The organism is Hydrogenophaga sp. NH-16, assembly GCF_004006415.1.
Taxonomy (GTDB): Bacteria; Pseudomonadota; Gammaproteobacteria; order Burkholderiales; family Burkholderiaceae_C; genus Hydrogenophaga; species Hydrogenophaga pseudoflava.
In genome coordinates this window covers 1737297-1849815 of the sequence record NZ_CP029344.1, presented here as the reverse complement: position 1 = coordinate 1849815, position 112519 = coordinate 1737297, and the positions used below count along the sequence as shown (strand labels likewise).

At 67.6% G+C, this 112519-nt stretch carries 108 protein-coding genes, 2 pseudogenes and 4 riboswitches (2 of these 114 only partly in view); of the genes and pseudogenes, 83 read left to right on the top strand and 27 right to left on the bottom strand.

Annotation, left to right across the window (positions count from 1 at the left end):
• Nucleotides 1-686: the 5' portion of a DMT family transporter gene (locus tag DD542_RS08965; protein ID WP_127805209.1), read on the bottom strand. The gene continues 202 nt to the left of window position 1, outside the view; the window shows 686 of its 888 coding nt (coding positions 1-686); the start codon lies at nucleotides 684-686; the stop codon falls past the left edge of the window.
• A gap of 7 nt (nucleotides 687-693) precedes the next feature.
• The gene (gene aroE / locus DD542_RS08960) at nucleotides 694-1515 is read right to left on the bottom strand and encodes a shikimate dehydrogenase (RefSeq protein ID WP_127805207.1); all 822 of its coding nucleotides are present in this window, start codon (nucleotides 1513-1515) and stop codon (nucleotides 694-696) included.
• A gap of 77 nt (nucleotides 1516-1592) precedes the next feature.
• Between aroE and DD542_RS08955 the strand changes: the two genes are divergently transcribed.
• Nucleotides 1593-2249 (top strand): DsbA family oxidoreductase, encoded by a 657-nt coding sequence (locus DD542_RS08955; protein WP_066158243.1) that lies wholly within the window; start codon nucleotides 1593-1595, stop codon nucleotides 2247-2249.
• Here DD542_RS08955 and DD542_RS08950 read toward each other — a convergent pair whose 3' ends face one another.
• From DD542_RS08950 to DD542_RS08940, 3 genes are read right to left on the bottom strand one after another with little or no spacing between them, the layout of a single operon-like run.
• Nucleotides 2250-3806 carry a cryptochrome/photolyase family protein gene (locus DD542_RS08950; protein ID WP_206610784.1) on the bottom strand — a complete coding sequence of 519 codons (1557 nt, stop codon included), beginning with the start codon at nucleotides 3804-3806 and terminating at the stop codon, nucleotides 2250-2252.
• Nucleotides 3799-3966 carry a DUF2256 domain-containing protein gene (locus DD542_RS08945; protein WP_127805203.1) on the bottom strand — a complete coding sequence of 56 codons (168 nt, stop codon included), beginning with the start codon at nucleotides 3964-3966 and terminating at the stop codon, nucleotides 3799-3801. The genes DD542_RS08950 and DD542_RS08945 overlap by 8 nt, the downstream gene beginning before the upstream one ends.
• Before the next feature lie 55 nt (nucleotides 3967-4021).
• Nucleotides 4022-4993, bottom strand: coding sequence for an alpha/beta hydrolase (locus DD542_RS08940; RefSeq protein ID WP_127805201.1), 972 nt, complete (start codon nucleotides 4991-4993; stop codon nucleotides 4022-4024).
• A gap of 64 nt (nucleotides 4994-5057) precedes the next feature.
• On the opposite strand from DD542_RS08940, the gene DD542_RS08935 reads away from it, so the two are divergent.
• Nucleotides 5058-5657, top strand: a complete 600-nt coding sequence (locus tag DD542_RS08935) for a Crp/Fnr family transcriptional regulator (RefSeq protein WP_164868369.1) — start codon at nucleotides 5058-5060, stop codon at nucleotides 5655-5657.
• 14 nt (nucleotides 5658-5671) lie between these two features.
• On the opposite strand, the gene DD542_RS08930 is transcribed toward DD542_RS08935, so the two are convergent.
• The 5 genes from DD542_RS08930 to DD542_RS08910 all read right to left on the bottom strand — a co-directional run bounded on the left by DD542_RS08930 (nucleotide 5672) and on the right by DD542_RS08910 (nucleotide 12770).
• Entirely contained in the window at nucleotides 5672-7591 is a 1920-nt protein-coding gene (locus DD542_RS08930; RefSeq protein WP_127805197.1) for a radical SAM protein, read from the bottom strand.
• Between the two features lie 43 nt (nucleotides 7592-7634).
• On the bottom strand, nucleotides 7635-9023 hold the full coding sequence (locus DD542_RS08925) for an L-serine ammonia-lyase (protein ID WP_127805195.1): 1389 nt from the start codon (nucleotides 9021-9023) through the stop codon (nucleotides 7635-7637).
• A gap of 16 nt (nucleotides 9024-9039) precedes the next feature.
• Entirely contained in the window at nucleotides 9040-10293 is a 1254-nt protein-coding gene (locus DD542_RS08920) for a D-amino acid dehydrogenase (protein WP_079367164.1), read from the bottom strand.
• A gap of 61 nt (nucleotides 10294-10354) precedes the next feature.
• Nucleotides 10355-10460: riboswitch (glycine riboswitch) on the bottom strand.
• 12 nt (nucleotides 10461-10472) lie between these two features.
• Nucleotides 10473-10567, bottom strand: a riboswitch (glycine riboswitch).
• Nucleotides 10568-10575: 8 nt separating this feature from the next.
• Complete coding sequence (locus DD542_RS08915) at nucleotides 10576-11574, bottom strand: tripartite tricarboxylate transporter substrate binding protein (protein ID WP_066158259.1); 999 nt, start codon at nucleotides 11572-11574, stop codon at nucleotides 10576-10578.
• Between the two features lie 23 nt (nucleotides 11575-11597).
• Nucleotides 11598-12770, bottom strand: a complete 1173-nt coding sequence (locus tag DD542_RS08910) for a M20 aminoacylase family protein (RefSeq protein ID WP_127805193.1) — start codon at nucleotides 12768-12770, stop codon at nucleotides 11598-11600.
• Nucleotides 12771-12876: 106 nt separating this feature from the next.
• Between DD542_RS08910 and DD542_RS08905 the strand changes: the two genes are divergently transcribed.
• Nucleotides 12877-13773: a LysR family transcriptional regulator gene (locus tag DD542_RS08905; protein WP_066158263.1), complete on the top strand. Its 897-nt coding sequence runs from the start codon at nucleotides 12877-12879 to the stop codon at nucleotides 13771-13773.
• Nucleotides 13770-14405: a trimeric intracellular cation channel family protein gene (locus tag DD542_RS08900; RefSeq protein WP_127805191.1), complete on the top strand. Its 636-nt coding sequence runs from the start codon at nucleotides 13770-13772 to the stop codon at nucleotides 14403-14405. Before DD542_RS08905 ends, DD542_RS08900 begins: the two co-directional genes overlap by 4 nt.
• A gap of 53 nt (nucleotides 14406-14458) precedes the next feature.
• Here DD542_RS08900 and gcvP read toward each other — a convergent pair whose 3' ends face one another.
• From gcvP to DD542_RS08855, 9 genes are all read right to left on the bottom strand, one after another.
• Complete coding sequence (gcvP, locus tag DD542_RS08895) at nucleotides 14459-17386, bottom strand: aminomethyl-transferring glycine dehydrogenase (RefSeq protein WP_127805189.1); 2928 nt, start codon at nucleotides 17384-17386, stop codon at nucleotides 14459-14461.
• A gap of 26 nt (nucleotides 17387-17412) precedes the next feature.
• Nucleotides 17413-17784 carry a glycine cleavage system protein GcvH gene (gene gcvH, locus DD542_RS08890; protein ID WP_066158268.1) on the bottom strand — a complete coding sequence of 124 codons (372 nt, stop codon included), beginning with the start codon at nucleotides 17782-17784 and terminating at the stop codon, nucleotides 17413-17415.
• A 38-nt stretch (nucleotides 17785-17822) separates the two neighbouring features.
• Nucleotides 17823-18959, bottom strand: coding sequence for a glycine cleavage system aminomethyltransferase GcvT (gene gcvT, locus DD542_RS08885; RefSeq protein ID WP_241559732.1), 1137 nt, complete (start codon nucleotides 18957-18959; stop codon nucleotides 17823-17825).
• A 69-nt stretch (nucleotides 18960-19028) separates the two neighbouring features.
• Nucleotides 19029-19132: riboswitch (glycine riboswitch) on the bottom strand.
• Nucleotides 19133-19144: 12 nt separating this feature from the next.
• Nucleotides 19145-19244, bottom strand: a riboswitch (glycine riboswitch).
• A 39-nt stretch (nucleotides 19245-19283) separates the two neighbouring features.
• Complete coding sequence (locus tag DD542_RS08880) at nucleotides 19284-19808, bottom strand: hypothetical protein (protein WP_127805185.1); 525 nt, start codon at nucleotides 19806-19808, stop codon at nucleotides 19284-19286.
• A gap of 77 nt (nucleotides 19809-19885) precedes the next feature.
• Nucleotides 19886-22054 (bottom strand): glycosyltransferase family 39 protein, encoded by a 2169-nt coding sequence (locus DD542_RS08875; RefSeq protein ID WP_127805183.1) that lies wholly within the window; start codon nucleotides 22052-22054, stop codon nucleotides 19886-19888.
• Between the two features lie 236 nt (nucleotides 22055-22290).
• Nucleotides 22291-22941, bottom strand: a complete 651-nt coding sequence (locus DD542_RS08870) for a nucleoside/nucleotide kinase family protein (RefSeq protein WP_127805181.1) — start codon at nucleotides 22939-22941, stop codon at nucleotides 22291-22293.
• Between the two features lie 25 nt (nucleotides 22942-22966).
• Nucleotides 22967-24280: an ABC transporter substrate-binding protein gene (locus DD542_RS08865; protein WP_127805180.1), complete on the bottom strand. Its 1314-nt coding sequence runs from the start codon at nucleotides 24278-24280 to the stop codon at nucleotides 22967-22969.
• The gene (locus tag DD542_RS08860; protein ID WP_127805178.1) at nucleotides 24277-25596 is read right to left on the bottom strand and encodes a TAXI family TRAP transporter solute-binding subunit; all 1320 of its coding nucleotides are present in this window, start codon (nucleotides 25594-25596) and stop codon (nucleotides 24277-24279) included. Before DD542_RS08860 ends, DD542_RS08865 begins: the two co-directional genes overlap by 4 nt.
• 108 nt (nucleotides 25597-25704) lie before the next feature.
• Nucleotides 25705-27387 carry an electron transfer flavoprotein-ubiquinone oxidoreductase gene (locus DD542_RS08855; RefSeq protein WP_127805176.1) on the bottom strand — a complete coding sequence of 561 codons (1683 nt, stop codon included), beginning with the start codon at nucleotides 27385-27387 and terminating at the stop codon, nucleotides 25705-25707.
• A 139-nt stretch (nucleotides 27388-27526) separates the two neighbouring features.
• On the opposite strand from DD542_RS08855, the gene DD542_RS08850 reads away from it, so the two are divergent.
• The 3 genes from DD542_RS08850 to DD542_RS08840 are packed head-to-tail and all read left to right on the top strand — an operon-like array spanning nucleotide 27527 to nucleotide 29720.
• Entirely contained in the window at nucleotides 27527-28309 is a 783-nt protein-coding gene (locus tag DD542_RS08850) for an SDR family oxidoreductase (protein WP_127805174.1), read from the top strand.
• On the top strand, nucleotides 28290-29252 hold the full coding sequence (locus tag DD542_RS08845) for a DMT family transporter (protein ID WP_241559731.1): 963 nt from the start codon (nucleotides 28290-28292) through the stop codon (nucleotides 29250-29252). The genes DD542_RS08850 and DD542_RS08845 overlap by 20 nt, the downstream gene beginning before the upstream one ends.
• Before the next feature lie 18 nt (nucleotides 29253-29270).
• Complete coding sequence (locus tag DD542_RS08840) at nucleotides 29271-29720, top strand: thioesterase family protein (protein WP_127805172.1); 450 nt, start codon at nucleotides 29271-29273, stop codon at nucleotides 29718-29720.
• 85 nt (nucleotides 29721-29805) lie between these two features.
• Here the strand turns inward: DD542_RS08840 and DD542_RS08835 are convergent, their stop codons facing one another.
• Complete coding sequence (locus DD542_RS08835; protein ID WP_127805169.1) at nucleotides 29806-30393, bottom strand: peroxidase-related enzyme; 588 nt, start codon at nucleotides 30391-30393, stop codon at nucleotides 29806-29808.
• Between the two features lie 82 nt (nucleotides 30394-30475).
• Between DD542_RS08835 and pcaC the strand changes: the two genes are divergently transcribed.
• Both pcaC and DD542_RS08825 read left to right on the top strand, forming a co-directional pair.
• Nucleotides 30476-30853 (top strand): 4-carboxymuconolactone decarboxylase, encoded by a 378-nt coding sequence (gene pcaC / locus DD542_RS08830; RefSeq protein WP_127805167.1) that lies wholly within the window; start codon nucleotides 30476-30478, stop codon nucleotides 30851-30853.
• Between the two features lie 70 nt (nucleotides 30854-30923).
• Nucleotides 30924-31907, top strand: coding sequence for a Bug family tripartite tricarboxylate transporter substrate binding protein (locus DD542_RS08825; RefSeq protein WP_066158288.1), 984 nt, complete (start codon nucleotides 30924-30926; stop codon nucleotides 31905-31907).
• A 13-nt stretch (nucleotides 31908-31920) separates the two neighbouring features.
• Here the strand turns inward: DD542_RS08825 and DD542_RS08820 are convergent, their stop codons facing one another.
• Nucleotides 31921-32481, bottom strand: coding sequence for a LuxR C-terminal-related transcriptional regulator (locus tag DD542_RS08820; protein WP_127805165.1), 561 nt, complete (start codon nucleotides 32479-32481; stop codon nucleotides 31921-31923).
• A 109-nt stretch (nucleotides 32482-32590) separates the two neighbouring features.
• Here DD542_RS08820 and DD542_RS08815 point away from each other — a divergent pair, with 109 nt between their 5' ends.
• Together DD542_RS08815 and DD542_RS08810 are read left to right on the top strand one after the other, a co-directional pair.
• Nucleotides 32591-33292, top strand: coding sequence for a CoA transferase subunit A (locus DD542_RS08815; protein ID WP_066158291.1), 702 nt, complete (start codon nucleotides 32591-32593; stop codon nucleotides 33290-33292).
• Nucleotides 33293-33303: 11 nt separating this feature from the next.
• On the top strand, nucleotides 33304-33942 hold the full coding sequence (locus DD542_RS08810) for a CoA transferase subunit B (protein WP_127805163.1): 639 nt from the start codon (nucleotides 33304-33306) through the stop codon (nucleotides 33940-33942).
• Nucleotides 33943-34191: 249 nt separating this feature from the next.
• Here DD542_RS08810 and DD542_RS08805 read toward each other — a convergent pair whose 3' ends face one another.
• Both DD542_RS08805 and DD542_RS08800 read right to left on the bottom strand, forming a co-directional pair.
• Complete coding sequence (locus DD542_RS08805; RefSeq protein ID WP_127805162.1) at nucleotides 34192-35100, bottom strand: LysR family transcriptional regulator; 909 nt, start codon at nucleotides 35098-35100, stop codon at nucleotides 34192-34194.
• 252 nt (nucleotides 35101-35352) lie between these two features.
• The gene (locus DD542_RS08800) at nucleotides 35353-36009 is read right to left on the bottom strand and encodes a TetR/AcrR family transcriptional regulator (RefSeq protein WP_127805160.1); all 657 of its coding nucleotides are present in this window, start codon (nucleotides 36007-36009) and stop codon (nucleotides 35353-35355) included.
• 167 nt (nucleotides 36010-36176) lie between these two features.
• Here DD542_RS08800 and DD542_RS08795 point away from each other — a divergent pair, with 167 nt between their 5' ends.
• The 70 genes and pseudogenes from DD542_RS08795 to DD542_RS08455 all read left to right on the top strand — a co-directional run bounded on the left by DD542_RS08795 (nucleotide 36177) and on the right by DD542_RS08455 (nucleotide 108303).
• Nucleotides 36177-37925: an alpha/beta fold hydrolase gene (locus tag DD542_RS08795; protein WP_127805158.1), complete on the top strand. Its 1749-nt coding sequence runs from the start codon at nucleotides 36177-36179 to the stop codon at nucleotides 37923-37925.
• Nucleotides 37926-38693, top strand: a complete 768-nt coding sequence (gene fabI / locus DD542_RS08790; protein ID WP_127805156.1) for an enoyl-ACP reductase FabI — start codon at nucleotides 37926-37928, stop codon at nucleotides 38691-38693.
• Between the two features lie 4 nt (nucleotides 38694-38697).
• A complete protein-coding gene (locus DD542_RS08785) occupies nucleotides 38698-40164 on the top strand; it encodes an efflux transporter outer membrane subunit (protein ID WP_127805154.1) in 1467 nt (488 codons plus the stop codon).
• 5 nt (nucleotides 40165-40169) lie between these two features.
• On the top strand, nucleotides 40170-41243 hold the full coding sequence (locus tag DD542_RS08780; protein ID WP_127805152.1) for an HlyD family efflux transporter periplasmic adaptor subunit: 1074 nt from the start codon (nucleotides 40170-40172) through the stop codon (nucleotides 41241-41243).
• Nucleotides 41244-41267: 24 nt separating this feature from the next.
• Nucleotides 41268-44033 (top strand): ribosome-associated ATPase/putative transporter RbbA, encoded by a 2766-nt coding sequence (rbbA, locus tag DD542_RS08775; RefSeq protein WP_127805150.1) that lies wholly within the window; start codon nucleotides 41268-41270, stop codon nucleotides 44031-44033.
• A gap of 2 nt (nucleotides 44034-44035) precedes the next feature.
• A complete protein-coding gene (locus DD542_RS08770) occupies nucleotides 44036-45163 on the top strand; it encodes an ABC transporter permease (protein WP_127805147.1) in 1128 nt (375 codons plus the stop codon).
• Between the two features lie 39 nt (nucleotides 45164-45202).
• Complete coding sequence (locus DD542_RS08765) at nucleotides 45203-45646, top strand: hypothetical protein (RefSeq protein WP_127805146.1); 444 nt, start codon at nucleotides 45203-45205, stop codon at nucleotides 45644-45646.
• 4 nt (nucleotides 45647-45650) lie between these two features.
• Complete coding sequence (phbB, locus tag DD542_RS08760) at nucleotides 45651-46397, top strand: acetoacetyl-CoA reductase (protein WP_127805144.1); 747 nt, start codon at nucleotides 45651-45653, stop codon at nucleotides 46395-46397.
• A 32-nt stretch (nucleotides 46398-46429) separates the two neighbouring features.
• Nucleotides 46430-48688 (top strand): DUF3141 domain-containing protein, encoded by a 2259-nt coding sequence (locus DD542_RS08755; RefSeq protein ID WP_127805142.1) that lies wholly within the window; start codon nucleotides 46430-46432, stop codon nucleotides 48686-48688.
• Nucleotides 48685-50097 carry a bifunctional enoyl-CoA hydratase/phosphate acetyltransferase gene (locus DD542_RS08750; RefSeq protein ID WP_127805140.1) on the top strand — a complete coding sequence of 471 codons (1413 nt, stop codon included), beginning with the start codon at nucleotides 48685-48687 and terminating at the stop codon, nucleotides 50095-50097. Before DD542_RS08755 ends, DD542_RS08750 begins: the two co-directional genes overlap by 4 nt.
• Nucleotides 50094-51299, top strand: a complete 1206-nt coding sequence (locus tag DD542_RS08745; protein ID WP_127805138.1) for an acetate/propionate family kinase — start codon at nucleotides 50094-50096, stop codon at nucleotides 51297-51299. Before DD542_RS08750 ends, DD542_RS08745 begins: the two co-directional genes overlap by 4 nt.
• A 16-nt stretch (nucleotides 51300-51315) precedes the next feature.
• Nucleotides 51316-51813, top strand: a complete 498-nt coding sequence (locus DD542_RS08740) for a universal stress protein (protein WP_127805136.1) — start codon at nucleotides 51316-51318, stop codon at nucleotides 51811-51813.
• A complete protein-coding gene (locus DD542_RS08735; RefSeq protein WP_127805134.1) occupies nucleotides 51810-52892 on the top strand; it encodes a lipid A deacylase LpxR family protein in 1083 nt (360 codons plus the stop codon). Before DD542_RS08740 ends, DD542_RS08735 begins: the two co-directional genes overlap by 4 nt.
• A 68-nt stretch (nucleotides 52893-52960) precedes the next feature.
• Nucleotides 52961-53857, top strand: coding sequence for a ribose-phosphate pyrophosphokinase (locus tag DD542_RS08730; RefSeq protein WP_127805132.1), 897 nt, complete (start codon nucleotides 52961-52963; stop codon nucleotides 53855-53857).
• A gap of 34 nt (nucleotides 53858-53891) precedes the next feature.
• Nucleotides 53892-56276, top strand: coding sequence for a xylulose 5-phosphate 3-epimerase (locus tag DD542_RS08725; RefSeq protein ID WP_127805130.1), 2385 nt, complete (start codon nucleotides 53892-53894; stop codon nucleotides 56274-56276).
• Nucleotides 56277-56306: 30 nt separating this feature from the next.
• Entirely contained in the window at nucleotides 56307-57665 is a 1359-nt protein-coding gene (locus tag DD542_RS08720) for an MBL fold metallo-hydrolase (RefSeq protein ID WP_127805128.1), read from the top strand.
• Nucleotides 57662-59176 carry a thymidine phosphorylase family protein gene (locus DD542_RS08715; protein WP_127805126.1) on the top strand — a complete coding sequence of 505 codons (1515 nt, stop codon included), beginning with the start codon at nucleotides 57662-57664 and terminating at the stop codon, nucleotides 59174-59176. Before DD542_RS08720 ends, DD542_RS08715 begins: the two co-directional genes overlap by 4 nt.
• A gap of 33 nt (nucleotides 59177-59209) precedes the next feature.
• Nucleotides 59210-59353: pseudogene (locus DD542_RS23930) on the top strand (hypothetical protein); the annotation flags it as partial.
• 6 nt (nucleotides 59354-59359) lie between these two features.
• Nucleotides 59360-59740, top strand: a complete 381-nt coding sequence (locus DD542_RS23925; protein ID WP_241559781.1) for a TetR-like C-terminal domain-containing protein — start codon at nucleotides 59360-59362, stop codon at nucleotides 59738-59740.
• Between the two features lie 94 nt (nucleotides 59741-59834).
• Nucleotides 59835-60881: a DUF4105 domain-containing protein gene (locus DD542_RS08705; RefSeq protein WP_127805124.1), complete on the top strand. Its 1047-nt coding sequence runs from the start codon at nucleotides 59835-59837 to the stop codon at nucleotides 60879-60881.
• Between the two features lie 23 nt (nucleotides 60882-60904).
• Nucleotides 60905-62812, top strand: a complete 1908-nt coding sequence (locus DD542_RS08700) for an alpha/beta fold hydrolase (RefSeq protein ID WP_241559729.1) — start codon at nucleotides 60905-60907, stop codon at nucleotides 62810-62812.
• 296 nt (nucleotides 62813-63108) lie between these two features.
• Nucleotides 63109-64017 carry a LysR family transcriptional regulator gene (locus DD542_RS08695; protein ID WP_127805120.1) on the top strand — a complete coding sequence of 303 codons (909 nt, stop codon included), beginning with the start codon at nucleotides 63109-63111 and terminating at the stop codon, nucleotides 64015-64017.
• Nucleotides 64018-64558: 541 nt separating this feature from the next.
• Nucleotides 64559-65317, top strand: coding sequence for an ATP-binding protein (locus DD542_RS08690; RefSeq protein WP_127807333.1), 759 nt, complete (start codon nucleotides 64559-64561; stop codon nucleotides 65315-65317).
• Nucleotides 65318-65458: 141 nt separating this feature from the next.
• Nucleotides 65459-65677, top strand: a complete 219-nt coding sequence (locus DD542_RS08685; protein ID WP_127805118.1) for an AlpA family transcriptional regulator — start codon at nucleotides 65459-65461, stop codon at nucleotides 65675-65677.
• 40 nt (nucleotides 65678-65717) lie between these two features.
• Nucleotides 65718-66584: a ParA family protein gene (locus DD542_RS08680; protein ID WP_127807332.1), complete on the top strand. Its 867-nt coding sequence runs from the start codon at nucleotides 65718-65720 to the stop codon at nucleotides 66582-66584.
• On the top strand, nucleotides 66568-66825 hold the full coding sequence (locus DD542_RS08675) for a type II toxin-antitoxin system HicA family toxin (RefSeq protein WP_127805116.1): 258 nt from the start codon (nucleotides 66568-66570) through the stop codon (nucleotides 66823-66825). The genes DD542_RS08680 and DD542_RS08675 overlap by 17 nt, the downstream gene beginning before the upstream one ends.
• Nucleotides 66818-68479, top strand: a complete 1662-nt coding sequence (locus DD542_RS08670) for a ParB family protein (protein ID WP_127805114.1) — start codon at nucleotides 66818-66820, stop codon at nucleotides 68477-68479. The genes DD542_RS08675 and DD542_RS08670 overlap by 8 nt, the downstream gene beginning before the upstream one ends.
• A gap of 12 nt (nucleotides 68480-68491) precedes the next feature.
• Nucleotides 68492-69052 (top strand): DUF2857 domain-containing protein, encoded by a 561-nt coding sequence (locus DD542_RS08665; RefSeq protein WP_127805112.1) that lies wholly within the window; start codon nucleotides 68492-68494, stop codon nucleotides 69050-69052.
• Between the two features lie 3 nt (nucleotides 69053-69055).
• The gene (locus DD542_RS08660; RefSeq protein WP_127805110.1) at nucleotides 69056-70312 is read left to right on the top strand and encodes an STY4528 family pathogenicity island replication protein; all 1257 of its coding nucleotides are present in this window, start codon (nucleotides 69056-69058) and stop codon (nucleotides 70310-70312) included.
• Between the two features lie 309 nt (nucleotides 70313-70621).
• Nucleotides 70622-71395, top strand: coding sequence for a PFL_4669 family integrating conjugative element protein (locus tag DD542_RS08655; protein WP_127805108.1), 774 nt, complete (start codon nucleotides 70622-70624; stop codon nucleotides 71393-71395).
• Nucleotides 71392-71943, top strand: coding sequence for a DUF3158 family protein (locus tag DD542_RS08650; protein WP_006410647.1), 552 nt, complete (start codon nucleotides 71392-71394; stop codon nucleotides 71941-71943). Before DD542_RS08655 ends, DD542_RS08650 begins: the two co-directional genes overlap by 4 nt.
• Nucleotides 71940-72389 (top strand): single-stranded DNA-binding protein, encoded by a 450-nt coding sequence (locus tag DD542_RS08645; RefSeq protein ID WP_127805106.1) that lies wholly within the window; start codon nucleotides 71940-71942, stop codon nucleotides 72387-72389. The genes DD542_RS08650 and DD542_RS08645 overlap by 4 nt, the downstream gene beginning before the upstream one ends.
• Before the next feature lie 278 nt (nucleotides 72390-72667).
• Nucleotides 72668-74698, top strand: a complete 2031-nt coding sequence (locus DD542_RS08640) for a DNA topoisomerase III (protein WP_127805104.1) — start codon at nucleotides 72668-72670, stop codon at nucleotides 74696-74698.
• Nucleotides 74699-75501: 803 nt separating this feature from the next.
• The gene (locus DD542_RS08635) at nucleotides 75502-75753 is read left to right on the top strand and encodes a hypothetical protein (protein ID WP_069352951.1); all 252 of its coding nucleotides are present in this window, start codon (nucleotides 75502-75504) and stop codon (nucleotides 75751-75753) included.
• 24 nt (nucleotides 75754-75777) lie between these two features.
• Nucleotides 75778-76170: a hypothetical protein gene (locus DD542_RS08630; protein ID WP_127805102.1), complete on the top strand. Its 393-nt coding sequence runs from the start codon at nucleotides 75778-75780 to the stop codon at nucleotides 76168-76170.
• 174 nt (nucleotides 76171-76344) lie between these two features.
• Nucleotides 76345-77064, top strand: a complete 720-nt coding sequence (locus DD542_RS08625; protein WP_127805100.1) for a hypothetical protein — start codon at nucleotides 76345-76347, stop codon at nucleotides 77062-77064.
• 80 nt (nucleotides 77065-77144) lie between these two features.
• Nucleotides 77145-77861, top strand: a complete 717-nt coding sequence (locus DD542_RS08620) for an ABC transporter substrate-binding protein (RefSeq protein ID WP_127805098.1) — start codon at nucleotides 77145-77147, stop codon at nucleotides 77859-77861.
• Nucleotides 77862-78151: 290 nt separating this feature from the next.
• Entirely contained in the window at nucleotides 78152-78949 is a 798-nt protein-coding gene (locus DD542_RS08615; protein ID WP_127805096.1) for a GTPase, read from the top strand.
• Nucleotides 78950-79025: 76 nt separating this feature from the next.
• Complete coding sequence (locus DD542_RS08610) at nucleotides 79026-79391, top strand: DUF3085 domain-containing protein (protein ID WP_127805094.1); 366 nt, start codon at nucleotides 79026-79028, stop codon at nucleotides 79389-79391.
• A gap of 137 nt (nucleotides 79392-79528) precedes the next feature.
• Nucleotides 79529-80371 (top strand): phosphoadenosine phosphosulfate reductase family protein, encoded by an 843-nt coding sequence (locus DD542_RS08605; protein WP_127805092.1) that lies wholly within the window; start codon nucleotides 79529-79531, stop codon nucleotides 80369-80371.
• A gap of 10 nt (nucleotides 80372-80381) precedes the next feature.
• Nucleotides 80382-80852 (top strand): XF1762 family protein, encoded by a 471-nt coding sequence (locus tag DD542_RS08600; protein WP_241559728.1) that lies wholly within the window; start codon nucleotides 80382-80384, stop codon nucleotides 80850-80852.
• A gap of 323 nt (nucleotides 80853-81175) precedes the next feature.
• Nucleotides 81176-81730 carry an STY4534 family ICE replication protein gene (locus tag DD542_RS08595; protein ID WP_006410650.1) on the top strand — a complete coding sequence of 185 codons (555 nt, stop codon included), beginning with the start codon at nucleotides 81176-81178 and terminating at the stop codon, nucleotides 81728-81730.
• A 111-nt stretch (nucleotides 81731-81841) separates the two neighbouring features.
• Nucleotides 81842-82471 carry a DUF3275 family protein gene (locus tag DD542_RS08590; protein WP_127805088.1) on the top strand — a complete coding sequence of 210 codons (630 nt, stop codon included), beginning with the start codon at nucleotides 81842-81844 and terminating at the stop codon, nucleotides 82469-82471.
• A gap of 94 nt (nucleotides 82472-82565) precedes the next feature.
• The gene (locus DD542_RS08585) at nucleotides 82566-83393 is read left to right on the top strand and encodes a DUF932 domain-containing protein (protein ID WP_127805086.1); all 828 of its coding nucleotides are present in this window, start codon (nucleotides 82566-82568) and stop codon (nucleotides 83391-83393) included.
• A gap of 309 nt (nucleotides 83394-83702) precedes the next feature.
• Nucleotides 83703-84359, top strand: a complete 657-nt coding sequence (locus DD542_RS08580) for a hypothetical protein (RefSeq protein ID WP_006410653.1) — start codon at nucleotides 83703-83705, stop codon at nucleotides 84357-84359.
• A 67-nt stretch (nucleotides 84360-84426) separates the two neighbouring features.
• Nucleotides 84427-85545 carry a DUF6094 domain-containing protein gene (locus tag DD542_RS08575; protein ID WP_127805084.1) on the top strand — a complete coding sequence of 373 codons (1119 nt, stop codon included), beginning with the start codon at nucleotides 84427-84429 and terminating at the stop codon, nucleotides 85543-85545.
• Nucleotides 85546-85678: 133 nt separating this feature from the next.
• Complete coding sequence (locus DD542_RS08570; RefSeq protein WP_127805082.1) at nucleotides 85679-87961, top strand: helicase-related protein; 2283 nt, start codon at nucleotides 85679-85681, stop codon at nucleotides 87959-87961.
• Nucleotides 87962-88120: 159 nt separating this feature from the next.
• Complete coding sequence (locus DD542_RS08565) at nucleotides 88121-88717, top strand: PilL N-terminal domain-containing protein (protein ID WP_127805080.1); 597 nt, start codon at nucleotides 88121-88123, stop codon at nucleotides 88715-88717.
• Nucleotides 88714-89358, top strand: coding sequence for a hypothetical protein (locus tag DD542_RS08560; protein ID WP_127805078.1), 645 nt, complete (start codon nucleotides 88714-88716; stop codon nucleotides 89356-89358). The genes DD542_RS08565 and DD542_RS08560 overlap by 4 nt, the downstream gene beginning before the upstream one ends.
• 9 nt (nucleotides 89359-89367) lie before the next feature.
• Entirely contained in the window at nucleotides 89368-90090 is a 723-nt protein-coding gene (locus tag DD542_RS08555) for a TIGR03759 family integrating conjugative element protein (protein ID WP_127805076.1), read from the top strand.
• Nucleotides 90075-90659 (top strand): transglycosylase SLT domain-containing protein, encoded by a 585-nt coding sequence (locus DD542_RS08550; RefSeq protein ID WP_127805074.1) that lies wholly within the window; start codon nucleotides 90075-90077, stop codon nucleotides 90657-90659. Before DD542_RS08555 ends, DD542_RS08550 begins: the two co-directional genes overlap by 16 nt.
• Entirely contained in the window at nucleotides 90656-91210 is a 555-nt protein-coding gene (locus DD542_RS08545; RefSeq protein ID WP_127805072.1) for an integrating conjugative element protein, read from the top strand. The genes DD542_RS08550 and DD542_RS08545 overlap by 4 nt, the downstream gene beginning before the upstream one ends.
• A 28-nt stretch (nucleotides 91211-91238) precedes the next feature.
• Nucleotides 91239-93398, top strand: coding sequence for a type IV conjugative transfer system coupling protein TraD (gene traD, locus DD542_RS08540; protein WP_127805070.1), 2160 nt, complete (start codon nucleotides 91239-91241; stop codon nucleotides 93396-93398).
• Complete coding sequence (locus DD542_RS08535; RefSeq protein WP_127805068.1) at nucleotides 93395-94144, top strand: TIGR03747 family integrating conjugative element membrane protein; 750 nt, start codon at nucleotides 93395-93397, stop codon at nucleotides 94142-94144. The genes traD and DD542_RS08535 overlap by 4 nt, the downstream gene beginning before the upstream one ends.
• A gap of 114 nt (nucleotides 94145-94258) precedes the next feature.
• Nucleotides 94259-94645 (top strand): RAQPRD family integrative conjugative element protein, encoded by a 387-nt coding sequence (locus DD542_RS08530; protein WP_127805066.1) that lies wholly within the window; start codon nucleotides 94259-94261, stop codon nucleotides 94643-94645.
• A complete protein-coding gene (locus DD542_RS08525) occupies nucleotides 94642-94881 on the top strand; it encodes a TIGR03758 family integrating conjugative element protein (protein ID WP_006409219.1) in 240 nt (79 codons plus the stop codon). The genes DD542_RS08530 and DD542_RS08525 overlap by 4 nt, the downstream gene beginning before the upstream one ends.
• A gap of 23 nt (nucleotides 94882-94904) precedes the next feature.
• Nucleotides 94905-95270: a TIGR03745 family integrating conjugative element membrane protein gene (locus DD542_RS08520; RefSeq protein ID WP_127805064.1), complete on the top strand. Its 366-nt coding sequence runs from the start codon at nucleotides 94905-94907 to the stop codon at nucleotides 95268-95270.
• Between the two features lie 12 nt (nucleotides 95271-95282).
• Nucleotides 95283-95711 (top strand): TIGR03750 family conjugal transfer protein, encoded by a 429-nt coding sequence (locus DD542_RS08515; protein WP_127805062.1) that lies wholly within the window; start codon nucleotides 95283-95285, stop codon nucleotides 95709-95711.
• Entirely contained in the window at nucleotides 95708-96400 is a 693-nt protein-coding gene (locus DD542_RS08510; RefSeq protein ID WP_127805060.1) for a PFL_4703 family integrating conjugative element protein, read from the top strand. Before DD542_RS08515 ends, DD542_RS08510 begins: the two co-directional genes overlap by 4 nt.
• Entirely contained in the window at nucleotides 96397-97317 is a 921-nt protein-coding gene (locus tag DD542_RS08505; RefSeq protein ID WP_127805058.1) for a TIGR03749 family integrating conjugative element protein, read from the top strand. The genes DD542_RS08510 and DD542_RS08505 overlap by 4 nt, the downstream gene beginning before the upstream one ends.
• The gene (locus DD542_RS08500) at nucleotides 97307-98776 is read left to right on the top strand and encodes a TIGR03752 family integrating conjugative element protein (protein WP_127805056.1); all 1470 of its coding nucleotides are present in this window, start codon (nucleotides 97307-97309) and stop codon (nucleotides 98774-98776) included. Before DD542_RS08505 ends, DD542_RS08500 begins: the two co-directional genes overlap by 11 nt.
• Nucleotides 98757-99191 carry a TIGR03751 family conjugal transfer lipoprotein gene (locus DD542_RS08495; protein ID WP_127805054.1) on the top strand — a complete coding sequence of 145 codons (435 nt, stop codon included), beginning with the start codon at nucleotides 98757-98759 and terminating at the stop codon, nucleotides 99189-99191. Before DD542_RS08500 ends, DD542_RS08495 begins: the two co-directional genes overlap by 20 nt.
• Nucleotides 99191-102011, top strand: a pseudogene (locus DD542_RS08490) (conjugative transfer ATPase). Before DD542_RS08495 ends, DD542_RS08490 begins: the two are co-directional and overlap by 1 nt.
• A gap of 13 nt (nucleotides 102012-102024) precedes the next feature.
• On the top strand, nucleotides 102025-102768 hold the full coding sequence (locus DD542_RS08485; RefSeq protein WP_127805052.1) for a thioredoxin domain-containing protein: 744 nt from the start codon (nucleotides 102025-102027) through the stop codon (nucleotides 102766-102768).
• A 194-nt stretch (nucleotides 102769-102962) separates the two neighbouring features.
• Nucleotides 102963-103457, top strand: a complete 495-nt coding sequence (radC, locus tag DD542_RS08480) for a DNA repair protein RadC (RefSeq protein ID WP_127805050.1) — start codon at nucleotides 102963-102965, stop codon at nucleotides 103455-103457.
• Nucleotides 103458-103613: 156 nt separating this feature from the next.
• A complete protein-coding gene (locus DD542_RS08475; RefSeq protein ID WP_127805048.1) occupies nucleotides 103614-104060 on the top strand; it encodes a TIGR03757 family integrating conjugative element protein in 447 nt (148 codons plus the stop codon).
• Nucleotides 104057-105007: a TIGR03756 family integrating conjugative element protein gene (locus DD542_RS08470; RefSeq protein ID WP_127805046.1), complete on the top strand. Its 951-nt coding sequence runs from the start codon at nucleotides 104057-104059 to the stop codon at nucleotides 105005-105007. The genes DD542_RS08475 and DD542_RS08470 overlap by 4 nt, the downstream gene beginning before the upstream one ends.
• Before the next feature lie 9 nt (nucleotides 105008-105016).
• Complete coding sequence (locus DD542_RS08465; RefSeq protein WP_006411707.1) at nucleotides 105017-106420, top strand: integrating conjugative element protein; 1404 nt, start codon at nucleotides 105017-105019, stop codon at nucleotides 106418-106420.
• Nucleotides 106417-106770 (top strand): hypothetical protein, encoded by a 354-nt coding sequence (locus DD542_RS08460; protein WP_006411722.1) that lies wholly within the window; start codon nucleotides 106417-106419, stop codon nucleotides 106768-106770. Before DD542_RS08465 ends, DD542_RS08460 begins: the two co-directional genes overlap by 4 nt.
• A 15-nt stretch (nucleotides 106771-106785) precedes the next feature.
• The gene (locus DD542_RS08455) at nucleotides 106786-108303 is read left to right on the top strand and encodes a conjugal transfer protein TraG N-terminal domain-containing protein (protein ID WP_127805044.1); all 1518 of its coding nucleotides are present in this window, start codon (nucleotides 106786-106788) and stop codon (nucleotides 108301-108303) included.
• 5 nt (nucleotides 108304-108308) lie between these two features.
• Here DD542_RS08455 and DD542_RS08450 read toward each other — a convergent pair whose 3' ends face one another.
• The 3 genes from DD542_RS08450 to DD542_RS08440 all read right to left on the bottom strand — a co-directional run bounded on the left by DD542_RS08450 (nucleotide 108309) and on the right by DD542_RS08440 (nucleotide 109548).
• Complete coding sequence (locus tag DD542_RS08450) at nucleotides 108309-108680, bottom strand: DUF3742 family protein (protein WP_006411717.1); 372 nt, start codon at nucleotides 108678-108680, stop codon at nucleotides 108309-108311.
• Between the two features lie 86 nt (nucleotides 108681-108766).
• On the bottom strand, nucleotides 108767-109231 hold the full coding sequence (locus DD542_RS08445; protein ID WP_127805042.1) for a type II toxin-antitoxin system YhaV family toxin: 465 nt from the start codon (nucleotides 109229-109231) through the stop codon (nucleotides 108767-108769).
• Complete coding sequence (locus tag DD542_RS08440) at nucleotides 109231-109548, bottom strand: type II toxin-antitoxin system PrlF family antitoxin (protein WP_127805040.1); 318 nt, start codon at nucleotides 109546-109548, stop codon at nucleotides 109231-109233. Before DD542_RS08440 ends, DD542_RS08445 begins: the two co-directional genes overlap by 1 nt.
• Nucleotides 109549-109861: 313 nt before the next feature.
• Here DD542_RS08440 and mobH point away from each other — a divergent pair, with 313 nt between their 5' ends.
• Entirely contained in the window at nucleotides 109862-111709 is a 1848-nt protein-coding gene (gene mobH / locus DD542_RS08435; RefSeq protein ID WP_127805038.1) for a MobH family relaxase, read from the top strand.
• 26 nt (nucleotides 111710-111735) lie between these two features.
• Here the strand turns inward: mobH and DD542_RS08430 are convergent, their stop codons facing one another.
• Nucleotides 111736-112041 (bottom strand): helix-turn-helix transcriptional regulator, encoded by a 306-nt coding sequence (locus DD542_RS08430; RefSeq protein WP_127805035.1) that lies wholly within the window; start codon nucleotides 112039-112041, stop codon nucleotides 111736-111738.
• A 104-nt stretch (nucleotides 112042-112145) separates the two neighbouring features.
• On the opposite strand from DD542_RS08430, the gene DD542_RS08425 reads away from it, so the two are divergent.
• Nucleotides 112146-112519 carry the 5' portion of a substrate-binding domain-containing protein gene (locus DD542_RS08425; protein WP_127805033.1) on the top strand. The gene runs 253 nt beyond the window's last position, so 374 of the gene's 627 nt are visible here — the first part of the coding sequence; the start codon lies at nucleotides 112146-112148; its stop codon lies off the right edge, out of view.

Below are 112519 nucleotides of genomic sequence, written 5' to 3'. Positions count from 1 at the left end.
TTGAGCGCCACCATCTCCAGCGAGATCGGGATGGCGCTGGAGACGGCCGCCACGCCCAGGCCGAACAGCAGGATGCCAGGCTGCAGCAGCGCGCTGCCGGCGTGCCAGACGCCGAAGGGCACCACCGTGACCGCGGCCATGGTCAGGCCCAGCGCCACCGAATGGCCGGCGTGCAGGTGGCCGACCTTCTTGCCGAACAGGATGTAGGCGGCCCAGAACACGGCCGCGCCGAGCGCGAACATCACGCCCACCGGGTCGAGGCGGGTCACGTCGTGGCCCAGTGGCAGCAGCAGGCCCAGGCCCACGATGGCGAAGGCGATCCAGAGATAGTCGATGGCCCGGCGCGAGGTGAAGAAGGCCACGGCCAGCGGCCCGCTGAACTCGATGGCCACCGCGACGCCGAACGGGATCGTCTGGAGCGACTGGTAGAACATCAGGTTCATGCAGCCCAGGGCCATGCCGTAGCGCACCAGGCTTCTGGCGTCGGCGCGCGTGGTGGTCCAGCGCCAGGGCCGCCAGATCAGCAGCAGGATCAGGGCCGAGAAGCCCACGCGCAGCGCGGTGGTGCCCAGCGCCCCGACCTGCGGGAACAGCTGTTTGCCAAACGAGGTGCCGATGCCCAGTGCCACGACCGAGCCGAGCACGGCCAGCAGGGGCACGGCCTGTGCCCAGCGGAGAGAACTCACTTTGAAATCAGACCAGAGGGATCGTGAAGCGCGCGATCACCGGCTTCGTGTCCGGCCGCACACCGCGCCACCACTCGAAGGCCTCGGCCGCCTGTTCCACCAGCATGCCCACGCCGTCGGCCAGCTGCGTCACACCAGCGGCCTGTGCCTGTTTCAGGAACGGTGTGAGGCCCTTGCCGTAGACCAGGTCGTAAGCCAGGGCGCCGGGCGCGAACACGCCCGCGGGCAGCGGCAACTCGTCTTTGGAGAGGCCGGTGGACGTGGCGTTGAGGACCACGTCGAAGGCCTCGCCAGCGAGTTCGTCGTAGCCGCCGGTCTGCAGCGCCGTGTGGGCCGCAAAGTCGGCCTTGAGGCCGTGGGCCTTGGCAGCGGTGCGGTTGGCAATCGCGATGACCGCGGGCTTCTGCGCCGCGATCGGCAGGATGGCGCCGCGCGTGGCACCGCCCGCGCCGCAGATCAACACCCGTTTGCCCGCCAGCGACACGCCCAGGTTGTGCTGGATGTCGTTGACCAGGCCCAGGCCGTCGAAGTTCTGCGCCCAGATGCGGCCGCCCTCGAACTTGAGCGCATTGACCGCGCCCGCCAGGCGGGCCGATTCCATCGGGTCGGTGGCGATCTCGAAGGCCTGCAGCTTGAAGGGGATGGTGACGTTCATGCCCCGGCCGCCGTTGGCGATGAAGGCCTGGACCGTGGCCTTGAAGCCGTCGAGCGGGCCTTCGATGGCGGTGTATTCGATGTCCTGGCCGGTGGCCTGCGCGAAGGCGCCGTGGATCAGGGGGGACTTGCTGTGGCCAATGGGGTTGCCGATGACGGCGTAGCGGTCGGTCATGGTGCGGGGCGCGGGAGGAAACAGGGGCTTTGGAAAGGCAGCCTGCGATTGTCGCGCATGGGGGCTACCATGCCCCGATGACCAAGACCCTCAAGATCGATTTCGTCTCCGATGTGTCCTGCCCCTGGTGTGCGATCGGCCTGGCCGGCCTGGAGCGTGCGCTGGAGCGGGTGCAGCCGGACATCGCGGCCGAGCTGCACTTCCAGCCCTTCGAACTCAACCCGCAGATGGGCCCCGAAGGCGAGGACGTGGGCGAGCACCTGACCAGGAAGTACGGCAGCACGCCCGAGCAGCAGGCGCAGATCCGCGAGACCATCCGCCAGCGTGGCGCGGAGGCTGGTTTCAGCTTCAACAAGGACGGTCGCGGCCGCATCTGGAACACCTTCGACGCGCACCGCCTGCTGACCTGGGCCGAGGCGGAAGGTGAACCGGGCCAGCAGCTGGCCCTCAAGCGCGCGCTGATGGAGGCGCACCACGGCCGCGCCGAAAGCCCGGCCGACCCGGCGGTGCTGCTGGCGGCGGTGCAGCAGGCCGGGCTGGACGTGGACCGCGCGCAGCGGGTGCTGACCAGCGACGAGTTCGCCGACGAGGTGCGCGAGCGCGAGCAGTTCTACACCGGCCACGGCATCCACTCGGTGCCGGCGGTGATCGTCAACGACCGGCACCTGATCTCGGGCGGGCAACCGGCCGAGGCCTACGAACAGGCACTGCGGCAGATCGCCCAGGAGGCCTGATCAGCCGGTCTGCGCCGAGCGGTGGGTCCGGGCCTGCTCGGTGATGGCCGACCGGACCTCGGGCGCAAGCCGGTCCAGGTTCTTCATCTGCATGGCCATGCGCGGGTTCCGCCGCAGCACCGGCTCGTGCCGCATCAGAAAGTCCCAGTACAGCGTGGTGAAGGGGCAGGCCTTGGGTCCGGTGCTCTGGGCCGGGTCGTAGCGGCAGCCGCTGCAGTGGTTGCTCATGCGCTGGATGTACCTGCCCGTGGCCACATAGGGCTTGCTGCCCAGCAGGCCGCCGTCGCCGTACTGGCTCATGCCCAGGGTGTTGGGCAGTTCCACCCACTCCACCGCGTCCACGTACACGCTCAGGTACCACGCATGGACGGCCTGCGGCCGCACGCCCAGCAGCAGCGCGTAGAGCCCCGTGACCATGAGGCGCTGGATGTGGTGGGCGTAGCCGTGCGCCAGGGTCTGCGTGATCGCTTCGCGCAGGCAGGCCATCTCGGTCTCGCCGGTCCAGTACCAGGCGGGCAGCGGCGCCTGCGCCTCCAGCGCGTTGCGTTCCAGGTAGCCGGGCATCTGCGTCCAGTAGATGCCGCGCACGTACTCGCGCCAGCCCAGTATCTGGCGGACGAAGCCTTCCACCGCGGCCAGCGGTGCGTGGCCGTTGCGGTACGCCGCTTCGGCCGCGGCCACAACCTCGCGCGGGTTCAGCAGTTTGAGGTTGAGCGCGGCGCTCAGCTGCGAATGCCAGAGCCAGACCTCGCCGACCCACATCGCGTCTTCAAACTGTCCGAACAGCGGCAGGCGCTGCTCAATGAAGTTGTCCAGCGCGCGCAGGGCGTCGGCGCGGGTGACGGGCCAGGCAAAGCTGTCCAGTGATCCCGGGTGGTCGGCGAAGCGCAGGTTGACCAGTTCGATCACCTCGCGCGTGATCGCATCGGGCTCAACAAAGAACGGCGCCGGCACATTCTGCGGGCCGGTCTTGCCGAAGCTCTCCCGGTTGTCGGCGTCGAAGTTCCACTGGCCGCCCGCCGGCTGTTTGCCGTCCATCAGCACGCCGTGTTTCTGCCGCAGCGCGCGGTACCAGTATTCGAGGCGCAGCTGCTGGCGGCCTTTGGCGTGCGCGGCGAACTCGCGCACGGTGGAAAAGAAGTGCGTGTCGTCGCGCAGCTCAAGTGGCAGGCCAGCCTGCGCCGCCACGCCGCGCAGCGCCTGCAGCACGCGCCAGTCGCCCGGGGCGGTGAGGATCAATGCTTGCGGCTGCAGGTCGGTGATGGCCCGTTGCAGTTCACACGCCAGCGTGCCGGTGTTGTCCGCGTCCTGAAGCCGGGTGTAGCGCAGCGGCAGGCCGCGCTCGCACAGCCCGGCCGCGAAGTGCCGCATGGCACTCAGGAAGATCGCGATGCGCGGCTTGGCCGACCACACGTGGGTGGATTCTTCGGCCACCTCGGCCATCCACACCGTGTCCTGTGCGGGGTCGAAGCCGTCGAAGGCGGTGCTGCCGTGGTCCAGCTGGTCGCCTAGCACGATGACCAGGTGGCGGATCGGCTCAGCGGGCATCTCAGTCATTCGGTGGGGAAACGTTCCTGCGCGCCCGGCAGGCGTCGGAGCAGTACTTGACCTCGTCCCAGTTCTTCGCCCAGGCCTTGCGCCAGCTCATGGGCCGGCCGCAGACCACGCAGGGTTTGCTGGGCAGGTGGGCCTTGTTGCCTTTGAAGTCGTTTCGCACCCGGCGGTTCTATCGCAGCCGGCCTACTCCGCGCCGTGCGCGGGCTTTTGTGTCTTCAGGGCTGGGCGTCCAGAAACCGGCGAACCTCACGCATCGCAGCCTCTGGCTGGTCGTTGAACAGGGCGTGACCGGCATCGGGCAGGTTCACCAGCCGGGCGTTCCGGAAATGCCGCATGTGGCGCCGCTGCTGCGCCTCGCCCATGCGCGGGCTGCAGCCGCCGGTCATGAACAGCACCGGTCCGGCGAAGGCCTCGACGCCCCGGTGGAAGCTCAGGCGGGCGGCGAAGGCGGGGTCGTCGCCCATGCGGCCGATCATGGCGTCGTAGACCGCGCCGCCCGCGCGCCAGCCTTCCAGCGCCGGGACGCGGCCGTCGCAGGTGGCGCCGGCCTGGAACAGGGTCATCATCTGCCCGATCAGCCAGTCGCGCCGGGCATGCGGGTCGCCGCCGCTGTCGACCCGCCATTGCGAGAGCCAGGCCCGGGCCATGCCACCCACCACCGCCCAGCCGGGCCAGCCGCCGCCCATGGCGGCCTCCATCGTGTCCTTGTCCAGGAAACCCGGCTCGGCCAGCACCAAACGGCGCACCTTGTCAGGGTGGCGACCGGTGTAGGCCGAGGCCAGCATCGCGCCCCAGGAATGGCCCAGCAGGTCGATGGGACGGCCGGGGCTGACCTGGTTCACGATGGCGTCGAGGTCGTCCAGGTAGCCCTCGACGCTGATGGTCTCGGCCGGCACGCGCGGCGACAGGCCGCTGCCGCGCTGGTCGTAGAACACCACGCGACGCGTATCGGACAGGGCCTGCAGGCCCAGCAGGTAGCGGTAGTCGCCGCCCGGTCCGCCGTGCAGCACGATGAGCACCGGCTTGCCGGTGTCGCCAAACGACTCGGCGTGGAAGCGGTAACCGTTGGCGGTGAGCGAGGGCAGGGCCGGGTCCTGGTCGGTGGTGGCCGGCACGGTGATGGCGGCGGCGCGGGCGGCCAGGGCCAGAAGCAGCAGGCCGCTGAAAGTGGCGAGGGTTCGGAGCATGGTGGTGAGGGGTTGGACGGAATGCCAGAATCGTCGCCCACACCACCTGCCGGCGCGACAACAAATGTTATCGAGCACCACCGACGCTGACCGCCGCGCCGTCCTCGGGATCGCGGCCGGGTTCGCACCCGTCTCCGACGCCGACTTTGCACCGCTGCTGCAGGCGCTGGAGGGCCGCGACCTGGCGGCCGGCGAAGCGCTGCTGCACGCCGGGCAGGCCGATGCGCGCGAGTTCTTCGTGCTCTCGGGCCTGGTGCGGCTGAGCGTGGGCGACGCCCAGGGCCGCGAGGTGACGCTGGGCTTCTGCGCCGGGCCGTGCGTGCTGCCGCCTTCCATCACGCGCACCCGCGACGGCCGCTCGCGCATCGACGCGACCGCGCTGGAGCCGTCGCGCGTGGCGGGCTTCGACGCGGCGCTGCTGACGGCCACGATGCTGCGCCACCCGGCGGTGCAGCGCTGGGGCGATGCGGTGCTGCGCAGTGAACTGCTGCGCAAGGCCGACCGCGAGTGGCAGCTGGCTGCGCTGCCGGCTGCCGAACGGCTGGCCCTGTTGCGCGAGGCGATGCCGGGGCTGGAACAACGTGTGGCGCACCGGCTGATCGCCAGCTACCTGGGTGTGACGCCGGTGACGCTCAGCCGCCTGCGGCGGCAGCTCGGGACCTGAGGTGGGGCACAGGCTCAGGCCAGTGCCCGCGCGATCTTGCCGCGCTTGACCGTGGGCCGTGGCACCGGGCAGGGCAGGTGCTCGAACCAGCGGCGCACATCGTCGTCCACGCACAGGCCGTGCATGTAGTTGTAGATCGCCTTGCGCAGGCCCTGGCCCAGCACGTCGTGGTCCACGCCGGGCGGCATGGGCGTGGGGTCGGTGAAGCCGATGTCGTTCTTGGCGAAGCGCACCTCGGGCAGTGGGATCAGTTCGACGCCGTAGGCCGCCGGGTCCATGCCGACTGGCGAGTGCACCGTGCAACTGAATCGGTGGAAGAAGCCGCTCTGGATGCAGCCGTTCTCGAACAGCTGGCGCACGTATTCGAGCGCGTCCACGGTGTCCTGCAACGTCTGCGTCGGGAAACCGTACATCAGGTAGGCGTGCACGAGGATGCCGGCGTCGGTGAAGCCCTTGGTCACGCGCGCCACCTGCTCCACGCTCACGCCCTTTTTCATGAGGTTGAGCAGCCGGTCGCTGGCCACTTCCAGCCCGCCGCTCATGGCGATGCAGCCGCTTTGCGCCAGCAGTTCGCTCAGCTCGGGCGTGAAGGTTTTTTCAAAGCGGATGTTGCCCCACCAGCTGATCTGCAGATCACGGCGGATCAGCTCCTCGGCCAGGGCCTTGAGCGCCTTGGGCGGCGCGGCCTCGTCGACGAAGTGGAAGCCGGTCTGGCCGGTCTCGTTGACGATCTTCTCGATGCGGTCGGCCAGGGTGGACGCGGTCGCGGTTTCGTAGCGGCCGATGTAGTCCAGGCTCACGTCGCAGAAGCTGCACTTCTTCCAGTAGCAGCCGTGCGCCACGGTCAGCTTGTTCCAGCGCCCGTCGCTCCACAGCCGGTGCATGGGGTTGAGCATGTCCAGCAGGCTGAGGTAGCGGTCGATGGGCAGTCCGTCCCAGGTGGGCGTGCCCACGTCCTCGAACGGGATGTCGGGCTCGGCGAGGTTCACGTACTTCACCTCGCCGTTCTCGCGCAGGAAGGTGCGCTGCAGCCGCTGCTTGCCACGCTCGCCGCGCAGGTGCTCGATCAGCGACAGCACGGGCCGCTCGCCCGCGTCCAGCGTCACGTAGTCGACGAAGTCGAACACGCGCGGGTCTTTCAGCTCGCGCAGCTCGGTGTTGACGAAGCCGCCGCCCAGGCCGATGCGGATGTGCGGGTGCTGCGCCTTGATGGTCTGCGCGATGCGCAGGGCCGCGTACATGGCGCCCGGGAAGGGCACGGACAGCAGCACCAGCGTCGGCTGGTGGCGGCGGATGGCCGCCAGGGTCAGGTCGTGCAGCAGCTGGTCCACCAGGGTGGGCGCCGCGGCCAGCGCATTGGCCAGCGGGTCGAACGTGGGCTGGCTGCTGGCCAGTGATTCGGCGTAGCGCACGAACTCGAAGCGCTCGTCGGCCGCGTCGCGGATCACGTCCGACAGGTCGTTGAGGTAAAGCGTGCACAGGTGGCGCGCCTTGTCCTGCACGCCCAGCGCGCCGAAGGCCCAGCCGAGCGGGTCGCCGCTGCCGTCGTCGACGTAGTTGTCCAGCGCGGAAAAGCGCGGCCCCTCGGGCAGCAGGCCACGCGCGGCGATGCGGTATGCCAGGGTCGAATCACGGCCCTGCAGGTAGGCGATCACCGGGCCGATGGTGGCGCGGTAGGCCTCGAACTGGTCGAGGAAGCTGTGCACGCTGGCCGTGCGCTGCGCCTCCGGCTGGGCCAGCGCACAACCGCGCAGCGCCTCCAGACCGGCCGGCGTGAACAGCCGCAGCACGAGGGCCAGCGCCAGGTCTTCTTGCACCGCGTCGATGCCGCGCGAGCGCAGGAAGCCGGTGAGGTAGGCGGTGGAGGGGTAGGGCGTGTTGAGCTGCGTCATCGGCGGGATGAGGCTCAGCACGCGGAAGGCGGCTGCGGTCATCCCCCGATTGTGCCGACAAGGGGCGGTCCGGCGGGCGTGGGGGTCAACACTCCACGATGTTCACGGCCAGCCCGCCGCGCGCCGTTTCCTTGTACTTCGTCTTCATGTCCGCCCCCGTCTCGCGCATGGTCTTGATGACCTTGTCCAGGCTGACGTGGTGCGTGCCGTCGCCGCGCAGCGCCATGCGCGCGGCGTTGATGGCCTTGACCGAGGCGATGGCGTTGCGCTCGATGCAGGGGATCTGCACCAGGCCGCCGACCGGGTCGCAGGTCAGGCCCAGGTGGTGTTCCATACCGATCTCGGCCGCGTTCTCCACCTGCTCGGGCGTGCCGCCGAGCACGGCGCACAGCGCACCGGCGGCCATGGAGCAGGCCACGCCCACCTCGCCCTGGCAGCCGACCTCGGCGCCGCTGATGCTGGCGTTTTCCTTGTAGAGGATGCCGATGGCGGCGGCGGTGAGCAGGAAGTCCACCACGCCGTCGTCGCTGGCGCCCGGCACGAAGCGCCGGTAGTAGTGCAGCACCGCGGGCACGATGCCGGCCGCGCCGTTGGTGGGCGCCGTGACCACGCGGCCACCCGCGGCGTTTTCCTCGTTCACCGCGAGCGCGTAGAGGTTGACCCAGTCGAGCACGGCCAGCGGGTCGGTCAGTGCTTTCTCGGGGTGGCCGGTCAGGTCGCGAAACAGCGCGGGCGCGCGGCGGCGCACCTTGAAGCCGCCGGGCAGCACGCCGTCGGTGGCGCAGCCGCGCTGCACACAGGCCTGCATCACGTCCCAGATGCGCAGCAGTCCGGTGCGCACTTCCTCGTCGTTCCGCCAGTGGCGCTCGTTGCTGCGCATCACGCCCGCGATGGACAGGCCGTGTTCGCGGCAGCGCTGCAGCAGCTCGTCGCCGGTGCGAAACGGGATCGGCAGTTGTGTGATGTCGGGTGCGATCACCTTCTGCCGCTGGCCGTCGGCCATGACCTCCTCGCTCACCACGAAGCCGCCGCCCACCGAATAGAACGTGCGCTCGGACAGCACCGCGCCCGCCGCGTTCCAGGCCGTCAGGCGCATGCCGTTGGCGTGCAGCGGCAGGGCCTGGCGGTGCAGGGTCAGGTCCTCGCGGTCGGCCCAGGCGATGGTGTGCGTGCCCATGAGCGCAATGCGGCCCTGTTCGCGGATCGCGCGCACGGTGGGCTCGACCGATTCGATGGGCACCGACTCCGGCTCGTGCCCGCACAGCCCGAGCAGCACCGCCTTGTCGCTGCCGTGGCCGCGGCCGGTGGCCCCCAGCGAGCCGTACAGCCCCACCTGCACCCGCGCCACCGCGGGCAGCAGGCCAGCGGTCTCCAACCCGTGCGCGAACAGGCGCGCCGCGCGCATCGGGCCGACGGTGTGCGAGCTGCTGGGCCCGATGCCGATCTTGAACAGGTCGAACGCGGAGACGGCCATGGCGGTTCCTTGGTGGTCAGACGGCGGGTGCGGGCATCACCACGCGGGTGTGGCGCCGCTGCTCCTGCCACTGTGCCACGTGGCCGGCCAGCTGGTGCGCGGTGATGGCCGAGAGCGTCCAGCCCAGGTGGCCGTGGCCGGTGTTGTAGAACACGTTGGGCAGGCGGCCGGGGCCGACGCGGGGCAGCATGTCCGGCATCATGGGCCGCAGGCCGGCCCAGGGCTCGACGCGGCGCGTGCTCACGCCCGGGAAGCACTGGTTGACCCAGTCCACCAGCGGCTTGATGCGGTCGGCGCGGATGTCGCGGTTGAAGCCGTTGAACTCGGCCGTGCCGGCGACGCGGAAGCGGTCCACGCCCAGGCGGCTGGTGACCAGCTTGGTCTCGTCGTCCAGCAGGCTCACATTCGGCGCGGCGGCCTGGCTCTGTTCGTCGTTCAGCATCACGGTGATGGAGTAGCCCTTGACCGGGTAGACGTTGAGGCGATCGCCCAGTTGGGCGCCGATGGCGCGGCTGTGCACGCCGGCGCAGACCACCACCGCATCCGCGCTCACCACCTCGCCGTCCGCCAGCGTGACGTGGGCGGTCTGGCCCGTGCTCTGCACGCGGGCCACCGCGCGGCCCGTCAGCAGGCGAACGCCACGGCGTTCGCAGGCCAGGCTCATGCCGTGGGTGTACTTGTGGATGTCGCCGGTGCTGTCGCTCTCGGTGTAGTAGCCGCCGTAGTAGTCGCCGGCCAGGGTGGGCTCGATGGCGCGCATCTCGTCGAGGGTGACGGCGCGGCGCGGCAGGCCGCCTTCGGCCAGCAGCTTGCTCACTTCGCCCGCGTGGTCGAAGCCGGCCTTGTCGCGGTAGATGTGCAGGATGCCCTGCTGCTTCAGGTCGAAGTCGATGCCCTCGGCCTGCGCCCAGCCGAACAGGTGCTCGCGCGCGGCAATTGCCAGCTTGGCAGTGGCGATGGTGTTCTCGCGGTACTTGGGGATGGCGGCCGCGAACTCGGCGAACCAGGACAGCTTGTGCCAGCTCGGCTTGGGGTTGACGAGCAGCGGCGCGTCGGCCTTGAGCATCCACTTGATGCCCTTGAGCAGGGTGGAGGGGTGGGTCCAGGTTTCGGCGTTGGAGGCCGACAGCTGGCCGCCGTTGGCGTGGCTGGTTTCCATGCCCGCGTAGCGGTGCTGTTCGATCAGGGTGACGTCGTGACCTTCGCGGGACAGGGCGTAGGCGCTGGTGACGCCGGTGATGCCGCCGCCGATGACGATGAGCTGTGCCATGGGGTTTCTCTCGATAGCCGTCAAACAGGGATGGGCACGACCCGCACACCGTGTGCGGGCCATGACCCCCTCTGTTTGTGACCTGAGAGATTCACCCGCCATTCCGGCGGGCTTGCTCCTGCGGTGGGCCGGGGGACGAATCCCGGCCGCTCTTCAGAGTGTTGCGCTGAGCGCGCGCTGAACACTGATCGGTCCTTTTGCCTGAGAGTTTCCGGGGCGGTTGCTCCTTCGGCGCCGGTTCCCCTGTGGGGCCGGTCTCTCCCGATCAGCGGAAGAAGGCGCTTATTGTGCCTGCAGGCCGATGGATTTGACGATGGCCCTGAACTGTTGGGTGCCATCGGCATACGCCTTGTCGGCCTCGGCCAGGGTCTGCGGCTTGGGCAGCAGCTGGCTGTTGGCTTCCAGCGCGGCGTGCACGGCCGGGTCGCCCAGCGTGCCGGTGATGGCCTTGTGCAGTGCGGCCACCACAGGTTCGGGCGTGTCCCGCTTGACGAAGTAGCCGGTCCAGATCCTGAACGTGAAGTCCTTGAGCTGCTTGCTCTCGCTGATCGCCGGGTACTGCTTCACGCTCTCCAGCCGCTCGCCATTCAGCATGGCCAGCACCTTCACGCGGCCCTGCTTCTGCATCTCGTCGTACTTCTTGCCATAGGGCGCAAGGAAGAAGTCCACCTGGCCGGCCATCAGGTCCTGCTCGGCCGGCGCGGCGCCCTTGTAGGGCACGTGGACCATAGGGATGCCGGTGACCTTGGACAGGTGCTCGCCCAGCAGGTGGTAGAACGAACCGGGGCCGACGCTGGCGAAGGTCAGCGGCTTGCCGTCCTTGGCGGCCTTGCGGGCGTGCTCCACGAACTCGTCCACGCTGTTCACCGGCAGGTCTTTCTTGGCGAGGAAGGCGATCTGGGCGGTGGCGATCATCTGCACCAGGCGGAAGTCTTCGCTCTTGAACTTGATCGACGAAATCGCCAGCGGCGCCAGGATCAGCTCGTTGGGCGAGCCCTGGAAGATGGTGTAGCCGTCGCTCGGTCCGTTGAGCACCTTGGCCGCGGCGATGGAGCCGCTGGCCCCGCCGAGGTTTTCCACGATCACCGGCTGGCCCAGCTGCTTGCCCAGGGTGTTGTTGACCGAGCGCGCGATCACGTCCGACAGGCCGCCGGCGGGGTAGGGCACCATCAGCGTGACCGGCTTGGACGGGAAGGTCTGGGCGGCGGCGGTGCCGGCCAAGCCGAGGGTGGCCAGCGCGGCGGCGGCCAGAGCCAAGTGGATGCGGATGCGGGCGTTCATGGTGTTGTCTCCTGTTGTGGTTCTCAAGGGGTGGGGGAAAGCAGGTCCTGCACCAGCGCGATCCAGTAGGCCGCGCCGGGGGCGATGTTCAGGTCGTTGAAGTCGTAAGCCGGGTTGTGCACCATGCACGCGCCGGGCTCGCCATCGGCGCCGTTGCCGATGAAGAGGTAGCTGCCCGGCACGCGTTCGAGCATGAAAGCGAAGTCCTCGCTGCCGCTGACCATCGGGCCCTGCGGGTTGATCTGTTCCGCGGGGAAGTGCTTGCGCGCCACTGCCAGCGCGCGGGCGGTCTGCTCTGCGTCGTTGACCAGCACCGAATAGCCGGGCCGCCAGGCGATCTCGGCACGCACGCCGAAGCTCTGCGCCTGCAGCTGCACCAGTTCGCGGATGCGCTGCTCCACACTGCGCCGCACCTGCGGGTCCAGCGTGCGCACGCTGATCTCCAGCCGCGCCTCGGCCGGGATCACATTGTTGGCCTCGCCCGCATGGATCGCGCCCACGGTGACCACGGCCGGCTGCAGCGGGTCGACGTGGCGCGAGACCACGGTCTGCAGCGCCATCACCAGCGAGGCCGCGGCCACCACCACGTCGGTCGCCTTGTGCGGCATGGCGCCGTGGCCGCCGTGGCCGTGCAGGGTGACGGTGGCGTAGTCGGACGAGGCCATGGCCGGGCCGCTGCGGAACACCAGCTGGCCCTGCGGGATGCCCGGCATGTTGTGCATGGCGAAGATGGCGTCGCAGGGGAAGCGCTGGAACAGGCCGTCCTCCATCATCTTGAGCGCACCACCACCGCCTTCTTCGGCCGGCTGGAAGATGAGGTTCAGCGTGCCGTCGAAGCGGCCATGCTGCGCCAGGTGGTGCGCGGCGGCCAGCAGCATGGCGGTGTGGCCGTCGTGGCCGCAGGCGTGCATCACGCCGTGCTCGCAGCTGGCCCAGGCCGCGCCGGTGGCCTCGGCGATCGGCAGGGCGTCCATGTCGGCGCGCAGGCCGAGGGTTCGGTTCGATGTTCCGCGCTTCAGTTGCCCGACCACGCCGGTGCCGCCCAGGCCAGTGGTGACCTCGTAGCCCCAGGCGCCCAGCTGGGCCGCCACCAGCGCGGCGGTGCGGCGCTCGCTGAAGGCCAGCTCGGGGTGGCGGTGGATGTCGCGGCGGACGGCGATGAACTGTTCGACGGCGGCGTCACTGAGGCGATCCATGCAAAGCACTCCTGAAACATGAACTTTGTTGCATGTTAGGAAGCGCCTGAATTAAAGTCCAATGCATTGATGTGCAACGATCCATGACTTTTGATGGAGATTGGGGATGACCCTTGTGCAGCTGAAGCACTTTGTGGTGCTGGCGGAGGCAGGATCGTTCGTGCAGGCGTCCAAGGTGCTCTACCTGACGCAGCCCGCGCTGACGCGCAGCATCCAGGGGCTGGAGGACGAGCTGGGCGGCCGCCTGTTCGACCGGCTGGGCCGGCGCATCGCGCTCACCCCTTTCGGCCAGGAGGCGCTGCAGCGCGCGCGCCGGCTGGTGGCCGATGCCGAAGCGCTCAGGCAGACCGGCAAGGGTCTGCATGCGGGTCTGATCGGCACATTGCGCATTGGCCTGAGTTCGGGGCCGGGTGCGCTGCTGTCGGTGCCGCTGATGCTGCACATGGGTGAGCACCACCCCAGGCTGCAGCTGCAGATCTCGCGCGGCAACACCAGCGTGCTGGTCGACGCGCTGCGCGAGCAGCAGCTGGACGCCGCCGTGCTGGACGTGCGCTCGGTGCGGCCTGCGGCCGACCTGGCCGTCGCGCAGGTGTTCGAACTGGCGGCGGGCTTCCTGGTGCGGCCGGACCACCCGCTGGTGCAGCTCGGGCGGCCGGCCACCATCGGGGACGTGCTGGCCTATCCCATCGCCTCCACGCCGCTGAGCGACGAGGTGGCGCGCATCCTGATCGGGCGCTACGGCCCGCAGGCCAACCCGGACGACATGGTGACCCTGCGCAGCGACGAAACGCTGACCATCGTCGAGGTGGCGCGCCAGAGCCAGGCCATCGTGCTGACCGCCCACGCCGCCGCCCGGGGCCTGGTGCCGCTGCGCCTGTCGCCCGCGCTGGACGCCACCGCGCGCTTCGGCCTGGTCACGCTCAGTCAGCGGCAGGAGGCGCCCGCGCTGCGCATCCTGCGCGAGTGGCTGGGCCGCTGGGTGGTCCAGAATGGGGCCGCATGAAACTCACGGCTTTGCTGATCGCGATCGAGGTGGGCGGCACGGTGGCCTTCGCCATGTCCGGGCTGATTGAGGCCATGCGCAAGCGCATGGACGTGGTGGGTGTGTTCTCGGTCGCCTTCGTCGCCGCCTTCGGCGGCGGCACGGTGCGCGACCTGCTGCTCGACCGCCGGCCGCTGTTCTGGGTCGAGCACGAGGCCTACCTCTGGCTGGTGTTCGCCATGGTGATCAGCGCGCCCTGGTGGCTCAAGGCCGTGCTCAAGGACGCTGGCGTGCGGCTGATGGAATGGGCCGACGCCTTCGGCCTCGGGCTGTTCGCGATCTCGGGCACCAGCATCGCCGTGGCGGCGGGCATGTCGCCGGGCGTGAGCGTGCTGATGGGCACCACCACCGCCATCGTGGGTGGCGTGGCGCGCGACGTGCTGTGCAACGAGGTGCCCAAGGTGTACCAGGACCACCGGCCCTATGCGCTGTGTGCGGTGGCGGGCAGCCTGGCCTACATCGGGCTGGTTGTTGTGCTGGGCCTGGGTTCCGAGCTGGCGAGCCTGGCGGGCATCGCCGTGGCCACCGGCAGCCGCCTGCTGGCCGTCGCCTTCGACTGGCAGCTGCCCGGCTGGCGCCTGCCGCAGAAATGACAACGCCGGTGAGGGCGAACCCCACCGGCGTTGATGGTCATGAGGCCTGACGTTCAGGCCAGTTCGCTGACGGGCACGCAGCTGCAGAACAGGTTGCGGTCGCCGTAGACGTTGTCCACCCGGCCCACCGACGGCCAGTACTTGGTGTTGAGCGCGGCGCCCTGGGCGGCCACCGCCACTTCGCGGGAGTAGGGGTGCGGCCACTCGCCCTTGAGCACGCTGGCCGCGGTGTGCGGCGCGTTCTTCAGCGGGTTGTCGTCCTGCGGCCACTCGCCCTTTTCCACGCGGCGGATTTCCTCGCGGATCGCGATCATCGCGTCGATGAAGCGGTCCAGTTCCTCGCGCGTCTCGCTCTCGGTGGGCTCGACCATCAGCGTGTTGGCCACCGGGAAGCTCAGCGTGGGCGCGTGGAAGCCGTAGTCCATCAGCCGCTTGGCCACGTCCTCTGCCATCACGCCGCAGGTCTCCTTGAAGCCGCGCAGGTCCAGGATGCACTCGTGCGCCACATGGCCGTTGGCCGAGGCGTAGAGCGTGGGGTAGTGGTCGGCCAGGCGCTTGCTGATGTAGTTGGCCGACAGGATGGCCGCCTCGGTCGCGTGCTTCAGACCATCGGCGCCCATCATGCGGATGTACATCCAGCTGATCGGCAGCACGGCGGCGTTGCCCAGCGGGGCCGCGCTGACCGCGCCCACGGCATGTTCCGAAGCGGGCGAGCCACACACGCCACCGGGTTCCGCGCCACGGCCATGGCCGGGCAGGAAGGGCACGAGGTCTTCCACCACGCAGACCGGGCCGACGCCCGGGCCGCCACCGCCGTGCGGGATGCAGAAGGTCTTGTGCAGGTTCAGGTGGCTCACGTCGCCGCCGAACTCGCCCGGCGCGGCCACGCCGACCAGCGCGTTCATGTTGGCGCCGTCCAGGTACACGCGGCCGCCGTGCTGGTGCACCAGGGCGCAGAGTTCCTTGACCGTGGTCTCGAACACGCCGTGCGTGCTGGGATAGGTGATCATCACCGCGGCCAGGTTCGCGCTGTGCTGTTCGCACTTGGCCTTCAGGTCGGCCATGTCCACGTTGCCGTTCTCGTCGCACCTGGTCACCACCACCTGCAGGCCCACCATCTGGGCGGAGGCCGGGTTGGTGCCGTGGGCCGACGAGGGGATCAGGCAGATGTTGCGGTGGCTTTCGCCGCGCGAGGCGTGGAAGGCCTGGATGGCCAGCAGGCCGGCGTATTCGCCCTGCGAACCGGCGTTGGGCTGCAGGCTGATGCCGGCATAGCCCGTGGCCTGGCAGAGCCAGGCGCGCAGCTGTTCGTCGAGCTCCTGGTAGCCCGCCAACTGATCGGCCGGGGCGAAGGGGTGCACGCCCGCAAACTCCGGCCAGGTGATGGGGATCATCTCGCTGGTGGCGTTGAGCTTCATGGTGCAGGAGCCCAGCGGGATCATGCTGCGGTCCAGCGCCAGGTCCTTGTCGGACAGCGCGCGGATGTAGCGCAGCATGCCGGTTTCGCTGTGGTGGCTGTCGAACACCGGGTGCGTGAGGTAGGCGCTGGTGCGGCGCAGTTCGGCCGGAATGAGTGGCTCCACGCCCTTCTCGAAGGCGTCGAACGAGGGCAGGGCCTGACCGTCGGCGGCGAAGGCCGACCACAGCAGGGCGATGTCGTCGCGCGTGGTGGTTTCGTCCAGCGACATGCTGACGTACTGGCCCCAGGACAGGCGCAGGTTGGCGCCTTTGGACAGTGCCTTGGCGACGATGGCTTTCGCCTGGGCAGCGTCGGCGGCCTTGACGGTCAGCGTGTCGAAGGCCGATTCGCTGGTCAGCGTGTGGCCCAGCTGCTGCAGGCCGGCGGCCAGCACGGCGGTGTAGGCGGCCACGCGCTGCGCGATGCGCTTGAGCCCCTGCGGGCCGTGGTAGACCGCGTACATGCTGGCGACGACGGCCGGCAGCACCTGCGCCGTGCAGATGTTGGAGGTGGCCTTCTCGCGGCGGATGTGCTGCTCGCGCGTCTGCAGCGCCAGGCGGTAGGCCGGGTTGCCGTGGGTGTCCACGCTCACGCCGACCAGGCGGCCGGGCAGCGAGCGCTTGTACTCGTCGCGGCAGGCCATGTAGGCGGCGTGCGGGCCGCCCGCACCCATGGGCATACCGAAGCGCTGGGTGGTGCCGACCACGATGTCGGCGTCGAACTCGCCCGGCGGCACCAGCAGGGTCAGCGCCAGCAGGTCGGCCGCCACGATGAAGGCGGCCTGCTTGCCGTGCACCGTCTGCACGTCGGCGCGCAGGTCGTCGATGCGGCCGCTGGTGGACGGGTACTGCGCCAGCACGGCGAAGTAGTCGTCGCCCTTCAGCGCCTCTGTCCACTCGGTGGCGGAGTTCGCCAGCTTCACGGTCAGGCCCAGCGGCCTGGCGCGGGTCTGGATCACCTCGATGGTCTGCGGGTGCGCGTCACCGGCCACCACGATGGTGTGGCCCTTGGCCTTGACCGAGCGCTTGGCCAGGGTCATGGCTTCGGCGGCGGCGGTGGCCTCGTCCAGCATGGACGCGTTGGCGATCGCCATGCCGGTCAGGTCGGTGACCATGGTCTGGAAGTTGACCAGCGCCTCCATGCGGCCCTGCGAGATCTCGGCCTGGTAGGGCGTGTAGGCGGTGTACCAGGCGGGGTTTTCGAGGATGTTGCGCAGGATGACGCCCGGCGTGTGGGTGCCGTAGTAGCCCTGTCCGATGAAGCTCTTGAAGACCTTGTTCTTGGCCGCGATGGCCTTGAGTTCGGCCAGCGCTGCGGCCTCGGTGGCGGCGGGCGGCAGGTCCATGCCGGTGCTGCGCGCGATGCTGCGCGGCACGATGGAGTCGATCAGCGCGCGGCGCGAGGCCTCGCCGATGACCGACAGCATGTGGGCTTCATCGGCTTCGCTGATGCCGATGTGGCGGGCGATGAACTCGCTGGCGTTTTCGAGTTCACCCAGGGGTTTGACGGACGGCATCAGCATGGCGGCAGGCTCCGGGCAGCAGGGGATCAGGCGTTGGCCGAGAAGGCGGTGTAGGCGGTCTCGTCCAGCAGGGCGTCCAGCTGCGACGCGTCCGAGAGCTTGACCTTGAAGAACCAGCCGGCGCCCAGCGGGTCGCTGTTGGCCAGGGACGGGTCGGCGCGCAGGGCCTCGTTCACCTCGGTGACTTCGCCGCTGACGGGCATGTACACATCGGCCGCGGCCTTGACGGACTCGACCACGCCGGCCACGTCCTTCTGGGCAAAGGTCTTGCCCACTTCGGGCAGGTCGACGAACACCACGTCGCCCAGCGCGTCCTGCGCATGGTGGGTGATGCCGACGGTGGCGATGCCGCCATCAACGGTGATCCATTCGTGGTCTTCGGTGTACTTGGTGGTCATGGTGGGCTCCGGTGAAAAGATGAAACAGGTGGAAGGGATCAGCCGCGGTAGTAGCGGTTGGGCACAAAAGGCATGGGCGCGACCTCCATCGGCACGGCCTTGCCGCGCACCAGGGCGTTCACGCGCGTTCCGGCGGCGGCGAATTCGGGGGTGACATAGCCCATGGCGACCGGCTTGTCGGCGCTGGGGCCGAGCAGGCCGCTGGTGACTTCGCCGATCTTCGCGCCGTCCAGGCTCTGCAACTCGACGTGCTCGCGCACCGGCACGCGCTCCAGCGCCACCAGGCCCACGCGCTTGCGCGTCAGGGGCCGGGTGCCGTCCAGCTGGGCCAGCACCACATCGGCGCCGGGGAAGCCGCCGGCGCGCTCGCCACCGGTGCGGCGCACCTTCTGCATGGCCCAGTTCAGCGCGGCCTCGACCGGCGTGGTCGTGGTGTCGATGTCGTTGCCGTAGAGGCACAGGCCGGCTTCCAGGCGCAGCGAATTGCGCGCACCCAGGCCGATGGGCTTGACCTCGGGCTGCGCGAGCAGGGCGCGGGCGAAGGCGTCGGCGCTGGCGGCGGGCACCGAGATCTCGAAGCCGTCTTCGCCGGTGTAGCCGCTGCGGGTCACGTAGAGGTCGGCACCGTTCCAGGTGAACCCGTGGCCGGTCATGAACACCAGGTTCTCGACGCCGGGCAGCAGGCGCTGCAGCGCGCTCACGGCCACCGGTCCCTGCAGGGCCAGCAGGGCGCGGTCGAACTGCGGGGTGACGGTGCAGCGGCTGCCGATGCGGGCCTGGATGTGGGCCAGATCGCCGTGCTTGCAGGCGCCGTTGACGATCACGTAGAGGTGGTCGCCGCGGTTGACGAACATCAGGTCGTCGATGATGCCGCCCTGGTCGTTGAGCAGCAGACCGTAGCGCTGCTTGTTCAGGCCCAGGCCGATCACGTCGACCGGCATCAGGCTCTCGAATGCGGCCGCCGCATCGGGGCCGGACAGCAGCAGCTGGCCCATGTGGGACACGTCGAACAGGCCGGCCGAGCGGCGCGTGTGGTGGTGCTCGGCCATCAGGCCTTCGGGGTACTGCACCGGCATGGAATAGCCGGCGAAGGGCACCATGCGCGCACCGAGTTCGAGGTGCAGGGCGTTCAGCGGGGTCTGGAGCAGGGCGGTGGATTCGGCAGGAGCGGACACGGGCGGACCTCGGTGGTGGGGGCAGATGCCATGGCACGGGGCCACGGCGACGACACGGTGCATCCGTGAGCTGCCCCCTCTGTCCGCTTTACCTGAGAGATTCGCGCGGGCGATGCCGCACTTGCTCCTTCGGTGGATGGCCGCCAGGGCCACCTCTCTCCAGTGGGGGACACCGGCCTTGCGGCTGGTGGTCATCAGTCCTTTTGCCTGAGCGTTCAGGGCCGTTGCAACGACCGCCTGCGCCTTCGGCGGCTCCACGGGGGAGCGCTCTCCTGATCGCGCGAGTTTACCGGAATCGACCGCCCGGGCGGTCATCGTCCGGGCTCAGATGCTGTTTTCCAGCAGGCCGGCCGGCAGCAGTTTGGCCAGGCGCTCGCTGATGCCGTCCGCGCGTTCGCTGCCCGCCAGGGCCTCCACGTCGGCGATCAGGGCACGGCCCACGGCCAGCATGGCCTCGGGGTCGCGCGCCTCGCGCAGGGCGTCCCGGTAGCGGTTGGCCAGTGCCTTGTCGCGTGGCGCGAACAGTCGCTCGCTCAGGTCGAACAGGAACATGCGCGCGGAGGCCAGCGAGCGGGTGCCAGCGAACTGCTCGCCGTGCGACGCGGGTGTCTGGGGCTGCGGTGGCGACTCCGGCGCGGGCGACAGGCCGGCGCCGGACGCCTGCCGCACCAGATAGCCCTGGGCCAGTAGCAGGTCGATCAGGCGGCGGCCATCGCCCTGGAACAGCCCGGCCATCTTTGATTCGCTCTGCTGGCCATCGGCCACCAGGAGCAGGGCGCGCTCCCGCTGTCCCAGGCTGCGGTGGCCCGGGCGCAGTTCAAGGCGACCTTTTTCGGTCTTGATCAGCATGGTTCACTCCAACGACAAGCGGGCACTGTGCCGCTGTTTCATGTCGTTGTCGTGAAACGCCTGCAGGATGAGGGGGGTCAGCCGACCATCCGCTCGGGGCCGGGGGGATGCTGCCGGCGCCGCCAGCGCAGCCACAGCGTGCGCACCACCAGCACCAGCGCCAGCAGCATCATCGGATGGGCCGGTGACGAGTAGCGCGGGATGTTGTGGCTGAGGAAGGCGTAGAACACCAGCAGGCCCACGGGCAGCACGGTCACCGCGACCCACTGCGCGTGCCGCCGGAACAGGCCGTAGCAGAACACGCCGAACAGGGCCACGCCAGCGAACAGGTTGAGCAGCTCGCCGATGGCGTCCTGCGTCGCGATGGACACCAGCGGCACCTCGACCTTCTTGAAGCTCCAGAAACCGTGCCAGAAGAAGGCGGCCGTCATGGCCACATGGCGCCAGGGGCGCTCCTTGAGCATGGCCATGGCCTCGCGCTTCATCTCGTCGCCGACGGCCTGGTCGGGGAAGGGGTGGCCCTGGTCGCGCTTGCGGAACACCCGCTGGTTGTATTGCGCCGCCAGGTTGTAGTGGAAGCTGATGGCTTGTTCTGGAGTGCCTGCATAGGCGGCGCGGCGGTCGGACTCCCAGAAGGTGGAGAGGTGGCGGTTGATGCGCTGCCAGCGGCCGCCGCGCTCGAAGTCGCCCGGCCTCTCACCCAGGTGGGTGCCGGCCACGGCGCGCCGGTACAGCGTGGGGCTGTGGTCGTAGACCAGGCCGAGCACCTCTTCGTTGCTCATGTTGTTCATGTGGGCACGGCCCCAGAGGATCAGGCCGCCGCGCTCGTTGATGCGGAAGTTGTCGAAGTGCACGTAGTTGCGCGCCAGCCAGGGCGAGAGGGTGAGCAGAAACGCGAACCCCATCACCAGCCCACACACGATCACCTGCGAGAAGGCAAACCGGTCGGGACGCCGGGCGATCAGCAGGGCCGCCATCAGCAGCGGCACGGCAACGACCCCGATGTAGGCGAACGCGGCCTTGCCCAGGGCCAGCAGACCCATCAGCATGCCCGACCCGAAGAACCAGCCCAGCGACTGCTGCTGCACCGCCCGCAGCAGGCCGTAGGTTCCCCAGATCATGAGCGTGGCGGTGGAGAGCTCGGTGTAGAGCGTGTCGATGTAGGTGCCGCCATGGAAGAAGATCTGGAAGCTCAGGCCGGTGGCCACGGCACCCGCCAGGTTGCTGCCGCCCAGCCGCCGCGCCAGCGCCCAGATGCCCGCGAGGCCAAGGAACACCCACAGCAGGTTGCTCAGCTTGATGGTGCGCGTAAGGTCGCCGGAGCGGAAGTCGGCCATGGGCCGGTCCACAGCGTCCGGCACGGCCAGCTTCAGGTGCAGCGCCACCACCAGCGGGTCCAGAGGTTCGCGGAAGTTGGTGGGCCGGGGGTTGGGGCTGCTGTTGTTGTCCAGCGAAAAGGTGCCGTGCTTGAACAGGTTCACGGCCATCAGCATGTTCTGGATGCCGTCGCCGACGATCGGGTCGCTGGAAATGCGGTCCGAGGCCTTCCAGGTCAGACCCAGGCAGACCACCAGCGGGAGCAGCCAGCCGCGGGCCACGGTCTGCCACAGGGCCTGGTGCCACCGCGGGCGCTCGCGGCGCATCCAGCCCAGGGCCAGTTCCGCGGCCAGCCACACCAGGCCGGCGACCAAGGCCGTTCCCAGCGCCACCGGCCAGATCTGGCGCGTGGGCGGGCTGATCACCTGCCTGGGCAACCGGTACACGAAGTGGGGGTCGGCGCCGGTGACCTGGAAGCGGATCATCTCGGGCTCCACCGCCAACACGGAAAGGTCGCTCATGCCCTGGATGGCCTCGCGCAGGGCGGGGCCCTGCAGGGTGAGCAGGCCCCAGCGGCTTCTGAGTTCCAGCGCGCCGAAGTCCACCCGGCCGGGCATGGTGGTCGGGTCCATGCGCACCTGTGTCACCTTGCGCAGCGTGTTCACATTGATCGTGTGGCGCTGCCACTCGCCCGCCCGCGTCGAGCGGGTGTAGTTCAACCGCTCGCTGAAGTTGCCGAGGTCGTCGGCCAGGTAGAGCTGGTAGGGGCCGGGGCGCTCGACCCGCAGGTCAAAGACGATCTGCAGATCGCGGCTGAGCCGGGCCTGCAGGAAGACCAGGAGGATGGCAAGAAAGGCGACGGCCAGCGACCGGAGGGCCACTTTGCGCGGGGATTGACCTGTTGGCTCGCTGGTGAGCGCCTGATGCATGCAAGACCACCCGTTTTGTTTGTTGTGTCCCCTGGCGGTGCCTGCCGGCCCGGTCCGGGATCTGCTCTGGCGCCCTTCGGAGCGTGGGGTCTGCCGAGGAGATACAAAACTTAAGGATGATAAGTTGGGTCACTTAAGCGACGTTTACGAACCCTGGGGCCTGGGCACCCCGGAAGGGGGAGATGTTGCGCTGCAGAAACAGGCGATGCGCCGGGCGCAGTGCACGCGCCCGGCGGTCACACAAACTGGCTGCTGGGCTCGTCCCAGGTCACCCGGCGCCGTGCGCGGTGGGCCGAGGCTTCGATGCGGCGGGCGTTGGGTTCGTCGGTCTGTGCAATCCAGGCCAGCGCCTGCTCGCGCGTGCGGCCGAACCGCATGTGGCGCGCGGCCAGCCGCTCCAGCCGCAGATCCGGAGGTACGTCGAGGTACCAGGCCTCGTCGAGCAGGTCTGCGACGGGTGCCCAGGCCGGGTCGTCGTCCAGCAGCAGGTAGTTGCCTTCGGTGATGACCAGTGGCGTGGCGGCGAACACGGGCAGGGCGCCGGCCACAGGTTCTTCGATCTCGCGCCGGAAATCGGGCGCGTACACCGTCTCGTCGGCGACCTGCTGGCGCAAGCGACGCAGCAGGGCGGCGTAGCCGGCGGCGTCGAAGGTGTCCGGCGCGCCCTTGCGCTGCGCGCGGCCCAGCCGTTCCAGTTCGATCTGCGCCAGGTGGTAGCCGTCCATGGGCACGGCCTGGGCGCGCTCGCCCAGCGCCTGCGCCATCAGCGCCGCCAGGGTGGACTTGCCCGCGCCAGGCGGGCCGACCACGCCCAGCAGCCGGCGGGGGCCAGCGGCCAGGGCATGAAGTTGCTCGATCAGGTCGGGGTGCAGTCGGGGAGCGGTCATGGCGCGCCAATGTAGCGCAGCCGGCTCAGGTCTGCGGGACGGTCTGAGGGGCGGTCTGCGGAGAGGTCAGCACCCGGGTCCGCGCCTGATGCAGGTGTTCGCGCAGCGTGTACCAGCGGTCGGCGTAGCGGTCGGGCAGTTCCATCTTGTCGACCTGCTGCTCCAGCACCACGAGGCGGCGCGCCGCGGCGCGCAGCCGGGCCGGGTCGGGGTGCCTGGAGAGGTCTTCTTCCAGGAACTTGAGCTCGCCGTAGAAGTGCAGGATGGCGGCGTCGACGCGCCAGTCGATGTAGCGGGGCGCCCGCAGCAGCAGCATGGTGCCCGCCAGGCCCACGGGCAGCAGCGCGTACAGCACCAGCTCGGCCCACTGCGCCATGCCGTAGGGCAGGATGGTTTCCATCCAGGGGCGCCCACCGCGCAGCGCCTTTCGGGCCACCGGGGACACCGGGTAGTTGCTGCCGATGGCGGTGGGGTAGATCCCCTGGCCTTCGAGGAAACCGGACATCACGTGCAGCTCGCCTGCCACGTCCACCAGCGCGCGCTGCAGCGCGGGGTGCAGGTCCTCGCGCACCATCAGATGGGTCTGTGTGACCATGGTGGGCAGGTCGGCCGCCGGCAGGTTGGCGCGCAGTTCGATCGAGCCCTGGGGCATGACCAGGGCGCGCAGCCGGGGCTCGCGCGAGGCCAGCTGCCCGGCACGTTCCACGCCCAGCAGGCGCACGCCGTCCAGCCGCGCCAGGGTGGCCGCGGTCTGCGAGTCGCCGGTCGCCACGTGCACCACGGCGTCCACCCGACCGGTGGTGATGGCGTCGATCGCGCTGTCGCCGACGTCGTCCGTGAACGCCACCTCGTCCTTGGCCAGCCCGGCGTGGCGCAGCAGCAGGTCGGCCGCGATGCGGTTGGACGAGCCTTCGACCGAGGCCGCCACGCGCCCGCCCCGCAGCTGGTCCAGGTGGTCGATGCCCTCGCGCGCAAACACCCACACGATTTCGTGACCCACCACGGCCAGAGCCTGCACCGCGGGGCCCTTGGGCGCGTACAGGCCCTGGGCGAAGGTGACATCGATGCGGCGCCCGCCCGCGGCCATGCGGTCCAGCGCCTCCTGGGGCCGGTCGTGGGCGACGATGTCGGCCTGGATGCCGAGGTTCTCCAGCCGGGTCGCGTAGTTGCGGGCCAGCTCCAGGTAGCTGCTCTGCCCGGGGCCGGTGCCGATGACCACGCGCTGGGGCGGCAGTGGCTTCCAGACCCACAGGATGGTCACGACCGCCGCGCACAGCAGGAGCAGCAGCGGCAGGTAGATGAGAAACCAGCGGCGCTGGTAGAGCAGCAGGATCTTCATCGCCCGCGGTACTCCCGGATCCGGTGCCGCACGAAGTTCACGTGCTGGCGCAGGGTGTAGCAGCGCTGCGCCAGTTCCGGTGGCAGCCCCTCGCCGACGATGGCCATCTCCATGCCGTTGAGCCGGCCGTGGATGCGGCTGAGGTCCATGCCACCCAGGTTGACGGCGTTGTTCGCGAGATCGTTCTCGATGAACCGCAGCTCGCCGTACCAGCGGGTGACCCGGTTCTCCAGCCGCCAGCGCACCCAGGCCGGCACCAGCCGCGCGAGCACCAGCGCCAGCAGCAGCATGGGCACGCCGATCACCAGCAGGCGCTGCAGCACCTGCGCCCACCAGAAGGGCAGCAGTGCCTCCAGGCCGCCCAGGCCTTGGGACAGCACCCGGCGCGCTTCGGGTGCCGAGGGGAAGTCGCTGAAGCGCAGGGCCGGGAACTCACCTGCGCGATGGAACGCATCCGCGCCGCCGTGCACCTCCATCGCCACTGCGGCCGCGAGACGCTTGAGGGCGGGATCGAGGTCCTGGCGCACCAGCAGGTGCGTCGGTGTGGTCAGCACCGGGGTGTCGCCCGGTGGTTGTCCGGCGCCGAGCGTGTCTTCGGGCAGCAGCCGGTTTTCCAGGTAGTTGTTGCGCTCCGAGATGGCCGCTGTGCGGCGAAGCGACGCCAGGTGAACGCCCCGCGCGGACAGCAGGGCGCCGATGCCGGGCGCACTCGGTGCCGCCACCATGAACACCGCATCCACCTCGTGCCGCAGCAAGGCATCGCGCGCGGCCACACCGCTGTGCGCGGTCATCGCCACCTGGCCCAGGTCGACTTGCATCTGTTTCAGCAGACGCTGCAGCATGGCCCGGTGTCCGCTGCCATCGGGGCCGGCGGCCACCCGTTTGCCCACCAGGTCAAGCAGGGAGGTCATCGGCTGTTCGCGACTGAACAGCCACAGCACCTCGATGTCCACACTGCCCAGCGTCTGGACATCGGCCGCGCTGCGGGCCGCGCCAGCGGCCGACGACCAGCCGAACCCGCCTTGCACCAGGGCCAGGTCGGTCTGGGGGGGCTGCGCCTGCAGACGCTGCAGGTTGGTGGCCGAACCCTCGGACGAGTGGATTTCCAGCGAAATGCCGTGGCGGGAAAAGGCCTCGGCGTAGCGCATGGCATGGCGCTGGTAGGCGCCGTCTGCCTGGCCGCTGCTGATCGTCAGCTGGGTGGGTGGCATCGGGTACAGCCACCGCCAGGCCGCCGCAGCCATGACCACCACGGCCAGCACGATCGGCAGGCGGATCAGCAGCCAGCGGTGGCGGTAGAGGTGGGCGTAGGTCATGGTGGACAAAAGCCAAGGCGAGGATACGGGTTCTGTATCCTTTTGCAACCAAGCGCGGGCACAAAAAAGCCGCCCCGGAGGGCGGCTGGTGTCAGGAAGCCACAGGGCTCACATGCCGGCGTAGTTCGGACCGCCCCCGCCTTCGGGCGTGACCCAGACGATGTTCTGTGTGGGGTCCTTGATGTCGCAGGTTTTGCAGTGCACGCAGTTCTGCGCGTTGATGACCAGCTGGTCCTGCCCGTCCTTCTCGACGAACTCGTACACGCCGGCCGGGCAGTAGCGGCTCTCGGGGCCGGCGTACTTCGCCAGGTTGATCTTCACCGGCACGCCGGCGTCCTTGAGCGTCAGGTGCGCCGGCTGCTGCTCTTCGTGGTTGGTGTTGCTGACGAACACGCTGGAGAGGCGGTCGAAGGTGATCACGCCGTCCGGTTTCGGGTAGCTGATCCTGGGGCACTCGGCCGCAGGCTTGAGCTTGGTGTGGTCCTTGACGGTGTTGTGCAGCGTCCAGGGCGGCGCGCTCACGCCCACCTTGGGCAGGAACCAGTGCTCGACGCCGGTCATGAGCTTGCCCATGAGCGGGCTCTTCTTGAACCAGTTCTTGAAGTTGCGGTAGGTCCAGAGTTCCTCGTGCAGCCAGCTGGCCTTGAAACCGGTCTCGAACGCGGTGAGTTCGTCCGACTGGCGTCCCGCGGCCACGGCCTCGAAGGCGGCTTCGGCGCAGAGCATGCCGCTCTTGATGGCCGCGTGGCTGCCCTTGATGCGCGCGGCATTGAGGAAGCCGGCGTCGCAGCCGACCAGCGCACCGCCCGGGAACACGGTCTTGGGCAGGGCCTGCGGCGTGCCATTGTTCAGCGCACGTGCGCCGTAGCCCAGGCGCTTGCCGCCTTCGATGTGGGCCTTGATGGCCGGGTGGGTCTTCCAGCGCTGCATCTCTTCGAACGGAGAGAGCCAGGGGTTCTGGTAGTCCAGGCCGATCACATAGCCGAGCGTGACCTTGTTGCCTTCGAGGTGATAGAGGAAACCGCCGCCGAAGGCGTCGTCGTTCAGCGGCCAGCCAGCGGTGTGCACCACCAGGCCGGGCTTGGCCTTGTCGGCCGGCACTTCCCACAGTTCCTTGATGCCGATGGCAAACGTTTGAGCGTCCTTGCCTTCGTCCAGCTTGTATTTGGCGATCAGCTGCTTGCCCAGATGGCCGCGCGCGCCTTCGGCGAACACGGTGTACTTCGCGTGCAGCTCCATGCCGATCTGGAAGCTGTCCATGGGCTCGCCGTCCTTGCCCACACCGAGGTTGCCGGTGGCCACGCCCTTGACCGAACCGTCGTCGTTGTAGAGCACCTCGGCCGCGGCGAAGCCGGGGAAGATCTCCACGCCCAGGGCTTCGGCCTGCTCGCCGAGCCACTTGGTGACCGCGCCCAGGCTGATCACGTAGCAGCCCTCGTTGTGGAAGTTGCGCGGCATCAGCCAGTCGGGCGTGCGCTGCGCGCCGGTTTCGGACAGCACCAGCAGGTCGTCGCCGGTGACGGGCTGGTTCAGCGGGGCGCCCAGTTCCTTCCAGTTCGGGAACAGTTCGGTGATGGCCCTGGGGTCCATCACGGCGCCCGAGAGGATGTGGGCGCCGGGCTCCGAGCCTTTCTCGAGCACGCAGACGTTGACCTCGCTGCCTTTTTCGGTGGCCAGCTGCTTGAGGCGGATGGCGGTGGCCAGGCCAGCGGGCCCTCCGCCGACGATCACCACGTCGTATTCCATGGCTTCGCGCGGGCCGAACTGGGCAAGGATTTCTTCAGAGGTCATGGGGGGTCTCGCGGATAATGGTTTTGTACTTTTGCCGCCACCTGGCGCGGCGTCTGTCGTCGGGCGGACAGCATTCTATTGCTGCGGCGCCAGAAAATCGAACGATCGTGCTAATTTGCACCTGCCCGGAGATTATCCCGTGACCTACCAGATCGACCTTTCGGGCCGCGTGGCCCTCATCACCGGCGCTTCCGGCGGCCTGGGCGAACAGTTCGCCAAGACCCTCGCCAAGGCCGGTGCCGCCGTCGTGCTGGCCAGCCGCCGCACCGACCGCCTCATGGCCCTGCGCGCGCACATCGAGGCCGAGGGAGGCGATGCGCATGTGGTGGCGCTGGACGTGACCGACACCGCCTCGATCAGGGCGGCCGTGGCCCACGCCGAGACCGAGGTCGGCCCGATCGACATCCTGGTGAACAACTCGGGCGTGAGCACCACGCAGCGCCTGCAGGATGTGGCCGAAGAGGACTACGACTACGTCTTCAACACCAACACCAAGGGCGCCTTCTTCGTCGCCCAGGAAGTGGCCAAACGCATGCTGGCGCGCGCCAAGGGCGCGGCGCCCGGTACTTTCGTCGGTGGCCGCATCATCAACATCGCGTCGATGGCGGGGCTCAAGGTGCTGCCGCAGATCGGCGTGTACTGCATGAGCAAGGCGGCCGTGGTGCAGATGACCAAGGCGATGGCCGTGGAGTGGGGCAAGTTCGGCATCAACGTGAACGCCATCTGCCCGGGCTACATCGACACCGAGATCAACCACCACCACTGGCAGACCGAACAGGGCCAGAAGCTGATTGGCATGCTGCCGCGCAAGCGCGTGGGTCAGCCGGCCGATCTGGATGCGCTCCTGGTGATGCTGGCGTCCAACGAGAGCCACTTTGTGAACGGTGCAGTGATTGCGGCAGATGACGGCTTCGGTGTCTGACCGCGCGCTGTCGGGCCTGCCGCCCGGCATGGCGGCGGGCATCGCAGCCGGGCTGGGAGCAGGGGCCTTCTGGGGCACGACCTTTGTGGCACCGCTGGTGGCGCCCGGGTATTCGTCGGTGGACTACACGGCGGGGCGCTTCATCGCCTGCGGCCTGTTCTCGCTGGCCTGGATGCTGTGGCAGACGCTGCGCATGCCATCAGGACAGCGCGCCGGGCAGTGGCCCGATGCGGCCCAGGCCGGCGCAGCGCTGTGGCTCAGCGTGCTGGGCTACACCGGCTACTACCTGCTGCTGGTCTACGGCATTGCCGACGCCGGCGCGGCGCTGCCGGCACTGATCATCGGCACGCTGCCGGTCTGGATGATGCTGCTGGGCAAACCCGCGCACCTGCGCTGGGCGGCGCTGCTGCCAGGGCTGCTGCTCACGGCGGCCGGCATGGTGCTGATGATGGACGCCACCTCGGAAGAAGTGAACGCCTCCGGCGCTGGCAACTTCTGGCGCGGCGTGCTGCTGGCCGCAGGCGCCATGCTCAGCTGGCTGGCCTTCGGCATGCTCAACGCCCGCTGGATCCGCCGCCACCCCGGGGTGAAGTCCACCGCCTGGGCCAACTGGCTGGGTCTGGCCGCCGGGCTCGGCGGGCTGTTGCTGTGGCTGGGCTGGGGCACCGGCTGGGCCGAAGTGACCGGCCGGCCTGGCTTCGGCCGGTTCGTGTTCGTGTGCGCCTTCACCGGCATCGGTTCGGCCTGGATCGCTTCGGTGATGTGGAACGTCGCCAGCCGCCGGCTGAGCACCAGCCTGGCCGGCCAGCTGGTGGTGAGCGAGACCGTGTTTGCGCTGATCTACGCCTTCGCCTGGAGCGGCGACTGGCCGGCCACCGCGCAGCTGCTGGCCTGCGTGCTGTTCGTGGCCGGCATCCTGGCCTCCATCCGCGCCCACCGCTGAACATGACAAGGACAACCCATGAAACTCGAACTGCCTGCCGAGAAACGCCTGGTGCATGAAATCGTGGTGCCTATCCGCTGGGGCGACATGGACGCCATGGGGCACGTCAACAACACGATCTATTTCCGCTACATGGAGATTGCGCGGCTGGACTGGTTCTTCGGCCTGGGCCTGCCGGCCGACCCGCAGGGCGAGGGGCCGGTGATCGTCAACGCCTTCTGCAACTTCATCCGGCAGTTCGAGTTCCCGGGCGACGTGCTGGTGCGCACCTATGTCGGCACGATGGGCAGAACCTCGTTCGACACTTTCCACGAGATGCTGCGCACCGACGACCCGGTCACGGTCTGCGCCAATGGCGGTGCGACGGTGGTGTGGGTGGACTTCCCCAGGCAGAAGTCGGTGCCCATGTCCGACCAAGCCCGCGCCCTGATCGAAGGCGCCGGCCACCCGCCGCTGCTGGGGCGCTGAAGACGGCGGTCCGGCGCCGGGCCGCCCCAAGCCGGATCAGCCCCCGTGGGGGCAGCGACCCGCGCAGCGGCGGAGCGTGGGGGCACTATTTCTGCTTTGGCGTGCGCCCCATCAGATAGAACTCGGGATTGGGCATCATTCCGCTGAAGCTGGCCATGCGGTTGGACAGGCCGAAGAACGCGGTGATGGCGGCGATGTCCCAGGCGTCCTCATCACTGAAACCGTGGGCGGCCAGGGCCTTGAAATCCGCGTCGTCGATCTCGTGCGAGGCCAGGCAGACCTTCATCGCGAAGTCGAGCATGGCGCGCTGGCGCGGCGGAATGTCGGCCTTGCGGTGGTTCACCGCCACCTGGTCGGCCACCAGCGGCTTTTTCTCGTAGATGCGCAGGATGGCGCCATGCGCGACCACGCAGTACAGGCAGTGGTTGGCGGCGCTGGTGGCGGTGACGATCATTTCGCGGTCGCCCTTGCTCAGGCCGGAGGTGCGGCCCACCGACTCAGGGACCATCAGCGCATCGTGGTAGGCGAAGAAGGCGCGCCATTCGGCCGGGCGGCGGGCCAGCGCCAGGAAGACGTTGGGCACGAAGCCTGCTTTCTCCTGCACCTCCAGGATCTTGGCTTTGAGGTCGTCGGGCAGGCTGTTCAGGTCGGGCAGGGGGTAGCGCTCGCTCATGTTTTGTCTCCGGTCGGGTTCTGGGCAAAAGGCCAGCTTATCCTCGCGCGTTGAACCGACTCTGACACCTGGGGAACAAATCATGCAAGACGAGCAGTACCACCGAGGTCTCCAGACCCGCCGCGAGGTGATGGGAGACGACTTTGTCGACCGCGCCCTGGCGGGCACCACCCCCTTCACCCAGCCGATCCAGGACCACATCTCGCGCGCCGCTTGGGGCGACGTCTGGCAGCGGCCTGGCCTGGACCGCAAGACCCGCAGCCTGATCACGGTCGCCATGCTGACCGCACTGGGCAAGCAGCACGAGCTCAAGGGCCATGTGCGCGGCGCGCTCAACAACGGGGCAACGCCGGCAGAGATCCAGGAGGTCCTGCTGCACGCCGCCGTCTACTGCGGCATTCCCACGGCGGTGGAGGCCTTCCGCACTGCGGCCGAGGTGGTCCCGGTGGACGGTCTGTGATGCCTGGATGGCTCAAAGAATCAAACAAATGTCAATTTTTTAAACGTCGTTCAATCAGAAGGAGTTTGTCATGACCTCAAGCCGCCGTTCATGGATGCTGCGCACGTTCGCTGCGATTGCCACTTCATCGGCCCTGCTGTCGCCGTTCACGGCACACGCACAGGCGCCAACCACCCGAATCCTGGTCGGTTTTCCGGCGGGTGGTGGCACCGACGCCATCGCCCGCATCCTGGCCGAGCGCCTGCAGGCCGAGCTGGGCAGCAGCGTGGTGGTGGACAACAAGGCCGGCGCGGGCGGCCAGCTGGCGGCGCAGGCGCTCAAGGCGGCCGCGCCCGATGGCCACACCCTGTTCCTGAGCCACGACCACAGCGTGTCCATCCTGCCGCTGACGATGAAGAATCCGGGCTTCGACCCGGCCAAGGACTTCGTGCCGGTGGCCGGTTTCGCCACCTTCGTGAACGCGGTGGCGCTGTCGGGCGGCACGCCGGCGCGCGACTTCAAGGCCTGGATCGACGGCGTGAAGGCGGCTGGCGGCAAGGCGACCATGGGCATCCCGGCGCCCGCGTCCACGCCGCAGTTCGCGGTGCAGGTGATTGGCAAGCAGTTCGGGCTGGACCTGGTGGCGGCACCCTACCGTGGCAGCGCGCCCATGATGGCCGACATGCTGGGCAACACCATCCCGGCCGGCGTGGGCTCGGTGCCCGACTTCATCGAGAACCACAAGGCCGGCAAGCTGCGCGTGGCCGCCGTCATGGGCACTCAGCGCCAGGCCGCACTGCCCGAGGTGCCGACCTTCACCGAACTGGGCATCAAGGGCTTCGAGGAAGTGCCGTACTACGGTCTGTTCGCGCCCGTTGGCACGCCCAAGGCCGAACTTGACAAGCTGGCTGCCGCGCTGCAGAAGGTGATCGCGCAGGCCGACGTGAAGGACCGGCTGACCGCCATGGGCCTGACCGTGGGCTACATGAGCGGTGCCGAGCTCGGCAAGCGCGAGACGGCCTACCGCGAGGTGTGGGCGAGGATCATCAAGGACTCGGGCTACCAGCCCCAGTGAACTGTTGCGGGCTTCAGCTTCCCGCGATCAGTCGATGGACAAGATCGGGCGTGCTGTGCGCCTGGTACTTGCGCATCAGCCGCGCGCGGTGGATCTCCACAGTGCGGTGGCTGATGCCCAGCTGCTTGCCGATCTCCTTGCTGGTCAGGCCGTCCATCAGGCAGGCGGCCACCTCGCGCTCGCGCGGGGTCAGCGCAGCGCCCACCGGCCGGCGCGCGCTCAGGTCTTCAAAGGTCCAGATGCCCGCGGCGTGCGGGTCGGCCGGGTCCAGCGCGCGGCCGGTCACGTGGCACCAGAAGGTCTCGCCCTTGAAGCGGCCGTCCACCCGCTGCATGATGCGTTCGTCCGCGTAGGTGCCGCCGCGGCCCAGGATGGGAACGATGCGCGCGCCGGTGCGCTCGTACTCGTCGGCGCTGGGGTAGAGGATGAGGAAGCTCTGCCCCACGAGCTGTTCGCGCGTGGCGCCGAACATCTCGCACAGGGCCTGGTTGCAGTCCACCATGGTGCGCTGGCGCGAGAGTGCCAGGCCCACCGGGGCCAGGTCGAAGGCGAGGCGGTAGTCGATCTGGTCCATGGGTGTGTGCGGGTTGGTCCTTAGGTCAAACTACGTATGTGGATACGTAGTATCGTTCCGCCACCCGATTTCTCGATCCCTGTTTGTTCAACCACTGGAGTCTTTTCACGTGAACAAGATCTATCCCAGCGCGGCCGAAGCCCTCAAGGGCGTGGTGGCCGACGGCCAGCTGATAGCAGTCGGCGGTTTCGGCCTCTGCGGCATTCCCGAGGCCCTGATCGACGCCCTGCGCGATTCGGGCGTGAAGAACCTGACCGCCATTTCCAACAACGCCGGCGTGGACGACTTCGGTCTGGGCAAGCTGCTGCAAACGCGCCAGATCAAGAAGATGATCTCGTCCTACGTGGGCGAGAACAAGGAGTTCGAGCGCCAGTACCTGGCCGGCGAACTCGAACTGGAATTCACGCCCCAGGGCACGCTGGCCGAGAAGCTGCGCGCCGGCGGTGCCGGCATCCCGGCTTTCTTCACCAAGACCGGCGTCGGCACCATCGTGGCCGAGGGCAAGGAGCTGCGCGAGTTCAACGGCGAGACCTACGTGATGGAACACGCGCTGTTCCCCGAGGTGGCGCTGGTCAAGGCCGACGTGGCCGACCGCTCGGGCAACCTGCGCTTCAACCTGACGGCGCGCAACTTCAACCCGGCCGCGGCCATGGCCGGCAAGGTCTGCATCGTCGAGGTCGAGCGCATCGTCGCCACCGGCGAGATCGCTCCGGACGACGTGCACCTGCCCGGCATCTACGTGCACCGCATCGTGCACAACCCGACGCCCGAGAAGCGCATCGAGAAGCGCACCACCCGCGACCGCAAGTAAGGAGCACGAACATGGCATGGACCCAAGACCAGATGGCCGCACGTGCGGCCCAGGAACTGCAGGACGGTTTCTATGTGAACCTCGGCATCGGCATCCCGACGCTGGTGGCCAACCACGTGCCCGACCACGTCGAGGTGTGGCTGCAGAGCGAGAACGGCATGCTGGGCATCGGCCCCTTCCCCTATGAGGACGAGGTGGACGCCGACCTGATCAACGCCGGCAAGCAGACGGTGACCACCATCAAGGGTTCGTCGATCTTCGGCAGCCACGAGAGCTTCGCCATGATCCGCGGCGGCAAGATCAACCTGTCCATCCTGGGCGCCATGCAGGTCACCGGCACGGGCGACCTGGCCAACTGGATGATCCCCGGCAAGATGGTCAAGGGCATGGGCGGGGCCATGGACCTGGTGGCCGGCGTGCCGCGCGTGATCGTGCTGATGGAGCACGTGGCCAGGAAGAAGGACGGCAGCACCGACCTGAAGATCCTTCCCGAGTGCACCCTGCCGCTGACCGGCAAGGGCGTGGTCGACCGCATCATCACCGACCTGGGCGTGATGGACGTGACGCCCGAGGGTCTGAAGCTGGTGGAGCTGGCCGACGGCGTGACGCGCGAGGAGATCCAGAGCAAGACCGGCGTGCCGCTGATCTGATCCCCTGCTCGGCCCACAAAGCCAAAGGCCCCGCTGCTTGCGCAGCGGGGCCTTTGTCATTCTGGAGCGGGTGAAGGGAACCTTATCGTGTTCCCAACTCGTTGATTGATAACGAGTTTTCCGCACTCGGCGAACCGAGATGGACATAATTATGGACTGAAAAACCACGCTTGGTCAACGCGCGCTCCGAGCAAGTCCAGTGCGAGCCATGGACAGCCAGCAATAGCCAATGTACCCCAGCGCTCAACGTCACGAGGCCGGCTCATCTCCTTTTAGCAGGAACTCCTCGTGTGCGCGCTGCAGGAACCGCCTCATGGGTTCAGAGGGTTCGGCGCCGCGGCGCAGCAGGTAGGTGGACAGCATGGGTGGCGTACCGGCCAAGGGGCGGACGGTTATGTCGGGGCGGTTCAGGGTCTGCACCTGCGAAGCAATGGCGAAACCGATGCCGTAACCGGCACCGACCAGAGTCAGCATCACGCCTAAGCTCGTCACCTGATCTACCAGCTTGAGCGGCTTGGACGCACCTTGAAGCACTGCCTGGATCTGATGGTGGCAGCCCGATCCCGCGTCGGGATGGCACAGCACCAGCGGAAACTTCAAGGCTTCCTCCAGCGGCACTTCCGCATGCACAAGCAAGGGGTGGCGCACGGGCACGATTACTGATAGCGGATCGGTCCAAACAGGCACGGCGACGAGGCCATCATTCACCGCATCCGAGAGCGCAAAGCCGATGTCCAGCAGATCGTTGTGCAGGCCCTTGAGCTGCTGCGCGAAAGGCAGCTCGAAGACGCGAATCTCCAGCTCGGGTTCTTCCTCGCGGCTGCGCGCCAGCAAGGTGGCAATGTGGGGCTGTGCCAAACTGTCGCAGATGGCGATGCGCAGGTAGCCCTGATAGCCCTGTGCCGCCGCCTTTGCGGCACTCACCGCCTGCTCCACGGTAGCCAGCACGCGCCGGCACTCACCAAGGAACACTTGACCGGCCCTGGTCAGTCGCGTCTGGTTTGCACTGCGGTCGAACAACTGCACGCCGAGCGTGGCTTCGAGATGGCGCATCGCGCGTGACACGGGCGATTGCTCGACGCCAAGGCGCTCCGCCGCTCGCGCGAAATGCAGTTCTTCCGCGACCGCAACGAAATAGCGCAGTAGTCTAAGTTCCAATGCGGCCTCCTGTTCGCCCCGTTCTCGGCCTGCGTCCACGTCATGCGGATTGCGCCTCGCTCTCTCCTGCAATGATGGGAAAGAGGTTCCGGCTCTGCTTAGGGAGCAAATTCGCCACAGTCCTCCTTATTCCATCAACACCACAGACCTCACCTGTATCGACCCAAACATCAGTTTTGAATGCTTGGTTTCTGCCCAAAGGCCCTCCATTCCACCAAGCGAATATTCCAAGCCCCGAGCGACAAAGCCACGTTATGGCGTCAGCAGCTCCCGTAGCATCGCTACATGAAGGCGTTTCCATTCGGCTATCGCATCAGGGGCCACCGGGCCGCGGACCACGCCGTCGAGCATTGCATGTATGCCAGGCGACAGGATCAGCCGCGGTGCATGCGTAATAGCACTGCGACGCAGCGTGCCCTGCCGGACACCACGCTGGAGCAGGCGCGCCACATCGGCGATGTGCGGCTCAAACATGGTCTGGTGCCATTGGTCGAAGGCCTGCGGCACGCGCGTGCCGTTAGCCAGCAGCAAGCGCACGGCCTGCAGCACTGAGGGATCACCGAGGGATTGGTACATCGGTTCCACGACACGGCGCACTAGCAGGTCCACGGTCACGGGTTCGTCGTCCGCCAAAGGCTCGGGGGCGGCCGGCACAGGCTGGACTAGGCGCTTGAGCAGTGCGCCGAAGATCTCCTCCTTGCTGGCGAAATGCGTGTAGACGCCGCCTTTGGACAGACCCGTGGCCGCGGCGATGTCGTCCAGGCGTGCGGATGCGAAGCCCTTGTCGGAGAACACATGCAGCGCTGCGTCGAGGATCTGCGTGACGCGAGTGACTGCAGGCAGGCGCCGGCGCGGCGGGCATGGCTCGCTGACGCCGGGCGATGCTGCCGAGATATCGTTTCTGATCATGGTGGTGTGTGCTAGATAAGAAGAAGCCGACGCCTTACCCCGGCGACTGTTCGCCTTGTCATCGTGGTCATGCAACAATATACTACTGACCGGCCAGTCGGTATTTAAAAGATGATCGATTGATATATGTCAAATTCATCCTCCGGGAAAGTCCCAAGATCCTACCCATGACCTCTGCAACCACATCCTCATTGCCAGGCGCGACGCTGGCGGATCGTCTTGACGCGCAGGCCCACGCCCTGCTGGCCCGAGCCTCTGGCGGGCTCTCGCCGGCCTCGGCGCTGCTGGCCTGGCAGGACTGGGCCGTGCACCTGGCCAACTCGCCCGGCAAGCAGATGGCGCTGGCGCAGTTGGCCGGCACGCAAGCCCAGGCGCTAAGTCAGTACATGCGCGCGCGCCTGCAAGCCGCACCGGACCATGAGCAGGTGCTGGTGGAGCCGCCGGCACAAGACCGACGCTTCGTTGATCCGGCGTGGCGGAAATGGCCGTTCTGTCTCTGGCAGCAATCCTTCCTGTTGACCGAACAGTGGTGGGATGCGGCGACACATGGCGTGAGTGGCGTCGACCGGCATCACGAGAACATGGTCTCGTTCTGGGCCCGGCAGTGGCTAGACATGTTCTCGCCCGGCAACCGATTGGCGACCAATCCGTTGGCGCTGCGCCGGACGGTCGAGGAACTCGGCGCCAATCTCGTGCGTGGCGCGCAGCATCTGGTCGAGGATCTGCAGCAGGCCGTCACTGGAACCGGGCCGGAGACCGGCTTCACGGTCGGCCGCGATGTCGCTGTCACGCCCGGCCAGGTGGTGCTGCGCAATCGCGTGATGGAGCTGATCCAGTACGCGCCCGCCACCGGCTTGGTGCACGCCGAGCCGGTGCTGCTGATTCCGGCCTGGATCATGAAGTACTACATCCTCGACCTGTCGCCGCATGACTCGCTGGTGAAGTACCTCGTGGATCAAGGCCACACCGTATTTTGCATTTCCTGGAAGAATCCCGGCGAGGCCGAGCGCGACCTGGGCATGGACGACTACCTTCGCGACGGCTTTCACGCCGCGCTGGATGCCGTCAACGCCATCGTTCCCAAGCGCAAGGTGCATGCCACCGGCTACTGCCTGGGCGGCACGCTGCTGGCCATCGCGGCCGCCGCCATGGCCCGCGACGGCGACACGCGCCTAGCCAGCACCAGCTACTTTGCCGCACAAACCGATTTCAGTGAGCCCGGCGAGCTGGGTCTGTTCATCGACGCGAGCCAGGTCAGCCTGCTCGAAGCGCAGATGGCCAAGACCGGCTATTTGAAGGCCAGCCAGATGGCTGGCGCGTTCCAGATGCTGCGCTCCTACGACCTGCTGTGGTCACGCCTGGTGCACGACTACCTGCTCGGCGACCGCAGCGGTTTCAACGACCTGATGGCGTGGAACGCCGACACCACGCGCATGCCGGCAACCATGCATTCGCAGTACCTGCGGCGGCTGTTCCTGAACGACGACCTCAGCGAGGGCCGTTATCCGGTCGATGGCCGTCCAGTCTCGCTGGGTAGCCTGACACTCCCGACCTTCATGGTGGGTACCGCCACGGACCATGTCGCGCCCTGGCGCTCGGTGCACAAGCTGCACTACCTGTGCCCGGCCGAGATCACGTTCGTGCTGACCAGCGGCGGCCACAACGCAGGCATCGTCAACCCCCCAGTGTCGACGTCGAAACGCCAGTACCAGTGGCTGACGCGCGAGGCCGGGGGTACCTATCTGGCGCCGGATGAATGGCTGGCTGCGGCTTCCACCGTGCGGGGCTCTTGGTGGCCGGCTTGGCAGCAATGGCTGGCCGCGCGTTCGGGTGCCCAAGTCAAACCGCCGCGTATGGGCAGCAGCGCCTACCCGGCCACCGCCGATGCACCCGGCAGCTACGTCCTGGAAAAGTAAATGGCAGGCGCATTGCAAGGCAAGAAAGGCCTGGTCGTCGGCGTCGCCAACGACAAGAGCATCGCCTGGGGCTGCGCACGCGCCCTGCGCGATGCCGGCGCCGAACTGGCCCTCACCTGGTTCAACGACAAGGCCCGCCCGCATGTCGAGCCCTTGGCGCAGCAACTGCAGGCCCCCATCACGCTGCCGCTGGACGTCGAGCAAGCCGGCCAGATGGAGGCCGTGTTCGCCGCCATCGCGCAGCGATGGGGCCAGCTGGACTTCGTGCTGCACTCCATCGCGTTCGCACCCAAGAGCGATCTGCACGGCCGCGTGGTCGACAGCTCGCGCGAGGGCTTCGCGCGGGCCATGGACATCTCCTGCCATTCCTTTGCGCGCATGGCGCATCTGGCCGAGCCGCTGATGCCGCAGGGCGGCAGCCTGATGACCATGAGCTATGTGGGCGCGGAAGAAGTGATCCCGGGCTACGGCCTCATGGGGCCGGTGAAGGCCGCGCTGGAGGCCAGCACGCGCTACCTGGCAGCCGAGCTCGGGCCCAAGGGTATCCGTGTCAATGCCATCTCGCCAGGCCCGCTGGCCACGCGCGCGGCCTCGGGCATCCCCGATTTCGATGCTCTGCTGCAAGAGGCCGTGCAGCGCGCGCCTTTGCGCCGCTTGGTGGACATTGACGAAGTTGGTGCACTGTGCACTTTTCTGGCCGGCGATGGCGCCAAGGCCATTACCGGCAGCACGCTCTACGTGGACGCCGGCTACCACATCCTCGGTTGAACGCATGCTGATATCCCGACTCATCCCTTTGGCCAGCGCTCTGCTGCTGGCCGGTTGCGCCTCGATGGCGCCTTCCTACGAACGCCCAGCCGTGCCACTACCCGCACAGTACGGCGCCGGCATGGCGCCCGCTGCTGCTGCTGCCGCCGCGCTCGAGTGGCGCGGCTACTTCACCGACTCCGCGCTGCAGCGGCTGATCGAGCAGGCGCTGGCGCACAACCACGACCTGCGCACGGCCGTGCTGCGCGTGCAGGAGGCGCAGGCCGCCTACGGCATCCAGCGCAGCGCACGCTACCCCACGCTGGGCCTGTCCGCCGAGGCGGCGCGCGCCCGCACCCCCGCCGACCTGAGCCTCACCGGCCACGCCATCACCGCCAGCCAGTTCCAGGTCGGCCTGGGTGTCAGCAGCTGGGAGCTCGACTTTTGGGGTCGCCTCGCCAGCCTCAACGAGGCGGCGCTGCAAAGCTTCCTGGCCACGGACGCGGCCCGTCGCGCCACCACGCTCAGCCTGATCGCGCAGGTGGCCGATACCTACCTGGGCCTGCGCGAGGTGGACGAACGCCTGCGCCTGGCGCAGGAGAGTGCGGCCAGCCAGCGCGAATCCCTGCGCATCTTCACACGCCGCTTCGAGGTTGGTTCTGCATCGCGACTGGAATTGACGCAGGTGCAGACCCTGGTGGCGCAGGCGGATTCGTTGGTTGTCCAGCTGCAGCAGCTGCGCGACCAGCAGGCCCATGCGCTGGATCTGCTGTTGGGCAGTCCGGCTGAATTGCCGCCGATGCAGACCCCGGCCCAGGCCGAGGCGGTCTGGCAGTTGACACCGATGCAGGCCGGCCTGCCATCGGAGTTGCTGCTGCAGCGCCCCGACCTCGCGGCGGCCGAACACCAGTTGCGGGCCGCCAACGCGCAGATTGGCGCCGCCCGGGCGGCCTTCTTCCCCAGCATCCGGCTGACGGCCTTCGGCGGCACGGCCTCCAACGAACTGGATGGCCTGTTCAAAGGGGCCAACCGTGCCTGGAGCTTCGCGCCCAGCCTCTCCCTGCCGATCTTCGACGGGGGGCGCAATCAGGCCAATCTCGACCTGGCCGAAGTACGCCGGAACCTGGCCGTGGTGCAGTACGAGCAGGCCGTGCAGGCCGCCTTCCGCGACGTAGCCGACGCGCTGTCGGCACGCCGCTGGCTCGCCGAGCAGGTGCAGGTTCAGCGCGAAGCGTTGGCCGTGCAGCGGGAACGCGCCCGCCTGTCGCGCCTGGCCTATGACAACGGCGCCACCAGCTTTCTGGATGTGCTCGACGCCGAGCGCTCGCTGATCTCCGCCGCGCAGCAACTGGTTCAAACCCGCCGCGCGCTGCTGGCCAGCCAAGTCGCCCTGTACCGCGCACTGGGCGGTGGCGCACAAGCGCTGCCCGATGCGCCACTGCTGGCTTCTCCCACCCTTCCTGCCTCTGCCGCAGCACCCACAACCCACTGAAAACCATGGACAACGCATTGAAAAAGAAACTGATTACCGTCGGCATTGCGATAGCGCTGGCTGCGGGTGCCTGGTACACATGGCAGAAGTACAAAGGCGGCAAAGACGACGGCGCCTTACTGCACGGCAACGGCCGCATCGAGGCGACCGAAGTCGACGTGGCGACCAAGCTGGCAGGGCGCGTCGACAATATCCTGGTCAGCGAAGGAGCCTTCGTAAAGGCAGGCCAGGTGCTGGCCACCATGCAGGTGCAGACGCTGAACGCGCAGCTGCGCGAGGCCAAGGCCCAGCGCCAGCAGACCCTGGCCGCCGTCGCCAGCGCGCAGGCCCAGGTGGTCATGCGCCAGAGCGACAAGACGGCCCAGCTGGCCCGGATGCGCCAGGCCGAGGCCGAGTTCGACGCTGCCAAGCGCCGGCTGGCACGTTCGGAGACCCTGACAAAGGAAGGTGCAGCCTCGGTGCAGACGCTGGACGACGACCGTGCTCGCACGCGCAGCGCCGAAGCCGCGATTGCCTCTGTGCAGGCGCAGGCCGATTCGGCCGATGCCGCCGTCGCCGCCGCACGCATGCAGGTCACCAGCGCGCAGTCCCAGGTCCAAGCCATCGATGCCACGCTGGAGCGCATCCAGGCCGAAATCGACGACAGCCAGCTGAAGGCACCGCGCGACGGCCGCGTGCAGTTCCGCCTGGCCCAGCCCAGCGAGGTGCTGGGCGCCGGCGGCAAGGTGCTGAACCTAGTCGACCTGTCCGACGTCTACATGAGCTTCTTCCTGCCCGAGACCGCGGCCGGCCGCGTGGCGCTGGGCTCGGAGGTGCGCATCGTGCTCGACGCCGCGCCCCAGTTCGTGATTCCCGCCCAGGTGTCCTTCGTGGCCAGTACGGCCCAGTTCACGCCCAAGACGGTCGAAACCGCCAGCGAACGCCAGAAGCTGATGTTCCGCGTGAAGGCGCGCATTGCACCCGAGTTGCTGCAAAAGCACCTGGAGCAGGTCAAGACGGGTCTGCCGGGCGAGGCCTGGATCAAGCTCGACCCGCACAGCGAGTGGCCGGCCAAGCTGCAAACCAGGGTTGCGCCCTGACGGCGCGGCGGAAGGCTCGGCTTCATGGCTTCTGCAAGCAATTCAACCCCGGTCATCTCCCTGCACGATGTGCGCCAGCGCTACGGCAAGACCGAAGCGCTGCGCGGCATCACGCTGGACGTCCCCGCGGGCGGCATGGTGGGCCTCATTGGCCCTGACGGCGTCGGCAAATCCAGTCTGCTGTCGCTGGTGGCGGGCGCACGTGCCGTGCAGCACGGGCAGGTGCTCGTGCTGGGCGGCGACATGGCCCGCCGCAGGCACCGCAATGCCGTGTGCCCACGCATTGCCTATATGCCGCAGGGCCTGGGTAAGAACCTCTATCCCACCTTGTCGGTCGAAGAGAACCTGCAGTTCTTTGCGCGCCTGTTCGGGCACGACGCCGCTGAACGCCGCCGGCGCATCGATGACCTGACGCAGAGCACCGGCCTGCGCAAGTTCCTGGGCCGCCCCGCGGGTAAGCTCTCGGGTGGCATGAAGCAAAAGCTCGGCCTGTGCTGCGCGCTGATCCATGATCCCGACTTGCTGATCCTGGACGAGCCCACCACGGGCGTCGATCCGTTGGCCCGCGCTCAGTTCTGGGAGCTGATCAACCGCATCCGCGCCCTCCGCCCGCAGATGAGCGTGGTGGTAGCCACGGCCTACATGGACGAGGCCCAGCGCTTCGACTGGCTGGTGGCCATGGACGATGGCCGGGTGCTCGACACCGGTACCCCCGGTGAGCTGCTTGCGCGCACGGGCACGCAGTCGCTGGAGGCGGCTTTCATCGCGCTGCTGCCCGAGGACAAGAAACGCGGCCACGCCGCCGTGGTGATCCCGCCGCTGCAGACCCGCGAGGACGACATCGCCATCGAGGCGCGCGAACTGACCATGCGCTTTGGCGATTTCGTTGCCGTGGACCATGTCAACTTCCGCATCCGCCGCGGCGAGATCTTCGGCTTCCTCGGCTCCAACGGCTGCGGAAAGTCCACCACCATGAAGATGCTGACGGGTCTGCTGCCTGCCAGCGAAGGCCGGGCCTGGCTGTTTGGCCACGAAGTGGATTCCAGCGACATCGCCACGCGACGGCGCGTGGGCTATATGTCGCAAGCGTTTTCACTGTATGGCGAGCTGACGGTGCTGCAGAACCTGGTGCTGCACGCCCAGCTGTTCGATGTGCCGGCGGCCGAGATCTCCGCCCGCGTCGAGGACATGCTGGAGCGCTTTGGCCTGCGCGAAGAGCGCCATGACCTGCCCGACAAGCTGCCGCTGGGCCTGCGCCAGCGCCTGTCGCTGGCCGTGGCCATGGTGCACAAGCCCGAACTGCTGATCCTGGACGAGCCAACGTCGGGCGTGGACCCGATCGCCCGTGACCAGTTCTGGCGCCTGCTGGTGGAGCTGTCGCGCCGCGACCAGGTGACGATCTTCATCTCCACCCATTTCATGAATGAGGCCGAGCGCTGCGATCGCATGTCCATGATGCATGCGGGCAAGGTGCTGGACTCCGACACGCCCGCCGCCCTGGTGGCTAAGCGCGGCGCCGCCACGCTGGAGGAAGCCTTCATCGGCTATCTGGTGGAAGCCTCGGGCGAAGCGGCGCCCGCGCCGGCCGCCAAGGCGGAAGCGGCTGATGCCGATCCAGCCGGCGCCGCGGCTGCGCCGGCTCCAGAGCCGCGTCCGCGCGCCGCGGGCTTCAGCCTGCAGCGCCTGTGGAGCTATCTGTGGCGCGAAGCGCTGGAGCTGCAGCGCGACCCGGTGCGCGCCGCGCTGGCCCTGGTGGGCTCGCTGGTGCTGATGATCGTGATCGGCTACGGCATCAACATGGATGTGGAGAACCTGACGGTCGCCGTGCTCGACCGCGACCAGAGCACCTTGAGCCAGAGCTACACACATGGCCTGTCGGGCTCGCGCTACTTCATCGAGCAGGCGCCACTGCGCTCCTACGAGGAACTGGACCAGCGCATGCGCGCCGGCAAGATCGCGCTGGCCATCGAAATCCCGCCCGACTTCGGCCGCGATGTGCTGAGCGGCCGCGCCACCGCCATCGGAGCGTGGTTCGACGGCGCCATGCCCACGCGCGCGGAAACGGTCAAGGGCTATGTGCAAGGCATGCACCAGCGGTGGCTGAGCGAGCAGGTACGCGAACGCACGGGCCAGCAACTGAGCAGCCAAGTGAGCATCGAGACCCGCTACCGCTACAACCCCGATGTGAAGAGCCTGCCGGCCATCGTGCCGGCCGTGATGCCGCTGCTGCTGCTGATGTTCCCGGCCATGCTGACGGCGCTGGCCGTGGTGCGCGAAAAGGAGTTGGGCTCCATCGTCAACCTCTATGTGACGCCCGTGACGCGGGTGGAATTCCTGCTGGGCAAGCAGCTGCCCTACGTGGCGCTGGCCATGCTGAACTACCTGCTGATGAGCGGCCTGGCGGTGTTCGTGTTCGGGGTGCCGATGAAGGGCAGCTTCGTCACGCTCACGCTGGCGGCCCTGCTGTTCACCATCATTGCCACCGGCATGGGGCTGCTGGCCTCTGCCGTCACGCGAAGCCAGATCGCCGCCATGTTCTTCGCCATGCTGGGCACCTTGATCCCGGCCACGCAGTTCTCCGGCCTGACAGACCCGGTGTCCTCGCTGGAAGGCGCGGGCCGCTGGATCGGCGAGATCTACCCCGCCACCCACATGGTGACCATCAGCCGCGGCGTCTTCAGCAAGGCGCTGGGCTGGCATGACCTGAGCAGCTCCTTCGGGCCCATGCTGATCGCCATTCCCGTGATCATCGGTATCGCCATCTGGGCGCTCCCCAAACAGGAAAAGTAGCCATGGCGCACCATCTGAAAAACATCTGGCGCCTGGGCGTCAAAGAGCTGTGGAGCCTGTGGCGCGACCCGGTCATGCTTGTGCTCATCGTCTACACCTTCACGCTGTCGGTCTACACCGCGGCCTCGGCCATGCCCGAGACGCTGCACAAGGCTCCGATCGCCATCGTCGACGAAGATCAGTCGCCGCTGTCCACACGCATTGCCTCGGCGTTTTACCCGCCCCATTTCATGCCGCCGCAGATGATGAACTTCGCGCAGGTGGACCCGGCGATGGACGCTGGAACCACCACCTTCGCGCTGACCATCCCGCCGGGCTTTCAGCGCGACGTGCTGGCTGGCAAGAAGGTGGAGCTGCAGCTCAACGTGGATGCCACACGCATGAGCCAAGCCTTCTCGGGTGGCGGCTACGTGCAGCAAATCGTGAGCGCCGAAATCAACGAATTCACCCAGCGCCACCGCGCGGCCAGCAGCTCCCCGGTGGACCTGGAAGTGCGTGCGCGCTTCAATCCAACGCTGAACAAGACCTGGTTCGGCGGGGTGATGCGGATCATCAACAACGTGACCATGCTGTCCATCATCCTCACCGGCGCGGCGCTGCTCCGTGAGCGCGAGCACGGCACCATCGAGCATCTCTTGGTGATGCCCGTCACGCCCACCGAGATCATGCTGGCCAAGGTCTGGTCCATGGGGGCGGTGGTGCTGCTCGCGGCCGGGGTGTCGCTGAACCTGGTGGTGCGAGGCTGGCTGCAAGTGCCCATCGAAGGCAGCGTGGCGCTGTTCCTCGCCGGCTCGGCGCTGAGCCTGTTCGCCACTACGGCCATGGGCATCTTCATGGCCACGGTGGCGCGCTCCATGCCGCAGTTCGGCCTGCTGCTGGTGCTCACGCTGGTGCCGCTGCAGTTGCTGTCGGGCGGCGCCACGCCGCGCGAATCCATGCCGCAGATGGTGCAGGACATCATGCTGCTGGCCCCGACCACCCACTTCGTCAGCATGGCCCAGGCCATCCTGTATCGCGGCGCCGGGCTGTCCGTGGTGTGGCCGCAATTCCTGGCGCTGCTGGCTATCGGCTCGGTGCTGTTCGCGCTTTCGCTGGCGCGCTTTCGCAAGACCATCACGCAGATGGCCTGAGTTCCTTTCACCGTCATTCCTGTTGAATTGGAGATCGCCATGAGTCACGAAAATTTTGCCCTGAACCTTTGCAAGGCCAACGGCGAGTTGCAGCTTGAGTTCGGCCGCTTGCTGCTAGAGAACGCGCAGCGCAACGGCGAGCTGCTGCAGCGCAGCGCCGCCCAAGGTCTGGCCGAAGCCAAGGCCGGCATCGACGGCTTGCAGGGCGCTGCGGACTGGCAGGCCCTGACCCGCCTGCCCGCCGAATCCTTCCCGTCCGCGGTGCAGCGGCACCTGGCCGAAAGCCAGACGCTCGGTCAGCAGGCCGTGCAGAACCAGTCCGCCTTTGCCAGCGGCGTGCAGCAGGCGCTGGTCCACTGGCAGCACGCCGTGACCCGCAGCGGCGCGGAACAGCCGACGGCCGCCGCCGTGCCCGATTGGCTCAAACCTTGGGCCGCGCTGCTGCCGCAGCAAGGCACGACCGCAGTGGCTCAGAAGGAGTGATCCAATGACGCAACAACAACGCACCGCTCTGGTCACCGGCGGCATGGGCGGTCTCGGCGAGGCCATCGCACGCAGCCTGCACGACGCGGGCCACCGCGTGCTGCTGACCCACGCGCGCGATGAGGGCGCCGCGGCCGCTTGGCTGGCCGTGCAGCAAGGCGAGGGCTACGCCTTCCAGTCTTACGCCGCCGACGTGGCCAACTGGGAGTCCTGCCAGCGCATGGCCGCGCGCATCGCCGCCGACGGCCACCAGGTCGACATCGTCGTCAACAACGCTGGTATCACCCGCGACGCGACGCTGAAGAAGCTGACGAAGGACGGCTGGGACGCCGTGCTGCGCACCGACCTGGACTCGGTCTTCCACGTCACTAAGCCCTTCCTCGACGGCATGCTGGAGCGCGGCTGGGGGCGGGTCGTCAACATCTCGTCGATCAACGGGCTCAAGGGCCAGTTCGGCCAGACCAACTACTCGGCGGCCAAGGCCGGCATGCACGGCTTCACCAAGGCCCTGGCCCAGGAGGTGGCGCGCAAGGGCGTGACGGTCAACACCGTGTCGCCGGGCTACCTCGCCACCCAGATGGTGACGGCCGTGCCGCCGGACGTGCTGCAGCAGATCGTCGCGGGCATCCCCGTCGGCCGCCTGGGCCAGCCTGCGGAGATCGCCGCGCTCGTCACCTTCATCGCCAGCGAGGCGGCCGGCTTCATGACCGGCAGCAACATCTCGATGAACGGCGGCCAGTACATGGGCTGAGCGCCGAGCCCCTTGCACCGACCGAGCCCCCCATGACCCCACCGGATGACAGCGCCCTGGCGGGCGCGCCGCCTGTCGCCTGCGGCGCGCCGGCCCCGTTCTCGCAGCTGGCCCAGGCCGCCTGCGCCTATGCCGCGGACGCCTGGCAGCGGGCGCTGCTGGTGGCCGACATCGAGCGCCAAGTCGGCGACCAATACCAGGCCCAGCGCGGCATGGACGCGCCGCACGTGCTGCACTTCGCGTTCGAGCCGGTGATGTCCGGCGCGGAGCTGCCGCGCCCGGTGAACTACGGCCTGGTGCGCATCCTGCCACCCGAGGGGCGGCCCACCGAGGCCGGCATGCGGCCCTTCGTCGTGGTCGATCCGCGCGCCGGCCAGGGTCCCGGCATCGGTGGCTTCAAGGCCGAGAGCGAGGTCGGCGCGGCGCTGCAGGCCGGCCACCCCTGCTACTTCGTCGGCTTCACGCCCGACCCGGTGCCCGGCCAGACCGTGGAAGACGTGATGCGCGCCGAGGCGGCCTTCCTGCGCAAGGTGGCCGAGCTGCATCCGGACAGCGCCGGCAAGCCGGCCGTGGTCGCCAACTGCCAGGCCGGCTGGCAGATCCTGATGACGGCGGCGGTCTGGCCCGAACTGTTCGGTCCCATCATCGTGGCCGGCGCGCCGCTGTCCTACTGGGCCGGCGACAACCCGATGCGCTACGGCGGCGGGCTGACCGGCGGCAGCTGGCTGACCGCGCTGGGCGGCGACCTGGGCGCGGGCCGCTTCGATGGCGCCTGGCTGGTACAGAACTTCGAGAACCTGGACCCGGCCCACACGCTGTGGGGCAAGCACTACCACCTCTACGCCAACGCCGACACCGAGGGGCCGCGCTACCTGGGATTCGAGAAATACTGGGGCGGCTATGTGTTCCTGAACGATGTCGAGATGCAGTACATCGCCGACAAGCTGTTCATCGGCAACCAGCTGTCGACCGCGCAGCTGCTGACCTCGGACGGCGTCCGCATCGACCTGCGCAACATCCGCTCGCCCATCCTGGTGTTCTGCTCCTACGGCGACGACATCACGCCGCCGGCGCAGGCGCTGGGCTGGATCACCGACCTGTACCGCGACGACCGCGACCTGCTCAGCCACGACCAGACCATCGTCTACGCCACGCACGACAGCATCGGCCACCTGGGCATCTTCGTGTCCAGCGCCGTGGGCGGCAAGGAGCACCGCAAGTTCGCCAGCGCCATCGAGCAGATCGAGCTGCTGCCGGCCGGCATCTTCCACGCCACCGTGAAGGACGCGCCGCCGGGCACCCCGCTGCAGGACCCGCACCTGCTGGCGATACGCCGCAGCGGCATCGAGGAGGTACGCGCCATCGTGCAGCCCGACGCCGTTTCCGAGCGCCGCTTCGCGGCCGCCGCGCGCGTCTCCGAGATCAACCTGGCGCTGTACCGCAGCCTGCTGCAACCCTGCGTTAGGGCCTGGGCCACGCCGCCGGTGGCGCAGGCGCTGCAGGCCTTGCACCCGATGCGCGTCAGCTTCGCGCACTGGTCCAGCGCGCACCCGCTGGCGCCCTGCGTGCAGGCCCTGGCCGAGCAGGCGCGCGCGCAGCGCGTGGCGGTGGCGCCGGACAACCCCTTCCTGCAGTGGCAGGCGCTGGCCTCGCAGGCGATCGAGCGCTCGCTGGACGCCTACCGCGTGCAGCGCGACGAAGGCTGGCGCCTCGCCTTCGAGACGCTGTACAGCTCGCCGTGGCTGCAGTCGCTCATCGGCGGCGACGCCGCCGGCCCCGTGCGCCCACACCCCGGCGAATCACCCGAGCACCGCGCCTTCATCGAGCAGGTCGAGGCCTATCTGCAACAGCAATTGCACGTGGGCGGCTTGCCGGAGGCCGCACTGCGCGCGCTGTTCTACATCTTCGGCCACTGCGGGGAGATGGACGAGCGCCTGCATCACGAGGCCGCGCGGCTGCTGCATGACAACGTCAGCGGCCGGGCCGGCAGCGCGGAGCTCCGCCGTGTGCTGCGCGAGCAGGCCTTGATCGTGCGCTACCACGGGCCGGCCATCGTCGACGCGCTGCCGGTCCTGCTGCGCGGCACGCCCGCCCGCACGCTGCAGGCTACGGCGCGCTTCATCGAGCAGTTGCTGCGCAGCAGCGGGGCCGGGCTGACGGACGAAGGCGAACAGGCGCTGGCGCGGGTGCTCGACGCTCTTGCAGTCGCAGCGCAGGTCAAGCCGAAGCCGGGACGCCAGTCCACCACATCCCGCCGCTCGCCGCGGGCAAACAAGAAAGACCACGCATGAACGACACCACGCAGCCCATCGGCATGCTGCGCAACCACACCTTCGCCGAGCTGCAGCTCGGCGACAGCGCCAGCATCGAGCGCCAGCTGACCCAGCAGGACATCGAGCTGTTCGCCGTCATGTCCGGCGACCTGAATCCGGCCCACCTGGACGCCGAATACGCTGCCGCCTCGCAGTTCCACGGCGTCATCGCGCATGGCATGTGGGGCGGCGCGCTGATCTCGGCCGTGCTCGGCACCCGGCTGCCCGGCCCCGGCACCGTCTACCTGAGCCAGACGCTGAAGTTCCGCGCGCCGGTGCGCGTCGGCGACCGGCTCACGATCGGCGTCACCGTCAGTGCCAAGGACGAGGCCAGGCGCCGCGTCACGCTGGCCTGCCGTTGCGTCAACCAGGACGGCCAGGCCGTGATCGAGGGCGAGGCCCTGGTGCTGGCGCCCGAGCAGAAGATCGAGCGCCCGGCCAGCACCCTGCCCGAGGTGCGGCTGCTGGCGGCCAGCGGCCTGCCCCGGCTGCTGGACCACGTCCGACCCCTGGGACCGATCCGCGTGGCTGTGGTCCACCCCTGCGACGCGCTGAGCCTGGGCGGCGCGTTGGACGCGCGCGCGGCCGGCCTGATCGAGCCGGTGCTGGTGGGGCCGCGCGCCCGGCTGGAAGCGGTGGCCGCCGAGGCCGGGCTGAGCTTGGCCGGCATCGAGATCGAGGACGTGCCGCACAGCCACGCCGCCGCCGCACGCGCCACCGAGCTGGGCGGCCAGGGTGTGGTGCAGGCGCTGATGAAAGGCAGCCTGCACACCGACGAACTGGTCAGCGCCGTGCTCGCGCCCGCCGCCGGGCTGCGCACCAAGCGCCGGCTCTCGCACTGCTTCGTGATGCAGACGCCGGCCTACCCGCGGCCCTTCATCATCAGCGACGCCGCCATCAACATCGCGCCCACGCTGGAGCACAAGGCGGACATCATCCGCAACGCCATCACGCTGGCGCATGCGATCGGCGTAGCCGAACCGCGCGTGGCCATCCTCGCGGCGGTGGAGACCGTGAACCCAGCCATGCCGGCCACGCTGGACGCCGCCGCGCTGTGCAAGATGGTCGACCGCGGCCAGATCACCGGCGCCGTGCTCGACGGCCCGCTGGCCTTCGACAACGCCGTCTCGGCCGCAGCAGCGCGCACCAAGGGCATCGTCTCGCCGGTCGCCGGCCAGGCCGACGTGCTGATCGTGCCCGACCTGGAGAGCGGCAACATGCTGGCCAAGCAGCTTGAATACATGGGCGACGCCGCTACCGCCGGCATCGTGCTGGGCGCCAGGCTGCCCATCGTGCTGACCAGCCGCGCTGACAGCCGCGAGACGCGCATCGCCTCCTGCGCGGTCGCGGTGCTGCTGGCCCATCACTTCCAGGGCAACCCGCCATGAGCATGAGCGTTCCTTCCTACATCGTGGTGCTGAACTGCGGCTCGTCGAGCATCAAGTTCGGCGTGTTCGAGGCCAGCGGCAGCGCTCGCCAGCCGGCTTGGAACGGCAAGGTCCAGGGCATCGGCGGTCCGCACCCCGATTTCGGCGCGCGCACTGTGCCGGTGCGCTCGGTGGACCTGGGCCGCGCGCACCCCTATGCCGCAGCGCTGCAGATCATCCGCGACGAGATCTTGTGCTGGCTGAACGGCCGGTCCATCGCGGCCATCGCCCACCGCGTAGTGCATGGCGGCGCCAAGTACTTCGCCCCTACACGCGTCGATGAGCAGGTTCTGGCCGAGTTGAAGACCTTGATCCCGCTCGCGCCGCTGCACCAGCCCTTCGCGCTGGAGGCCATAGAAATACTGCTGCGCGAGCGGTCCGATCTACCGCAGTTCGCCTGCTTCGACACTGCCTTCCACCACACGCTGCCGCCGGTCGAGCAGTTGCTTCCACTGCCACATGCGTTGGCCGAGCGCGGGCTGCGCCGCTACGGCTTCCACGGCCTGTCGTACGAATACATGGCCGTCGTACTGGCCGAGCGCCATGGCGAGGCCGCGTGCGGCCGCACCCTGGTCGCCCACCTGGGCTCGGGCGCCAGCCTGTGCGCGATGCACGGGCTCCAAAGCCAGGCCACGACCATGGGCTTCTCGGCCCTAGACGGCCTGATGATGGGCACGCGCACCGGCGCGCTGGACCCTGGGGCCGTGCTTTACCTGATGGAAGTCGAGAAGCTGACGCTGGAACAGGTCGGCCACATCCTGTACCACGAGAGCGGCCTGCTGGGCGTGTCGGGCATCTCGTCCGACCCGCGCGAATTGCTGGCCCGGGAAGCCACCGAGCCACGCGCCGCACTGGCGCTGCAGCTGTATGTACGCCGCATCGTGCGCGAGATCGGTGCGCTCACCTCCGTGCTCGGCGGGCTGGACATGCTGGTGTTCACGGCCGGCATCGGCGAGCACAGCGTGGCGCTGCGCCAACGCATCTGCTCCGAGCTGGGCTGGCTGGGCGTGGACATCGACGCGCTGGCCAACGCGACCGATGCCCCCCTGATCTCCACCGCCACCAGTCGCGTACGCGTGGCCGTGGAGCCGACGAACGAGGAGTGGATCGCGGCCCGCTATGCGCAGCGCCTGCTCGGTACCGCGGCCATTGACCCTTCCTAATTCCAGAGAGAACTCCATGTATTCCAGACTTCTAGTGCCGCTCGACGGCAGCGCCACTGCCGAACTCGCCTTGCACCATGCAGCCGCGCTGGCACGCCTGAGTGGCGCGACCTTAGTGCTGCTGCACGTGATCGAGGAGATGAAGCACTGCAATGGCTTCGAGCGGCCGCAGGTCTATGTCGAACAGGTCCGTCCCGGCTTCCTGGCTGCCGGCCAGGCCTTGCTCGACGCCGCTGCCGCGCGCCTGCGCGGCCAGGGCCTGACGGTGGAAACCCTGCTAATCGAGAGCAAGGGCGAGCGCGTGTCGGCGCTGGTCGCCCAGCAGGCCTTGTCCGCGCGCTGCGACCTGGTGGTGTTGGGCACGCATGGCCGCCGCGGCGTGGACCGGCTTCTATTGGGCAGCGACGCCGAGCAGGTCGCCCGCATTGCGCCGGTTCCGGTCATGCTGGTGCGCCAGCCCCCATCAGCCGCTACGACCAGCCAACCGCCGGGGTGGGGGGGCACTGCTGCGTGACGGCAGTCCAACCCGCCAACTTTGTTCAGAGGCTTGGCGCCGCAGCCGTACTGCTGCTGTCGCTGAGCATCGCGTCCGAGAATGCCTTTGGGCAGGAGCAGTCTTGCCCGCGCGACAACCCGCTGCGCTCGACTGGAACCCTCAATCTGCGGATCGACAATGACATGTTCGGAGGCGTCGGTCAGGACCGGGGGTACTCCAATGGGTTTCTCGTCAGTTGGGTCTCTCCAAACCTGATCGACTATATCGATGACCCATGCCTTCCGCGACTTGTCCGTGGACTGAATCGCTTTCTCGCAGTTCTGCAGCCCGAGGGTTTCGACGAGCAGAACATGACGATCGGACTCGGGCAGATGATGTACACCCCGACCGACAAGACGCGCAGTGATCTGATGGCTGATGACCGGCCTTTCGCCGGCGCATTGATGCTGAGTTTCGGCTACAACGCGAGGCTTGCAGATACGCTTCGTACCTCGCAGATTCGCGTTGGCGTAGTAGGGCCGTCCTCCCTGGCCAGACAAACACAGAACTGGTGGCACGGCATCATCGGCGTGGATCGCTTCAATGGCTGGGGACACCAACTGCGCGACGAACCGGTGCTGCAGTTGCTCCACGAACGCAGAAAGCGCGTTTTCAGGCAAGAGACGACCAACGGTTGGGGATGGGACTTGACCCGCCATTGGGGAGGCAGCCTGGGCAATTTCGCCACCTACGCGAACGCGGGCGCAGAACTGCGCTATGGAATACGGCTGCCCGATGACTTCGGTACCGCGCCGCTGCGGCCAGCCGGCGAGAACACCTCGCCCGTCAGAGAAACTGCTGGCGGCAACTGGAACGGGCACCTATTCGTTGCGCTTGATGCCCGCTGGGTCTTACACGACATCACACTGGACGGCAATACCTTCAAGTCCAGCCACAGTGTGGACAAGCGGCCCTTCGTAGCCGACATCGGCTATGGCCTCGCGTTCACGCATGGCAACTGGCGCATCGCGTTCGCGCGCTACCACCGCACACGCGAATTCCGCGGCCAGCAAGAGGTCCCCGTTTACGGGACGATCACCGTGGGGCGAAGATTTTGATGCGGATCAATCCCGTCCTGGGTGCCCCATGGGCCACCCTGAACAATTCATGAAGAACGAGAACACCCTTGCAACGACTGACTCTGGCCCTTCCCGGCAATGAAGCACTGGCCCATCAACTCGCCCAGGCCTGCGGCAGTGATGTCGGCAGTATCGAAACACGTCGCTTCCCCGACGGCGAGAGCTATGTCCGCCTGCATGGCGATCCAGCCGGGCGGGCCGTTGATCTGGTCTGCACGCTGGATCGGCCCGATCCACAGTTCTTGTCCCTAGTGTTCGCCGCCGATGCCGCGCGCGAGCTTGGCGCCAGCGAGGTGAACCTGGTTGCGCCGTATCTGGCCTACATGCGGCAGGACAAGCGATTTCATGATGGGGAAAGCGTGACGTCGCGGTCCTTCGCACGCTTGGTCTCGTCGACGTTCGACCAGCTGCTCACGGTAGACCCCCATCTGCACCGCCATCCAACGCTCTCGGCGGTCTACACCATTCCCACCACGACCTTGCACGCCGCGCCACTGCTGGCCGATTGGATCGCACAGGAGGTCGACCAGCCCTTGATCGTTGGTCCCGACGAGGAGAGCGAGCAATGGGCCGGTGCGATCGCGGCGCGCATCGGTGTCCCACATGCCGTGCTGCGCAAGACCCGCCATGGCGACCGCAGCGTGGACATCGACGCGCCCGACCTGTCCTCCTGGCGCGACAGAACCCCGGTGCTGGTGGATGACATCGCATCATCCGGACGCACGCTGATCATGGCGGCGCACAAGCTCGTCGAACAGGGGATGCGTCGGCCCGAGTGCGTCGTGGTACATGCGCTGTTCGCGGAGGATGCCTGGACACATCTCGTGCCCCTGTTCTCCCGAATCACCTCCACCGACGCGGTGCCGCATGCGAGCAACGGCATTGCCCTGGCCCCCTTGTTCGTCCAAGCCCTGCTTAGCGGCCAGACCGATTCGCGCAGCTGATCCCTGAGCGCCCCACATCCCCAGGAGAGCCGACATGCCCCCTCATCAGACCAACCCTCTTGCCGACTGGCAGGCCGGCTACGGCCCCATCGTCCACCGGGCTGAAACCATCGAACGCATGCAGGCCCTGGTGCAGCGCCTGGTCGCGCAGCAGCGCGTCGCGGACGAGGCCACGGCCCATACACTGCTGGCGGCGGCCGACCGCCTCAGCTGCACCGCCATGAGCGTGGTGGCGCACATGACCTATGCCCGGCGCATCGACCGCAGCGGCCGCCCGCTAGCGATCGAGGACTTCAAGCCAACACCCGAGGGCCACACCGGCGGCTCGCTGAACATGGTGCCGGCCTTCGTGGGTTACCTGCTGGCCAATGCGCTGACCGGAACGACTCGTGGCTGGCTGATGGGCCAAGGCCACTGCGTGGCCGCGATCGAGGCGGTGAATGCCTTGACCGGCGACGTCTCCGCCGCGCAGCGTGGCCGTTACGACCGCAGCGAAGTCGGCCTGTCGCGGCTGATCAGCGACTTCTACTCCTACGCCATCGACGAGCAGGGCCGGCCCGCCGTGCCGCTGGGTAGCCACGCGGGGCCGAACACGGCCGGCGCAATCTCCGAAGGCGGCTACCTGGGATTCGCTGGACTGCAGTACGTGCACACGCCACTGCCGGGAGAAAGCCTGGTCACGTTCCTCAGCGACGGTGCCTTTGAGGAGCAGCGCGGTTCGGACTGGGCGCCGCGCTGGTGGCGGGCCGAGGACTGCGGCTTTGCCATTCCCATCATGGTCCTCAACGGCCGGCGCATCGAGCAGCGCACCCAGATCGTGCAGGAAGGCGGCGCGGGCTGGCTGGCCGAGGACCTGCGCCACAACGGCTTCGATCCCGTCGTCGTCGATGGCCGCGACCCCGTGGCCATCGCCTGGGCCATCATCGAGGCCGAGGATGCGCTGAGCGCTTTCGCATCAAGCGCGGACAAGCGCTATCCCGCCAAGCTGCCCTATATGATTGCCGAGACAGAGAAAGGCTTCGGTTTTCCCGGCGCGGCGACCAACGCCGCCCACAACCTGCCGCTCGCGGGCAACCCGCGCGAGAACGCCCAAGCACGCGAGGCATTCAATGCGGGCGCGGCGGCGCTTTTCGTGCCAGAGCCAGAGCTGGAGCAGGCGCTCGCCGCGCTCGCGAACCACGAAAGAAGCCGGCGCCCACGCGAAAGCGCACACCCCATGGCCCAGCGCCATCCAGCGAGCCCCCAGTTGCCTCCGCCGAACGGGGTGCCAGTGGGCGCTTCGGCCAGCGCCATGGCCGCACTGGATCACTGGTTCGTCGCACTGGTGCAGGCGAACCCGCAGCTGCGCGTGCGCATCGGCAACCCCGACGAACTCGCCAGCAACAAGATGGGGGCCACCCTGGCGCTGCTGAAACACCGCGTCAACGCACCCGAGCCCGGCATTGCGGAAGCGGTGGACGGCGCAGTGATCACGGCGCTCAACGAAGAGGCCGTCGCCGGCGCCGCGCTCGGCAACAAGGGCGGGCTGAACCTGATCGTCAGCTACGAAGCCTTCGCCGTGAAGATGCTGGGCATGCTGCGCCAGGAGATCATCTTCGCGCGCCGGCAGAAGGAGCTTGGTCAATCGCCGGGCTGGATCTCGGTTCCGCTGATCGTCACCTCCCACACCTGGGAGAACAGCAAGAACGAGCAGTCGCACCAGGACCCCACCATCGGCGAAGCGCTGCTGGGCGAGATGTCGGACACTGCGCGGGTGCTGTTCCCGGTCGATGCCAACACGGCTACCGCCGCGCTGCGCGACGTCTACGCCAGCCGCGGGCAACTGGCCTGCATCGTGGTGTCCAAGCGCGACACACCGAACCGTTTCACGGCCGAAGCGGCCCAATCGCTGCTCGCGCAGGGGGCGACCCATGTGGCCGGCGACCCGGCCACCGCGCAGATGCAGTTCGTGGCCGTCGGCGCCTACCAGCTCGAAGAAGCCCTCAAGGCCCATGCGCGCCTGGCCCTCCACGGCCTGGGATCGTGCGTGACTGTGGTGATCGAACCCGGCCGGCTGCGCATGCCGCGCGACGAGATCGAGGCCGGTTTCGTGCTCGGCGATGCCACCCTGGAGAGCCTCTTTCCCCCACAACTGCCCCGTGTGCTGATGAGCCATACCCGTCCGGAGCCGATGCTGGGCGTGCTGCGCCGGATCGATACCGGCCCCGCCAAGACACGGGCGCTCGGCTACATCAACCGCGGCGGCACACTCGATGTCACCGGCATGCTGATCGCCAACCGCAGCACCTGGGTGAATGCCATTTATGCCGCAGCGCAAGTAACAGGCTGGAACAACCAGCGGGCTGCCGTTGATGGCGCGGCCGACCAGTCAGTGCCCCTCCGCGTTGAGTCGGGTGCTCCGGCCTCATCTGAAACCTGATCCAAACCCATCCAACAGCGAAAAAATTCCATGCTTTCATTGACCAGCCTCGGCGGAGCCGGCACTGTCACCGGCTCCAAGCACCTGCTCACCAGTGGCGACACACGCATCCTGATCGATTGTGGCCTGTTCCAGGGACTGAAGAACCTGCGTGAACTCAACTGGCAGCGCCTGGACGTGTCGCCGCGCGACATCGATGCGGTGGTGCTGACCCATGCCCACCTCGACCATTGCGGCTACCTGCCGCGACTGATACTGGACGGGTTCCGCGGCAAGATCTACTGCACGCAGGCCACGCGCGACGTGGCCGAGTTGATCCTGCTCGACAGTGCCTGGTTGCAGGAGAAGGACGCTGACTTTGCGAACCGCAAGGGCTTTTCCAGGCACAAACCGGCCCTGCCGCTGTACACCGTGCCCGACGCCGAACGTGCTCTTAAGCACTTCCAGCCGGTAGCGCTGCACAGCGAGGTCGAACTGCCCGGCGGCGCCAGGCTCATGCTGCGCCGCGCGGGCCACATCCTGGGCGCCACAACTGCACAGATCGATATCGGTGGCCAGCGCATCGTCTTCTCGGGAGACCTGGGGCGCTATGGCGACCGCGTCATGCACGATCCCGAAACGGTGCCATCGGCCGACTATGTCGTCATCGAATCCACCTACGGCAATCGCCGCCATGACCGATCGGACGCGGTCAAGGCGCTTGGCGACGTGATCTCCCGCACGGTGCAACGCGGTGGTACGGTGGTGGTGCCGGCGTTTGCGGTCGGCCGTGCCCAGTCCTTGATCCACGATCTGTGGCTGCTGCGTCAGCAAGGCGGCCTGAACAACGTCCCCGTGTTTCTGGACAGCCCTATGGCCACCAATGCGACCGAACTGCTGTACCGGCACAAGAGCGAACACAAGCTCGCGGAGCGCGACTTCGAGCAAGCCTTCGCCGCCGTCACCTACGTGCGCGAGGTGGAAGAATCCAAGGCACTGTCGGCCAACCGCTATCCGAAGGTGATTCTGTCGGCCAGCGGCATGGCGACGGGCGGCCGCGTACTGCACCACATTGCTGCTTTCGCACCGGACCACCGCAACACCTTGCTTTTCTCCGGCTTCCAGGCCGCGGGCACTCGGGGACGCAAACTGCTTGAAGGCGCGCGCGAGGTGAAGATGTTCGGCCAGTGGATCCCCGTGAACGCCGAAGTGGCCGAGTTGCCGATGCTTTCAGCGCATGCGGACAGCGACGAGCTTCTTCAATGGCTGTTGGGCTTTGGGCAAGCACCCAAACGCCTCTTCATCGTGCATGGTGAACCCGAGGCCTCCGAAGGCCTGCGCGAGCGTGTCCAGCGCGAACTAGGCTGGCAGGCCACGGTGCCGCTGCAAGGCCAGGAGTTCGAGCTGTGAGCGCGCGGCTGGCACCTCCACCGCCCCTGCGGGCGGTGCGCATGTACCTGCATGCCCAGCACCAGCCTGTAGCGCTCATGCGCACCGACTGCCACGTCTGTCGCTCCGAAGGTCTGGCGCCTCGCTCCCAGGTGCTGATCGTCGCAGGTGAGCGCGAGGTACAGGCTTTGCTGTACCAGATCGATAGCGACTTGCTAGCCACTGGCCAGGTCGCCTTGTCCGAGGCCGCCTGGACGGCCCTGGATATCGGCGACGGCGACAGCGTGGTCGTCCGGCATCCGCCGGTGCTGGAGTCGTTAGCTGGCATCCGCCGGCGCGTCCACGGTCAGCGCTTGAGTGCAGGGGAACTCGCGGCCATCGTGCGCGATGTGGTTCAGGGGCGCTACACCGACGTGCATTTGTCGGCTTTCCTGACAGCTACCGCAGCATTGCCACTCGACTTGCAGGAGACAGAGCACCTCACTCGGGCGATGGTCGAGGTCGGTGAAACACTGACATGGAACGCACCCATCGTGGTGGACAAGCATTGTGTCGGCGGTCTGCCAGGCAACCGGACGACGCCCATCGTGGTCGCTATCGCCGCCGCCAATGGCCTGGTCATGCCCAAGACTTCCTCGCGCGCCATCACCTCGCCGGCGGGCACAGCCGACACCATGGAGACGCTGGCGCCGGTGGACCTGGACATCGCTGCGCTAAGGCGCGTGGTGGAGACCGAAGGTGGATGCCTTGCATGGGGCGGCGCCATGCACCTGTCGCCCGCCGATGACGTTTTCGTCCGCATCGAGCGCGAACTGGACATCGACACCGAAGGCCAACTGATCGCATCCGTGCTGTCCAAGAAGATCGCTGCCGGTGCGACCCACGTCGTCATCGATATTCCCGTGGGTCCCACCGCCAAAGTGCGCAGCATCGAAGCGGCACAGCACCTGGCGGATCGTCTGACGGAGACTGCGGCGCAGTTCGGGTTGGTTCTGCGATGCATCTTCAGCGATGGCAATCAACCCGTGGGACGCGGCATTGGGCCCGCTCTGGAAGCGCAGGATGTGCTGGCGGTGCTTCGTTGCGATGAAGACGCTCCCATGGACTTGCGTGAACGCGCTGCCTCTGTGGCGGGCGTCGTGCTGGAGCTGGCTGGGACGGTGGCCGAGGGAGACGGCATGCGGCTGGCGTTGGAGACGATCGACAGCGGCTGCGCGTGGGAGAAGTTCCAGCGCATTTGCGCGGCACAGGGAGGATTGCGTCAACCCCCCGTTGCCGAGTACGTGGAACCCCTAATCGCGGCGCATGCAGGGCGGGTCGTGCACATCGACAACCGCAAGCTCGCCCGGCTGGCCAAGCTGGCGGGGGCTCCGCAGAGTCTGGCCGCCGGGATCAGCATACAAGTGCGCCTAGGCGACGAGGTTGCACGCGGCCAAACATTGTTGCTCCTGCATGCGCAAACGCAAGGGGAACTCGCCTATGCATTGGGCTACGCCAACGAGGTGGGGGAAATTGTCCGGGTGGCGCAGTAAGCGTCTAAATCTGACCCTGCCTCGTTTCCATGAATGCCAACCAAGAAAATGACGTGCCCAACAAGAACCGCTACCTGTCCTCTGCCGCCAGGAAAGAGGGAAGTACTCGACACGACCCTTGTCGAATTCGCGGGTCGGACATACAACGTTGTGTCGAAGGAGCCCCTGGCGGAATGTGCGGGCTTGTACAAGGCAGGCATCAACGCCTACTTCAAAAGCAAGGAAGAGATTTTTCACACCTTGTGCGAACGTACGGTGAAGCAGGTTTGCGATTTCCAGAGTTGGTTCCCGGATCTGACGTTGTCTGATCTGGTCGATATCTACCTTGACCGCCTGCATACGACGTTTGAATCCCCTTCCACGATGTCGATCTACCAGCTGCTTCTTACCGAAAGCGCTAGAACACCAGAACTGGTGCAGCGTTGGTACAACGAAGTTGCGCACGGGTTCAAAGAGCGGGCGCAGACCATCGTCCAAAGCAACATACGCCGAGGAGTCATTCGACCAGGCGTTTTGATCAAGTTTTTTTCCCGCTGGCCCTCGCTCCCGCACTGCTGTGGTTGAACTCCTCGATGCTATCCAGGAGCGATCCTTCCATCTCGTTCGTACAGCTACGAGATGCGCACCGGCAACTGCTGCTTGAGATTTTGCAGCCCCAATGAGCAGGGTTGCGCATAGAGTCCTGCGCGCCCTTGCGCGTCTGGCGATTGGCTTTGCGGTACAACTGCTGACAGTGTGGGGTGCACTGGCTCTGTGGTATCAGATGCCACAGCCTTCAGTGGCGCGAGGGTTCGTCGTTGCCATATGGTCTTCGTTGGGCGTTCCTGTTGTCTTGCCGCAGGCAAGCTTGCTTGGACGACAAACTCGCAACGTTACCGGATTCGCATTTGTGGTCGCAACTGCCTTCCTGCTCATGTGGAGGGGAACGCTGCATCCGTCACACCAACGCGTGTGGGCGGACGATGTCGCCCAGTTGCTGGAGGCCAGGATCGACGGCAACCATGTTCACCTGAAAAACGTACGCAACTTCGAGTGGCGCAGCGAAACCGACTACACCCCGCTGTGGGAGAGCCGCACATACGACCTGGATCGCCTGCGCAGCGCCGACCTGGTGCTTTCCTACTGGATGGGGCCGCACATTGCCCACACCCTGGTGTCGTTCGGTTTCGATGGTGGCGAACGGGTGGTGTTTTCGCTGGAAATACGCAAGGAGCGCCACGAGTCCTTCTCGGCGATCGGAGGATTCTTCCGTCAGTTCGAGCAAGTCCTGGTTGCTGCCGATGAGCGTGACATTGTGCGTACGCGCAGCAATGCGCGAGGCGAGGACGTTTACCTCTATCGGTTGCAGATAAGTCAGGCCAGCGTCCGCGCGTTGTTTCTGGAGTACCTGAAAGCGGCCAATGAACTACGGCACACACCGCGCTTTTACAACACGTTAACCAGTAACTGCACGACCATCGTATTCGAGCTGGCTCGGCTCATTGCACCCACGTTGCCGATCGACTATCGCTTGCTGCTATCTGGACATTTTGCGGAATATGTCTACGACCTGCATGGATTGACGCCCGGTTATCGCTATGGTGAATTGCAGGCACTTGGGTACATCAACGAACATGCCCTTGCTTCCGATGCATCAGGGGACGACTTCTCGATGTCGATTCGACAAAGCATCCCAGGCATCCCGGTCAACGAGGTACATCCATGAGATTCCCACAGGCCTGCCGTCTCATGGCATGGGTCGCCATTGCCCCAGTGTTGTTGGGGGGCTGCTCGATTTTCCGCCCAGCCGTTGAAGTTCATGCGCTGACGGCCAGGGAGGCCATCGAACTCAAGCGCAGCGACATCCTGACACGCGACAAGCTCAGCGATGCGACTATCCAGACCATCAGGGTGGCGGCATTGGATGTAAAGGCATGCGCAAAGCCGATCTCATCGGAGTGCGTTGAGGCCCTGGCCGCCGTGACGGGGATTGCCACGGATCGGCGCCTGGCGGCACTGTCCGAACTATGGCTGGCGCAGGCACAGGCCATGGAGCCCGGATCAGTGCAGCAAGCCGCTTGGCTTGAGACCATTCGCTATGCCTATGCCTATCTGTTCCTTGGCGACCATACTCCGGGAGAGCGGGCCTTCGAGGATCGCCAGACCCAAGTACGGGATTGGTATAACTATGCCGTCGAGCATGCTGCCGCTGGCATGTTTGAAATTCGGCAACAAATGCCTGCGCAGCTGCCAGCCCTGACCAGTGGGACCATTGCAGGCTGGGAACTGAAGTTGGATCTGCGCAGTGCGCGCATGTCGGGTAGTGCGGCGGTGCCAGCCGAACTGGTGCCGGCTTCGTCCCTGTCTTTTCGTGGTTTGCGCAGCCTCTACCGGCGCGACGGCTTTGGCGCCGAGCTTGTAGCGGTCATGCCGGACGACTCCCTGAACGCCACTCCGACTCAGGATGGCCACCCCGTGGCAAAACATAGTCAGCCAGCTCTGCCCTGGAGCGAGATGCCCGCGCCTTCCATGACGGTTCTTTTGCATCCCGACGGAGACAGCCTGGACAGCGTGTTGCATACCCATACCGCTCGTTTGACGGTGCATGACCCCTATGTGGAATCGGCCATCATGCTGCGCGGCCAACGTGTGCCGCTGGCCGCCAATTTCACGGCCGGCTACGGCCTGTGGTTGGCCCGTTCCAAGTTCAACCGACAGTCGCTTCGCAGTTTGCTTGGGCGCGAGGGGGGCATCGACCGCCCGCACGTTTACCTGATGCAGCCCTATGACCCGAACAGGCGGATCATCGTCATGCTGCACGGACTGGCCAGCAGCCCGGAAGCCTGGGTTGAACTCGCCAACGAAATCCTGGGCGATGAGGCTCTGCGCCACCATTACCAGATCTGGCAGGTTTACTACCCCACAAACATGCCAATAGCATTGAACCACGCCATGATTCGCAGGGCGCTCGGGGATACGCTGGCACATTTCGATCCATCCGGCCAGGCGCCGGCGTCGTCCGACCTCGTACTGGTGGGACATAGCATGGGCGGCGTCATCGCGAGGTTGATGGTGTCGTCAACCGATCAGTCGCTGGTGCAACTGGTTGCGGATGACGGACGGTTGACGCCGCAGCAGATCAAGCGCATAGACTCGATGCTGCACTTCGAGCCCGTTCCGAATGTCAGCAGCGCCATCTTCATCGCAGCGCCTCATCGGGGTACGTCGATCGCGGGTGGGCGCTTGGGGCGCTGGATGGCGGGATTCATCCGCTTTCCCATTACGATGCTCGAAGAACTCGCCCACACATTGGCGCCGAATGTGGCTGCCAGCAGCCGCGAAAGCCTGGGAAGCATGCCCAATAGCGTGGACAATCTCGACGAAAACGATCCTTTCGTGCGTACGGCTGCTGGCTTTCCCATTTCATCCCAGGTGCGTTATCACTCGATCGTGGCCCAGGCTGACCCCCAAGTGGCCCTCGTTGATTCCGATGATGGTCTTGTGCCTTACCGCAGCGCCCACCTTCCCGGCGCACAGTCCGAGAAAGTCATCACTTCGGGGCACAGCGTGCAACAGGACGCGGCCGCGATACTAGAGATTCAACGCATTCTGAGAAAAGACATGGCTCTGCGGGGAGAGTGTTCCACGCAGCGATAGACAATTGCCATCTGCTGCCTCATATCAGACGCGCTCCATTCTCAACAGATTCACCGAACTGGGCACGCCCAAGGCTGTGGCCGTGGTATAGCTGCGTCTGGGGTTGGGGTAGTTCGTTCTCAGGCAGATTTATGCAAAAAACCCCATGGCGCTTGGCTCGCTGTTGACGCAGACGTGGGTGAAAAGCATCCGACCATCACCCAAGGATAGCTCTCATCTCGATACAGACGTGATTCATCCGCACCTATGCGGCTCCCTACGATCATATGGACTGATCACATCGGTAGGGAGAAATCATGAACTTACGCCATCTTCGCTGTTTTATCGCCGTTGCCGAGGAACTGCACTTCGGCCGGGCTGCTCGACGGCTACACATTGAACAGTCTCCACTGTCGCGCACGATCCGCCAGATGGAGGCGGATATAGGGGTGCCGCTACTCGACCGCTTGCCACGCAGTGTTCGTCTCACGTCGGCGGGACAGGTCTTTCTCGAAGAAGCCCGGCGCGTACTGCTGGCCTTCGAGCAGGCTCAGACCAAGGCACGTGCCACAGCGAACCAGCGGAACACGCTGCGCATCGCGCTGTCGGGTGACATGGGGCAGGCCCGCTTGTCGGCGTTGCTTGCGCTGTGCCGGGAGGAGGCGCCACAGGTCGGCATTCGGATATTTGAAACGCCACTGGCGCAGTTGGTGACTGGACTGCGCAACGACTTGTATGACGCAGGTTTTGCATTGGCCAGTGAGGTGGATTCCGGCGTCGTCGCCGTGCCGGTGTGGCGAGACCCGCTGGTGGTGGTTTTGCCCGCCCGGCATCCGCTGCTGGCTTTCAAGGAAGTGCCGCTGGAGGAAGTGGCGAGCTATCCGCTGGTGCTGTGCGATCCCCAGGTCTGCGAAGGTTGCAGCCGGCAACGCGAACGGGTGCTCCGCACGGTGGATGCGCAGCCGACGGTAGCCGAGTACGTCACAACCCATTCCCTGATGCTCGCCCTCGTGGCCGCCGGCTACGGCGTGGGCTTTTCGAGCGCGGCGCACCTGGCGGGTTGCCATCAGGCCGATGTCGTAGTGCGGCCGCTGGCCGATGAGACCGCTTCGCTGACGACCTATCTACTGCGACCCGAAGGCGAAATCATGGAGCCGCTGCGGCAGTTCATCGACCGCGTGGAGCGTGTCGGACGCCCGCAAGGCGCCGATCAACGCCTGATGTGACGCGGGGATTCTGGACGGTGCGATTCCTTTTCGGTCTGGACCTTGACCCGAATTGCATCGGCGGCCGACCTTTTGCGTCACGGGCTTGAATGGCGAATCGGGCCTATCCACCCGGCATCAAGCAAGGCACCTTCAAGCTATCGAGGTCACTGCAGTGACGCAGAACGCATGAGCCCTTGCTGGATGCAAACCGGCTCAGCCGGAAGACGCATTGGCGCTTTACCTCGCCCGTTTTCCTACGAAAACTTTGCCCTGGTTTTCCGGTAAAGCGCGGCATCCCCTTCCTGATCGAACTTGGATGCGCGACTTTTCAAACCGTTGCGCCGGTAACAAGATTTTTCGCAGGTGCACTATGGTGGAGGTGTAGCGGGCACCGCAAGGAGTGTTAGCCCCCTGCGTAACGCTCGGCGACATCGCCGCACCCAACCTCCACCACGATGCCGACCGGCTCGCGCTTCATCGGGTTCTTTGGGCAATCGCTGCGCCCATGTGGGCCGCGCGCGCTTGCCATGTGTCGATCCGACGATGGGAAGAGCGCGATATGCCGAAATCGAGCAGCCACGCCTTTGGCGCAAAGACGTACTACCGACCGATCGAGGCGGCCGTCCGCTGGTGCGGTCTCCTGCGCTTCGAGCAGCGTATTCTGGAAGCGCTGGAGCAGCGGGTCATGCCGGAGCCCGGCGAGTTCCCGCGCTGGCCGCTGCTGCGCCTATATGTCGAGCGCATCTTCGACGCGCTGACACATGGCGAATTGCCCGGCGGCAAGGCCGGCATCGTGCTGGACTCGCAGCGGCCGGCGCTCGACGACCCCGAGTTGACCGTGCGCCACGTGGACTTGAAAGCGTGGATGTCGCAGTTCTACCCCGGCGATCGGCCGGGGTTTTTGTTTGACGGCATTGAACGCGTGGTGCATCCGGCGGTGAGCGTGGACACGCTCAACATCCTGCTGGCCGATCGCGAAGCAACGAAGTCGCAACTTGCCGAACTTGCCCTGGTGCATGAAACGCTGCGTATCGCGCACGAAGCATTGGCGAAGGAATATGCCACGCGCGCGGCCAACGACGAACAGGCGCGCGAGCCTGGCCTGCGCAGCGAGACGACTTACCTCAACATCATCGGCGGACTTCTGACGCTGCTGCTGGGCAATTCGCCGTCAGGTGCGGCCTATTCTTCATTCCGCAGCATGGATGCCGTGGTCAGCGCGCTGATCGCACACCACGAAGGGCGGCCGGGTCTCAGCGAGCGGACGCTGTGGAGCAAGCTCGCGCAGGCGCGGCGCCACCTTGAGGCGTCGCGCTGACGACGCGGCCAGCATGATGCCGATGCGGCGCACTGCAATTGCAGTCGCTGCTTCTGCAATTGCAGTGATTTCGGCGACCGCGGTGTATTGAATACGAGGCACTTTCCGAACAGCGCCAGTGAGCGTCAAGGAGTGTCTCTCATGTCTTCGCAGACCACCGAGCCGGCAGTGCCGGCCGAGCACCGCATCCTGCGCCGCGCCGAAGTCGAGGCCAAAACCGGCTTCAAGCGCGCGCACATCTACAGCCTGATGAAAGAAGGCAAGTTCCCCAAGGCGCTTCGCCTGGGCGTGCGCGCCGTGGGCTGGGACTCGGTGGAGGTCGAGCAATGGATCGCCGATCGCCTCAACGAGCGCGCCTGACGCTTTTCCTCGGTACATGCCATTCAACCGGGAGAAGCCCATGCAGGTGGTGTCCATCATTTCGACCAAGGGCGGCGTGGGCAAGACCACGACGGCGGCCAACCTGGGCGGCTTCGCGGCCGACGCCGGGCTGCGCGTGCTGTTGCTGGACCTGGACGTGCAGCCCACGCTGTCGAGCTACTTCACGCTGGCCGAACGCGCGCCGGCCGGCATCTACGAGATGCTGGCCTATAACGAGCAGCGCGCCGAGCAACTGGTGTCGCACACCGCGATCGAGCGGCTTGACCTGGTGCTGTCGAACGACGACCGCGGCGAGCTGAACACGTTGCTGCTGCACGCGCCCGATGGCAGATTGCGGCTGCGCCACCTGCTGCCCACGCTGGCGCCGCGCTACGACCTGCTGCTGATCGACACCCAGGGCGCGCGCAGCGTGCTGCTGGAGATGGCGGTGCTGGCCTCGAACCTGGCGCTGTCGCCGGTGACGCCGGAAATCCTGGCGGCGCGCGAGCTGCGGCGCGGCACGCTGCAACTCATCGAGGACATCGCGCCGTACCGCCACCTCGGCATCGAACCGCCGCCGCTGCACCTGCTCATCAACCGCGTGCATCAGGTGTCGTCCAATGCGCGGCTGATCCAGCAGGCGCTGCGGCAGGTATTCCAGGAGCAGCCCGGCGTGCGCGTGCTGGACACCGACGTGCCGGCGATCGAAGCCTATCCGCGCGCCGCGACGCGGGGCCTGCCGGTGCATCGGGTGGAGTACCGCCAACCGGCGGGCCGCACGGCACCCGCCGCATTGGAGACCATGCGCGCGCTGGCCGGCGAGCTGTTCCCGGCATGGCAGGATCGCTTTGCGCTCGTCACCGGCCGAGGCGATACGGGAGGGGCCGGCCATGGTCAGCGCACATGACATGGCCCGCGGCCACAAGCGGCTGCGAGGGCTGATCGAGTTCGCCCTGGGCGAAGGTTGGAAGGTGGTGCGCACCCGCGGCGGGCACCTGCTGTTCACGGAGCAAGGCTGCGCGCCGATCTACACCAGTTCGACGGCGAGCGACCACCGCGCGGAGCGCAACGCCCGTGCGCAGCTTCGCCGCGCCGACCGACAGGCGGCCCAGGGTGTTGCAGCATCTCAGGAGAACGGCCGTGGCTGACCTGACGCCGCAGGACATGGCCGCCAAGCTGCTGGCCTCGGGCTTCGAGCGCAACGGCCCTTCGGCCGCAACCTTGAGCGACCCCATCGCCGACACGCCGATGGTGGTGACGCTGGACCAGTTGCGCCCCTACGACCACGACCCGCGCGTGACGCGCAACCCGGCCTACGAGGACATCAAGGCCTCGATCCGCGAACGCGGGCTGGATGCGCCGCCCGCGATCACGCGCCGGCCCGGCGAACCGCACTACATCATCCGCAACGGCGGCAACACGCGCCTGGCGATCCTGCGCGAGCTGTGGAGCGAGACCAAGGACGAACGGTTCTTCCGCATCCCCTGTCTGTTCCGCCCGTGGCCGCAGCGCGGCGAAGTGGTGATGCTGACCGGGCACCTGGCCGAGAACGAGCTGCGCGGCGGGCTGAGCTTCATCGAGCGGGCCTTGGGCGTGGAGAAGGCGCGCGAGTTCTACGAGCAGGAAAGCGGCCAGGCGCTGTCGCAGAGCGAGCTGGCGCGGCGGCTCACGGCCGATGGGTTCCCGCTGCCACAGTCGCACATCAGCCGCATGCAGGACGCCGTGCACTACCTGCTCCCGGCGATCCCCACGCTGCTGTACGGCGGGCTCGGCCGGCATCAGGTGGAACGGCTCGCGGTGCTGCGCAAGGCCTGCGAACGCACCTGGGAGCGGCGTGCCCTGGGGCGCAACCTGTCGATGGACTTCGCTACGCTGTTCCAGGACGTGCTGGCGCAGTTCGACACGCAGCCCGACAACTTCTCACCGCAGCGGGTGCAGGACGAGCTGGTCGGCCAGATGGCCGAGCCGCTGGGAGCGGACTACGACACGCTGAGCCTGGAAATCGACGACAGCGAGAGCCGGCAGCGCGCATTGACCAGCGATCCTGCGCCGCTGCAGGCGGCAAGACCTGCGGTGCCGGTCGGGCCTTCGGCCGAGCCACCGCGACCACCGTCACCGCCTTCGCCGCCGACCGGCCCCTCGGTGCAGTCGTCGGAGCCTGGCCCTGGCCAGGCTCCGCAGGCCGGTTCCACGCCGGCCGCCAGCGACAAGGGCATGAAGCAGGGTGACGAGCGCCTGCAGGGTCACATCGTGTCCCCGGCCCCGACCACCGAACGCCTGCAATCCATCCAGCGCATGGTGGCCGATCAGATGGGCGACAAGCTGCCCGACTTCGAGGCCGACGCGCTGCGCGCGATCCCTGTGCAAGCGGGCGGGCTCTACCCCATCTCGGATGTCTGGTACATCGAGCCCGGCCTGGATGTGCCGGATCGGCTGCGGGTGCACATCGCGCAGTTCGCGCGCGAGATCGCCGAGGAAGCCGACGTGGCCGGGCAGGTCGAACCCAGCGAAGGCGGCATCGGCTTCGTCTGCGTGGCGCCCCCGGCGGTGCGCGCATTGCCTCCGTTCGCGTGTGCGGTGCTGACCTTGCTGCATGCGCTGTGCGCCGCGCCCCGACCCGCCGCCGGCTTCGATGGCGCCCGGCTGGCCGACGACCTGGCGGCCTTGCTGCATGGCGGCGGCGCATATCCGCGCCTGAGCGATGCCGGGCTGGTAAAGCTGTTCCGGCTGCTGCGCCTGGCGCGCCGGCTGCTGGATCTGGAGACCGGCGCGGCCTCCAGCAACCCCGGCCACGGCGCCTGAGCGGAGGCCATCATGTCGGCACCGCATCCGCTCAACCAGGCCGTCATCGCACAGGCGCTGCACGACCTGCGCAATGGGCAACTGCGGCGCTGCAAGGCGATGGGCTTCGGCGAGGAGGAGCTGGACGCGCTCAAGCACCCCGAACTCGTGAGCATGCTGGTCAACGCCACAGTGTCGTGGTGTTCGGTGTCGGTGAACCGCGATGTGCTGAAGCGGCTGCTGAGCCAAGTGCACGACGTGGAGCGAGAGATCGCGACGGTCGACCGCATGCTGCGCCTGGGCGCCAGCACAGAGATGGTCAGCCGCTTCTACGGGCTTACGCACCAGGAGGTGGCCCTGCGCCGCGACATCCTCGGCCTGCCCAAACGCAAGGGACGGCATCCGGTGTTGGATGAAGCGCAGGACACGGCGCTGTGGAAGCAGTGGAAGGCCAGCGTCATGGAGCGCGGCATCGCGCTGAACGACGAGGTGGCGATGCTGGCGATGACCATGGACCTGGCCGAGACCTTGAACCTGCCGATGTCGGTGATCTGGTCGGCGATACGCAACTGGATCGACCAGGGGCTGGTGTAGGCCATGGCGACCGGCGGCGCACCCCGGCGCGATGGCCCCGTGGCGCTGTCGGCACTGTTCGACGACGCGCTGCGGGAACTAGTGCCACCGGCACCACCGACACCACCAGCCCCGCGCGGCGCTGCTGCTGCATCGCTGGCCGCGCCGGTCAGCGACGGCTTCCTCTACAGCGGCAACCGGCACGAGAGCGTGCCGCGCGCGCTGTTCCTCGACCGGCGCCTGACGCCGCTGGAGCGCAACGCCTGGCAGGTGTTCCGCCTGCAGCTCCAGAGCGACGGCGTGACGGCGTTCCCGACCTACGACCAGCTCCGGCCCTATCTCGCTTCGATGCCGTGCGCGGCGCAGGCCTCGCACGAGACCGTGGCGCGCGCCTTGACGCTGCTGCGGCTGACGCGCTGGCTGAGCCTGGTGCGACGACGCCGCGACCCGAAGACCGGGCGCATCCTGGGCAACCTCTACGTGCTGCACGACGAACCGCTGACACCCTTCGAGGCGATGCAGCTCGACCCCGACTACCTCGGCTTGGTCAGCCAGGCGCTGACCCATGCGGCGAAGGCGGTGCAGATCGTCGGCATGAACACCCTGCGCGAGATCGCCGAAGACCCGATGCTCAACGGCCGCACGCTGCCCACGCGGCTGCAGGTGCTGGCACAGCGCATGGCGCGCAACAAATGGGCGGACGCGAGTTATCCACAAGCGCCTGTGGATCACGAATCCGAAGAAGGCCAGGACGGCCTGCTTCGGAATCTCGATGGCCCGTCTTCGGAATCCGAAGCAGGGCTGAAACCCGCGCCAGACGGCTCACTTCGGAATCCGAAGGAGGACCGTACTGTACGTATGGATCGTATAAATCAAGTACGTACAGTACCGCGCGCGAAGGCGTTGCAGCACCTGCGCCTGCCCGAGCGCCTGCTGCGCTTGAAGGACGAGCAGCAAAGCGGCGCGATGGTGGCCTTGCAGCAGGTGGACGAGTCGCTGCGGCAGGCGGTGCTGGACGAATGGGATGCACGCTGCCGCAACAGCGCGGTGCGCAACCCGGCCGGCTACCTGTTCGGCATCGTCCAGAAGGCGATCCGCGGCGAGTTCAAGGCCTGGGCCGGCGAAGCTGGTTCGGCATCGACGCCGCCTGCGCCGTCATCGCCGCCACGTCCTGCCGCACCGGCGCCCTCTGCACCGCCACCGCCTGCGCCGAACGGCCCCGGTCGCGAGGCGGCGCGGGCCTACCTGGCGAAGCTGCGTTCGACGCTTGGCGATTCCTGAGCAGCTATCCCCAGGGGATAGCTGGGACACGAAGCCTTCCAGCCATCGGCTTCGGTGCTGTCATGCGTCACATCGTCGCAGCCCGGTGCGGACCTATTCCCAGGGGATAGATGGAACACGCAGCCTTCCGCGCCATCCGGTTCACTCGCCGTCTTCATCGCTTGCGATGGCAGCTATCCCCTGGGGATAGACGGAACACGCGGCCTTCCCGAACGACAACCGGGAGCGCACCCGCTGCGGTTTGTTGACTGACGCCCTTCCGGGCGATGCCGATGCTGGCGGCTCGTTCCCTTACCGCGAGTCGTCACCATGGCCAACGAATCCCAGCAGCCCCTGCAGTTGAATCTCGGATCGCTGCGCAGCGCGATGTCGCTGACGCTGCACACCCACCACGCTTCACGCATCTGGCATGGCCGAACGCCCACCGAGGGCCGGCCCGGGATCATTGGCCTGAACGGCTACATCAGCGTGATGAACAAGATGAAGCGCGGCGCCGAGCAGGACGATCCCTACTCGGATTTCTGGATGCTGCGCATCGAGGACAAGCTGACGCAGACCAAGGCCAGCTTGCAGGCGCTGCGCGAGCAGGTGGACCAGGCGCTGGCCGACGTGCCGCCCGCGCTGACCCTGGGCGAGAACATGAACGTGCAGCCGGTGAAGCTGCCGCTGTTCGTCAATGCGCAGCTCGGCTTCATGGCGGTGTACCTGCTGGCCGATTACGACGACCTGGCGCGCAAGCTGATCCTCGCGCATCACACCGCACTGATCGACCGCAGCACGCTGGAACGCTGGCTCAACGACGGCGCGCACGCGCTGCGCAGCCTGTTCTCGCTGGCACAGCAGTACCGCTACTCCGGCGCGACGCGCGACGACTTCGCCTCGAAGAACGCAGTGGCGCGGGCGGCGCTGGAGAAGTTCGGCGAGTTGCCGCAGGACGTGCTCGAAGGCACGCGCCGCTCGCGCTTTGCGCCACCGATCGCGCGGCGGGCGGGCAAGCAGGGTGCAGCCCCCGATGCCGCACCCAGCGCTGGCGCAGCCGACGTGACGGACGACGATCTGGACGGCGAAGGCGCCAAGGCATGACGGCATCGTCTTCCACCGGCCAACCGGCGCGCTTCCTGCCGCTGGAACAGGCGGACTTCCAGCGCCTGGAACACGGCCCCTACCTAAAAGGCCTTTTACAGCCTTTTAAAGGTAAGGGGAGTCTGGAGACCTGGGCCAACCAATGCACGGCGCTGCGCGACGACTTGATCGGCCTGGCGCAGCGGCGCGTGCTGCAACAGGCGCGGGCCTATCCCTTCACGTTGCTCGACGTGCAACTGGCCCAGCAGACCACTGGCGCAGGCACGACCTTCCTGCGCTGGCGCAACCACGACCGTTCTTCCATGGGCGTGGCGCTGTGGGAATCGCTGCTCGACCGCCCGGCGACGCCGGCCTCGCTGATCGACGACCTGTACGCGATGGAGCTGCAGCGCATCGCTTTGAACATGCAGATCAGCCTCCTTCACACGCTGGGCCGCCAGGCCCAGGAGTGCGCCAGCAAGGCCGCGCAGGCCGAAGCGGCTTACCTGCGACGTGTCCACGGGCATGCCGCGTCCGTTCCATCCACCACCCCCAAGGAGTCACCATGAGCACGCACTTCGTCGGCGAGGGCAACATCGGTTCTGCGCCGGACTACCGCGAATTCCCCAACGGCAACGACGAGCCGCGCCGGCTGCTGCGCCTGAACGTCTACTTCGACAACCCGATCCCACGGAAGGACGGCGAGTACGAGGACCGCGGCGGCTTCTGGGCGCCGGTGGAACTGTGGCACCGCGACGCCGAGCACTGGCAGAAGTTGTACCAGCCGAGGATGCGCGTGCTGGTGGAAGGCCGCACGGTGAAGGACGAGTGGGAGGACGCCGACGACAACGAGCGCACGACCTTCAAGATCGAGGCCCGCCGCATCGGCATTCTGCCGTACCGCATCCAGGCCGTGACCCTCAGCGCCAGGACGCTGGAACCCGAGGCCGCAGTACCGCCGCCGAAGGAGGCCAAGGGGACGAAGGCGCCAAAGGAAACCAAGGCCAAGGGCTGACTCCCCCGCAGGGGGCGGCTGTAGCAACCGTCAGACGCCCGCCATGCACAGCTATCCCCAGGGGATAGCTCCAGGGTGTTCCACCGAATTCCAGCCGCCCTCCCGAAACGACGCTCCCGCTGCGCCAGCCGTTGCGGCTTTGCGCATGCCGCTGCGGCAACGCATCGCCTGCCGATCACAAAGCGGTGTCTGCGCTGATCGGCTTCCTTGCTGCCGTCATCCGCTGGCCCGGCCAAGCTGGGGCCATCCGATGAACCGCACACTTCCAAGGAGGCTTCATGCGCGTGTTCCTGTGCGAGAAGCCGTCCCAGGGCAAGGACATCGCCCGTGTGCTGGGCGCCGGTCAACGCGGCAACGGCTGCTACAGCGGTACGGGTGTCGTCGTGACCTGGTGCATCGGTCATCTGGTCGAGGCGGTTCCGCCCGAAGGCTACGGCGAACAGTACAAGCGCTGGGCCATCGAGCAACTGCCCATTCTTCCCCGAAGCTGGCGTGTCGAGCCCAAGGCGGCGACCGCAGCGCAGTTCAAGGTCGTGCAGCAGCTCGTCGCCAAGGCGGGCGAGCTGGTGATCGCGACCGATGCCGACCGCGAAGGCGAGATGATCGCCCGCGAGATCATCGAGCTGTGCGGCTACCGCGGCCCGATCCAGCGGCTGTGGCTGTCGGCGCTCAACGATGCGTCCATCCGCAAGGCACTGGGCGCGCTGAAGCCCTCGGCCGAGACCCTGCCGCTGTATTTCTCCGCGCTCGCCCGATCGCGTGCCGACTGGTTGATGGGGATGAACCTGAGCCGGCTGTTCACGCTGCTGGGCCGGCAGGCCGGCTACAACGGCGTGCTGTCGGTCGGGCGGGTACAGACGCCGACGCTCAAGCTGGTGGTGGACCGTGATCGCGAGATTGCGCGCTTCGTCTCCGTGCCGTTCTGGGCCATCGAGGTGGCGCTGTCGCATGCGGGCCAGTCCTTCGTCGCCACCTGGACGCCGCCGCAGGGCAGCACCGACGACGCCGGCCGCTGCTTGCAGCAGCCGGTGGCGCAGCAGGCCGCGGAACGCCTGCGCGCGGCCGGCGCCGCCCAGGTGCTGTCGGTGGAGACCGAGCGCGTGCGCGAAGGCCCGCCGCTGCCGTTCGACCTCGGCACCTTGCAGGAGGTGTGTTCCAAGCAATTGGGCCTCGACGTGCAGGAGACGCTGGACATTGTCCAGGCGCTGTACGAGACGCACAAGGCGACGACGTATCCGCGCTCGGATTCGGGCTACCTGCCCGAGAGCATGCTGGCCGAGGTGCCGGCCGTACTCGACAGTCTGGTCAAGACCGACCCCAGCCTGCGGCCGCTGATCGACCGCCTGGACCGCAACCAGCGTTCGCGGGCCTGGAACGACGGCAAGGTCACGGCGCACCACGGCATCATCCCCACGCTGGAGCCTGCGAACCTCTCGGCGATGAGCGACAAGGAGCTGGCCGTCTACCGGCTGATCCGCGCCCACTACCTCGCGCAGTTCCTGCCGCATCACGAGTTCGACCGGACGGTGGCGCAGCTCACGTGCGGCGGCCAGTCGCTGGTCGCGGTCGGCAAGCAGATCGCGGTGGCCGGATGGCGCCAGGTGCTGGCGGCGCCGGAGCCCGAAGACGGTGACGGCGAGGACACGCAGCGCGGCCAGGTGTTGCCGGCGCTACCGGCTGGAACTTCCTGCCAGGTCGGCCAGGTCGAACTGAAGGCATTGAAGACGCTGCCGCCCAAGCCCTACACGCAGGGCGAGCTGGTCAAGGCCATGAAGGGCGTCGCCAAGCTCGTGACCGACCCGCGCCTGAAGCAGAAGCTGAAGGACACCACGGGCATCGGCACCGAGGCCACGCGCGCCAACATCATCAGCGGGCTGCTGGCCCGCAGTTATCTCTTGAAGAAGGGCCGCGCCATCCGCGCGTCGGATGCGGCCTTCACGTTGATCGACGCGGTGCCGGCGGCCATCGCCGACCCGGGCACCACGGCGGTGTGGGAGCAGGCACTGGACATGATCGAGGCCGGCCAGATGACGCTGGACACTTTCATCGACAAGCAATCGAGCTGGGTCGCCCAGCTCGTGCAGCAGTACCGCGGCGCCACGCTCGACCTCAAGCTGCCGCCCGCGCCGAACTGCCCGCAGTGCGGCGCCCCGATGCGCCAGCGCAGCGGCAAGAGCGGTGCGTTCTGGTCCTGCAGCCGCTACCCGGACTGCAAGGGCACGCTGCCGATCGAAGATGCCGCGGCAGGCAAGCGCGGTGCATCCGGCCGCACCTCCAGCACAGCGCGTCGGCGCCCCAAGGCGAACTGACGCTCACGTCTCCCTCTGCCACGCCGGCTGCTGCCGACGGCGGGGCAAACCTCCCGCACCCCGCGGGATTCCCCAGCGCGCGTTCCCTTCTGCAACGGTGTGCGCGTCCTGCTGGCCCGAGACGGCCACAGGGCGAGAAGGTCATTGCTCCATCGAATCGCGCTCGACGCGGTTCCGCTGATCGAGGTGTTCGCGTCCATCCGCGAGCGGTCTCCTGACGCCTTGGCCCGCAAGGCTGCGAGGTGCCAGGAGACCGCTTGCGGTCGACGGTATTCGGTGCCGGTGCCCGCCGGTGAAAAAACGGGTTCCCTTTGTGTGTGGATACACGCCAGAGGATGCCGGCCCCAGCCACGAAACGGGCCGGGTGAGATTGCTGACGCAGCGAATGGCTTTGACGACGGCCTGGCCTGCTTGCAGCCCACAGGTGGATTGATTCCTCTCAGCCGAAGCCTTGCGGGGCTTCGGCGCCTTTGTCGTGGGCAGACGGATCGTGCATCGGTTCCTGCACCAGCACTCGGGGCAAACCGGACGGCGGGCGGTTCTGTTTGATCGGCGACGGCGCGCTGCCGCGCTTCCATCCTTCCCGCATGTGTCGCTGACGGTCGTCAGCACCATGCCCTGGCAGCTCCGGTCTTCAAGGCTGCAACGCGGTTCGCCGCGTTGACCGATCCAGTCCGCTTCGCACCGACCACCGCGGACGCGCGTCGCCACGACGCGGGTGCTTTCGATGTTCAACCCTTCGGGAGGTATCCGCTCCCGTCAGGGCGTGGTGCTCCCGGTCTTTCAACCACCAGGAGAAAACCATGTCCCTTGCGTTCGCATCGGCGCTCTTGAGCGCTGAACAGGCCCGCGCCGAATCCATCGGCTACCAGGCCCTGGCCTACGTCGGCAAGCGCCTGCCCCTGCAGGTGCTTTGCAGCGCAGCCGGCCACTACATCGGCACCGCCGATGCGGACGGCCCGGTCTCGCGCGAGTCGGTCAGCTACTTCCGCTCGCACCACGCCGCCGACCACGCCCTGAAAACGGGCCGCTGGCAGCAGCGCCTCAACCCGTGATTCCAAACACCTGGAGCCCATGTCATGAACCGTGCCCTGCCTCAAGAGGTACTTGATCAGATCGAGCTGGAACACCAGCACTTCGCCGCCGCGCCCCAAGCCTTCTTCGAGGCGTGGAAGCGCGGCGTCAACATCGCCGGTGCCGAATGGTTTGGCGACGGCACCCGCGACGGCCTGCAGCGTGCCACCACCAAGTGGGATCTGCGGCCCAAGCTGCTGATGCTCAACGACGCCCTCGGCGTCCTGAGTAGCGGCCAGCGGATGTTCCTGTCCGCGATGGTGAGCTTCTACAACGCCCGCGAGGGCGGCGCGATGCTCAAGCGTTGCGGCTTCGAGGGTCTGTCCGACCTGGGCGGCCTCGATCTGGAACGGCGCAAGGTCATCGCCGACCTGACGCTCAACTACAACGGCTGGTGAGCCGCGCTGCGGCGCACCGACGTTCTTTTCTTCCGACCCCACGAGGGACATGCGTCCCGCCAGGGGCCATGTCCCTCCTTCCACCCGGAGCCCTTGCGGCCTCGGGATGTCCCTGCGGATGCCTTCGTCCGCCAGGGGCGAGGGCTCCGCGCCTTTCATCGCAAGGAGTCCTTCATGGCCAACACCTACTCCGACGCCACCGGCGTCCTCATTCTCGACCGGGTGACGCCGGTCATCTCCGCGCTGTTCGGCGCCTTTCGCCTCGATGCGAGCTATCCCGGCAACGGGAGGGCTTATATCGCTCGCCTCGCCGAGATCAACGATCCGCAATGGAGCGACGTGCTCGACGGTCTGCTGACGCTGGCCGCTCAGCTCGATCTGCCCGCACCGGACGACGCCGAAGGCGAGGATGGCGAAGACCGTGACGCCGAACTGTCGATGCCTGCCCTTATCGACCTGATCGCCCCGCACTTCGGCGCCGACCAGAACCAAGACCTCGCCAATCTCATCGAGCACCACCCGTTTGAGGGCAGCGCAGACCTCGACGCGCTGTTCCTGATCGCCACGTGCTTCGACGACGGCCATCACCTGGTCGCCATCCAGCTCGAAGGATGCTGGCGTTGCAGCCGCCCACGGCTTTTCGAGTTCGGCGGGCATGGTTGCTTCATCAGCCGCGAGCTGACGGTATCGAGCGAATCCACGCATGCGCTGCAACTCGGCGCGGAACTGCGCACCGCAATCCTGGCCGGCGACCTTGCGGCGGCGGCCAACCGAATTGCCAACGAAACGCTGGCGCTACTGGCGGCCATCACCGACGACCAGGTTCGCGCACGCCTGCGCAGAACCGTCGCTGACCGCCTGCTCACCGACCCGTCCTCCGTCGCTGCCGGCTGACCGGCTGCCACTTTATCCACCCGCTGGGGTTCAATCCCCAGCAGGGGATTGCCTCGGCCATCCTCTGCTGGAGAAATCCCATGTCCTACTCGAACAACAATCCCTTTGTCCGTGGCTACGACGGCCTGTCCGTCCAGCGGCTGATTGCCATCTCCTACGACGACGATTGCCCGCTGACCTACCTGCCGCTGCATCCTTCGCAGTCGAATCTGCCGGACAGCCAGCTCGAACGGCGGGCCTGCATCTTCTCGGACGACTTCGTGCTGATTACCGAGGACCAGGCGGTCCCCGATGAATTGCAGGCGCAATGCCCCAGCCACGGGCTCGCCCGCAACGTGGTCTACGCCGTCATGGCCCAGGAAGAAGGCAAGCCGCTGCACGTCGGCGATACCTACTCCGACGAAGCCGCACGCGAGGTAGTGCGGCGCCTGCGCTATGAAACCGGCTTCTACAGCCGGTGCTGGGAGATCAGCAGCGGGCACCTCGACACCGAGGCTCATCGCTTCCTCGCCGAGCTGGCGGACATCGCCACGCCGACGCTGTTCCTGTTCATCGCCTTCCGCATCCCGTACAGCCCGGCCATCGGATTGAAGCTGATCGCCACGCCCTGGACCGACGAGAACCTGCGCGCGGTCGAAGGCATCACTGCCAAGCGGCTGATGCAGGAGCACCGCAAGAAGGGCATGCCGGAATCCTTGATGCAGGTGCTGCACCTGGCCGCGCTCGCCGACGTGCGCATGCTGGTCTTCGATGCCGATGCGCAGGTGCTGGACGGACTGCCGATCTACGACGACTGACACCACCTCACGAGCCTCCACGCGGGGCTCGTTTTTTTGGGGGAAGTCGGTGGCGGCGCAGTGCCGATTCCCTCGCGACGCTGGCCTGCGTCTGCCGCACGCTGATCGCATGTTCGCTGGAGTTGCCGGCAAGCATGCCCAGGCAGTCGAGACCTTCGAGGCTGCGGTGCGGTTCGCCGCGCTGGTTGTTTTTCCTTCCCGGGGCGCATGTCGCGTCCATCCACCTCACTCCAAGGGACACACCTCCCTTGCGGGCGGGAGTTCCTTGGATTGCCACAAGGAGCTTCCCAATGGATACCCAAGCCATCCGTGCACAGATGCCGACGCTGGTTCGCGGCCACGTGCCTTCCAACGTCCGCAGCTTCAAGTTCAACATCTTCGATGGTCAGCCCAAGGTTTCGACGCTGGGCTTCCACGTCGATCCCAAGCCTTTCGAGGGCAAGGTCATCGCCACCACCGACGAGGCCATCGTCGTCAAGACGGGGCGGGCCGAGTTCGCCGTGCTCGACAAGGCGCTCGTCACCGACGTGCCCGACGAAGGCGCCAAGGTGCAGGTCGAACCGTATGCGCGGCGCCGCTTCGACGGCCTGCGCGCGGACACACCCGAGGAGAGCACCGAGTTCACCGCCGGCGGCCAGCCGTACACGGTGAAGCGGCTCATCCTCGGCTCCGCGCCGGCCAAGCTGCCGATCCCCGCGCCGCAGTGCCCCGAGCTGCAGGAACTGGTCCACCAACTGGAGCAGTTGCCTGCACCCGATGGCTTCCGGCGCGTCACCCACCTGCTGGTGGATGCCGGCGCGCGGGACTTCACGGTGGTCGATCCGAGCCCCAGCAACATCATCGCCACGCCGCCGGCCATCGGCTTCACGGTCGCCTCGGCGAAGTTCCAAGGGCGCGTCACCGTGCTCTACGAGCGCGGCCTCGATCTCTACGCGGTGGAACTGCGCCGCGACGGCGAACTGGTCGAGCGGGTCGATGAAGTGTTCTTCGACACCCTGGGCCAGACGCTGGAGCGGCTGATCGACGACGGCACCTGGCGCCTCATCCGCGTGCAGCGCCTGTCTGGCAGCAAGCCGGTCTCGCACTGACCCCTCTGCGTCCCCATGCGGCTTCCCGTCCTCGCGGCGGGAAGCCTTCTTCTTGCATCCGCTGGAGATCACTTCCATGACTGTTCGATTCAAGGCCGCCGATTTGCGGCCCGTGCTGACCGAGGCGCTGGCCAACCAGTGCCGCGTCATCCTGGTCAAGGACCAGGGCGTCTATTTCATGGCCGAATGCGGCGAGCGTCGGCCCGATGGGCGACGCAAGACCATCGCCTACGCCGTTGGCTGCAACCCGGACGCCGATCCGTTCGACGACTGGTGGGAACTGGCGCGCGCCGAGTTCGGCGGCGACGACTTCGGCGAGTTCTTCGATTTGCACGATGGCGTGTTCGCGCGGCTTCTGCACAGCGAGGATAACCTCGAAGTCTCGGCCACCGCTACACACCTGTCGTTGCAGGTGGTGCCGCCGGCACAGTCCGGCCACTGACCGCCAGCCCTTCAAGCCTCCTCACGGAGGCTTCTTCTTTTGTGCCACGGCCGCAGCCGCGCGCACGCGCTTGTCTCCAGCCCCGATCGGGGCCGCCCACCGGCATCCGCCGGGGCCACCGACTGGAGACAGCCCGTATGCGCGACCCGTTCCGAATCGAATCCCCCACCTGCATCAGTTTCAGCGGCGGGCGCACCAGCGCGTACATGCTCTGGCGCGTGCTGCAGGCCAATGGCGGCTTGCCGGCCGACACGGTGGTCTGCTTCGCCAACACCGGCAAGGAGGTCGAAGCCACGCTGCGCTTTGTGCGCGGCTGCGCCAAGCATTGGCAGGTGCCCATCCACTGGCTTGAATACCGGCCGACAGAACCGGGCTTCGCGGTGGTGGACTTCGATACCGCCAGCCGTAAGGGGGAACCTTTCGAGGCGCTGATCCGCAAGCGGCAGTACCTGCCGAATCCCGTGGCTCGTGGCTGCACCAGTGCCCTGAAGATCAGGACGATGCACCGCTTCCTGCGGCGGCAGGGCTGGACCGATTGGGACCAGTTCATCGGCATCCGCGCGGACGAACAGCGGCGCGTCGCCAAGATCAGGGCGCGCGGCCATTCCACCGAATCTACCCACGAAACCATGTGCATGCCGCTGGCCGAGGCCGGCGTGACCGTGCGCGACGTGTCCGCCTTCTGGCAGGCGCAGCCCTTCGACCTGGAGCTGCTGACCGTCAACGGCCGCACGCTCGAAGGCAACTGCGACCTGTGTTTCCTCAAACCCCGCGGCCAGCGCCTGGCACTCATCAAGGCCAGACCCGAGGCCGCGGTGTGGTGGATACGCATGGAGTCGCTGAACCTCGCCAGCCGCCCCAGCGGCGCGCGCTTCCGCAACGATGGTCCGAGCTACGCCGACCTGGCGCGCTTTGCGGCCGACCAACGCGACCTGTTCGATGCCGCCGAAGAACCCATGGCCTGCTTCTGCGGCGACTGACGCGCGGGCCGTGCCGCCGCGGTTCGCCGTGAGGCCGCTGTCGCTGCGCGCGGCCAACGCCTTCGTGCAAGAACACCACCGGCATCACCGTCCTGTGCAAGGCGGCAAGTTCAGCCTGGCGGTCACGCTGGGCGACGGCGATGCGATGCCAAGCCGCATCGTCGGCGTGGTGATCGCGGGCCGCCCGGTGGCGCGGCACCTCGATGACGGCTGGACGCTCGAAGTCACGCGGCTGTGCACCGATGGCACGGCCAATGCCTGCAGCAAGCTCTATGCGGCTGCTGGCCGCGCGGCACGCGCGCTGGGCTACACGCGCCTGATCACCTACACGCTGCCGGCCGAGGGCGGCGCCAGCCTGCGGGCGGCCGGCTGGCGCCTGGTCGGACAGCGCGGCGGCGGCAACTGGAACCGTGCGCGCCGGCCGCGGCGGGACACGCCCGAGGCGCTGCGCGTGCCCAAGCTGCTGTGGGAGGCGCCGTAGAGGCGAGCCTGGCGCTCGGCGCCAATGCGGACAGCCGCAGATGCCGATTACCGCTCGCGCGGGCGCGCGTCTGGCGCCACGCTGCCGCCATGTTCCGCTGACACCCGTCAGCAGCATGCCCAGGCAGTCTCGATCTTCAAGACTGCGACGCGGTTCCGACCGCGTTGATCAACCAGTTCGCTCCGGCATCCCAGCGCGAACGGCCATCGGTTCTCCCGATGGTGATGCCACCCAAGCTGTTCCTTCAACCCACGCGGGGGTTCCACACCTTCCCCGCCTTGGGTCGGGTGTGTCTCCGCCTCTTTGTTCTGAGGAGATTCACCATGACCACTTCCACCGAAAAGTCTTTCTTCGACCTGCACATCACCGGCCTCGGGTATCTCAATCGCATCCGCGAAGTGAAGCCCAAGAAAGGCGATGCGTTCCTGGCCTGCGACATCGCGGCGCTCAACGGCCCCAGCGATGACGTTGCCTACGTGCGTTTCGACACGCGCGTCTCGGGCTCCGAAGCGCAGCACCTGGTGCGCCGCTGCATCCAAGCGGTCGATGCCGAGAAGAAGGTGATGATCGGCTTCCGCCTGGGCGACCTGTGGGCCGACACCTTCACCTACTCCAAGGGCAAGCGTGCCGGCGAGCAGGGGGTGAGCCTCAAGGCCCGCCTGCTGTTCGTCAGTTGGATCAAGGTCGATGGCAAGCTCGTTTACAAGGCCGAGCCCAAGCCGACCGATGCCGACGACCGCGACGTGCGCAACACGGATGTCCCCGCGACTTCCGCCGAACCGCAAGCCGCCGCGCCCGAGCCTTCCAGGCCCGCCGCCGAAGCTGCCGATGAAGCCGCTGCCGATGCCCCCGCATTGGAAGTTGCCGAGTCGTTCTGATCCGCAAGGCCCCGTTCCCCGGGGCCTTGTCTTCTCCCACTCGCGTGCGCACGCGCGCCGTCGCCATGACGGCCGTGTGCGTGATCGCAGCTTCGTCCGCAGGAGTTCTTCATGATCACCATTCCCGGCCAATTGGCCATCAAGACCATCCACGGCCGCAACGGCGACTTCAACGTCGGCCGCCTTGCGACCTCCATCGGCGAGTTCGTCGTGAAGAACGCCGAACTCGACCAGTACGCCGAAGGCAAGTACGAGGGCGATTTCGCCATCGCCGAGATTCGCCCGTCCACGTACACCGCTAACGGCCGCATGGTCATCGAGATTCGCGCCCTTCTGGGCGGGATGACCTTGTCCAACATCGACGCCCTGAGCCGCGACGATGCCAGCCGGCTGAGTCCGCAGGAAGTCGATCCGATCGACGAGGAAGCGCAGACCGCCGCACCGACTGCAACGACCGCCCCCAAGGCGGCCGGCAGGAAGAAGGCGCGCAGTCCGCGCGACCCGCTGGTCGATACCACGCCGTTCGGCAGCGAACCGGCGACTGCATCTGCTGAGGCTTCGGCCGATGCAGACGATGGCGGCGACGCGACGCTGTTCGGCGCGCTCTGGCCGCTGGGCGATGTCGTCAAGCTCGATGCTACCGTGGATCGGCGTGTGCTGCGTCAGCAGCGCGACCGCCTCGGTGATCTCGGCTACGAGTTCGCTCCGCTGTCCCAGGACTGGCACCTCGCCAGGGTCTGATTCCCACCGCCGCCTTGCGCGGCATTCCACCACCCACCGGGGTTCCTCCCCGGTGGGGCGGGGCTCCGGTCTCTTTTTTCCCAAGGAGATCGTCATGCAACTTGCATCCCGCTTCGCTCATCGCTCCCCGGTGCTGCGCTCAAGTCACCCGCTGTCGGATGATCAGATTCGCACCGTGGCCCCTTCCATCTTCGCGGACACCCCGCACGAAAGCCGCTCCGAACGGTACAGCTACATCCCCACGGCGGCTGTGCTGACCGAACTGCGCAAGGAAGGTTTCCAGCCGTTCATGGTGTGCCAGACCCGCGTGCGACACGAGGATCGCCGCGAATACACCAAGCACATGCTGCGCCTTCGCCACGCCAGCCAGATCAACGGCGCCGAGGCGAACGAGATCATCCTGCTCAATTCGCACGACGGCACCAGCAGCTACCAGATGCTGGCGGGCATGTTCCGCTTCGTCTGCCAGAACGGGCTGGTGTGCGGCGACACGTTCGCCGACGTGCGCGTACCTCACAAGGGCAACGTCACCGATCACGTGATCGAAGGCGCCTACGAGGTGCTGCACGGCTTCGAGAGGGTGCTGGACTCGCGCGACGCCATGCGTGTCATCACGCTCGACGACGGCGAGGCCGAAGTCTTCGCCAGATCGGCGCTGACCCTCAAGTACGACGATTCGGGCAAGGCATTGCCCATCACGGAGACCCAGATCCTGCGGCCCCGTCGCTTCGACGACAACTGCGCCGATCTGTGGTCGGTCTTCAACCGAATCCAGGAGAACCTGGTCAAAGGCGGCCTGGCCGGCCGCGCCGCCAACGGGCGCCAGCAGCGCACGCGCCCCGTTCAGGGCATCGACCAGAACGTCCGGCTCAACCGGGCGCTGTGGCTGCTCGCGGATGGCTTGCGCCAGCTCAAAGCCTGACCCACAAGCGGATCGTGTCCATGCGGCATGGTCCGCTTTTTTCTTTGATGGGTGAGTCTCTGGCAAACAGGGGTGCGCTGCGCGGCGGATTTTCGCTGCCGTAAACCACCCGCATGAGCGCAGGCTACGCCCATGTCCGTCGGCGCTGCCGACAACATGCCCAGGTAGCCCAGACCTTCAAGGCTACGGTGCGTTGCGACGCACGGTCTGATTCTTCGCCACGACGCTCACCGCGTTTTCTTCCATCCCCCTGGGGCAGTGACTGCCCTCGCGGGTGGTGCTGTCTCCGCTCACTTCGAGGACATCACCATGCCTGCACCTTCTTCCCCCAAGACGCTCTATCGCATCGACGAATGCCCCGACCTGATGGCCGATGGCGTCGTCGGTGACGAGAACGGCAACCTGGTCTTCATCTCCCTCTGGGCGCGCGACACCGCCGTCCAGGAATTCCTGGCTCGCCTCACCCTGGGCCGGGACGAACAGGGACTGGATCAGTTCCACGTCATCACCGAGCAGGGCGCGAGCATCCCGGTATTCGTCGGCAACGTCGAGAACCTGGAGAAGCGCAGCGCACGCGCCTACCGGCGCACGCTGTTCGGCTCGCTGACCAACATCTGGCTGTTCGACCGGCGCTGCGTCAAGCCCGACAAGGCCAACGCCAGCGCGCTGGCGCTCCTGCCTCGCGATTCCACGCACCGGCTCGACCGGCTGTGGAAGCTGGTGCGGGACACCTGCCCGCTGCCGCTTCTCGATCCCTGGCGCGAACCCGTGCTGGAACTGCTGCAGGCGAAGTCGATGCTGACGCGCCTGCCGTTCGCCCTCGGGGCTCTGGAAGGCCATCGGCTCGCCATCGACGTGCCGACGCTGACCCAGGTGCTGGGCGGCCTGATCCGCAGCGGCGCGCTCGTCGCCGGCACGCCCGCCAGCCGCATCCCCTCGGCACAACCGCTCGAAGCGGTGGCTTGAGGCTCCTTCACCGGACATGCACGCGCGCATGTCCGCATCCCTTCATCTTCAATGCCAGGAGATTCCCATGGCCCTCATGTTCCCGCGGCTCGCCCGCAACTTCGTCAAGAACGGGTACTTCCCCACGGATGAACCCACGCTCGAAAGAGCACTCGCCGCGCTGGCGCCCGCCGAATCCTCGAACGGGCCGCTGTGCATCATCGATCCCTGCGCCGGCGAAGGCGTGGCGATCGCCGAAGCCGCGCACGCCCTCGGGCGCGAGCAGGTCCAGGCCTTTGCCGTCGAGTACGAGGCCGAGCGTGCACGCCATGCCCGGCAACTGGTCGATCGCTGCATCCACGGCGACCTGATGGACACGCTGATCAGCCGGCAGAGCTTCGGCCTGCTGTGGCTCAACCCGCCGTATGGCGACCTGTCCAAGGACACCAACGGCAATGTCGGCTACCAGGGCCAGGGCCGCGCCCGGCTCGAAAAGCTGTTCTATCAGAAGGCGCTGCCGCTGCTGCAATACGGCGGCGTGCTGATCTACATCGTGCCGCACTACGTGCTCGACGCCGAGCTGGTCGGATGGCTGACCCGGCACTTCGCCGATCTGCGCATCTACCGCGCGGTGGAAGCGCAGTTCAAGCAGGTGGTGATCTTCGGCCGCCGTATTCGTCAGCGCGACCAGGCATCGGATTCGGTCAAGGCCACGCGCGCGCTGCTGCTGCAGATCGGGCAAGGCGACGCCGAAGCCGAGGAACTGCCAGTCGAATGGCCGTTCCTGCCTTACACGGTGCCTGCCAGCCCGGCCGAGCCGGAGCACTTCTACCGCGTGACGATGGAACCCGAGCAGTTCGCCGAGGAAGTCGGCCGGCTGCAAGGGCTCTGGCCGACGCTCGATACGCACCTGGGCGCCGCACAGCAATCGCTGCGGCCTCCGGCGCGGGCCTTGTCGCACTGGCATCTTGCCTTGGCGCTTGCTGCTGGCGCGATCTCCGGCGTGGTGAAGTCCAAGACGGGCCGCATGCTCGTCGTCAAGGGCGACACCCACAAGGAGAAGACGCTGCAGACGGAATACACCGAACGCGACGACGGCTCCGTGGCCGAGACGCGCATCCTGACCGACAAGTTCGTGCCGGTCATCCGTGCCTGGGACATGACACCAGGCTCGCCGACCTGCGGCGAGGTGTTGACCATCCGCTGATCGCTGTTCCCTGACGGTTCGCCGTCGATCTGTTCTTCCACTGCGGCTTCGCGCCGTTCTTCTCTTCCCACCCCGGGGCATGCCATCGCCCCGCAGGGGGAGGTGCATGCCCCATCTTCATTGGAGCATCACCATGTCCCTCGATACCGACGTTGTTCCCGCCGCCGATGGCACGCCCGTCCAGGGCGACCTGCTCGACGCGGCTGCTTCTCCACTGGCGATGAGCCTTCAGGATTTCGTTGCCGAATTCGGCGACGAACTGCTGGATTCGCTCAACCGCGCCAACCCTCCCGTCTACACCGGCCAGGCCCGGCCGCATCGCCAGCTCGTGCTGGCCAGTCTCAAGCGCAAGCTGTTCGGCGCGCAAGCCGAGGTGGTGCATGCCGTCACCGAGCTGCTGGCCGACCGCGGCGAACGCGCCGCGATCGTCAATGGCGAAATGGGCTGCGGCAAGACCACCGTTGGCATCGCCACGGCGGCCGTGCTGCACGCCGAAGGCTACCGTCGCACGCTCGTCTTGAGTCCCCCGCACCTGGTCTACAAGTGGCGCCGGGAAATTCAGGAGACCGTGGCCGGCGCGAAGGTCTGGGTGCTCAATGGCCCGGACACGCTGGTCAAGCTCATCAAGCTGCGCGAGCAGTTGGGCGTGCCGGTGCGCGGCCAGGAGTTCTACGTGCTCGGCCGTGTGCGCATGCGCATGGGTTTCCACTGGAAGCCAGTCTTCAACGTGCGGCGCACGCGACACGGCGATGTGGGCGCATGCCCGGACTGCGGCCAGGTCATCACCAACCTCGACGGCGAGCCGATCAACCCGGTCGAACTCGAAGCCGAGGACTACCGCCGCCGGTGCAGCCATTGCGCCGCACCGCTGTGGACGCTGATGCGACCCAGGAGCCTGTCCGCCAGCGACCAGTCCACGGCCGTCTTCAAAGCCTTGCAGCGCATCCCGACCATCGGGGAAGTCACCGCGCAGAAGCTGATGCGCAAGTTCGGCGACTCCTTCCTGGCGTCGATGCTCGGCGACAACATCCACGAGTTCATCAACCTCATGGATGGCAACGGCGAGCTGGTCTTCTCGGATCGCCAGGCGCACCGCATGGAGCGGGCGATGGCGAACATGGAGTTCGGCTTTGGTGAGGGCGGCTACCAGCCGTCCGAGTTCATCAAACGCTACCTGCCGCAAGGCACGTTCGACCTGCTTATCGCCGACGAGGCGCACGAGTACAAGAACGGCGGCAGTGCCCAGGGCCAGGCCATGGGCGTGCTCGCAGCGAAGGCGCGCAAGACCTTGCTGCTCACCGGCACGCTGATGGGCGGCTACGGCGACGATCTTTTCCACCTGCTGTTCCGAGCCCTGCCGGGACGAATGATCGAAGACGGCTACCGCCCGACCAAGAGCGGCAGCATGACCTCGGCCGCGATGGCGTTCATGCGCGATCACGGCGTCCTCAAGGACATCTATTCCGAGAGCACGGGCACGGCGCACAAGACGGCCAAGGGCAACAAGGTCTCGGTGCGCACGGTCAAGGCGCCGGGCTTCGGCCCGAAAGGCGTGCTGCGTTGCGTGCTGCCGTTCACGGTCTTCCTGAAGTTGAAGGACATCGGCGGCAATGTGCTGCCGTCCTACGACGAGGAGTTCCGCGAGGTGGCGATGGACACGGCGCAAGCCGCGGCCTATCGCGACCTGTCGGGCCGGCTGACCACAGCGCTGAAGCAGGCGCTGGCGAAACGCGACACGACGCTGCTCGGCGTGGTCCTCAACGTGCTGCTGGCCTGGCCGGATTGCTGCTTCCGGTCGGAGACGGTGGTGCACCCGCGCACGCGCCAGACCTTGGCCTTCGTTCCGGCTCAGTTCAACGAGCTGGAGGTGATGCCCAAGGAGCGCGAGCTGATCGAGATCTGCAAGCAGGAGAAGGCTGCGGGTCGCAAGACGCTGGTCTATTCGGTCTACACCGGCACGCGCGACACCACGTCGCGCCTGAAGGTGCTGCTGGAGCAGGAAGGCTTCAAGGTGGCGGTGCTGCGCGCGAGCGTGGATGCCTCCCGCCGCGAGGACTGGATCGCCGAGCAGTTGGATCGCGGCATCGATGTGCTGATCACCAATCCCGAGCTGGTGAAAACCGGCCTGGACCTGTTGGAGTTTCCGACGATCGTGTTCATGCAGTCGGGCTACAACGTCTATAGCCTGCAGCAGGCGGCCCGGCGCTCGTGGCGCATCGGCCAGAAGCAGCCGGTTCGCATGATCTACCTCGGCTACGCGGCTTCCTCGCAGATGACCTGCCTGGGGCTGATGGCACGGAAGATCATGGTCTCGCAGAGCACGTCGGGAGACGTGCCCGAATCGGGATTGGACGTGCTGAACCAGGACGGTGATTCCGTCGAGGTGGCACTGGCCCGGCAGCTCGTCGCGGCCTGATCCACCCACCCATGCCGGCTGCCCTTCGGGGCGCCGGCTTCTTTTTTCTGCGCCACTGCGCCACGCCATGAAGTCGGGCGCATGCCAGTTCCCTTTGTTTGCTGCCCGAACGCTCTGTGGCGGCGATGGTGAGGGCTCCGTGTTCCAGGGAACTGCACCATGCAATCACTCACCTGCGTCGCCCATCGCCTGGTTGTGCCCGCCTTGCTCGTCGGCTGCGTGCTCATCTCCGGCTGCGCCGCCACCGGCGCGGCGAATGCCCCGACGGCCACTGCCGTGCCGCCCGAGCCGGTCTTGTCGGCCAGGATCATCTACCCGGAACCCGAGCCGACCCTGATCCCGGTCGCCCGCTACGGGCGCTACACGCTGGTCGAGCTGGTGCCGGAACCGGCGCAGCGCGACCTGACGCAACAGGTGATCGAGGTTTCGATTCCGCCGACCTTCGATGCGAACGTCGGCGATGCCCTGCGGCACGTGCTGCTGCGCACCGGCTACCGGCTCTGCGACACGACTGAGGCCGCGGCGCTGTACGCGCTGCCGCTGCCGGCGGCGCATCTGCGGCTCGGGCCGCTGTCGCTGCGCGATGCCTTGCTGGCACTCGCCGGCCCGGCCTGGGAACTGTCCGTCGATGACGCTTCGCGCGCGGTGTGCTTCACGCGCGTGACGGCAGCGCACTCCGCTGGCCGCGTCGCCGCCGTCCCCGCACCCGGCACGACGGAAGCCGAACCCGCGCAGCCCCAGGAGGCCCAGCCATGAACATCCCGCAACTTCCCGCCGAAGGCGCCGACCGCGCGCGCTGGCTGAAGATCGCAGCGGCCGCCTGGCTGCTGCTCGTGAGCGTGCTGGCCGTGGTCAACAGCGTGGGCCTGTCGCGCCTGGCCGAGCAAAGCCAGGCCAGTGCCCAGGATGCCCACGTGCAGGCGCTCAACACGCGCGTCGCTGAACTCGAACAGCAGTCCGCAGCCTCGAAGAACCAGCCCAAGCCCGTCGCCCAACCGGACTTCGAGGCCGCCCGCAAGGCGCTTGACGAACGGCTGTCGCAAGTGGAGCAGGCCCAAACCGCGGACAACCGTGCCGGCGACCTGCAGGCGCTGCAGGCCCGCATGGGCGACATCGAGGCGCGCCTGAAGAAAGCCGCTACACCTGCCGCGGCGCCCCGGCGCACCGCCGAGGCGGTCAAGCCCAAGGCGCCGGAGCCGCCGTTCAGCGTGGCAGGCCTGGAACTGCGCGGCGGCGAGCGTTTCCTGTCGATCGCGGCGCCGGGTGTGGCCGCCGTGCGCGAACTGCGACTGCTGCGCGAAGGCGATGCCATCGGCGCCTGGCAATTACAGGTCATCGAGGCGCACGCCGCCGTGTTCCGCGTGGACGGCCAGACGCAGCGCATCGCGCTGCCGTAGGAGCCGGCCATGAAACCAGCCGCGATCGGTCTTGCCGCCATCCTCACTGTCGTCGCGGGTGCTGCCTCGGCGCAGTCGGCGCCGGTTGCGTCCTCGCGCACGGTTCCCGCCCAGGTCCAGAACAGCGCCGACGCCGCGCTGGACGAGCGCCTGGCGCGTGATTGGGGTCTGCGGCCGGAGGAATGGGCGCGCTACCGGCAAGTGATGCAGGGACCGCTGGGCATCTATTCCCCGAACCTCGATCCGCTCACGGCCCTGGGCATCGAGGCGCGCAGCGACGAGGAACGCAACCGCTATGCGGAGCTGCAGGTGCAGGCGGAATCGAAGCGCGTGGGCAAGACGCTGGCCTACCAGCGGGCCTACGACGCCGCCTGGAAGCGGCTCTATCCGGGCCAGCAGCGCGTGGACATGCCGGGCGTGAAGGCGCCGGGCGCCGGCAACCGGGGTTCGGGCCGGCTGGCGGTTTTCGTGAAGGCCGAGTGTCCGCCGTGCGAGCAGCGCGCGCGCCAGTTGCAGGCGGCCGGCACCGCCTTCGATCTCTACATGGTCGGTAGCCGCCAGGACGACGCCCGCATCCGCCAATGGGCGACGCAGGCTGGCATCGACGCCGGCCGCGTGCGCTCGCGCGCCATCACGCTCAACCATGACGCCGGGCGCTGGCTGTCGCTTGGCCTGCCCGGCGATCTGCCCGCCGTGGTGCGCGAGGTCAACGGCCAATGGCAGCGGCAGTAACCCACCGCGCGGGCTGCGCGGCCCTGGTCCTCGGCCTCAGCGCCCATGCCGCCATCGCCTTCGGCCAAGAAGTGCCACCACCGGCCTACCAGCTCGCCGCCCAGCAGGCGGGCGTGCCGTCGCCGGTGCTCTACGCGGTGGCGCTGCAAGAGAGCGGCGCACGGCTGCGCGGCCGGCTGATCCCCTGGCCGTGGACGCTCAACGTCGCCGGCCGCGCCGAACGCTACGCGACACGCGCCGAGGCCTGCGCAGGCATCCGCCGGGCGCTGGCACGCACGCCGGCCAATCGCATCGACGCCGGTCTCGGTCAGGTCAACCTCGGCTACCACGCGCACCGCTACGCGCATCCCTGCGATCTGCTCGACCCCTACCGCAACCTCGCCATCGCCGCGGAAATCCTGCAAGAGCAGCACACGCCGGGCGAGGACTGGCTGGTCGCCATCGGCCGCTACCACCGCCCCGCAGGCGGTGCGCCGGCCGCCCGCTACCGCCGCAGCGTCCACCAGCACCTGACCCGCGTGCTCGGGCCGGGCGCTTCACTTCCCTCTGCCCGGAGTTCCATGCCATGAACCGCATCCTCCTTGCCGCGACCGCGGCGCTGCTGGCCGCCACCGCCGACGCGCAGGATCGCGGCCCCGCCACCAAGAGCAGTTCCCCGCCGCTGATCGTGGTCGAGGACAAGGGCGGCACCTCGGCGCTGCCGTACTACCGGGCCTTGAACCCGCAGGATACGCAGCCAGGCCAACCGGCCACGCCGCAACCAGTACCCCGCATCGGCGGTCCTGCCGAAGCCGAGGCGGCCATGCTGCCCGTGCGGTCGGCGCGGCTCACACCGGGCGACGAGCTGCGCCGCGTGATCCGCGCGCCGAGCCTGACGCCGCTGTTCCTGGTCGGTGACGACGACCGCTCGCGCGCCTGGCTCAAGCAGCGGCGCGTGGAGCTGCAAGCGCAGCGCGCCGTGGGCCTGGTGGTCAATGTCGCAACACCCGAGGCACTGGCCGCGCTGCGCCGCCTCGCGCCGGGTCTGGTGCTGTCCCCGGCCTCGGGCGACGACCTGGCACACCGCCTGGGCATCAAGCACTACCCGGTGCTGATCACCGCCACCGGCATCGAGCCCTGACGCGGTAGAGCCAGGTGAAGCGCCCACCATGGCCCACTCCCAAGCCGTCGAAGTCTTGCTGCGGCCAGCGGTGGAGCTTTACACCGTCGCGGTCTGTGCGGGCGCCGCGCTTCTGTGCCTGGTGGCCCCGTGGTCGCTCGCGCTGAGCCCCTTGCTCGGCCTGGGCAGCGCGCTGGCCTTCCTGACCTTCGGTGCGATCCGCTTCCGGGACGCCTGGGCGATCCTGCGCTACCGGCGCAACATCCGGCGCCTGCCGCGCTACGTGATGACCAGCCGCGACGTGCCGGTCAGCCAGCAGCGGCTGTTCGTCGGCCGGGGTTTCCGCTGGGACCAGCGCCACACGCACCGGCTGATGCAGACCTACCGGCCGGAGTTCCGCCGCTATGTCGAACCGACGGCGATCTATCGGGCGGCACGGCACGTCGAGGAGCGCCTGGAGTTCGCGCCGTACCCCCTGTCCAAGCTGGCGAAGGCCCTGGCCTGGGACAGCCCGCTCAACCCGGCGCGGCCGCTACCGCCGGTCGGTGGTCTGCCGCGCCTGCACGGCATCGAACCGCACGAGGTTGACGTCACCCTGCCTTTGGCCGAGCGCGTCGGCCATTCGCTGGTGCTCGGCACCACCCGCGTCGGCAAGACCCGCCTGGCCGAACTGTTCATCACCCAGGACATCCGCCGCAAGGTGGGCGGCCAGCACGAGGTCGTGATCGTCTTCGACCCCAAGGGCGACGCCGATCTGCTCAAGCGCATGTACGTGGAAGCCAAACGCGCCGGACGCGAAGGCGAGTTCTACGTCTTCCATTTGGGCTGGCCGGACATCAGCGCCCGCTACAACGCCGTGGGGCGGTTCGGGCGCATCAGCGAAGTCGCTACGCGCATCGCGGGCCAGCTCTCCGGTGAAGGCAATTCGGCCGCCTTCAGGGAGTTCGCGTGGAGGTTTGTCAACATCATCGCTCGTGCTCTGGTCGAGCTGGGGCAGCGGCCCGACTACCTGCTGATCCAGCGCCACGTCATCAACATCGATGCGCTGTTCATCGAGTACGCCCAGCACTACTTCGCCAGGAGCGAGCCGAAAGCCTGGGAGGTCATCGTCCAGCTCGAAGCCAAGCTGAACGAGAAGAACATCCCGCGCAACATGATCGGGCGGGAGAAGCGCGTCGTCGCGCTGGAGCAGTACCTCTCGCAGGTGCGCATCTACGACCCGGTGCTCGACGGGCTGCGCAGCGCGGTGCGCTACGACAGGACGTACTTCGACAAGATCGTGGCGTCGCTCCTGCCGCTGCTGGAGAAGCTGACCACCGGCAAGATCGCGCAGTTGCTCGCGCCGAACTACTCGGACCTGGGCGACCCGCGGCCGATCTTCGACTGGATGCAGATCATCCGGAAGCGGGCCGTGGTCTATGTCGGGCTGGATGCGTTGTCGGACGCTGAGGTCGCGGCCGCAGTGGGAAATTCCATGTTCAGCGATCTGGTGTCGGTCGCCGGGCACATCTACAAGTTCGGTATCGACGATGGCCTGCCGGGCGCGTCGGCAGGCGTGAAGGTGCCGATCAACGTGCACGCCGACGAGTTCAACGAGCTGATGGGCGACGAGTTCATTCCGATGGTCAACAAAGGCGGCGGCGCCGGGGTGCAGGTCACGGCCTATACGCAGACCATGAGCGACATCGAGGCCCGCATCGGCAACCGCGCCAAGGCCGGCCAGGTCATCGGGAACTTCAATAACCTGTTCATGCTGCGCGTGCGCGAGACCATCACGGCCGAGCTGCTGACGCGGCAACTGCCCAAGGTCGAGGTCTACACGACAACGGTGATGAGCGGTGCCACCGACAGTTCCGACCCGACCGGCAACACCGCGTTCACGTCCAACACGCAGGACCGCATCAGCAGCAACAGCGTTCCGCTGATCGAACCGGCACACGTCGTCGGCTTGCCCAAGGGGCAGTGTTTTGCGCTGATCGAGGGCGGCCACCTGTGGAAGGTGCGCATGCCCTTGCCGGCGCCCGATCCCGACGAGGCCATGCCCAAGGATTTGCAGGAGCTGGCCGGCTACATGCGCCAGCACTACGTCGAGGCCGGCGACTGGTGGGACAGCAAGGGGCTTCCCGGCCTGCAGGATCAGGCGCTGCCCGACGATCTGCTGGCGGACTTCAAGCAGATGGCGAGCGTGGATGAAGGGGCCGCGGCATGAGCGACCCCGCCGTCGCCGTCCAGCGCCAGCAGGTCCGCCAGCAGGGCCTGATCGCGGGGCTGGTCACGCTGCCGTTCCGGCTGTTCGGCGTGCTGTGTGGCTCGCTGCTGCTGTGCATCGTGATCGAGTGCATCGGCATGCACTTCTTCTGGCCCGAGCAGGGCTGGCGCCATGCGCAGGGCATGCTGAACTACGAGCTGTCGCAGGTCTCGGAGCATTTCACGCGCAGCGTGCTGGTGCAGGAGCCGGGGCGCAGTGCGCGGCAGCTCGTCGAGTGGGCCTACCAAGGACTGTTCGTGAAGACCGGGCTGCTGGACTGGATACGCGATGCCGCCTCGCAATCCCGTGCCGGCGCCCACAGCCAGGTGCAGGACTTCCGCTACTACCTCGGACAGGTCTACGTGCACGTGGAGAGCTACCTGATCGCCTCGGCCTACACCGTGTTGGTGTTCCTCGTGCGGCTGCTGGTGCTGATCCTGATCCTGCCGCTGTTCGTGATGGCTGCTTTCGTCGGCCTGGTCGATGGGCTGGTGCGCAGGGACGTGCGCGGCTTCGGCGCCGGGCGCGAATCGGGCTTCGTCTACCACCGGGCCAGGGCGAGCCTAATGCCGCTGGCGGTGCTGCCCTGGGTCACGTACCTCGCGCTGCCGGTCAGCGTGCATCCGCTGCTGATCCTGCTGCCCAGCGCGGCGCTGCTGGGCGTTGCCGTGGCCATCTCCGCGGCCACCTTCAAGAAGTACCTGTAGGCGCGTCGTTCCTTGCGCTGCCGGAAAGCGGTGGCGGGCCGGTTCCGATTGATTGCGGCGCCGGAAGACCGGGCGTTCGAGCATGAGCCATCCGCATCCCCGGAGAACGGCTCGATGGAAACCTTCCGCAGTCCTGCGCATGTCCGGCGCCACGCCATCGCCGCGCCGTTGGCCGCGCTCCTGCTCGCCGCTGCGGGGCTTCAGCCGGCCGTCGCTGCCGATGCCGCCGACAACGCCGCAGAGCGCGAGATGCTCGCCGCGGTGACGCGCCAGCTCGAACTGCTGGATCGCCTCGCCGAGCGTGGAGCCACCACCGCACCGCAGGAGCGCGCCCGCTACCACTTCGACTACGCCCGGCTGCGCGCCGACCTGCAGCGTATGCGCGCAGGCGTGCGGGACTACCTCGTTCCCCAGCGCGCCCAGCCGCGCGATCCCGTGCCGCTGGCCGGCGACTACACGCGCAGCGGCGCGGCCAGCGACAAGGAGGCGCCGTCGCCATGACGCCTTCCGCCGATCAGGTCGCCGCCTTCCAGGCCAACGGCGGGTTCGCGCCCGCGGCCGTCTCCACCGTCGTGCTCGGTTTCGTCTTCGCCGTTCTGCTGCTGTGGGGCGTGTGGGCGATGCGCACCGCCTATGTCGGCTGGGCCGAGCACCACCTGACCCAACGCCAGTTCCTCGGCGTCATCGTGCGCTTCGTCGCGATGTACCTGGTGCTGGGCTTCTTCCTCCTGTCCTGACCACCATGAAAGGGTGTATCGCCATGAACGCTTCGCTGATTCCTCGTCGCCCCGCTGCGCGCATCGCAGCCATGCTTGCCCCGCTGGGCCTCGCTGCCACGCCGCTCGTCTCGCTGGCGGCCCTGCCCACCTTGGAAGACCCGTCGCGCGGCACCGGCAGCGGCATCATGCAGACGCTGCAGAACTACGGCTACGACATCGTGCTGCTGATCGCGCTGCTCGTGGTCGCCTCGATGTTCGTCGGCGTCTGCTACCACGCCTACACGCGCTACGCGGAGATCCACACCGGCCGCGCCACCTGGGGCCAGTTCGGCCTGACGGTGGCGGTCGGCGCGATCCTCCTGGTCGTCGGCATCTGGCTGCTGACCAAGGCCACCGGCGTGCTGTAAGGGCCGGCGACCATGGCTGGCGCCCTGGAGAGCCCGCCGCGCGACGGGCTCGTGACCTTTATGCCGCATCGCCTGAACCGCCATCCGGTGGTCGTGCGCGGGCTCACGGCCGACGAGCTGTGGGTCTGCGCCGGCCTGTCGGGCGCGGTCGGGTTCGTGGCCGGCGTGCCGCTGGCCTGGCTGACCCACAGCATTGCGATGGTGCCCACGCTGGTCGTCGCCGGCATCGGCATCGGCGTCTTCGTGGGCGGCGGTCTGTTGCGGCGGTGGAAGCGCGGCCGGCCTGACACCTGGCTGTACCGCCAGTTTCAGTGGCGGCTCGCGCTGCGCTACCCCGCGCTGGCGGCCCACACGGGCGGTGGGCAACTCATCACCCGCTCGGGCTGGTGGTCCACGCGGCGCCTGCGGCCCAACCCGTCCCTGCGTCGAGGTACAGCATGAGCCGATTCAAGAACGAGGTCGCGCACCTGCAGGCGCATGTGAAGACCTTGCGCCTGGCCGGCGCCGCGCTGTTCGTGGTGGCGCTGCTACTCGGCTTCGGCTGGTGGAGTGCACCCAAGAGCCTGACCATCCACGTGCCGCCCGACCTGCGCTCGGGCAGCACCCGCAAGTGGTGGGACGTGCCGCCGGAGAGCGTCTACGCCTTCACCTTCTACATCTGGCAGCAGGCCCAACGCTGGCCGACCAACGGCGAGCAGGACTACCCGCGCAACCTGCATGGGCTGTCGGCCTACTTCACGCCGAGCTGCCGGGCCTTCCTGCAGCAGGACTACGAATTCCGGCGCAGCAACGGCGAGTTGCGCCAGCGCGTGCGCGGCATCTACGAGATTCCCGGCCGCGGCTACGGCGACGATCCCGCCGCGCGCGTGCGCACCGTGTCGGTGAACGACTGGATCGTCACGCTGGACGTGAGCGCCGACGAGTATCTGGGCGCCGAGCAGGTCAAGCGCGCACTCGTGCGCTACGCGCTGAAGGTCGTGCGCATCGACATCGATCCCGAGCGCAATCCCTTCGGCCTCGTGCTGGATTGCTATGCGCGTGCGCCCGAGCGCATCGAAACCCCGCCGCCCCCGGCGCCAGCCGGCAAGCCCGCCAGCCCCGGTGCCAATCTGCAGGGAGACACCCCATGAAGCGCTGCTTCCTTCCGGCCCTGGCCGGCGTCCTGTTGTGCCTGGGTTTCGTGCCCGCGGGCCATGCCATCGAAATCCTGCGCTGGGAGCGCCTGCCGCTGGCGGTGCCGCTCGTGGTCGGCCAGGAGCGCGTGGTCTTCATCGAGCGCAACGTGCGCATCGGCGTGCCGGCCGGCGTCGGCGAGCAGTTGCGCGTGCAGAGCGCCGGTGGCGCGATCTACCTGCGCGCCAGCGCGCCCATCCCGCCCACGCGGCTGCAACTACAGGACGTGGAATCCGGCGCGCTGATCCTGCTCGACATCGCCGCCGAGCCGGCCAAAGCAGGCCAGCCCGCACTCGAACCCGTGCGCATCGTCGAGGGCGATGTGCCGGCCACCCGCTACGGCGAGCCGGCCAGCCCCTCGGCCACCGTGGACGACGATGCGCAGCGCCCGACACCAGCCGCCCGCCGCGCAACGCCGGTGGCCGTGGTGCTGACGCGCTACGCGGCGCAGAACCTCTATGCGCCGCTGCGCACCGTGGAGCCCGTGGCCGGCATCGGCCGCGTCAACCTGCGCCGCAACCTCGCGCTGGACACCTTGCTGCCCACGCTGCCGGTGCGCGCGCAGGCGCTGGCCGCGTGGCGGCTCGAAGACCAGTGGGTGACGGCCGTGAAGCTCACCAACACCTCCGGGCGCTGGCTCGATCTCGACCCGCGGGCGCTGCAGGGCGACTTCCTCGCCGCGACCTTCCAGCACCCGACCCTGGCGCCGGCCGGTCGCGCGGCCGACACCACCGTGGTCTATCTCGTCACCCGTGGCCACGGCCTGGCCGAGTCGCTGCTGCCCAAGGTGGCGCCGATCGACGCGACGGTGAACCTGCCGCCGGCGGCGGCGGCCGGCCAGGCCGAAGGAGGAGGAGCGCGCGATGAAAAGTAACCCCCTCCTGAAGTGGCTGCTGATCCCGATGGCGCTGGTGCTGGTGTTCGTCGGCATCAAGCTCTTCTCGGGCGAGCGCAGCGCCAGGCCGGCACCTCCCGGCAGCGCCAACCCGCTCACGCCCGAAGAGATGAAGGCGCTGGGCATCGAAGGCGATACGCCGCGCGATACCGTCGCCACGCTGGTGGCCCAGGTCAAGCAGTTGCGCAACGAACTGCAGACGGCGCTCAACGATAACAAGAACCAGAAGACCGAGAACGAACGCATGCGCGCGAGGGAAAGCGCGATCGACCAGCGCATCCAGTCCGCGCTCGACGGCGAGCGCGGCCGCCTGCAGCAGGACCGCGAGCAGTTGGCCGGCGACCGCCAGCAGACCCAGGGCCTGCTGCAAGACCTGCAGCGGCGCCTGGACGGCCTCTCCGGCAAGAGCGGCCAGGCCGACCTGCCGGTGGGCCTCGGGCTGGAGGAAGGCGACGGCAAGAACTTCGGCGGCAACCAGAGCGGCAGTGCGCGCAACACCAACGGCACGCGCTGGGTGGAGCCGGACGATGCGAAACCCTCGGCGAAGAACGGCAGCAGCGGCGGCTTGAACTTCCCGACCAGCTTCGGGCCGGCGCAGAAGACGCTTTCCGACACGGCCGACGGTGTGGCAAGCACCGTCGCGGATGCGGGCAGCCGCGCCGTGGGCGCGTCGGCCAAGCCGGTCTACACGGTGCCGTCGAACTCGACGCTGATGGGCTCGATCGCGATGACGGCGCTGATCGGCCGCGTGCCAATCGACGGCACGGTCAACGATCCGTATCCCTTCAAGGTGCTGATCGGCCCCGACAACCTCACCGCCAACGGCATCGACATCCCCGACGTGGCCGGTGCGGTGGTCAGCGGCACGGCCTCGGGCGACTGGACGCTTTCCTGCGTGCGCGGCCAGATCCGCTCGGTCACGTTCGTCTTCAACGACGGCACGATCCGCACCGTGCCGGAGGACGGCAATCGGAATCGGAGCAGCGGCAGTCAGGGCAGCAGCGCGAACAGCACGACGCAGGGCGGCCTGGGCTGGATCAGCGACCCCTATGGCATCCCGTGCGTCTCGGGCGAGCGGCGCAGCAACGCGCAGCAGTACCTGGGTTCGCAGGCGCTGATCACCGCGGCCGGCGCCGGCGCGGCCTCGCTGATCAAGTCGGACAACGGCAGCGTGGCCGTGGTCGCCAACAGCAACGGCTCGCTCGGCACCGTCGGTATCAGCGGCAACGAGGCGATGGGCCGCATCCTGGCCGGCGGCGTGCGTGACATGGCCGATTGGGTCAACAAGCTCTACGGGCAGGCCTTCGCCGCAGTCTACGTGCGGCCCGGCGCCAAGGTCGCCGTGCATCTGGAGCAGCCGCTCAACATCGACTACGACGCCAAGGGGCGGCGGGTCAATCACCGCATCGGAGGCGCCCATGCGTCGGATTTGGATTGAATCGGCCGCGGCCCTGTGCGCGGTCATGGTGCTGGGCGGCTGCGCGACCAGCAAGGACGAGCTGCTGCCGCACGGCGAGCACACCATGCTCGACGTGTGGAACCAGGAGACGGGCGGCAGCGCCGGTGGCGGACAGGCGGCGCGGCAACTGCTCGATGCGCGTCAGGGCCTGCGCCGGCCGCTGACCGAGGCCGACGTGCAGGCGGCGCCCGCCGCCGCTGCCGCCTACACGCGCACCGCGGCCAACGAGATTTACCGCCAGTTCCACCGGCTGCCGAACCCGGACCTGGTGATGTACGTGTTCCCGCACCTGGCCGGCACCGACCCGGTGCCGGTGCCCGGCTACACCACCGTGTTCCCGCTCTACCAGCGCGTGCAGTACGCGATGCCCGGCGAGCGCCTGGAGGACTACTGATGGCCTGGTCGTTGCCCTGGGCACGCAAGGCCGCCACGCCTGCCGGCCCCGACCTGGATGCCGATGACGCCTGGGCGCAGCATGTCTCGACGCTGGCCGCGCACGGTATTCCCGAGCCCGGTAGCGCGGTGGGCGGCCAGCCGCGCCGGCCGGCCACCGAGGCGGACTTGCAGGCGCTCTACGGCGTGGCGCCGTCCTTCGCCGACCTGCTCCCCTGGGTGGAGTACCTGCCCGGTTCCAAGAGCTTGCTGCTGGAGGACGGCCAGTCGGTGGCGGCCTTCTTCGAGCTGGCGCCGGTCGGCACCGAGGGCCGCGAGATGGCCTGGCTGTGGCAGGCGCGGGATGCGTTGGAGAACGCGCTGCAGGACTCGTTCGACGAACTCGACGAGAACCCCTGGGTGGTGCAGCTCTACGCCCAGGACGAAGCAACCTGGGACAACTACCTGCGCGGGCTCACGAACTACGTGCGGCCGCGCGCTCAGGGCAGCGCCTTCACCGAGTTCTACCTGCGCTTCTTCGGGCATCACCTGCGTGCGATCGCCAAGCCCGGCGGCCTGTTCGAGGACACGACGGTGACGCGCCTGCCGTGGCGCGGCCAGGTGCGGCGCGTGCGCATGGTGGTCTACCGGCGCGCGAGTGCGTCTGGCGCGTCCCGGCGCGGCCAGTCTCCCGAGCAGGCGCTGACGACGATCTGCGACCGGCTCGCAGGTGGCCTCGCCAACACGGGCGTGAAGGCCCGGCGCATGGAGGCGAGCGACATCCACGACTGGCTGCTGCGCTGGTTCAACCCGCACCCCACGATGCTTGGCCCCGCCGCCGCCGACCGCGAACGGTTCTACGCGCTGACCCGCTACCCCGAGGAAGCCGAGCAAGGCGGGATTGAGCTGGCCAGCGGCGACTTCGCGCAGCGCCTGTTCTTCGGCCAGCCGCGCTCGGACGTGGCGAACGGCACCTGGGTCTTCGACGGCATGCCGCACCGGGTCATCGTGATGGACCGCCTGCGCATGCCGCCCGCCACGGGCCACGTCACCGGCGAGACGCGCAAGGGCGGCGACGCGGTCAACGCGCTGTTCGACCAGATGCCCGAGGACACGGTGATGTGCCTGACGGTCGTCGCGACGCCGCAGGACGTGCTCGAAGCGCACCTGAACCACCTGAGCAAGAAGTCGGTCGGCGAGACGCTGGCCTCGGAGCAGACGCGCCGCGACGTGCAGGAAGCGCGCGGGCTGATCGGCAGCGCGCACAAGCTGTACCGCGGCGCGCTGGCCTTCTACCTGCGCGGGCGCGACCTGGCGCAGCTCGACGCCCGCGGCCTGCAACTGGTCAACGTCATGCTCAACGCCGGCCTGCAGCCGGTGCGCGAGGAAGACGAAGTGGCGCCGCTCAACAGCTACCTGCGCTGGCTGCCGTGCGTGTTCGACCCGGCCGCCGACAAGCGCCAGTGGTACACGCAACTGATGTTCGCGCAGCACGCGGCGAACCTCGCGCCGGTGTGGGGCCGCAGCCAGGGCACCGGCAATCCGGGCATCACGTTCTTCAACCGCGGCGGCGGGCCGATCACCTTCGACCCGCTGAACCGGCTCGACCGGCAGATGAACGCTCACCTGTTCCTGTTCGGTCCCACCGGCTCGGGCAAGAGCGCCACGCTCAACAACATCCTGAACCAGGTGACGGCGATCTACCGGCCGCGGCTGTTCATCGTCGAGGCGGGCAACAGCTTCGGCCTGTTCGGCGACTTCGCGGCGCGGCTGGGCATGAAGGTGCATCGCGTCAAGCTGGCCCCCGGTGCCGGGGTGAGCCTCGCGCCGTTCGCCGACGCCCACCGGCTGGTCGAAACGCCCAGCCAGGTGCAGACGCTGGATGCCGACGCCCTGGACGAGGACCGCGACGAGGCGGCACAGGCAGCGGATGCCGACGAGCAGCGTGACGTGCTGGGGGAACTGGAAATCACCGCGCGGCTGATGATCACCGGCGGCGAGGACAAGGAAGAGGCGCGCATGACGCGCGCCGACCGCAGCCTGATCCGCCAGTGCATCCTCGATGCGGCCCAGCGTTGCGTGGCCGACCAGCGTACCGTCCTCACGCGCGACGTGCGCGATGCGCTGCGCGAGCGCGCCCGCGATACGGCAGGGCGTGGACGGCGAGATGTTCGACCGGCCCGGCACGCCCTGGCCCGAGGCCGACATCACCATCGTCGATCTGGCGACCTTCGCACGCGAGGGCTACAACGCGCAGCTTTCCATCGCCTACATCAGCCTCATCAACACGGTCAACAACATCGCCGAGCGCGACCAGTTCCTCGGCCGGCCGATCATCAACGTGACGGACGAGGGGCACATCATCACCAAGAACCCGCTGCTTGCGCCCTACGTCGTCAAGATCACGAAGATGTGGCGCAAGCTCGGCGCCTGGTACTGGCTGGCGACGCAGAACATCGACGACCTGCCCAAGGCCGCCGAGCCCATGCTCAACATGATCGAGTGGTGGATCTGCCTCTCGATGCCGCCCGACGAGGTGGAGAAGATCGCGCGCTTCCGCGAGCTGAACGCGGCGCAGAAGGCGCTGATGCTGTCGGCCCGCAAGGAGGCCGGCAAGTTCAGCGAGGGCGTGATCCTTTCCAAGAGCATGGAAGTGCTGTTCCGTGCGGTGCCGCCCAGCCTGTACCTAGCGCTGGCTCAGACCGAGCCGGAGGAGAAGGCCGAGCGTTTCCAGTTGATGCAGCAGTACGGCATCGGCGAACTGGATGCCGCTTTCAAGATCGCCGAGAAGATCGACCGCGCCCGCAGCATCGAACCGCTGGCGCTCGATGCGCTGGCGTGACGGGGAGTCCACGATGCGCATCCCTCGATTCGCGCCGTCCCGCACCGTCCTTATCGTCGCGCTGCTGGTGGCCGCGGCCCTGACCACGGCCGCGTGGCTCGGCCTGCAGCCGCCGTCGCCCGCCGAGCCCGCTTTTCCTTTGGCAGAAGCAACGCCTGCGCCGGCAACGGCACCAGCCGGCCCGCCCTGGCGCTATGGCCGCGCCGATGCGCGCTTCACGGTGGTCGAGTACGCCGACCTGGAATGCCCGTTCTGCCGCGCGTACTTCGCGGTGCTCAAGCGCTGGATCGACGCGCACCCTGACGTGAGCTGGCAATGGCATCACCTGCCGTTGCCTTTGCACGAGCCGGCCGCTTCCGCCGATGCGCGCCTGGTGGAGTGCGTCGGCGAGGCCGGCGGCCAGGCGGCGTTCTGGCAGGCCGCCGAGTGGGTCTACACGCACACCCGGGGCGACGGCCAGGGCCTGCCCGAGGGCCTGCGCTATCCCGACCTCACGCCGGCCGCGCAGCAATGCCTCGACAGCGACCGCCCCGATGCGCTGATCCGCGCACAGTCGGCGAGCGCGGCGCAGGAGGGCATCAAGGTCACGCCCACGCTGCGCCTGCAGGATCGCCAGTCCGGCAAGACGCTGCTGCTGCACGGCCCGGTCGAAGGAGATGCCTTGCTGTCCGCGATCGACCTGCTGGCGGCCAGTGCAGCGGCCGAGCCCGCATCGAAGGAAATGCCTGCCGAGTCTCTCGGCGACATGCCCAGGTAGCCACGATCTTCAAGGCTACGACGCGGCCTGACCGCGCTGATCGACCCCGTTCGCTTCGCATCCCTGGACGCGAACAGCCACTGCGCATGTGGTGGCGGATGCCCGCTCTTCTGCCGCTCGTTCTTCATCGTCCCCCGGAGGGTTTGTCCCTTCCGGGACAGGCGTCCTCCGACTTCATTCCGTGGAGGTTCGCCATGTCCTATGTCGTAGCCGACTCGCGTCCCGAGTCGCTCAGCCTGATCGCCGCCCAGCACGAAGACTGGATCATCCGCCAGGCCATCACCTTGCTGGAACAACGCATCTTCAAGGCCGGCCCGATGCTGAACAGTCCCGCCGCCGTGCGCGACTACCTGCATCTGAAGCTGGTCGCGGAGCCCAACGAGGTCTTCGCCGTCGTGTTCCTCAACTGTCAGCACCAAGTCCTCGCCTACGAGCCGATGTTCAAGGGCACGGTCGATCAAACCTCGGTTTACCCGCGGGTGCTGGTGCAGCGCGCCCTGGCCCTCAACGCCTCGGCGGTCATCCTGGCCCACCAGCATCCATCCGGCATGACCGTGCCTTCGACCGCCGATCAGGCGCTGACCGACCGGCTCAAAGCCGCCCTGGCGATGGTCGATGTCCGCGTGGTGGATCACTTCATCGTCGGCAAGGGCACGCCGTACTCCTTCGCCGAATCCGGCCTGCTGTAGCGGCGCTGACCGCCTGGTCCCCGCGGGAGCTTCGGCTCCCGCTTTTCTTTCGCCTGTCTGCCCAAAGCGGAGCGCGCGCGGTGCGCATTCCTTGTCGCGGGTGGACTGCCTTCGGCGTTCGACTAGAGCCTTGCTCTCATTCCCAGGACGCCCGCCATGACGGCTCCCTTCTTAAAATCCATCCCGCGGCTGCGGGCCACGCGCACCGCCTGCGCGGGAGGGCTGCTGCTGTGTCTGCTCGGCCAGGACGCATCCGCAACCGACGTGCTGGTTGTGACCGACAGCCGCCATCCCGTGCAGTCCGCATCCGACGCGCGCGTGATCGAGCTGGACCTGCCCGAGCGCATCGAGGCGGAACTGGCCGCGGGCCTGCCAAACGACCCCAGCCGAGCAGCCGCGCTCGTGCAGCAGCGCTTGCGCGATGGCGGCCAGGCACTGCAGCGCCGCATCGGCAGCGCCTATCAGGGCGTCGCCGATGCCTGGGGCCTGGGTATCGCCAAGGTGCCTGCCGTGGTGGTCGATCGCCGCTACGTGGTCTACGGCGAGCCCGATGTCGCGCGCGCCGTGGCCCGCATCGAATCCCACCGGAGGGCACAGCCATGAACCGCCTGCTGTCGGCGTCGTCGCGCCGGGCCCGCCTTGCCATCGCTTCGGTGCTGCTCGGCGGCGCCGCTTCGACGTTCGCGCTGAACACGGCCACCATCGTGTCCTCGGCCCTGTCGCCCGACTGCCTGGAATACCGCGTCGTCGGCATCTGCTACTGGCTGTTCTGCACCTGGACGGGTTGCACGGTGCGCACCTCGGTGAAGGTGCGCCACTACGTGCCCGACGCGGTGGTATCGAGCTACAGCAACACCGGCGAGAACCCGTGGATCGAGGTGCGCGCCATGAGCATGCCCAACCCCACGGCGCAGGCCGGCGGCGACGGGACGACGAACCACGACAACGAGAACAACCTGGCGAAGTTCAAGAACGCCGACGTGATCGGGCATCCCGGTGGTTCGGTGTTCAGCCAGTTCGCCAGCGCTTCCGGCTACGCCTGCCAGGGCGCAGGCACGGCCTTCATGCCGTACCTGCTGAGCACGCTCGACACGCTGGCCTGGCGCTACAACGTGCCGGAGATGGTGTACCCCGAGGCGCTGATCCCCGGCATGCGCGAGATCGGCGGCCGCACGACGCTCAACCTGTGGGGCAACGTCTATCCGCGCGGCGGCTTCTTGCACCAGACCGACGACTACAAGAGCGGCGCCGTCGTCGCGCAACGCGCGGGCGATGTCGTCACGCGGCGCATGCAGCCGCACGTCTACCAGCCGCTGCTCGCGAGTTCGAGCGACGGCTACTGGCCGGCCGGCGCCCTGGTGGAGAGCGATGCCTCCACCGGCAAGTGGCAGGAGCTGACGCCGACCCTCTCCAACTCCTGCGCGGTGTTCCCGCACTCCAACACGCGCGTGCAGGCCCAGCAAGGCGACTACGCCTGGGCGCTGTGGCGGCCCTATGCCTGCTGCCAGCGCCGCGGGCAGGTCTTCCTCGGCAGCGTCGATTTCCTCTGAGGTGTTCCCATGAAAGCGTCTCTCTCCCGTTTCGCACAGCGCGCCAGGCCCTACGCGCTCAGCATCGCGCTCGCCTGCGCCGTCACGGCAGCAGCAGGCGTCGCCTGGGCGCAGACCCGCATCACCCCCACCGGCGTCGGCGTGAGCGGCAGCGTCATCGGCGACGACGTGCTCTACAGCATCGGCGGCGGCCGCGCCGTGTCCATGGGCGGCGCCGGGAACATGCAGAGCATCGGCGTGGGCATCGGCTGGAACAGCAACCTGATCTGCGGCGACATGAGCATCACGACGACGCTGCAGAACCAGTTGAACGGCATCACCAATGGCTTTCAACAGATCATGAGCAACGTGATCCAGAGCGCGACCAGCGCCGTCGCCTCGCTGCCGGCGCTGATCATCCAGCGCGCCGATCCGGGCCTCTACAACCTGCTGACCAACGGCGTGCTGCAGGCGCGGCTCGATTTCGACCGCAGCAAGTTGACGTGCAAGGCGATGGCCAACCGGATGGCGGACATGGCCGGCGGCCAGGCCGGGTGGGATCAGCTCGCCGAAGGCTTCGCGCTGCGCGATGCGGTGAGCAGCACCGATGCGGTGTCCGCCGTCGAGCAGGCCGAATCGAACAAAGGCAACAACGGCGTGCCCTGGGTGGGCGGCGGCAACGCGGGCGGTTCGGGCCAGGGCTCGATCAAGGTGGTCGGCGACGTGACCCGCGCCGGCTACAACCTGCTCAACAGCCGCGGCGTTATGGACACGTCGTCCATCCCGCGCGCCTCCTGCGGCAACCGGCTGACCTGCCAAACCTGGTCCTCGCCGCAGGCCGCCGCCGACTTCGCAACCCGCGTGCTCGGCGAGCGCGAGCAACGCACCTGCGAGACCTGCACCAAGACGCAGACGACGCCCGGCGTCGGCCTCACGCCGGTAATCCAGGAAGAGTACGAGACCAAGCTGCAGGCACTGCAGGAGCTGGTGACGGGCGCGAAGCCGACGACGGTGGCGAACCTCGAAGCGGCCGGCAGCAACTCGCTGCCGATCACGCGCGGCGTGATCGAGGCGCTGCGCGACGAGCCCGATCAAGACCTGCTGGGCAAGCGCCTGGCGTCCGAGGCCGCGCTGTCGAGCGTGCTGGAGAAGGCCCTGCTGTTGCAGCGCACGCTGCTGACCGGCAAGAAGGAGCCGAACGTCGCCGCCAACGAGCTGGCTGTGAAGGCGGTCGATCAGGAGAACACGGCGCTGGAGCAGGAGATCAACAACCTCAAGACCGAGCTGGAGCTGCGGCGCACGCTGGCCGCCAATTCGGCGATGGCGATCGTGCAGCGCCACGGCACTCGCGCTGCGGGCTCGCGCGGCATCTTCGAGGGCGACACGACGCGCGACCGGCTCAAGGAAGTGCAGAAGCCGCGGAGCGGGCCATGACCAGCCGGGCCTGGCTGCGGCCGGCATGGCTGCTCGGCCGCCGCGTCGGCATCGTGCTGCTGTGGGTGCTGCTGGTGGCGGGCATCGCGGTCGGTGTGAACGTCGTCGGCCTCCATGTCGTCGGCAGCATCGACGGCTGGGAGCAATGGCTGCGCGAGCACTCGGGCCACTTCCTCGTCTGGCGGCTACTGCTCTACGCAGCGACGGCCTACGGCTGGTGGTGGATGCGTCGGCGCCTGCGCGAACGTGAGCCGTCGGCCGAGACCCATCAGCGCCTGCTGCGCGTCGAGATCGCGGCCGTCGCCACCCTCGTGCTGCTCGAAGGCAGCCAGCTACTGCGCAATGGCTGAGCCCCGGAGAACGCCATGACGCTCAACACAACGGACTACCTGGAGTATTACCTGACCCTGGTCGGGTGGATCGTCAGCAACGGCATCTGGAACATCCTCGTGGCCAGCGGCGTGTTCGCGCTGCCGTTCGTGGTCATGGTGGTGCAGGAATGGCTGCGCGCGCGGGCCGAAGGCGCGGACGAGGGCAACAAGGGGGTGCTGTCCTCGATGCGCATCGAGAACCGCGTGTGGGTGGCGATCGTCGTCATCCTGTTCGCCGGCATCCCCTTCATTCCGGTCGACCTCAGCACCATCAAGTTCGACACGACGCGCTCCGCGCAATGTCAGGTCAGCGTCCCGCAGCCCACCGACACGGGCTGGTCGAACGCCTACACCACGCTCAACAACCAGAGTGCGCTGGTGCCGGTGTGGTGGTTCTTCATGCACGCTATCTCGAAGGCGGTGACGGGCGGCGCTGTGGCGGCGATCCCCTGCGGGACGGATCTGCGTCAGATGCGCATGGACGTGGATGCCACGCGCATCAATGACCCGGTGCTGGCCCAGGAGGTTGGCGACTTCGTGCATGACTGCTACGGCCCCTCGCGTGCCAAGCTGTTCATGTCTCGGCCCACGCTCTCCGACGAGCAGATGAACGACGTGACCTGGATCGGTTCGAGCTACTTCCTGAACAACGCGGGCTTCTACGACACCTACCACTCCAACACGCCGCGCACGGCCTGGCCCTACGACGCGACGCGCGATGCGGGGCTGGCCCAGGTGGATAGCGGCGGGGGCTACCCCACGTGCCGGCAGTGGTGGTCAGATGGCGGCAGCGGCCTGCGCGCGCGCCTGCTGGCCCAGGTCGATCCCGACCTGCTGACGCGCATCGGCCGCTGGGCGGGCTTCCTGTCGCAGGGCGAGGTGAACGACTCGGTGATCCGCGCCGTGGTCTCTCCGCGGCAGCAGAAGATGAACCAGGGCTCGGTCTATACGGACTACGGCGGCCAGATCGAGAAGACGCTGCCCAACGTCGTGACGCGTGGCGCCGGCGACCTGGGGCTGACCATGGGCTCGCTGGGCTTCTTCCCGGCGATGGACGTGGTGCGCCAAGCGCTGCCGATGGTGCTGTCGCTGCTCAAGATGGCGCTGGTGATCTGCATCCCGCTGGTGCTGGTCTTCGGCACCTACGAGCTGAAGGCGCTGGTCGCCGTGAGCTGCGTGCAGTTCGCGCTGTTCTTCGTGGACTTCTGGTTCCAGCTCGCGCGCTGGCTCGACAGCACGATCCTCGACGCGCTCTACGGCTGGGGGTTCGGCGCGAACCGGCCGCACAGCAACTTCGATCCGCTGATCGGCCTGAACAACGCCTTCGGCGACATGCTGCTGAACTTCGTCATGGCGACGATGTTCATCGTGCTGCCTACCTTCTGGGTGGCTGCGCTGGGCTGGGTGGGCGTGCGCGCGGGAACGGCAATTCAAGGGCTGGCGGCAGGAACCAGGGACGCCCAAGCCGCTGGCGGCAGGGGTGCGGGTGTCGCTATGAAAGCAGCGAAGTAACGCCTCTAGGCTTGCTCGTCTTCTGGATCGTGGGGGTCGATCCGGTAGTCATCATGGGTGTAGAGGCCGTACCCGGCAGGGCCGTATCGCCATTCCGGCTTGTGTTCCTCGTCGTAGCTCCCATCGTCGTTGCGGACTACCCAGGCGCCGACCAGCGCGAACGCAAGCAACAGCGCCAGCCAGAACGCGGTGTAGAGCAGGACACCGATCGCAGCGAGCTTGACGGCCAGCAGCGCGGCCTTGGCAATGCCAGGCGCCCATCCCCGCGCGAGCAGCCAGCCCTGCGCCCGCCGATCCAGACGCGCGCAGCTTCGCCACGCCCGGCCCAGTGTCCGGCCGAGGCGTTCTGCGAAGGTGGTCTGTGCGGCGGTCTTCATGGTGGCTACCTCATGTTCATCCTGTCGTGTGGCTGTGATCCCTGTCCATATCGCGATTGAATCCTGTGCAGTTCTTCAACCGCGGCCTAGCCTTTGTCCGTTGCTCGCCAGTCGGCCTTGCTTGCGGCCACCAGCGCCGCCCAATCGTCCGGCGGGTTGCCGCGGCCCAACATCTTCTCGAACACCGCATAGGGGTCGGACTTGCTGCCCGTCGACCGCAAGGTCTGCTCGTCGTTGACCCAGGCGAACACGATCGCCTTGGCCTTGGAGTCGTAGCGGAAGAACAGTCGGAACCGCCGACCGATCTTCGCGCGCCGCCAGTGCCGGTAGGCCGGCCCCAAGGTGTTGCCCTGGCGGAATTCGTCGCGCGCGGGATCGCTCGGCACGGCATCCATGATCAACTGGCTCAACGCCCGGAACAGCTTGACGTTGGCGTTGCTCTCGAACCCCTGCGGGTCGTTCTGTTCGGCCCGTTCCGCGGCCGCGTGCAGCTTGCGCAACTGCTCGATCACGCCCTCGTGGAACAGGAGCGTCCAGCCGTGCCGCTGCATCAGAGCGCCACTTCGCCTTCGATGTCTTCATCGAGGTTCACCGGGTGGTGCGCGTTGGCCAGCATGGCCCGCGCCAGATCGTCCGGCAGGGACTGGACGTGTCGCCCGGCCCGGATGTCCGCTTCCAGCAGCCCCAGGAAAGCGCCGATGGCCGGGTCTTCATGGTCGGCGTCGGCGCGGGTTACGACGACTTCGCCGCCGCGCAGGTCGAACGCCACTTTGCCGCCGGTGTCCACGCCCAGCGCCTGCCGGATGGACTTGGGCAGCGTGATCTGACCCTTGGAGGTCAGCGTCGCGACTTCGTGGATTTCGGGCATGGCGGCACTCCTGATGGCAACGCCTGAATGGTAAGGAAATTTCCTTACCTTGTCAATCTGGGTGTGCATGGTGCTCCGTCCGGTCGATGAAACGGCTCCATCGTAGGGGCGGCACAGCCAGCCTTCCCGTATCAATCCGACTTGGGCCAAACCCGCATTGGTTGTGGTCTGGCAGGCGTCGTTGCCCTATATCCAAAGGTTTCCGTAAAGGCCAAAGGGCTGGGGAAGGGGCAAGGGAATGGGGCCAAGGGGAAAGGCCCTACCCGAAAAGGCCAAAAGGCTCTCCCGACCGGCCCGCCGTCCGGGGTTCGCCATGCTCTCGCTGTTCCAACGCAAACGGGTGCCGCCCGCCGCCAGTGCGCCGACGCCCAAACCTTCCGCCGAGCCCGGCAAAGGGCTGATGCGGCCGGAGCCGGCCGCATTGCTGCTGGCGACACCCCGCCGGCAGAAGCTGCTGGAACACATCTGGCAGCGCACCTCGCTCTCGCGCCGGCAGTTCGCCACGCTATACCTCGCCCCGCTGGAACGCTACGCCGAGCTGGTCCAGCAATTTCCCGCGTCGGAGGCCCATCACCACGCCTATCCGGGCGGCATGCTGGACCACGGCCTGGAGATCGTCGCCTACGCGCTCAAGCTGCGGCAGTCGCATCTGCTGCCCGCCGGCGCCACGCCGGAGGCGCAAGCCGCCCAGGCCGAGGCCTGGACGGCCGGCACCGCCTACGCGGCGCTGTTGCACGACATCGGCAAGATCGCGGTCGACCTGCACGTCGAGTACGCGGACGGCACGGTCTGGCACCCCTGGCACGGCCCGCTGCGGCGGCCGTACCGCTTCCGCTACCGCAGGGAGCGCGAATATCGGCTGCACAGCGCCGCCACCGGGCTGCTCTACGCCCGGCTGCTCGATCCCGGCATCTTCGACTGGCTCGCCGGCTATCCCGACCTCTGGGCCGCGCTGCTGTACGTGCTGGCCGGCCAGTACGAGCACGCCGGCATGCTCGGCGAACTGGTCGTGCAAGCGGACCAGGCATCGGTCGCCCAGGAACTCGGCGGCGATCCCAGCAAGGCCCTGGCAGCACCCCGGCACGCATTGCAGCGCAAGCTGCTCGATGGCCTGCGCTACCTCCTGAAGGAAGAGTTCAAGCTGAACCAGCCCCAGGCCTCGGATGGCTGGCTGACCCAGGACGCGCTCTGGCTGGTGAGCAAGACCGTCTCGGACAAACTGCGCGCGCATCTGCTGTCTCAGGGCATCGACGGCATCCCGGCCAACAACACGGCGGTGTTCAACGTGCTGCAGGATCACGGTATCGCCTTGGCCACGCCAGACGGCAAGGCGATCTGGAAGGCCACCGTCACCAGCGATGCCGGCTGGTCGCACAGCTTCACCTTTTTGAAGCTGTCTCCGGCCATGGTCTGGGATGCGGCAGACCGGCCGGCACCGTTCGCGGGTCGCGTACAGGCCGACGCGGAACAAGGGGTGCCGACGCCACAGGCACCGGCAGCCGAAGCGCCGGGCCTGGAAAGCGCCGATACCGTGCCACCGAGCACCGCGCCGACCGCGCCCGTGCCCGCCGACAACGGCGTGGCTGCGTTGCTCGATCTGCTGAGTGACACGGCCCCACCCGTAGCGCCGGAGCCCCCGAGCGACCCCGAGCCGGCCTCGCCACCGTCGCCTACGGTGCTGCCGCAGGTGAGCCCCGCGCCATCTCGGGATCGGCCGGAGCCTTCCGGCGAGCATTTCATGGCCTGGCTGCGTCAGGGCATCCAGACGCACAAGCTCATCATCAACGACGCCAAAGCCCTGGTGCATAGCGTCGCGGGAACGGCCTACCTGGTGAGCCCCGGCGTCTTCCAGCGGTATGCGCAAGAACATCTGCAAATTGCCGCACTGGCGAAACCGGAGAACCTGGAGGGATGGCAGTGGGTGCAGAAGCGTTTTGAGAAACTGAGCCTGCACCGCAAGCAAGCCAGCGGGTTGAATATCTGGACCTGCGAAGTCACGGGGCCGCGCAAATCCAGGCGACTGCACGGCTACCTGTTGAGCGCTCCCGAAGCGCTGTTCCAGGAAATGCCTCCGGACAATCCATACCTGCGCCTCCTCACCGAGGCCGTAAAGCGCGAAAATTCAGCCGCCGGTAATAAGAACGACAACGAACAGGGGTAGACAAGGGGCCACGGCGCGGGCCGGCTTCAGTCCGCGGACTTGGGCGTAGCCGTCTCTGCCAGCTTGGCTTCAGTCAGCGCCATCAAGTGGGCAGAACTGCATTTCAGCGCACGGGCGATTTTGAGAATGAGGGGGAGCGTGGGGACATGCTCTCCACGCTCGATCTTTCCCATGTGCGAACGCTCGATTCCTGACAGATGGGCCAGCGTTTCCTGGGCGATGCCTTGACTGGTTCTTTCTTCGCGCACGGAGGCCCCAAACGCGATGGCTGGTTCCGCTTCGTAGGTTGTTGTGCCGGTGGGCCGGCCTCTCTGAATCGAACGCTTTTGCATTGCCAAAAGCGTCGAGGATTGACACGATATAAACCACGTTAAACTTAACTCACGAGAAGCGACTTCATCGGTCGTCGCGAGTTCACTGCCTGGGGGAACTGGACGTGAAATCGAGCGATGCCTCCACTGAAATCCGGGTGGCTGTGCTCGGCGAGTGGGTGCCTTCACCGCTTGCCGACTTGCTGGCGTTACAGCGCGCCGAAGAGCCAGAAACCGCCACTGCTTTGATCGGATGCAGTGCCACGGCGCAGGCGCAGGAACTGCCGCACGATAACTTTGACCTAGCCCTGTCCACAGCCGCCTGGGAGTGGCCGGGCTGGGTGTGCGAACCGTTGTGGCATGACACGCTGGCGGTCGCCGTCGCCAAGCGCTCGCACCTGCTGTCCTACCGTGAAGTGCCTCGCCAAGAACTGCTCAAGCAGCCGTTGATCTGCGCGCAGTCAACGGCCGACGAGCCGTGGCGCGCGGTGGCGCAGCG

Coding starts and splice junctions, on each gene's coding strand:
- DD542_RS08755 (WP_127805142.1), top strand. CDS start 46,430: ATGACCCCACCGGATGACAGCGCCCTGGCGGGCGCGCCGCCTGTCGCC.
- DD542_RS08845 (WP_241559731.1), top strand. CDS start 28,290: ATGACGGCTTCGGTGTCTGACCGCGCGCTGTCGGGCCTGCCGCCCGGC.
- DD542_RS08575 (WP_127805084.1), top strand. CDS start 84,427: ATGGCCCTCATGTTCCCGCGGCTCGCCCGCAACTTCGTCAAGAACGGG.
- DD542_RS08840 (WP_127805172.1), top strand. CDS start 29,271: ATGAAACTCGAACTGCCTGCCGAGAAACGCCTGGTGCATGAAATCGTG.
- traD (WP_127805070.1), top strand. CDS start 91,239: ATGGCCCACTCCCAAGCCGTCGAAGTCTTGCTGCGGCCAGCGGTGGAG.
- DD542_RS08920 (WP_079367164.1), bottom strand. CDS start 10,293: ATGGCACAGCTCATCGTCATCGGCGGCGGCATCACCGGCGTCACCAGC.
- DD542_RS08525 (WP_006409219.1), top strand. CDS start 94,642: ATGACGCCTTCCGCCGATCAGGTCGCCGCCTTCCAGGCCAACGGCGGG.
- DD542_RS08680 (WP_127807332.1), top strand. CDS start 65,718: ATGCAGGTGGTGTCCATCATTTCGACCAAGGGCGGCGTGGGCAAGACC.
- DD542_RS08700 (WP_241559729.1), top strand. CDS start 60,905: ATGGCATGGGTCGCCATTGCCCCAGTGTTGTTGGGGGGCTGCTCGATT.
- DD542_RS08765 (WP_127805146.1), top strand. CDS start 45,203: ATGAGTCACGAAAATTTTGCCCTGAACCTTTGCAAGGCCAACGGCGAG.
- DD542_RS08685 (WP_127805118.1), top strand. CDS start 65,459: ATGTCTTCGCAGACCACCGAGCCGGCAGTGCCGGCCGAGCACCGCATC.
- DD542_RS08905 (WP_066158263.1), top strand. CDS start 12,877: ATGACCCTTGTGCAGCTGAAGCACTTTGTGGTGCTGGCGGAGGCAGGA.
- DD542_RS08695 (WP_127805120.1), top strand. CDS start 63,109: ATGAACTTACGCCATCTTCGCTGTTTTATCGCCGTTGCCGAGGAACTG.
- DD542_RS08745 (WP_127805138.1), top strand. CDS start 50,094: ATGAGCATGAGCGTTCCTTCCTACATCGTGGTGCTGAACTGCGGCTCG.
- DD542_RS08795 (WP_127805158.1), top strand. CDS start 36,177: ATGACCTCTGCAACCACATCCTCATTGCCAGGCGCGACGCTGGCGGAT.
- DD542_RS08620 (WP_127805098.1), top strand. CDS start 77,145: ATGTCCTACTCGAACAACAATCCCTTTGTCCGTGGCTACGACGGCCTG.
- DD542_RS08595 (WP_006410650.1), top strand. CDS start 81,176: ATGACCACTTCCACCGAAAAGTCTTTCTTCGACCTGCACATCACCGGC.
- DD542_RS08655 (WP_127805108.1), top strand. CDS start 70,622: ATGGCCAACGAATCCCAGCAGCCCCTGCAGTTGAATCTCGGATCGCTG.
- DD542_RS08915 (WP_066158259.1), bottom strand. CDS start 11,574: ATGAACGCCCGCATCCGCATCCACTTGGCTCTGGCCGCCGCCGCGCTG.
- DD542_RS08940 (WP_127805201.1), bottom strand. CDS start 4,993: ATGCTCCGAACCCTCGCCACTTTCAGCGGCCTGCTGCTTCTGGCCCTG.
- DD542_RS08615 (WP_127805096.1), top strand. CDS start 78,152: ATGGATACCCAAGCCATCCGTGCACAGATGCCGACGCTGGTTCGCGGC.
- DD542_RS08555 (WP_127805076.1), top strand. CDS start 89,368: ATGAAACCAGCCGCGATCGGTCTTGCCGCCATCCTCACTGTCGTCGCG.
- DD542_RS08930 (WP_127805197.1), bottom strand. CDS start 7,591: ATGACCGCAGCCGCCTTCCGCGTGCTGAGCCTCATCCCGCCGATGACG.
- fabI (WP_127805156.1), top strand. CDS start 37,926: ATGGCAGGCGCATTGCAAGGCAAGAAAGGCCTGGTCGTCGGCGTCGCC.
- DD542_RS08630 (WP_127805102.1), top strand. CDS start 75,778: ATGAACCGTGCCCTGCCTCAAGAGGTACTTGATCAGATCGAGCTGGAA.
- DD542_RS08935 (WP_164868369.1), top strand. CDS start 5,058: ATGTTATCGAGCACCACCGACGCTGACCGCCGCGCCGTCCTCGGGATC.
- DD542_RS08780 (WP_127805152.1), top strand. CDS start 40,170: ATGGACAACGCATTGAAAAAGAAACTGATTACCGTCGGCATTGCGATA.
- DD542_RS08515 (WP_127805062.1), top strand. CDS start 95,283: ATGGCTGGCGCCCTGGAGAGCCCGCCGCGCGACGGGCTCGTGACCTTT.
- DD542_RS08505 (WP_127805058.1), top strand. CDS start 96,397: ATGAAGCGCTGCTTCCTTCCGGCCCTGGCCGGCGTCCTGTTGTGCCTG.
- DD542_RS08925 (WP_127805195.1), bottom strand. CDS start 9,023: ATGGCCGTCTCCGCGTTCGACCTGTTCAAGATCGGCATCGGGCCCAGC.
- DD542_RS08660 (WP_127805110.1), top strand. CDS start 69,056: ATGGCGACCGGCGGCGCACCCCGGCGCGATGGCCCCGTGGCGCTGTCG.
- DD542_RS08580 (WP_006410653.1), top strand. CDS start 83,703: ATGCCTGCACCTTCTTCCCCCAAGACGCTCTATCGCATCGACGAATGC.
- DD542_RS08825 (WP_066158288.1), top strand. CDS start 30,924: ATGACCTCAAGCCGCCGTTCATGGATGCTGCGCACGTTCGCTGCGATT.
- DD542_RS08855 (WP_127805176.1), bottom strand. CDS start 27,387: ATGACCTCTGAAGAAATCCTTGCCCAGTTCGGCCCGCGCGAAGCCATG.
- DD542_RS08870 (WP_127805181.1), bottom strand. CDS start 22,941: ATGACCGCTCCCCGACTGCACCCCGACCTGATCGAGCAACTTCATGCC.
- DD542_RS08495 (WP_127805054.1), top strand. CDS start 98,757: ATGCGTCGGATTTGGATTGAATCGGCCGCGGCCCTGTGCGCGGTCATG.
- DD542_RS08625 (WP_127805100.1), top strand. CDS start 76,345: ATGGCCAACACCTACTCCGACGCCACCGGCGTCCTCATTCTCGACCGG.
- DD542_RS08470 (WP_127805046.1), top strand. CDS start 104,057: ATGAACCGCCTGCTGTCGGCGTCGTCGCGCCGGGCCCGCCTTGCCATC.
- gcvP (WP_127805189.1), bottom strand. CDS start 17,386: ATGCTGATGCCGTCCGTCAAACCCCTGGGTGAACTCGAAAACGCCAGC.
- DD542_RS08800 (WP_127805160.1), bottom strand. CDS start 36,009: ATGATCAGAAACGATATCTCGGCAGCATCGCCCGGCGTCAGCGAGCCA.
- DD542_RS08880 (WP_127805185.1), bottom strand. CDS start 19,808: ATGCTGATCAAGACCGAAAAAGGTCGCCTTGAACTGCGCCCGGGCCAC.
- DD542_RS08665 (WP_127805112.1), top strand. CDS start 68,492: ATGTCGGCACCGCATCCGCTCAACCAGGCCGTCATCGCACAGGCGCTG.
- DD542_RS08750 (WP_127805140.1), top strand. CDS start 48,685: ATGAACGACACCACGCAGCCCATCGGCATGCTGCGCAACCACACCTTC.
- DD542_RS08445 (WP_127805042.1), bottom strand. CDS start 109,231: ATGCAGCGGCACGGCTGGACGCTCCTGTTCCACGAGGGCGTGATCGAG.
- DD542_RS08740 (WP_127805136.1), top strand. CDS start 51,316: ATGTATTCCAGACTTCTAGTGCCGCTCGACGGCAGCGCCACTGCCGAA.
- DD542_RS08440 (WP_127805040.1), bottom strand. CDS start 109,548: ATGCCCGAAATCCACGAAGTCGCGACGCTGACCTCCAAGGGTCAGATC.
- DD542_RS08640 (WP_127805104.1), top strand. CDS start 72,668: ATGCGCGTGTTCCTGTGCGAGAAGCCGTCCCAGGGCAAGGACATCGCC.
- gcvH (WP_066158268.1), bottom strand. CDS start 17,784: ATGACCACCAAGTACACCGAAGACCACGAATGGATCACCGTTGATGGC.
- DD542_RS08535 (WP_127805068.1), top strand. CDS start 93,395: ATGAGCGACCCCGCCGTCGCCGTCCAGCGCCAGCAGGTCCGCCAGCAG.
- DD542_RS08645 (WP_127805106.1), top strand. CDS start 71,940: ATGAGCACGCACTTCGTCGGCGAGGGCAACATCGGTTCTGCGCCGGAC.
- DD542_RS08900 (WP_127805191.1), top strand. CDS start 13,770: ATGAAACTCACGGCTTTGCTGATCGCGATCGAGGTGGGCGGCACGGTG.
- DD542_RS08860 (WP_127805178.1), bottom strand. CDS start 25,596: ATGACCTACGCCCACCTCTACCGCCACCGCTGGCTGCTGATCCGCCTG.
- DD542_RS08520 (WP_127805064.1), top strand. CDS start 94,905: ATGAACGCTTCGCTGATTCCTCGTCGCCCCGCTGCGCGCATCGCAGCC.
- DD542_RS08720 (WP_127805128.1), top strand. CDS start 56,307: ATGCTTTCATTGACCAGCCTCGGCGGAGCCGGCACTGTCACCGGCTCC.
- DD542_RS08875 (WP_127805183.1), bottom strand. CDS start 22,054: ATGCATCAGGCGCTCACCAGCGAGCCAACAGGTCAATCCCCGCGCAAA.
- DD542_RS08955 (WP_066158243.1), top strand. CDS start 1,593: ATGACCAAGACCCTCAAGATCGATTTCGTCTCCGATGTGTCCTGCCCC.
- phbB (WP_127805144.1), top strand. CDS start 45,651: ATGACGCAACAACAACGCACCGCTCTGGTCACCGGCGGCATGGGCGGT.
- DD542_RS08635 (WP_069352951.1), top strand. CDS start 75,502: ATGTCCCTTGCGTTCGCATCGGCGCTCTTGAGCGCTGAACAGGCCCGC.
- DD542_RS08485 (WP_127805052.1), top strand. CDS start 102,025: ATGCGCATCCCTCGATTCGCGCCGTCCCGCACCGTCCTTATCGTCGCG.
- DD542_RS08460 (WP_006411722.1), top strand. CDS start 106,417: ATGACCAGCCGGGCCTGGCTGCGGCCGGCATGGCTGCTCGGCCGCCGC.
- DD542_RS08530 (WP_127805066.1), top strand. CDS start 94,259: ATGGAAACCTTCCGCAGTCCTGCGCATGTCCGGCGCCACGCCATCGCC.
- DD542_RS08650 (WP_006410647.1), top strand. CDS start 71,392: ATGACGGCATCGTCTTCCACCGGCCAACCGGCGCGCTTCCTGCCGCTG.
- DD542_RS08585 (WP_127805086.1), top strand. CDS start 82,566: ATGCAACTTGCATCCCGCTTCGCTCATCGCTCCCCGGTGCTGCGCTCA.
- DD542_RS08560 (WP_127805078.1), top strand. CDS start 88,714: ATGAACATCCCGCAACTTCCCGCCGAAGGCGCCGACCGCGCGCGCTGG.
- DD542_RS08430 (WP_127805035.1), bottom strand. CDS start 112,041: ATGCAAAAGCGTTCGATTCAGAGAGGCCGGCCCACCGGCACAACAACC.
- DD542_RS08810 (WP_127805163.1), top strand. CDS start 33,304: ATGGCATGGACCCAAGACCAGATGGCCGCACGTGCGGCCCAGGAACTG.
- DD542_RS08950 (WP_206610784.1), bottom strand. CDS start 3,806: ATGACTGAGATGCCCGCTGAGCCGATCCGCCACCTGGTCATCGTGCTA.
- DD542_RS08510 (WP_127805060.1), top strand. CDS start 95,708: ATGAGCCGATTCAAGAACGAGGTCGCGCACCTGCAGGCGCATGTGAAG.
- DD542_RS08675 (WP_127805116.1), top strand. CDS start 66,568: ATGGTCAGCGCACATGACATGGCCCGCGGCCACAAGCGGCTGCGAGGG.
- DD542_RS08725 (WP_127805130.1), top strand. CDS start 53,892: ATGCCCCCTCATCAGACCAACCCTCTTGCCGACTGGCAGGCCGGCTAC.
- radC (WP_127805050.1), top strand. CDS start 102,963: ATGTCCTATGTCGTAGCCGACTCGCGTCCCGAGTCGCTCAGCCTGATC.
- DD542_RS08565 (WP_127805080.1), top strand. CDS start 88,121: ATGCAATCACTCACCTGCGTCGCCCATCGCCTGGTTGTGCCCGCCTTG.
- DD542_RS08910 (WP_127805193.1), bottom strand. CDS start 12,770: ATGGATCGCCTCAGTGACGCCGCCGTCGAACAGTTCATCGCCGTCCGC.
- mobH (WP_127805038.1), top strand. CDS start 109,862: ATGCTCTCGCTGTTCCAACGCAAACGGGTGCCGCCCGCCGCCAGTGCG.
- DD542_RS08705 (WP_127805124.1), top strand. CDS start 59,835: ATGAGCAGGGTTGCGCATAGAGTCCTGCGCGCCCTTGCGCGTCTGGCG.
- DD542_RS08475 (WP_127805048.1), top strand. CDS start 103,614: ATGACGGCTCCCTTCTTAAAATCCATCCCGCGGCTGCGGGCCACGCGC.
- rbbA (WP_127805150.1), top strand. CDS start 41,268: ATGGCTTCTGCAAGCAATTCAACCCCGGTCATCTCCCTGCACGATGTG.
- DD542_RS08590 (WP_127805088.1), top strand. CDS start 81,842: ATGATCACCATTCCCGGCCAATTGGCCATCAAGACCATCCACGGCCGC.
- DD542_RS08865 (WP_127805180.1), bottom strand. CDS start 24,280: ATGAAGATCCTGCTGCTCTACCAGCGCCGCTGGTTTCTCATCTACCTG.
- DD542_RS08570 (WP_127805082.1), top strand. CDS start 85,679: ATGTCCCTCGATACCGACGTTGTTCCCGCCGCCGATGGCACGCCCGTC.
- DD542_RS08545 (WP_127805072.1), top strand. CDS start 90,656: ATGAACCGCATCCTCCTTGCCGCGACCGCGGCGCTGCTGGCCGCCACC.
- DD542_RS08610 (WP_127805094.1), top strand. CDS start 79,026: ATGACTGTTCGATTCAAGGCCGCCGATTTGCGGCCCGTGCTGACCGAG.
- pcaC (WP_127805167.1), top strand. CDS start 30,476: ATGCAAGACGAGCAGTACCACCGAGGTCTCCAGACCCGCCGCGAGGTG.
- DD542_RS08785 (WP_127805154.1), top strand. CDS start 38,698: ATGCTGATATCCCGACTCATCCCTTTGGCCAGCGCTCTGCTGCTGGCC.
- aroE (WP_127805207.1), bottom strand. CDS start 1,515: ATGACCGACCGCTACGCCGTCATCGGCAACCCCATTGGCCACAGCAAG.
- DD542_RS08690 (WP_127807333.1), top strand. CDS start 64,559: ATGCCGAAATCGAGCAGCCACGCCTTTGGCGCAAAGACGTACTACCGA.
- DD542_RS08820 (WP_127805165.1), bottom strand. CDS start 32,481: ATGGACCAGATCGACTACCGCCTCGCCTTCGACCTGGCCCCGGTGGGC.
- DD542_RS08455 (WP_127805044.1), top strand. CDS start 106,786: ATGACGCTCAACACAACGGACTACCTGGAGTATTACCTGACCCTGGTC.
- DD542_RS08465 (WP_006411707.1), top strand. CDS start 105,017: ATGAAAGCGTCTCTCTCCCGTTTCGCACAGCGCGCCAGGCCCTACGCG.
- DD542_RS08605 (WP_127805092.1), top strand. CDS start 79,529: ATGCGCGACCCGTTCCGAATCGAATCCCCCACCTGCATCAGTTTCAGC.
- DD542_RS08550 (WP_127805074.1), top strand. CDS start 90,075: ATGGCAGCGGCAGTAACCCACCGCGCGGGCTGCGCGGCCCTGGTCCTC.
- DD542_RS08500 (WP_127805056.1), top strand. CDS start 97,307: ATGAAAAGTAACCCCCTCCTGAAGTGGCTGCTGATCCCGATGGCGCTG.
- DD542_RS08770 (WP_127805147.1), top strand. CDS start 44,036: ATGGCGCACCATCTGAAAAACATCTGGCGCCTGGGCGTCAAAGAGCTG.
- DD542_RS08835 (WP_127805169.1), bottom strand. CDS start 30,393: ATGAGCGAGCGCTACCCCCTGCCCGACCTGAACAGCCTGCCCGACGAC.
- DD542_RS08450 (WP_006411717.1), bottom strand. CDS start 108,680: ATGAAGACCGCCGCACAGACCACCTTCGCAGAACGCCTCGGCCGGACA.